The 112,181-nt window shown below is 68.1% G+C and carries 101 protein-coding genes (1 of these 101 only partly in view); 25 read left to right on the forward strand and 76 right to left on the reverse strand.

Going from position 1 to position 112,181, the window contains the following annotated elements; all coding sequences use genetic code 11:
• The 4 genes in view from AC07OH_RS11080 to AC07OH_RS11095 are tightly spaced (at most 36 nt apart) and all read right to left on the reverse strand, a layout consistent with a single transcriptional unit that may run on beyond the window.
• Nucleotides 1–604, reverse strand: partial view of a CaiB/BaiF CoA transferase family protein gene (locus AC07OH_RS11080; RefSeq protein WP_495300646.1) — the start only. 614 nt of this gene lie to the left of the window's left edge; the window shows 604 of its 1,218 coding nt (coding positions 1–604); it begins with the start codon at nt 602–604; its stop codon lies beyond the left edge, outside the window.
• Nucleotides 604–1,572: a Bug family tripartite tricarboxylate transporter substrate binding protein gene (locus AC07OH_RS11085; protein WP_495300647.1), complete on the reverse strand. Its 969-nt coding sequence runs from the start codon at nt 1,570–1,572 to the stop codon at nt 604–606. The genes AC07OH_RS11080 and AC07OH_RS11085 overlap by 1 nt, the downstream gene beginning before the upstream one ends.
• A 36-nt stretch (nt 1,573–1,608) precedes the next feature.
• A complete protein-coding gene (locus AC07OH_RS11090; protein WP_495300648.1) occupies nt 1,609–2,748 on the reverse strand; it encodes an acyl-CoA dehydrogenase family protein in 1,140 nt (379 codons plus the stop codon).
• Entirely contained in the window at nt 2,745–3,902 is a 1,158-nt protein-coding gene (locus tag AC07OH_RS11095) for an acyl-CoA dehydrogenase family protein (protein ID WP_495300649.1), read from the reverse strand. Before AC07OH_RS11095 ends, AC07OH_RS11090 begins: the two co-directional genes overlap by 4 nt.
• 76 nt (nt 3,903–3,978) lie before the next feature.
• Between AC07OH_RS11095 and AC07OH_RS11100 the strand changes: the two genes are divergently transcribed.
• Nucleotides 3,979–4,809, forward strand: coding sequence for an IclR family transcriptional regulator (locus AC07OH_RS11100; protein WP_492676519.1), 831 nt, complete (start codon nt 3,979–3,981; stop codon nt 4,807–4,809).
• Nucleotides 4,810–4,834: 25 nt separating this feature from the next.
• Here the strand turns inward: AC07OH_RS11100 and AC07OH_RS11105 are convergent, their stop codons facing one another.
• Both AC07OH_RS11105 and AC07OH_RS11110 read right to left on the reverse strand, forming a co-directional pair.
• Nucleotides 4,835–7,207 (reverse strand): DNA polymerase II, encoded by a 2,373-nt coding sequence (locus AC07OH_RS11105; protein WP_495300650.1) that lies wholly within the window; start codon nt 7,205–7,207, stop codon nt 4,835–4,837.
• Nucleotides 7,208–7,466: 259 nt separating this feature from the next.
• Complete coding sequence (locus AC07OH_RS11110; protein WP_495300651.1) at nt 7,467–7,784, reverse strand: DUF7693 family protein; 318 nt, start codon at nt 7,782–7,784, stop codon at nt 7,467–7,469.
• Nucleotides 7,785–7,919: 135 nt separating this feature from the next.
• Here AC07OH_RS11110 and kdsA point away from each other — a divergent pair, with 135 nt between their 5' ends.
• Nucleotides 7,920–8,771: a 3-deoxy-8-phosphooctulonate synthase gene (gene kdsA / locus AC07OH_RS11115; RefSeq protein WP_489058586.1), complete on the forward strand. Its 852-nt coding sequence runs from the start codon at nt 7,920–7,922 to the stop codon at nt 8,769–8,771.
• A 15-nt stretch (nt 8,772–8,786) separates the two neighbouring features.
• On the opposite strand, the gene AC07OH_RS11120 is transcribed toward kdsA, so the two are convergent.
• Nucleotides 8,787–9,680 (reverse strand): DMT family transporter, encoded by an 894-nt coding sequence (locus tag AC07OH_RS11120; protein WP_489058587.1) that lies wholly within the window; start codon nt 9,678–9,680, stop codon nt 8,787–8,789.
• 164 nt (nt 9,681–9,844) lie between these two features.
• Here AC07OH_RS11120 and AC07OH_RS11125 point away from each other — a divergent pair, with 164 nt between their 5' ends.
• A complete protein-coding gene (locus AC07OH_RS11125; RefSeq protein ID WP_495300652.1) occupies nt 9,845–10,189 on the forward strand; it encodes a nuclear transport factor 2 family protein in 345 nt (114 codons plus the stop codon).
• 288 nt (nt 10,190–10,477) lie between these two features.
• Here AC07OH_RS11125 and AC07OH_RS11130 read toward each other — a convergent pair whose 3' ends face one another.
• The 8 genes from AC07OH_RS11130 to AC07OH_RS11165 form a co-directional block, all read right to left on the reverse strand.
• Nucleotides 10,478–11,746, reverse strand: coding sequence for a hypothetical protein (locus AC07OH_RS11130; RefSeq protein WP_495300653.1), 1,269 nt, complete (start codon nt 11,744–11,746; stop codon nt 10,478–10,480).
• 268 nt (nt 11,747–12,014) lie between these two features.
• On the reverse strand, nt 12,015–13,886 hold the full coding sequence (locus AC07OH_RS11135) for an ATP-binding response regulator (RefSeq protein WP_495300654.1): 1,872 nt from the start codon (nt 13,884–13,886) through the stop codon (nt 12,015–12,017).
• 58 nt (nt 13,887–13,944) lie between these two features.
• Nucleotides 13,945–14,622, reverse strand: a complete 678-nt coding sequence (locus tag AC07OH_RS11140) for a response regulator transcription factor (RefSeq protein WP_495300655.1) — start codon at nt 14,620–14,622, stop codon at nt 13,945–13,947.
• Between the two features lie 65 nt (nt 14,623–14,687).
• Complete coding sequence (locus AC07OH_RS11145; protein ID WP_495300656.1) at nt 14,688–15,674, reverse strand: tripartite tricarboxylate transporter substrate binding protein; 987 nt, start codon at nt 15,672–15,674, stop codon at nt 14,688–14,690.
• The gene (locus tag AC07OH_RS11150) at nt 15,671–16,129 is read right to left on the reverse strand and encodes a GAF domain-containing protein (RefSeq protein WP_495300657.1); all 459 of its coding nucleotides are present in this window, start codon (nt 16,127–16,129) and stop codon (nt 15,671–15,673) included. Before AC07OH_RS11150 ends, AC07OH_RS11145 begins: the two co-directional genes overlap by 4 nt.
• Nucleotides 16,126–17,100: a Bug family tripartite tricarboxylate transporter substrate binding protein gene (locus tag AC07OH_RS11155; protein WP_495300658.1), complete on the reverse strand. Its 975-nt coding sequence runs from the start codon at nt 17,098–17,100 to the stop codon at nt 16,126–16,128. The genes AC07OH_RS11150 and AC07OH_RS11155 overlap by 4 nt, the downstream gene beginning before the upstream one ends.
• Nucleotides 17,101–17,141: 41 nt before the next feature.
• Nucleotides 17,142–18,332, reverse strand: coding sequence for a M24 family metallopeptidase (locus AC07OH_RS11160; RefSeq protein WP_495300659.1), 1,191 nt, complete (start codon nt 18,330–18,332; stop codon nt 17,142–17,144).
• Between the two features lie 64 nt (nt 18,333–18,396).
• On the reverse strand, nt 18,397–19,638 hold the full coding sequence (locus tag AC07OH_RS11165) for a metal-dependent hydrolase family protein (protein ID WP_495300660.1): 1,242 nt from the start codon (nt 19,636–19,638) through the stop codon (nt 18,397–18,399).
• Between the two features lie 140 nt (nt 19,639–19,778).
• Between AC07OH_RS11165 and AC07OH_RS11170 the strand changes: the two genes are divergently transcribed.
• Nucleotides 19,779–20,726 carry a LysR family transcriptional regulator gene (locus AC07OH_RS11170; protein WP_495300661.1) on the forward strand — a complete coding sequence of 316 codons (948 nt, stop codon included), beginning with the start codon at nt 19,779–19,781 and terminating at the stop codon, nt 20,724–20,726.
• On the opposite strand, the gene AC07OH_RS11175 is transcribed toward AC07OH_RS11170, so the two are convergent.
• Both AC07OH_RS11175 and AC07OH_RS11180 read right to left on the reverse strand, forming a co-directional pair.
• Nucleotides 20,704–21,060 carry a hypothetical protein gene (locus AC07OH_RS11175; RefSeq protein WP_495300662.1) on the reverse strand — a complete coding sequence of 119 codons (357 nt, stop codon included), beginning with the start codon at nt 21,058–21,060 and terminating at the stop codon, nt 20,704–20,706. The genes AC07OH_RS11170 and AC07OH_RS11175 overlap by 23 nt on opposite strands.
• 86 nt (nt 21,061–21,146) lie before the next feature.
• Nucleotides 21,147–24,755 (reverse strand): indolepyruvate ferredoxin oxidoreductase family protein, encoded by a 3,609-nt coding sequence (locus AC07OH_RS11180; RefSeq protein ID WP_495300663.1) that lies wholly within the window; start codon nt 24,753–24,755, stop codon nt 21,147–21,149.
• 92 nt (nt 24,756–24,847) lie between these two features.
• Between AC07OH_RS11180 and AC07OH_RS11185 the strand changes: the two genes are divergently transcribed.
• On the forward strand, nt 24,848–25,372 hold the full coding sequence (locus tag AC07OH_RS11185) for an Lrp/AsnC family transcriptional regulator (RefSeq protein WP_492676501.1): 525 nt from the start codon (nt 24,848–24,850) through the stop codon (nt 25,370–25,372).
• Nucleotides 25,373–25,378: 6 nt separating this feature from the next.
• Here the strand turns inward: AC07OH_RS11185 and AC07OH_RS11190 are convergent, their stop codons facing one another.
• Both AC07OH_RS11190 and AC07OH_RS11195 read right to left on the reverse strand, forming a co-directional pair.
• Nucleotides 25,379–25,786 (reverse strand): GNAT family N-acetyltransferase, encoded by a 408-nt coding sequence (locus tag AC07OH_RS11190; protein ID WP_495300664.1) that lies wholly within the window; start codon nt 25,784–25,786, stop codon nt 25,379–25,381.
• Nucleotides 25,787–25,815: 29 nt separating this feature from the next.
• Nucleotides 25,816–27,225, reverse strand: a complete 1,410-nt coding sequence (locus tag AC07OH_RS11195) for a DUF2130 domain-containing protein (protein WP_495300665.1) — start codon at nt 27,223–27,225, stop codon at nt 25,816–25,818.
• 411 nt (nt 27,226–27,636) lie between these two features.
• On the opposite strand from AC07OH_RS11195, the gene AC07OH_RS11200 reads away from it, so the two are divergent.
• Entirely contained in the window at nt 27,637–28,836 is a 1,200-nt protein-coding gene (locus AC07OH_RS11200) for an arabinose transporter (protein WP_495300666.1), read from the forward strand.
• 47 nt (nt 28,837–28,883) lie between these two features.
• On the opposite strand, the gene AC07OH_RS11205 is transcribed toward AC07OH_RS11200, so the two are convergent.
• From AC07OH_RS11205 to AC07OH_RS11225, 5 genes are all read right to left on the reverse strand, one after another.
• Nucleotides 28,884–29,420, reverse strand: coding sequence for a shikimate kinase (locus AC07OH_RS11205; protein ID WP_495300667.1), 537 nt, complete (start codon nt 29,418–29,420; stop codon nt 28,884–28,886).
• A 19-nt stretch (nt 29,421–29,439) separates the two neighbouring features.
• On the reverse strand, nt 29,440–29,895 hold the full coding sequence (locus tag AC07OH_RS11210) for a GNAT family N-acetyltransferase (RefSeq protein ID WP_495300668.1): 456 nt from the start codon (nt 29,893–29,895) through the stop codon (nt 29,440–29,442).
• Between the two features lie 60 nt (nt 29,896–29,955).
• Nucleotides 29,956–30,201: a cytoplasmic protein gene (locus AC07OH_RS11215; protein WP_495300669.1), complete on the reverse strand. Its 246-nt coding sequence runs from the start codon at nt 30,199–30,201 to the stop codon at nt 29,956–29,958.
• 15 nt (nt 30,202–30,216) lie between these two features.
• Nucleotides 30,217–30,537 (reverse strand): 1-deoxy-D-xylulose-5-phosphate synthase, encoded by a 321-nt coding sequence (locus tag AC07OH_RS11220; RefSeq protein WP_495300670.1) that lies wholly within the window; start codon nt 30,535–30,537, stop codon nt 30,217–30,219.
• A 65-nt stretch (nt 30,538–30,602) separates the two neighbouring features.
• Nucleotides 30,603–30,905, reverse strand: a complete 303-nt coding sequence (locus AC07OH_RS11225) for a DUF3658 domain-containing protein (protein ID WP_495300671.1) — start codon at nt 30,903–30,905, stop codon at nt 30,603–30,605.
• A 108-nt stretch (nt 30,906–31,013) separates the two neighbouring features.
• On the opposite strand from AC07OH_RS11225, the gene AC07OH_RS11230 reads away from it, so the two are divergent.
• Entirely contained in the window at nt 31,014–31,697 is a 684-nt protein-coding gene (locus AC07OH_RS11230; RefSeq protein WP_495300672.1) for a class I SAM-dependent methyltransferase, read from the forward strand.
• Between the two features lie 12 nt (nt 31,698–31,709).
• Here AC07OH_RS11230 and AC07OH_RS11235 read toward each other — a convergent pair whose 3' ends face one another.
• From AC07OH_RS11235 to AC07OH_RS11300, 14 genes are all read right to left on the reverse strand, one after another.
• A complete protein-coding gene (locus tag AC07OH_RS11235) occupies nt 31,710–32,168 on the reverse strand; it encodes a DUF4124 domain-containing protein (RefSeq protein ID WP_495300673.1) in 459 nt (152 codons plus the stop codon).
• Between the two features lie 83 nt (nt 32,169–32,251).
• Entirely contained in the window at nt 32,252–32,536 is a 285-nt protein-coding gene (locus AC07OH_RS11240; protein ID WP_495300674.1) for a hypothetical protein, read from the reverse strand.
• A gap of 11 nt (nt 32,537–32,547) precedes the next feature.
• A complete protein-coding gene (locus tag AC07OH_RS11245) occupies nt 32,548–33,099 on the reverse strand; it encodes a YbjN domain-containing protein (protein ID WP_495300675.1) in 552 nt (183 codons plus the stop codon).
• Between the two features lie 35 nt (nt 33,100–33,134).
• Nucleotides 33,135–34,082, reverse strand: coding sequence for a peptidylprolyl isomerase (locus AC07OH_RS11250; RefSeq protein WP_495300676.1), 948 nt, complete (start codon nt 34,080–34,082; stop codon nt 33,135–33,137).
• Nucleotides 34,079–34,795: a hypothetical protein gene (locus AC07OH_RS11255; protein WP_495267770.1), complete on the reverse strand. Its 717-nt coding sequence runs from the start codon at nt 34,793–34,795 to the stop codon at nt 34,079–34,081. Before AC07OH_RS11255 ends, AC07OH_RS11250 begins: the two co-directional genes overlap by 4 nt.
• A 13-nt stretch (nt 34,796–34,808) precedes the next feature.
• Nucleotides 34,809–36,668 carry a putative porin gene (locus AC07OH_RS11260; protein ID WP_495300677.1) on the reverse strand — a complete coding sequence of 620 codons (1,860 nt, stop codon included), beginning with the start codon at nt 36,666–36,668 and terminating at the stop codon, nt 34,809–34,811.
• Nucleotides 36,665–37,408 (reverse strand): energy transducer TonB, encoded by a 744-nt coding sequence (locus AC07OH_RS11265; RefSeq protein WP_253252342.1) that lies wholly within the window; start codon nt 37,406–37,408, stop codon nt 36,665–36,667. Before AC07OH_RS11265 ends, AC07OH_RS11260 begins: the two co-directional genes overlap by 4 nt.
• 10 nt (nt 37,409–37,418) lie before the next feature.
• On the reverse strand, nt 37,419–37,832 hold the full coding sequence (locus tag AC07OH_RS11270) for an ExbD/TolR family protein (protein ID WP_062474100.1): 414 nt from the start codon (nt 37,830–37,832) through the stop codon (nt 37,419–37,421).
• Between the two features lie 12 nt (nt 37,833–37,844).
• Nucleotides 37,845–39,653 carry a DUF2341 domain-containing protein gene (locus tag AC07OH_RS11275; RefSeq protein WP_495300678.1) on the reverse strand — a complete coding sequence of 603 codons (1,809 nt, stop codon included), beginning with the start codon at nt 39,651–39,653 and terminating at the stop codon, nt 37,845–37,847.
• Nucleotides 39,654–39,734: 81 nt separating this feature from the next.
• On the reverse strand, nt 39,735–41,393 hold the full coding sequence (locus tag AC07OH_RS11280) for a ShlB/FhaC/HecB family hemolysin secretion/activation protein (RefSeq protein ID WP_495300679.1): 1,659 nt from the start codon (nt 41,391–41,393) through the stop codon (nt 39,735–39,737).
• A gap of 257 nt (nt 41,394–41,650) precedes the next feature.
• On the reverse strand, nt 41,651–55,297 hold the full coding sequence (locus AC07OH_RS11285; protein WP_495300680.1) for a filamentous hemagglutinin family protein: 13,647 nt from the start codon (nt 55,295–55,297) through the stop codon (nt 41,651–41,653).
• A 153-nt stretch (nt 55,298–55,450) separates the two neighbouring features.
• On the reverse strand, nt 55,451–56,452 hold the full coding sequence (locus AC07OH_RS11290; RefSeq protein ID WP_495300681.1) for a FecR family protein: 1,002 nt from the start codon (nt 56,450–56,452) through the stop codon (nt 55,451–55,453).
• Nucleotides 56,439–56,999, reverse strand: a complete 561-nt coding sequence (locus tag AC07OH_RS11295; RefSeq protein WP_070061200.1) for an RNA polymerase sigma factor — start codon at nt 56,997–56,999, stop codon at nt 56,439–56,441. Before AC07OH_RS11295 ends, AC07OH_RS11290 begins: the two co-directional genes overlap by 14 nt.
• A 5-nt stretch (nt 57,000–57,004) precedes the next feature.
• The gene (locus AC07OH_RS11300; protein WP_495300682.1) at nt 57,005–57,727 is read right to left on the reverse strand and encodes a secretin and TonB N-terminal domain-containing protein; all 723 of its coding nucleotides are present in this window, start codon (nt 57,725–57,727) and stop codon (nt 57,005–57,007) included.
• Nucleotides 57,728–57,961: 234 nt separating this feature from the next.
• On the opposite strand from AC07OH_RS11300, the gene AC07OH_RS11305 reads away from it, so the two are divergent.
• Nucleotides 57,962–58,333, forward strand: a complete 372-nt coding sequence (locus AC07OH_RS11305) for a hypothetical protein (protein WP_495300683.1) — start codon at nt 57,962–57,964, stop codon at nt 58,331–58,333.
• Nucleotides 58,334–58,576: 243 nt separating this feature from the next.
• On the opposite strand, the gene AC07OH_RS11310 is transcribed toward AC07OH_RS11305, so the two are convergent.
• Entirely contained in the window at nt 58,577–58,834 is a 258-nt protein-coding gene (locus AC07OH_RS11310; protein WP_095947032.1) for a hypothetical protein, read from the reverse strand.
• A 266-nt stretch (nt 58,835–59,100) separates the two neighbouring features.
• Here AC07OH_RS11310 and AC07OH_RS11315 point away from each other — a divergent pair, with 266 nt between their 5' ends.
• A complete protein-coding gene (locus AC07OH_RS11315; protein ID WP_062482657.1) occupies nt 59,101–59,421 on the forward strand; it encodes a hypothetical protein in 321 nt (106 codons plus the stop codon).
• A gap of 6 nt (nt 59,422–59,427) precedes the next feature.
• On the opposite strand, the gene AC07OH_RS11320 is transcribed toward AC07OH_RS11315, so the two are convergent.
• On the reverse strand, nt 59,428–59,925 hold the full coding sequence (locus AC07OH_RS11320; protein ID WP_495300684.1) for an arsenate-mycothiol transferase ArsC: 498 nt from the start codon (nt 59,923–59,925) through the stop codon (nt 59,428–59,430).
• A gap of 149 nt (nt 59,926–60,074) precedes the next feature.
• Between AC07OH_RS11320 and AC07OH_RS11325 the strand changes: the two genes are divergently transcribed.
• On the forward strand, nt 60,075–60,209 hold the full coding sequence (locus AC07OH_RS11325) for a hypothetical protein (protein ID WP_260684871.1): 135 nt from the start codon (nt 60,075–60,077) through the stop codon (nt 60,207–60,209).
• Between the two features lie 60 nt (nt 60,210–60,269).
• On the opposite strand, the gene AC07OH_RS11330 is transcribed toward AC07OH_RS11325, so the two are convergent.
• On the reverse strand, nt 60,270–60,683 hold the full coding sequence (locus AC07OH_RS11330) for a hypothetical protein (protein WP_495300685.1): 414 nt from the start codon (nt 60,681–60,683) through the stop codon (nt 60,270–60,272).
• 426 nt (nt 60,684–61,109) lie between these two features.
• Between AC07OH_RS11330 and AC07OH_RS11335 the strand changes: the two genes are divergently transcribed.
• Nucleotides 61,110–61,508: a hypothetical protein gene (locus tag AC07OH_RS11335; RefSeq protein WP_062472018.1), complete on the forward strand. Its 399-nt coding sequence runs from the start codon at nt 61,110–61,112 to the stop codon at nt 61,506–61,508.
• A gap of 140 nt (nt 61,509–61,648) precedes the next feature.
• Nucleotides 61,649–62,329, forward strand: a complete 681-nt coding sequence (locus AC07OH_RS11340; RefSeq protein ID WP_495300686.1) for a GNAT family N-acetyltransferase — start codon at nt 61,649–61,651, stop codon at nt 62,327–62,329.
• 12 nt (nt 62,330–62,341) lie between these two features.
• Here AC07OH_RS11340 and ltaE read toward each other — a convergent pair whose 3' ends face one another.
• From ltaE to AC07OH_RS11360, 4 genes are all read right to left on the reverse strand, one after another.
• A complete protein-coding gene (gene ltaE / locus AC07OH_RS11345; protein WP_495300687.1) occupies nt 62,342–63,382 on the reverse strand; it encodes a low-specificity L-threonine aldolase in 1,041 nt (346 codons plus the stop codon).
• A complete protein-coding gene (locus tag AC07OH_RS11350) occupies nt 63,379–64,578 on the reverse strand; it encodes an amidohydrolase (RefSeq protein WP_495300688.1) in 1,200 nt (399 codons plus the stop codon). Before AC07OH_RS11350 ends, ltaE begins: the two co-directional genes overlap by 4 nt.
• Nucleotides 64,575–65,567, reverse strand: coding sequence for a tripartite tricarboxylate transporter substrate binding protein (locus AC07OH_RS11355; RefSeq protein ID WP_492676470.1), 993 nt, complete (start codon nt 65,565–65,567; stop codon nt 64,575–64,577). Before AC07OH_RS11355 ends, AC07OH_RS11350 begins: the two co-directional genes overlap by 4 nt.
• A 105-nt stretch (nt 65,568–65,672) precedes the next feature.
• The gene (locus tag AC07OH_RS11360) at nt 65,673–66,614 is read right to left on the reverse strand and encodes a LysR family transcriptional regulator (protein WP_495300689.1); all 942 of its coding nucleotides are present in this window, start codon (nt 66,612–66,614) and stop codon (nt 65,673–65,675) included.
• A 214-nt stretch (nt 66,615–66,828) separates the two neighbouring features.
• Here AC07OH_RS11360 and AC07OH_RS11365 point away from each other — a divergent pair, with 214 nt between their 5' ends.
• On the forward strand, nt 66,829–67,989 hold the full coding sequence (locus AC07OH_RS11365) for a porin (RefSeq protein WP_495300690.1): 1,161 nt from the start codon (nt 66,829–66,831) through the stop codon (nt 67,987–67,989).
• An 8-nt stretch (nt 67,990–67,997) separates the two neighbouring features.
• On the opposite strand, the gene AC07OH_RS11370 is transcribed toward AC07OH_RS11365, so the two are convergent.
• Nucleotides 67,998–68,402 carry an OsmC family protein gene (locus AC07OH_RS11370; RefSeq protein WP_489058626.1) on the reverse strand — a complete coding sequence of 135 codons (405 nt, stop codon included), beginning with the start codon at nt 68,400–68,402 and terminating at the stop codon, nt 67,998–68,000.
• 180 nt (nt 68,403–68,582) lie between these two features.
• Here AC07OH_RS11370 and AC07OH_RS11375 point away from each other — a divergent pair, with 180 nt between their 5' ends.
• Nucleotides 68,583–68,780, forward strand: a complete 198-nt coding sequence (locus AC07OH_RS11375) for a hypothetical protein (protein ID WP_495300691.1) — start codon at nt 68,583–68,585, stop codon at nt 68,778–68,780.
• On the opposite strand, the gene AC07OH_RS11380 is transcribed toward AC07OH_RS11375, so the two are convergent.
• Entirely contained in the window at nt 68,777–69,130 is a 354-nt protein-coding gene (locus AC07OH_RS11380) for a hypothetical protein (protein ID WP_495300692.1), read from the reverse strand. The two genes, AC07OH_RS11375 and AC07OH_RS11380, sit on opposite strands and share 4 nt — an antisense overlap.
• A gap of 245 nt (nt 69,131–69,375) precedes the next feature.
• Here AC07OH_RS11380 and AC07OH_RS11385 point away from each other — a divergent pair, with 245 nt between their 5' ends.
• Both AC07OH_RS11385 and fusA read left to right on the forward strand, forming a co-directional pair.
• Complete coding sequence (locus AC07OH_RS11385) at nt 69,376–69,840, forward strand: hypothetical protein (protein WP_495300693.1); 465 nt, start codon at nt 69,376–69,378, stop codon at nt 69,838–69,840.
• 205 nt (nt 69,841–70,045) lie between these two features.
• A complete protein-coding gene (gene fusA / locus AC07OH_RS11390) occupies nt 70,046–72,106 on the forward strand; it encodes an elongation factor G (RefSeq protein WP_495300694.1) in 2,061 nt (686 codons plus the stop codon).
• 54 nt (nt 72,107–72,160) lie between these two features.
• On the opposite strand, the gene AC07OH_RS11395 is transcribed toward fusA, so the two are convergent.
• The 11 genes from AC07OH_RS11395 to AC07OH_RS11445 form a co-directional block, all read right to left on the reverse strand.
• Nucleotides 72,161–73,039 carry an amidohydrolase family protein gene (locus tag AC07OH_RS11395; RefSeq protein ID WP_495300695.1) on the reverse strand — a complete coding sequence of 293 codons (879 nt, stop codon included), beginning with the start codon at nt 73,037–73,039 and terminating at the stop codon, nt 72,161–72,163.
• Nucleotides 73,040–73,076: 37 nt separating this feature from the next.
• Complete coding sequence (locus tag AC07OH_RS11400) at nt 73,077–74,129, reverse strand: NAD(P)-dependent oxidoreductase (RefSeq protein ID WP_495300696.1); 1,053 nt, start codon at nt 74,127–74,129, stop codon at nt 73,077–73,079.
• Entirely contained in the window at nt 74,126–75,088 is a 963-nt protein-coding gene (locus tag AC07OH_RS11405; protein ID WP_495300697.1) for a Bug family tripartite tricarboxylate transporter substrate binding protein, read from the reverse strand. Before AC07OH_RS11405 ends, AC07OH_RS11400 begins: the two co-directional genes overlap by 4 nt.
• A 164-nt stretch (nt 75,089–75,252) precedes the next feature.
• Entirely contained in the window at nt 75,253–75,972 is a 720-nt protein-coding gene (locus AC07OH_RS11410) for an enoyl-CoA hydratase/isomerase family protein (protein WP_495300698.1), read from the reverse strand.
• Between the two features lie 63 nt (nt 75,973–76,035).
• The gene (locus AC07OH_RS11415; RefSeq protein ID WP_495300699.1) at nt 76,036–77,565 is read right to left on the reverse strand and encodes a class I adenylate-forming enzyme family protein; all 1,530 of its coding nucleotides are present in this window, start codon (nt 77,563–77,565) and stop codon (nt 76,036–76,038) included.
• A 110-nt stretch (nt 77,566–77,675) separates the two neighbouring features.
• A complete protein-coding gene (locus AC07OH_RS11420; protein WP_495300700.1) occupies nt 77,676–78,812 on the reverse strand; it encodes an acyl-CoA dehydrogenase family protein in 1,137 nt (378 codons plus the stop codon).
• Between the two features lie 141 nt (nt 78,813–78,953).
• A complete protein-coding gene (locus AC07OH_RS11425; RefSeq protein ID WP_495300701.1) occupies nt 78,954–80,165 on the reverse strand; it encodes a pyridoxal phosphate-dependent aminotransferase in 1,212 nt (403 codons plus the stop codon).
• Nucleotides 80,166–80,218: 53 nt separating this feature from the next.
• A complete protein-coding gene (locus AC07OH_RS11430) occupies nt 80,219–80,947 on the reverse strand; it encodes an amino acid ABC transporter ATP-binding protein (RefSeq protein WP_495300702.1) in 729 nt (242 codons plus the stop codon).
• Nucleotides 80,944–81,681 (reverse strand): amino acid ABC transporter permease, encoded by a 738-nt coding sequence (locus AC07OH_RS11435; protein WP_495300703.1) that lies wholly within the window; start codon nt 81,679–81,681, stop codon nt 80,944–80,946. Before AC07OH_RS11435 ends, AC07OH_RS11430 begins: the two co-directional genes overlap by 4 nt.
• The gene (locus AC07OH_RS11440; protein WP_495300704.1) at nt 81,678–82,379 is read right to left on the reverse strand and encodes an amino acid ABC transporter permease; all 702 of its coding nucleotides are present in this window, start codon (nt 82,377–82,379) and stop codon (nt 81,678–81,680) included. The genes AC07OH_RS11435 and AC07OH_RS11440 overlap by 4 nt, the downstream gene beginning before the upstream one ends.
• A 33-nt stretch (nt 82,380–82,412) precedes the next feature.
• Entirely contained in the window at nt 82,413–83,228 is an 816-nt protein-coding gene (locus AC07OH_RS11445) for an ABC transporter substrate-binding protein (protein ID WP_495300705.1), read from the reverse strand.
• A 174-nt stretch (nt 83,229–83,402) separates the two neighbouring features.
• On the opposite strand from AC07OH_RS11445, the gene AC07OH_RS11450 reads away from it, so the two are divergent.
• Together AC07OH_RS11450 and AC07OH_RS11455 are read left to right on the forward strand one after the other, a co-directional pair.
• Nucleotides 83,403–84,341 (forward strand): LysR family transcriptional regulator, encoded by a 939-nt coding sequence (locus AC07OH_RS11450; RefSeq protein WP_495300706.1) that lies wholly within the window; start codon nt 83,403–83,405, stop codon nt 84,339–84,341.
• Nucleotides 84,338–84,481: a hypothetical protein gene (locus AC07OH_RS11455; protein WP_495300707.1), complete on the forward strand. Its 144-nt coding sequence runs from the start codon at nt 84,338–84,340 to the stop codon at nt 84,479–84,481. The genes AC07OH_RS11450 and AC07OH_RS11455 overlap by 4 nt, the downstream gene beginning before the upstream one ends.
• Nucleotides 84,482–84,497: 16 nt before the next feature.
• Here AC07OH_RS11455 and mrdA read toward each other — a convergent pair whose 3' ends face one another.
• From mrdA to AC07OH_RS11485, 6 genes are all read right to left on the reverse strand, one after another.
• On the reverse strand, nt 84,498–86,474 hold the full coding sequence (gene mrdA, locus AC07OH_RS11460; protein ID WP_495300708.1) for a penicillin-binding protein 2: 1,977 nt from the start codon (nt 86,472–86,474) through the stop codon (nt 84,498–84,500).
• Between the two features lie 96 nt (nt 86,475–86,570).
• Entirely contained in the window at nt 86,571–87,683 is a 1,113-nt protein-coding gene (locus AC07OH_RS11465) for a DUF3800 domain-containing protein (protein WP_495300709.1), read from the reverse strand.
• Between the two features lie 34 nt (nt 87,684–87,717).
• On the reverse strand, nt 87,718–88,956 hold the full coding sequence (locus AC07OH_RS11470) for a branched-chain amino acid ABC transporter substrate-binding protein (protein ID WP_495300710.1): 1,239 nt from the start codon (nt 88,954–88,956) through the stop codon (nt 87,718–87,720).
• 35 nt (nt 88,957–88,991) lie between these two features.
• Complete coding sequence (locus AC07OH_RS11475) at nt 88,992–89,753, reverse strand: SDR family NAD(P)-dependent oxidoreductase (RefSeq protein ID WP_369646518.1); 762 nt, start codon at nt 89,751–89,753, stop codon at nt 88,992–88,994.
• Nucleotides 89,750–91,312, reverse strand: coding sequence for a class I adenylate-forming enzyme family protein (locus AC07OH_RS11480; RefSeq protein ID WP_495300711.1), 1,563 nt, complete (start codon nt 91,310–91,312; stop codon nt 89,750–89,752). The genes AC07OH_RS11475 and AC07OH_RS11480 overlap by 4 nt, the downstream gene beginning before the upstream one ends.
• Before the next feature lie 102 nt (nt 91,313–91,414).
• On the reverse strand, nt 91,415–93,178 hold the full coding sequence (locus AC07OH_RS11485) for an acyl-CoA dehydrogenase family protein (protein ID WP_495300712.1): 1,764 nt from the start codon (nt 93,176–93,178) through the stop codon (nt 91,415–91,417).
• A 236-nt stretch (nt 93,179–93,414) separates the two neighbouring features.
• Here AC07OH_RS11485 and AC07OH_RS11490 point away from each other — a divergent pair, with 236 nt between their 5' ends.
• Nucleotides 93,415–94,065, forward strand: coding sequence for a TetR/AcrR family transcriptional regulator (locus tag AC07OH_RS11490; protein ID WP_495300713.1), 651 nt, complete (start codon nt 93,415–93,417; stop codon nt 94,063–94,065).
• A complete protein-coding gene (locus AC07OH_RS11495) occupies nt 94,062–94,223 on the forward strand; it encodes a hypothetical protein (protein WP_495300714.1) in 162 nt (53 codons plus the stop codon). Before AC07OH_RS11490 ends, AC07OH_RS11495 begins: the two co-directional genes overlap by 4 nt.
• Here the strand turns inward: AC07OH_RS11495 and AC07OH_RS11500 are convergent.
• Together AC07OH_RS11500 and AC07OH_RS11505 are read right to left on the reverse strand one after the other, a co-directional pair.
• The gene (locus AC07OH_RS11500; RefSeq protein ID WP_495300715.1) at nt 94,209–95,258 is read right to left on the reverse strand and encodes a UDP-glucose dehydrogenase family protein; all 1,050 of its coding nucleotides are present in this window, start codon (nt 95,256–95,258) and stop codon (nt 94,209–94,211) included. The genes AC07OH_RS11495 and AC07OH_RS11500 overlap by 15 nt on opposite strands.
• A 243-nt stretch (nt 95,259–95,501) precedes the next feature.
• Complete coding sequence (locus tag AC07OH_RS11505) at nt 95,502–96,449, reverse strand: helix-turn-helix domain-containing protein (RefSeq protein ID WP_495300716.1); 948 nt, start codon at nt 96,447–96,449, stop codon at nt 95,502–95,504.
• Nucleotides 96,450–96,601: 152 nt separating this feature from the next.
• Here AC07OH_RS11505 and AC07OH_RS11510 point away from each other — a divergent pair, with 152 nt between their 5' ends.
• From AC07OH_RS11510 to AC07OH_RS11530, 5 genes are all read left to right on the forward strand, one after another.
• Nucleotides 96,602–97,333 (forward strand): fumarylacetoacetate hydrolase family protein, encoded by a 732-nt coding sequence (locus AC07OH_RS11510; protein ID WP_495300717.1) that lies wholly within the window; start codon nt 96,602–96,604, stop codon nt 97,331–97,333.
• Nucleotides 97,334–97,358: 25 nt separating this feature from the next.
• The gene (locus tag AC07OH_RS11515) at nt 97,359–98,237 is read left to right on the forward strand and encodes a polysaccharide deacetylase family protein (RefSeq protein ID WP_495300718.1); all 879 of its coding nucleotides are present in this window, start codon (nt 97,359–97,361) and stop codon (nt 98,235–98,237) included.
• Between the two features lie 83 nt (nt 98,238–98,320).
• A complete protein-coding gene (locus tag AC07OH_RS11520; protein WP_495300719.1) occupies nt 98,321–99,574 on the forward strand; it encodes an MFS transporter in 1,254 nt (417 codons plus the stop codon).
• Between the two features lie 2 nt (nt 99,575–99,576).
• The gene (locus AC07OH_RS11525; protein ID WP_495300976.1) at nt 99,577–100,335 is read left to right on the forward strand and encodes a sulfite exporter TauE/SafE family protein; all 759 of its coding nucleotides are present in this window, start codon (nt 99,577–99,579) and stop codon (nt 100,333–100,335) included.
• Nucleotides 100,336–100,394: 59 nt separating this feature from the next.
• Nucleotides 100,395–101,861: an amidohydrolase family protein gene (locus AC07OH_RS11530; RefSeq protein WP_495300720.1), complete on the forward strand. Its 1,467-nt coding sequence runs from the start codon at nt 100,395–100,397 to the stop codon at nt 101,859–101,861.
• A gap of 128 nt (nt 101,862–101,989) precedes the next feature.
• On the opposite strand, the gene AC07OH_RS11535 is transcribed toward AC07OH_RS11530, so the two are convergent.
• From AC07OH_RS11535 to AC07OH_RS11580, 10 genes are read right to left on the reverse strand one after another with little or no spacing between them, the layout of a single operon-like run.
• A complete protein-coding gene (locus AC07OH_RS11535; protein WP_495300721.1) occupies nt 101,990–103,219 on the reverse strand; it encodes an SDR family NAD(P)-dependent oxidoreductase in 1,230 nt (409 codons plus the stop codon).
• Nucleotides 103,219–103,764, reverse strand: coding sequence for a nuclear transport factor 2 family protein (locus tag AC07OH_RS11540; protein ID WP_495300722.1), 546 nt, complete (start codon nt 103,762–103,764; stop codon nt 103,219–103,221). Before AC07OH_RS11540 ends, AC07OH_RS11535 begins: the two co-directional genes overlap by 1 nt.
• The gene (locus AC07OH_RS11545) at nt 103,761–104,141 is read right to left on the reverse strand and encodes a VOC family protein (RefSeq protein ID WP_495300723.1); all 381 of its coding nucleotides are present in this window, start codon (nt 104,139–104,141) and stop codon (nt 103,761–103,763) included. Before AC07OH_RS11545 ends, AC07OH_RS11540 begins: the two co-directional genes overlap by 4 nt.
• A complete protein-coding gene (locus AC07OH_RS11550; protein WP_495300724.1) occupies nt 104,138–104,896 on the reverse strand; it encodes an SDR family NAD(P)-dependent oxidoreductase in 759 nt (252 codons plus the stop codon). Before AC07OH_RS11550 ends, AC07OH_RS11545 begins: the two co-directional genes overlap by 4 nt.
• Nucleotides 104,893–107,025 carry an acetate--CoA ligase family protein gene (locus tag AC07OH_RS11555; protein WP_495300725.1) on the reverse strand — a complete coding sequence of 711 codons (2,133 nt, stop codon included), beginning with the start codon at nt 107,023–107,025 and terminating at the stop codon, nt 104,893–104,895. The genes AC07OH_RS11550 and AC07OH_RS11555 overlap by 4 nt, the downstream gene beginning before the upstream one ends.
• Before the next feature lies 1 nt (nt 107,026).
• Nucleotides 107,027–107,788: an enoyl-CoA hydratase/isomerase family protein gene (locus AC07OH_RS11560; protein WP_495300726.1), complete on the reverse strand. Its 762-nt coding sequence runs from the start codon at nt 107,786–107,788 to the stop codon at nt 107,027–107,029.
• Nucleotides 107,785–108,894, reverse strand: a complete 1,110-nt coding sequence (locus AC07OH_RS11565; RefSeq protein WP_495300727.1) for an acyl-CoA dehydrogenase family protein — start codon at nt 108,892–108,894, stop codon at nt 107,785–107,787. The genes AC07OH_RS11560 and AC07OH_RS11565 overlap by 4 nt, the downstream gene beginning before the upstream one ends.
• A gap of 3 nt (nt 108,895–108,897) precedes the next feature.
• A complete protein-coding gene (locus tag AC07OH_RS11570; RefSeq protein WP_495300728.1) occupies nt 108,898–110,067 on the reverse strand; it encodes an acyl-CoA dehydrogenase family protein in 1,170 nt (389 codons plus the stop codon).
• Between the two features lie 28 nt (nt 110,068–110,095).
• Entirely contained in the window at nt 110,096–111,037 is a 942-nt protein-coding gene (locus AC07OH_RS11575; protein WP_062473422.1) for a flavin reductase, read from the reverse strand.
• Nucleotides 111,038–111,058: 21 nt separating this feature from the next.
• Nucleotides 111,059–112,150 carry an LLM class flavin-dependent oxidoreductase gene (locus tag AC07OH_RS11580; protein ID WP_492684237.1) on the reverse strand — a complete coding sequence of 364 codons (1,092 nt, stop codon included), beginning with the start codon at nt 112,148–112,150 and terminating at the stop codon, nt 111,059–111,061.
• Nucleotides 112,151–112,181: the final 31 nt, after the last annotated feature.

A 112,181-nucleotide genomic window follows, 5' to 3' on the forward strand; every position in this document is an offset into this window, starting at 1 on the left:
CGCCGCGCTGCCGATCGCGCGGCAATGCATTGCGCTCGGCCAGCGCGGTGCTGATGGCGAAGGCGCCGAAGAGGCCCGCCACCACGTCGCCCAGCGGGTAGTTCATGTGCTGCGGCGGACCGTCGGGCTCGCCGGTCAGGTGCGTGAAGCCGCTCATCGCTTCGAAGATGCGCGCAAAGCCCGGCCGGCGCGCATACGGCCCGGTCTGGCCGAAGCCCGTGAGGCGCAGCACGATGAGCCGCGGGTTGGCCGCGTGCAGCGTGGCGATGTCCAGGCCCCAGCCGTCCAGCGTTCCGGTGCGGAAGTTTTCCACCAGCACGTCGAAGCCGGCGATGAGCCGCAGGAACAGCGCGCGGCCCTCGGGCTTGCGCACGTCCAGCGAGATGCCCTTCTTGCCGCGGTTCGCGGTCTTCCAGAACAGCGGATGGCCTTCGTGCACGGGCGTGAGCCCGCGCAGCGGATCGCCCCCGCCCGGCAGCTCGAGCTTGACGACGTCGGCGCCCATGTCGCCGCACAGCGTGGCCGAGAACGGCGCGGCGAGCACGGTCGCCATGTCCAGGATGCGCACCCCGTGCAGGGGCGCGTGGTCGGCAGGCTGGCCCATCAGTTGCCCTTCAGGTCGACGCGCTTGAGCACCGGGTCCCACAGCTTTCGGTCGGCGGCAATGCGCTGGCCGTAGGCGGGCAGCGACGGGTCGAGCGCGGCCGCGCCCAGCTTGGCCAGCTTGTCCTTCACCGCGGGCAAGGCCTTGGCCAGTGCCGCGCGCAGCGGGCGCATGACGGCATCGGGCGTGCCCTTGGGCGCGACGATGCCCACCCACAGGCCGCTGTCGAAGCCCTGCAGGCCCAGCTCGGCGAAGGTGGGCACGTCGGGCGCCGAGGGCGAGCGCGTGCGGCCGGTCTGCGCCAGGATGCGGATCTGCCCGCTGCTCATGTAGGGCAACGTGCCACCGAGGTTGTTGCACATCACCGGGATGTGGCCGGCGATCAGGTCGTTCACCGCCGGTGCGTTCCCCTTGTAGGGCACGTGCTGCATCCTGATGCCGGCCTGGTGGTTGATCATTTCGCACACCAGGTGCGACGGCGTGCTCGGGCCGGCCGAGCCGAAGGCAAGCTGCCCCGGCTTGGCCTTGTCGGCGGCGATGAGCTCGGGCAGCTTCTGGTACGGCGTCTTCGCGTTGACCGCGATCACGTTGGGCAGGTCGGCCACCAGGCCCACGGGCACGAAGTCGTCCACCGGGTTCCAGGTGAGGCCCTTGTGCACGTAGGGCAGGAAGATGTTGGTCAGGCCCGCCATGAGCAGCGTGTAGCCGTCGGGCGCGGACTTGGCCACGAGCTCGGAGCCGATGAGGCTGCCGGCGCCGGGCTTGTTCTCCACGATGACCGGCTGGCCCAGCGCATGGCCCAGCTCCAGCGCCACCTCGCGCGCCACCAGGTCGGTGCTGCCGCCGGCGGGGAAAGGCACGACCAGCTTCACGGGGCGGTCGGGGAAGGCGGCCATCGCCAGCGAGCCGGCCAGGCTGAGTACGAAGCCTGCGGTCAGGTGCAAAAGTTTCTTGGTCAAGGACGTCATCGTCAGTCTCCAGTTTCTCTGTGTGTGTTCAACGTGTCAGTGCGTGAGGAAGCGGCGCCCGAGCGTGGCGCGGTGCAGCTCGGAGGCGCCGTCGTAGATGCGGAACGGCCGCAGTTCGCGCACGATGAGGGCGATGGGCGCGTCTTCCGACATGCCCAGCGCACCGCACATCTGCGCCGCGCGGTCGGCCACGCGGTTCAGGGCCTCGGACACGAAGACCTTCGTCATCGCCGACTCGGTCTTTACCGACAGGCCCTCGTCCATGCGGCGCGCGCAGTCCAGGCTCATGAGCCGACTGGCATGCAGGTCGATGTGGCAGTCGGCCACCATCGCCTGGATCTGCTGCAGGTCGGCCAGCCGATCGCCGAAAGAGGTGCGCTCGCACACGTAGGCCTGCGCGATCTCGAGCGCGCGCCGCGCGCGGCCCATGAGCCGCAGGCAGTGCGACAGCCGCGCAGGCTCCAGCCGCTGCTGCGCCGCCACGAAGCCCGATCCCACCTCGCCCAGCACCGCGTCGGCGCCCACGCGGCAGGCGATGAAGCGCAGCTCGCCATGGCCGCCGACGGCGAAGGGGTCGATGGCGCGGATGGCGCGCGCCAGCGAAAGGCCCGGGTGGTCCATGTCCACGATGAACTGCGTGGGTCCCTCGTCCGTCTGCGCCAGCACGATGCAGAAGGCCGCGCCCACCGCGCCGGTGATGAACCACTTGTGGCCGTCGATGACCCAGCCGTCTCTCGCGCGCCGCGCGGTGGTGCGCAGCATCGACGGGTCGGAACCCGCGCCGGGCGCCGGCTCGGTCATCGCGAAGCACGAGCGGATGCGGCCCTCAGCCAAGGGCCGCAGGTAGCGCTGCTGTTGCGCGGGCGTGCCCTGGCGCAGCAGGCTGATCATGTTGGGCTGGTCGGGCGCCGCGCAGTTCAACGCGGCCGGGCCCAGGTAGCTTCGGCCGGCCTCCTCGAAAACCGCCGCGCGTTCGACCCACGACAGGCCCAGCCCGCCCTCCTCCACCGGCATCTGCGGCAGGTACAGGCCCCGCTCGCGCGCGACCGGGCGCAGCTGCGACAGCGCGGCGTCCATCGCCCGCGGGTCGTGCACATGGGCATTCGATTCGAGCGGGATGCAATGCCGCTCGACGAAATCGCGCACCCGTGCCACGAGGTCCGTGCGCACGTTCATCGCGCACCCGCCTCGCGCAGCGCCAGCTTGGCGATGTTGAGCTGGTGGATCTGGCTCGTGCCCTCGTACAGGCGGAACAGGCGCACGTCGCGGTAGTAGCGCTCGATGGGGCTGAAGTCGGCCACGTAGCCCGAGCCGCCGAACATCTGCACCGCGCGATCGGCCACGCGGCCGCACATCTCCGATGCGAAGTACTTGCACATCGAAGCCGACATCGCCACGTCTTCGCCGCGATCGCGTGCGCGTGCCGCCTCGAGGATCATCGAACGCGCTGCGTAGATCTCGGTGCGGCTGTCGGCGATCATGGCCTGCACCAGCTGGAAGTCGGCCACCGCCTGGCCGAACTGATGGCGGCTGCTGGTGTGCGCCATGGCCAGGTCCAGCATGCGGATGGCCGGGCCCGTGCACAGCGCCGCCAGGTGCAGACGCTGCTTGTTGAGCACCTTCATCACCGTCTGGAAGCCCATGCCCTCGCGCCCGCCGATGAGCTGGTCGGCGTGCACGCGGCATTCGTCGAAGTGCACGTCCGACACGAACGAGCCGGCCTGGCCCATCATGCGGTAGGGCGCGCCTGTGGTCAGGCCCGGCCCGCGCTCGACCAGGAACGCCGACACGCCCTTGCTGCCCTTCGAGCCGTCTTCGGTGCGGGCGATGACCGTGAACACATCGGCCACCGGAGCGTTGGTGATGAAGCGCTTGCTGCCGTTGAGCACGTAGTGGTCGCCCTCGCGGCGCGCCGTGGTCTGCACGTTGCTCGCCTCCGAGCCTGCCTCGGGCTCCGTGAGCGCCAGGCAGCCGGTGAGTTCGCCCGTCGCCATGCGCGGCAGCCAGCGCTGCTTCTGTGCCTCGGTGCCGTCGGCCACCAGCGCTTCGGAGCCGATGCCCGTGTTGGTGCCCACGCGGGCGCGCAGCGCCACCGACGACTGCGACAGCTCCATCGCGCACAGCACCAGCTCTTCGGTCGTGAGGCCCAGGCCGCCGTAGGCCTCGGGAATGCTCCAGCCGAAGTAGCCCTTGCGCCGCAGTTCGTCGACCACGTCGGGCGGGATATCGTTGTCGCGGCTGACCTGGTCTTCCAGCGGATGCCAGCGTTCGCGAACGAAGGCGCGGATGTCGGCCCGCAGGGCCTCGAAGTGGGGGGTGTCTCGGATCATGGTGGCCGCGACTGTAGGAAGCAGGTCCACAATCACCGGCACTGAATTTCAATTATTGAAACTGCGATTCACACCCATGCCCCGCCCCACCCAGAATCGACGCCAGCCCATGAAGGACTCCGACGACCTGCGCCGGGTGCGGGACGAAGACCCGTACTTTGCCGGCACCCTGGCCAAAGGCCTGCTCATCCTGCAGACCTTTGTGAGCGATCCGCGCGCGCATGCCAACAGCGAGTTCGCCACCAAGCTGGGCCTGCCGCGCCCCACCGTCTCGCGCCTGTGCCGCACCCTGCTGGCCATGGGTTTCCTGGACCACGACGAACGCCTGGACCGCTACTTCATCGGCCCGGCCGCCGTGGCGCTGTGCTACCCCTACGTCATCAACACGCCCCTGCTCGCCATGCTGCGCCCGGCCATGCAGCAGCTGGCCGACCGCATCGAGGGCGCGGTGTCGGTCGGCGTGACCAACGACCTCGACGTGGTCTACCTGGAAACGTGTGCCCACGAAGGCGGCACCTTGAAGCGCCCCGGCGTGGGCGCCGTGCGCGGCATCGTCGAAACCGCGATGGGCCGTGCGTGGCTGGCGCAGTTGCCTGCGGGCGAGCGCCAGGAGTTCCTGGCCCGCGTGAAGCGCGAGCGGCCCGAAGAGCACGCACGTTGTCTCGAAGGCGTGCGCGAGAGCGTCGCGAACTACGCCAAGCGCGGCTTCGCGATCAACCTCGGCGATTCAGGCTTCGGCGTGCTTGCCGCAGGCGCGGCGGCGCGTGTTCGCTACGGGCCGCGCCGGCTGCTGTTCAACTGCGCGGTGCCGGGGTTTCACTGGAAGAAGGCGCAGCTGCTGGACACCATCGGGCCGGGGCTGGTGCAGCTGGTGGGGGCGGCGGATCGGCAGTCGGGGTTGCGGTGAAGCGATGTCGCGCAGGCGCTCTCGGCTAGAAGAGTCCGCGTTGCGAGGTCGTCAAGGCCATGAAACTGTCCCCCATGGGCTGAAGAATGGCATCGGCAATCGGCTGCAGCTGCCGGGTCAGGTAGTGCTCGTAGTCGATGCGCGAGTGGCGGGTTTCCAGCGGCTCCGGTCCGTTCCGCGTCATGACGTATTGAATCCAGCCGCCCTTCTGATACTGCTGGGTCCGGCCGACCCGGACGTTGTGCTCGTCGGCGATGCGGGCGGCCCGCACCTGCGGCGGCACGTTGACCAGGTAGGCATCGAGCCGGTGGCGCAGGCGCTTTCGGTAGATGAGCAGGTCGTCCTTGGCACCTGCCAGCGTCGCCTTTGCATAGTCGGTCACGAACGCCTTGTAGGGCTCGCCCTGGAAGATGCGCGACAGCAGGCCCTCCTGGAACTGGCGTGCCAGCGGGGTCCAGTCGCTGCGCGCCATCTCCAGGCCGCGGTACACCATCTCCTCCTTGCCCGCGGCATCCACGCTGAGACCGGCGTAGCGCTTCTTGCTGCCCACCTCCGAGCCGCGGATGGTGGGCATGAAGAACTTCTTGTAGTGGGTGTCGACCTCGATCTCGAGAAAACTCTCCAGGCCCTGTTCCTCGCGCAACGTGCGTGCCCACCAGGCGTTGATGTCGGCCGCCAGGCGGGCCGCGACGGCGTGCGCCTCGTCGTTGGTGTGGGTGCGCTTGAGCCAGATGAAGATCGAGTCGGTGTCGCCATAGATGGCTTCGTAGCCCCGCTCTTCCACGAACTCGCGCGTGAGCTTCATCATCTCGTGCCCGCGCAGCGTCACGGCGGACACCAGCTTGGGGTTGAAGAACCGGCACTCGGAGGCCCCCAGCACGCCGGCGAAGGAGTTCATGAGCAGCTTCAGCGCCTGCGACAGCGGCTCGTTCTTCGCGCGCTTGGCCTCGTCCCGCGCGCGCCACAGCGTGGTCACGATCTCCGGCAGGCAGTGCCTGTCGCGCGAGAAGACGGTCTCCTGCGGGCCGTGGATGAGCCCGGTCGGATCGGCGGCATTCGAGCCTTCGACGAGGCCCACCGGATCGACCAGGAAGGTGCGGATGATCGAGGGGTAGAGGCTCTTGTAGTCCAGCACCACGACGGAGTCGTAGAAGCCCGGCTTCGAGTCCATCACGTAGCCGCCGGGGTAGGCCTTGCTCGCGATCTCGCCCACGCTCGGCGCCACGTAGCCCAGGCGGTGCATCCGCGGCAGGTAGTGGTGGCTGAACGCGGCAATGGAGCCGCCGAAGTGGTCGGCCTGCAGGCCGGTGACCTGGGCGCGCTCCATCATGAACTGCAGCAGCTTCGCCTTGTCGAAGATGCGCAGCACCAGCTCGCAGTCGCGGATGTTGTAGAGCGCGAGCGCGGGCTTGTCGTGCTGGTAGCGCCGCTCGATCTCGGCCATCTTGTCGTACTCGTCGCCGATGGCCTTGCCTTCACCGAGCAGCGTTTGCGAGACGTTCTCGAGGCTGAAGGACGGAAAGCTCCACACCGCAGCCCGGAGCGCCTCGATGCCGTCGAGGATGACCCGGCCTGGCGTGGGCGCGAACAGGTAGCCCTGCTTGCCCGGATGGGTGCGCCATTCGATGGGGCGGCGCTCCCGCCCCAGGAGGAACGGCACGCCGCAGTCGTTGGCGGTCTTCTGCAGCACGCGCAGGTCGAACTGGATGACGTTCCATCCGATGACGACATCGGGGTCGTTGCGCTCGAACCAGTCGTTCAGTTGCTCGATCATGGCCTTGCGGGTCGGGCAGTAGACGAGCGAAAAGCCCATCGCCTCATCCGGCTCGGGCGGCGGCTCGCCGAGCATGAAGACGACGCGCTCCGGCGTGCCGTCCAGCGCAATCGAATAGAGCCCTTCATGCTGGCTCGTCTCGATGTCCAGCGACACGACCTTCAGCACCGGCCGGAACTCGGGCGCGGGCTTGAGCTTGCAGTCGACGATCGTGGCGCGCTCTGCCCGCCCGCCTTCCACCTGCACGCCGGCGGTGATGAAGCGCTCCATCAGGTAGCGGTCGTGCGGGCGCACGTCGGCTTCGAGCAACGGAATGCCCTGCGCCTGGAGGGCGCGTGCCAAGCGGCCGAGCTGGCGGAAGTGCGTGGCATAGACACCAAGAACCGCCTCCTGCTGGAAGCTCTGGAGCGCGAGTTCGCGCAGCTGCACGCCCGGCATGGCCGCGAGGTGCGCTTCCACCGCCGCCCGGTGTCGGGCGGCGACGAACGCGACGCTGCTGCGGGAGGTCAGGACCACTTTCCTGGGCCCCGCCTCGGTCGCCAGCCAGTACTCGATCTCCGTGCCGGCGGGCGCATCACGCCAGTGGCGCGTGAGGATGAAGCCCTGGAGGTCTGTGGAGGTCACGGGCGCGGGGAGATCGGGTGGAGCGGGAGGGCAGACTTGGGCACAGGCGATTTTCGCCTGCACAGCCGGACAGACCTTCGCTACAGCCGGTTGCGCGTCTGCGTGCCGAATGACGCGCTTCGATCAGACACCCGGGCGTGCGACCCCGCGTGCATCGCTTGCCCGGAAGAGACATTCCAGGCTTCATGTTCAGCGCTTTGAAGCGGTCGCTCATGCGGGCACAAAAGGCGCGCTCATGCTCGTCAGGCCCTGGCGCGAACTACGCCCCCGATTGGCGCGCGTGCTCGAAGATGGCTTCGAGCGCCTTGGCCTCGTCAAGGGTCAAGAGGGAAATGGGGTCCCCAATACCGTCGCTGTCTGTCCAATCATCGTATTGACCTTCTCTGCCGTCCGCTGCCACCGCCCTGTCGCAGTAGTCGAGGTGTCCTTCGCAATAGAACACGCTGACATGCCACCCACCCATTTCATATTGCATTTCACCCTTGTAGGGGCGACGCCCTGAGGCAGCGACCGGCACCTCGCCTCGGATGGTGCGCCGAAAATGCTCCGCGACAACTGTTGCTGACAAGATTCTCATGTGTCGTTCAAGGGGATTGGGAGCGGTCGCCTGTCAGCGACCGCAGTTGGCCGACTGTAGCCATCGGAAGCCCGTGGCGTGATCTTCCGGCCCCCAGAGCGCGAGAATACGGCCACCACTCCAGGAGAATTCTTCGTGACGACCGTCGCCATCACCCCCGCAATCAACGTCAGCAACAGCGACGGCTTTGTCCTGTTTGGCGGCGTGAACGTCCTCGAGTCGAAGGACATGGCCCTGCGCGCCGCGGAAGAATACGTCCGCGTCACGCGAAAGCTGGGCATCCCCTATGTCTTCAAGGCGAGCTTCGACAAGGCGAATCGCTCGTCCATCCACTCCTATCGGGGCCCCGGTCTGGAAGAGGGCCTGAAAATCTTCGAGGCCGTCAAGGCGGAGTTCGGCGTGCCCCTCCTCACCGACGTGCACGAGCCCTGGCAGGCGAATCCCGTCGCCGAAGTGGTCGACGTTCTGCAGCTGCCTGCCTTTCTCGCCCGCCAGACGGATCTGGTGGTCGCGCTCGCCAAGACAGGCAAGGTCATCAACGTCAAGAAGCCCCAGTTCCTGAGCCCGTCGCAGGTGCTCAACATCGTCGAGAAGATCAGGGAAGCGGGAACCTCCCCCGTCATCCTGTGCGACCGGGGCACCTGCTTCGGCTACGACAACCTGGTGGTCGACATGCTCGGGTTCGGCACCATGAAGAAGATCACCGGGAACCTGCCCGTCATCTTCGACGTGACCCATGCGCTCCAGCAACGCGAGGCGAACGCCGTCGCCTCGGGCGGGCGACGCGAGCAGGTGGCGGAGCTGGCGCGTGCAGGCCTGGCGGTGGGCCTGGCGGGCCTCTTTCTTGAAGCGCATCCTGACCCGGCACAGGCCAAGTGCGACGGTCCCAGCGCGCTGCCGCTGGACCAGCTGGAGCCTTTCCTCACGCAGCTGAAGGCCTTGGACGACCTGGTGAAGTCGTTCGCGCCCTTGCACATCCGCGCCTGAACGAGACGCCGCAGCTCAGGCGGCCTTCTGCTTTTTCTGCAGGGACCTGGGCGCCTCGCTTCGCGCCAGCCACAGTCCGCTCGCAATGATCAACGCCCCGCCGCCCAGCGTCCATGCATCGGGCGCGGCCTGCCAGAACACCCAGTCCAGCACCAGCCCCCAGGCGAGCGCGCTGTATTCGAAGGGGGCGATGGCCGCGGCCTGGCCGTGGCGGAAGGCCTCGGCGATGGCCAGCTGACCCAAAAAGCCGCTGATCGCCAAGCCCGCGAGCAACCCCATGTGCTCGGCCTGGAGGGGCACCCATTGCGGCGCCGCCAACAGGCTGCCGCCGACAGCCATGCCCGCCGTGGTCCAGAAGACCAGCGCGGCGCTCGATTCGGTGCGGCTGATGAGCCGCCCCAGCATGTTCGACAGCGCGTAGCAGGCCGCGGCCACCAGGATCGCCAGCGCCCCCGTCGAGAGGAACGCGCCCTGCTCGGGCCGCAGCGCGATCACGACACCGACAAAGCCCAGCCCGATGGCGACCCAGTGGCGCGGAAGAATCGACTCGCCCAGCAACGGCACGGCGATGAGCACCATCAGCAGCGGCGCGATGAACGTGAGCGTGTAGGCCTCGGCCAGGCCCAGGGTCTTCAGGCCATGGACGAAGAGCACGAGCATCGTCATGTTCAACGCGGTGCGCAGCAGGTGCAAAGGCCAACGCAGCCGGCGATTGAAAACGCCGGCGGTCTCGCGCCGCCAGGCGATGTACACGCACACCAACGGCAGGGCCGTGAGACCGCGCAGCGCCATCACCTGCACCGCCGGGTAGTGCCCGGCCAGGTTCTTGAGCAGCGCGTCCATGCAGGCGAAGAAGGCGCAAGCGAGCAGCATCGCGGCGATGCCGCGCAGGGTTCCGGTCGGGTTCATGGTCGGGTGGTCTCGCGGCAACGGCCGGGAGAAAGGGAAGCGTCTTGTTCTTGACCGCCAAGCATAGACGCTGCGAACGCGTGGCGTTGGCCGGCTGTCGACGCAGCACTTCCGGCCGCACGGGACCCACAGCAGGCCTTGGCCATGGCCGCTACAGTGCCCTCATGACCGACACCCACACCCTTCCCCTCGACCTTCAAGCCGCCATGCGTGCACGAGACGAAGCCTTCTATGCCGTCGATTCGGCGCAGTGGGGCCGGTACACCGCGAGCGACTTCACGACGGTCCAGCAGAACGGCCAGTTCATGTCTCGCGCCGAACGGATCGGCAACCTTCAAACGCAGAAGCAGCGGCCCTACGTGCCACGCGAACGCGAACAGCACGAACAGCAAGGCGATCTTGTCGTCACCCGCTTTTTCAGCGGCGGGCTGTGGGTGGTGGAAGTCTGGAAGCGCATCGACGGTGCATGGGCCACCGTCATGACCCAGGCCACCACGGCGACTCCCTGAAAGCTTCCAGCCGCAGAACGCGATGACCGCTGCCGGCGACATGCTGCCGCCCGTCAAGGGCCGCAACTGCGAAGCGGGCCTGAAGGGCGAGCTGTTCCACGGCAAGGTCCACACCGCGCTGGCGCTGTTCCGGCTCCACCGGCAAGGTGCGCAGCGAAGGGTTCGACGCGGAGATCAGCGGCGAAGTGGCGCGCGGGTGGCAGGTGTTCGCCGGCTGCACGTTCAACCACTTCAAGTACCTGAACCACACCGCCAATGCCGGCGTCGATTTCGCCAGCACCTGTCCGTCTAGGGGAAAAGAACAGCGCCCCCGCGGTTGAGGTCTGCCAGCAGCACGCCCTGAACATAGACGGCATAGTCCGCGAAGAACATCGCTGCGCCTCCGCTCGCTCCGGTAGGAATGCTCAAGCCGGCGTAGAAGAACCCCTGGCTCGCCTGGTCATTGAGCCGGGCCAGTCCCGCAGGCGTATTGATATCGACCGGGCCTCCAGCAATTTCGTCCGAAAAACGATAGGCGACCGCCGAGGGGCGGCTGCTGTCCAGTTCGTAGGCATTGAAGACGCCTTGGACGGGCTGTCCGCCGGGGTTGGCGAAGTATTCGAAATAGCCCTTGTAGCGGAATCCGTCTTGACCGCGGCTGGTGAGTTGCGGCTTGGGATCGGAGACGATGGGATCGAACGCATAGCGGTAGGTCGCCCCCGCGGCTGCAGAGCTCTTGACGACGATCGCATTCACGCTCGGGCTGAGACCCCGCTCCGTGTTCAGGAAGCGATAGCCTTCCTGTCCCCATGCGTTCAACTGGGCGATGAAGTCTGCCGGCATCATCTGATTGAAGCTGAACTTCCGATAGGTGTAGGTGACGGGCTGACTTTCGTTCTTGACCAGGATGAAGCTGGCCTTGCGGATGGCGTTGAGTGAATCGTCCAGGGTATGCGTCTCCCCCACCAGGTGGTGCAGCACATAGCCCTTGGCGCCCTCGTCTTCCAACCGCTGCAGCAGCGCGGTACTGGCCGGGTCCCAGCCATCGCGACCGGAGAAGGTGAGCGTGAATTCCTTGTAGCTGTACTTGTCGTTGGCGGCTTGCGGATTGACGTACAGAGAGTTGCTTCCCACGGGGCGCAGCCGGACGCTGCCTTTGGCGCCCTGGTCGTTCAGTTGCTGCACGACGGCCGGCACCGAGGCGATGTAGGAATCCTTGTCGCCATCCCAGGCAGAGGGGAGCGTCTCATACTGCGCGGGTGCCGGTGTTCCGGGTTCCTGGGTTCCAGGTTCCTGGGTTCCAGGACCTTGCGTTCCGGGTCCCTGCGTTCCGGGTCCCTGCGTTCCGGGGCCTTGTGTTCCGGGCCCTTGTGTTCCGGCGCCGTCCGTTCCAGGCCCGACCGGCACCACTGGAAAGCCACCGCCACCTCCGCCGCTACCACCACATGCCGCAAGCATCAAGGCGACTGCCGTTGCTGCAGCCACTGCAGATTTTCTGAATTTCATTCCCTTGCCTTTCAATTTGTCGAAGCCGATGCTGCCGATATGGCAACGTTGTCCGTAGCGATCGGCAGCCACTGCGTGGTCCGTCAGATCGCCGTCAGATCGCCGTCAGCGTTTTTAGGGCACTCGGGAGAAATTTCCCCATGCCGAAAGTCACACCGCCCGGAAAGGCATGGGAAATCGATATTTGGCTATGAGGCAGTTAGGACTCATGCGAACCATGAGACCTGAAAAGAGACGGCTCTTTCTCTTTCCAATATCGAGAGGATGTACAGGGAGATTCGGGCTTCGATTCCCCTGTCTATTCTTCTCACTCAACTTTGAAGTTGGCGAGAAATTCCCTCTATGCAAAAGGCGATGGATCTCTGAAGTACCGAGTCGCTGGCGCAAGACTCCGTGCATGCCCCGTGACGGATGTCAGTTCTGCCATCGCCTGCAGCAGCGCGGCAGCGCTCACCGGCTTGAACAGCATCGGCACCCCCGATGCCTGTGCACGCCGCAGTTGTTGCGGGGCCGTCTCGCCCGTGATCAGGAGCAGGGGAATGTCGAGCTGAAAGCGCTCGAGCAGGCGCAGGCCGACCTCGAGTCCATCGCCCCCGTCGGCCAGCCGGTAGTCGCACAAGAGCATCGAGAACGGACTGCTTTTCGCGTCCGGGTGCGCCAATGCTTCGACCGCGTGCGATTCGTCGGTCACGGCCACGACATCGACCGAATGCGCTCGCAGCAGCGCCGCCATGGCCAGGCGAATCTCCGCTTCGTCGTCGATCAGCAGCACGGGGCCGTGCAGGTTCGGCGCCGCACGGCTGCGATGCCTGGGCATCTCCAGTTCATCGCGCAGCAGGTCGGCTGGCGCCGCCAGCGTTGCCTTGGCTTGCGGCAGGACCACGCGGAAATGCGTGCCACGTCCCGGTCGCGAGCGCACCACGATCGGGTGAGACATCAGGTGCGACAGGCGCTTGACGATCGACAGCCCGATCCCGAGTCCACGCGCGCGGTCGCGGCCCGGGTTGTCGACCTGATAGAACTCCTCGAAGATGCGGTTCATCTGTTCGGGTGCAATGCCGACGCCGGTGTCGCGAACCTCCAGCCACACCTTGTCTCCGCGCCGCCGCGCGACCACGCTCACGCCCCCCTCAGGGGTGTACTTCAAGGCGTTGTCAACCAGATTGGACAGCAGGCGAAACAGCAGCTGTATGTCGCTGCGCACCCACATGCCGCTGGCACGTATGCGCAATTGCAGGCCCTTCTGTTCGGCGTGCGGGGCGAAGGTCTGGTTCAGCACCAGAAGCAACGCGTCGAGTTCCAGTGCCTGCGGTTCGGACACGACAACGCCTGCATCGAGATGCGAGACATCGAGCATGGTGTCCAGCGATGAGCCCAGCGCGTCGACCGCGCGCATCAGGCGTTCGGCATTCTTTCTTTCAGGATGGTCATGCAGTGCGCTTTCCATGGCTGCGCCGAAAAGTGCAATGGCATGCATCGGCTGACGCAAGTCGTGGCTGGCCGCGGCAAGAAAGCGGGTCTTTTCCGCACTGGCTCGCTCCACGGCGGCGATGCGTTCGCGCAACTGCGCAGCCAGCGCCTCGTTCTCGAACCGCAGGATCAAGGAGGCTGTAAGCCGCTGGTTCTGCTTCACCCCTTCGCGCAATGTCAGCATCAGATGCGCGAAACCGAAAAGCGCCAGGAACCCGTGCAGCGCGCCACCGTGCCAGATCAAGGCAAGGATCAGCCCGCCCATCATCGGAATGCCGCAGCCGAACATGGCCTTCTTGAGCGGCCAGCGGGCCTGAACAGCCCGGGTCCAGCTGACCATGATCACGACGATCACCACGGTCGTCATCGCCGGGCTCTGGATGAGCACAAGGAACAACGCGCATGGAATCGCCGTGGTCACGCTGAGCAGCGTGACGATGCATGTGTACCGGCGCGCCCAATGGCGGCTTTCGGCCAAGGGGACATCCGGCGTCCACCGCGGCGCGAGCAACGCATACAGGTGCATCGACACGACGACAGCGACCATGCCGATCACCAGCAGGTGGTGGATCGGATCGACGTTGAAGTACCCGAAGATGCCGATGGCAATGGCGAAGCCCATGTGCGCGCAGGTGACCATCGTGTGCCCGGCATACACCGAGGCCACGTGCTCGCGGAGCACCCGATGGTCCAGGTCGGCGAACGCCGGGGCCTGATGCATCGATCGGGCAGCGTCATTCATGGGTGGGGCCCTTCTTTCGTTTCTTCTTCGATGATCGCCTTGCACCTCCTCCGGTGAATCAACGCAGGCTGCTGATCAGTTCCGCCCGCGATTGCACGCCGAACAGCAAGAGGATCGTCGAGACATAGTTCTTCACCGTGCCTTCGCGCAACTCGGCCAACAGGGCGATCTCCTTGTTGGACTTGCCTTCGAGAATCATCTGCAGCACACGCGCCTGGCTTCCCGTCAGGGCGCCCAGGCCACCGCTGACGGAACGGTGGGGCACCCTGGCCACCCACCTGGAAGTGCCTGGAAGGCCGTCGACCACGTCCCTCCCGAGCAGGCCACAGGCACGGATGAAGCTCACCACCTCCTTGAGGTTGGCCGACTTCGGCAAGAACGCGCGGGCGCCCTGTGCCAGCGCACTTTGAGCAATGGCGCTTTGCGCCAGCGAGGTGGCGCCGACACCCGACAACGCGACAACGCGGGCCTGCGGATAACGCTGGAGAAAAACGGACACGCCGCTCAGACCGCGGGTATCGGGAAGCGCCAGATCGAGCAGCACCCACCCGATGCTCGCCTGAAAGCGCTCATACACGGCCAGTGCCTGCGCCATGCTGCTGGCTTCGAAGACCTCGACCGCTGGCCCGGTGGGCGAGGCTTGCGCCTGGAGCAAGGCGCGCACACCCAGGCGCACCAGGTCGTGGTCGTCCACGATCAGGATGGCTGACGCTCGGGTCGGCGCAAGAGTGCTCATGGCGCGCATGTTAGGGTCATGCGCCGCCGGCTGATAGTGACGAAAGTCAACTCACCCGCAGACCTTCATTCCTTTTTCAGACCCATCTGCAGCGCCGTCTGCCCAAAGCGCGCAAGGTCTGCCCGGGCCCGCGCCGCTGCATCGCCAGGCGAACTGCCAACCGGCATCCACCCCGCATCGATCAGGCGCTGGCGCGCCTCGGGCCGCGCCATGCCCTGGACGATCACCGCATTGAGCCTGTCGATGACGGCCTGCGGCGTGCCCTTGGGGGCGGCCAGACCGAACCATCCCGAGGTCACGAAGCCGGGCAGCCCCGCCTCCTGCGCCGTGGGCACGCCGGGCAGCGATTCGCTGCGTTCGCGCGTGGTGACGAACAGCGCGCGCACCTTGCCGGCCTGCACGTTCGCCACCTGCGCGGCGGCGTTGTCGATCATGGCGTCGGTGTGGCCGCCGAGCAGGTCGGCGATGGCGCCGGTGCCGCCCTTGTAGGGAACGACGTTGGCCGAGATGCCGGCCGCCTTCATGAACATCATCTGCGTGAGGTGGGCCTGCGTGCCCACGCCTGCATTCGCGAACGAAACCTTCCCCGGATTCGCCTTGGCATGCGCGATGAATTCCTTGAGGGTGCGCGCGGGAAAGTCCGGCCTCGTCACGACCACGAAGGGAATGTCGACCAGGATCGCGATGGGCGCCAGGTCTTCCACCGGCTTGTACTTCAGGTCATACAGGTAGGGATTGACGGCCATCGTTCCGCTGGCCACGAGCACCAACGTGTGACCGTCGGCGGGGGCGCGCACCACCTGCTGCAACGCCATCGACCCACCGGCGCCCGGCTTCGCGTCGACGATGACCGGCTGGCCGAGCGCCTTGGCCATGAGGTCGGCGATCTGGCGTGTCATGGCGTCGGTGGCACCGCCGGCCGCATAGGGAAACACGATGGTGATCGGCTTGCTCGGGTAGCCTGGGCCGACTGCACGCGCCGCGGTGGCGAGCGATGCGGCGCAAAGCGATGCAGCGGTATTCAGCACGAAGGTTCGGCGAGGGATCGTCATGCGGGCATCTCAACGCATCGGAGCGGAAGAAGCAAGGGTGCGGCCTGTTCGGCGAAGCGCATGAGCGCGGGCACCATGTCGGGCTGGTACCAGTGTTCCTGATGCAGGAGGTTCAGGGAACCGACAGTGCGGCCGTCGTGCCGGATCGGCACATTGATGGCAGACCGGCAGCCGAGCGCGTCGATCAGCGCATGGTCCGGGAACGCGCGGCGGCAGGCTTCCTGATCAACGCAGATGCGCGCCCGGCCGCCCTGCACCACCTCGCGAAAGAAGTCGTTGTCATGGTGCAGTGGCTTGGTGCCGCCGCACGGATACGCCACCGGGTCGCTCGTGTACAGGCGCCGGGACGCCGCAAGGCCGGGGTCGATCGCCAGCACGGTGAACAGCCGGTGCCCCGGAAACCGCCGCAGCGCGTGGTCCAGGGCCTCGAAGGAAGCCGGCTCGATGGCACTCACTGCGCAATGCCCAGACGATCGATGATGGGCCCCCAGGCGGCCGACTCGCGCTGCGTGAACTTCAGGACATCGGCCGGCGTCGACTTGACGCCGACCAGCATCTGGCCGGCCAGGCGCTCCTTCATCTCGGGCGTGTCCAGGGCCTTGTTGATCTCGGCGTTGAGCCGCGCGACCGCGTCGCCGGGTGCGCCCGCGCGCGCCACCAAGGAGTACCAGCCGGGCACCTCCATGTCGATGCCCAGCTCCTTGAACGTGGGCACGTCGGGCAGCTGTGGCAACCGCCGTTCGCCGGTGACCGCCAGCGGCACCAGCTTGCCGCTCTTGACCAGCGGCACGACGCCGACGGGGACGGTCGTCATCACCGGCGTGTCGCCCGCCATCACGCTGGTCAGCGCGTTGGGGCCGCCGGCACCGCTGATGGGCACGTGCTGCATCTGGATGCCGGTGCGCGACTTCAGCAGCTCGCTCGCCAGATGGGTGGAGTTGCCGATGCCGGCGGATGCAAAGCTGAGCCGCTGCGGCTCGGCCTTTGCCATCTTGATGAGGTCGGGCAATGTCTTCACGCCCAGGCTCGGTGCGACGACGGTCACGAACGGGGTGTTGGCGATGACGGCGACACCGGTGAAGTCGCGCGCCGGCTGGTGCCCCAGCGACTTGTACAGGTGCGGGTTCCACGACATGTTCGAGACGCCGGCCAAAAACAGCGTGTAGCCGTCTGCAGGCTGCGAGAGCACGTAAGCCGCGGCCAGCGTGCCGTTCGCGCCGGGCCGGTTCTCCACCACGACGCTCTGCCCGATGCTCTTGGCGAGCACGTCGGCCAGCGTGCGCGCCAAGGTGTCCGGTCCCGAGCCGGCCGGCTGCGGAACCACCACCTTGATCGGTTTGGAGGGAAAGCCCTGCGCGAAGGCGGGTGCGGCGAGCAGCGAGGCTGCAACGGCCAACGCGGAAAGCATGGTGCGGCGGGTGGTCATGATGAAGTCAAGGTCGGTGGTTGCGAAAGGTGTGAGGCGTCTCAACCGACGGTGGCGTAGTCGAGCGACTTGGGCGTGGCGGTGAGCACGCGCGGCGTCGCGCCCACCACGACCGTGTCGTCGATGCGAAAGCCGCCCACGCCGTAGACGTACAGGCCGGGCTCGGCCGAATAGACCTCGTTGTCGCGCAGCGGACGCTGGCTGAAGGCCATGTCCTCCGGGTACTCGTGGTGCACGATGCCGATGGCGTGGCCCGTGCGATGGCGGATGCAGTCGGCAAAGCCGGCGCGCTCGATCACGGCCTGCGCCGCGGCGTCGATCGCGCACACGGGCCGGCCTGTCACGGCCGCGCCGATGGCCGCATCGGTCGCGTCGCGCGCGGCCGTCCACAGCGCCTTCTTCTGCTCGTCGGGGCGCCCGCAGAACCAGGTGCGCTCGTTCTCGATCGTCAGGCCGTTGAGCCGGGGAATCACGATGTTGACCAGCACGTCGCCTTCGCGGATGCGCGCGCCGCAGGAGGCACCGTCGCCGTGCGGCGAGGCCGACGCCGGGCCGCTGAGCGTCCAGCAGCGCACGACCTCGAACTGCTCGCCGGGAAAACGCTCGGCGGCCTCCTGCACGAACAGGCTGGCCATGGCGCAGTCCATCTCCTGCACCAGGCGGCCGGGCTTGATCGCTTCGCGGTAGCGATCCTGCAGCCAGTCCGTCAGCCCGGCCATGGCCTGCATGACGGCCAGTTCCTCGGCGTGCTTCTGCCAGCGCAGGCTGCGCACTTCCGCGGTGGCGACGCGCACGTCCAGGTCGGGCAGCAGGCGCTGCACGGCCGCCATCACGCCGCTGCCGGCATCCAGCGCGATGCGCGAGCGGCGCAGGCCGGCGCGGCTCAGGCGCTCGGCAAGAATCTCGGGGAGCTGCGACACGAGCGGCAGGCGGTTGCTCACCATCGGATGCTCGGCATAGAACGTCACGTCCGTGATCCACACCTTGTGCGCTTCCATCGAGAAGCGCATGTGGTTCGTCGACAGCTCGTTCATGACCAGGAAGCCCTCGCCCTGGCGCGGCACGACCGCGAAGATCGGCCGCTCCCAGGGCTGCACGTCGGTGTGGAAATTGGTCGCGAACTGAAAGAAATCCGCGGTGGTGAACACCAGCGCATCGACGGCGAGTTCGTCCATCAACCGGACCATCTGGTCGTGGCGGTACCGCCAGACGGCTTGCGTCAGCTTGGGCATGTGTCGTTTCCTTGAAGGGGCCGGAGGCATCCGGCGGGTTGTCTGAACAGTTCGGGGGTGCGGGCTACAGCGCGTCGAACTCGACCACGCCGGCTTTCATCACCAGGGGAATGCGCTCGCCCTGCCCCCCCAGGCAATCGAGGTTGCGCATCGGGTCGCCGTCGACCAGCAACAGGTCGGCCAGCGCGCCCGGGATCAGCCGGCCGAGCCGGTCGCTCATGCCCAGCACCTCGGCACCGACGAGCGTGGCGCTGGCGATGATCTCGGCCGGCGACAGCACCTGCGCGCGCAGGCGGAACTCGTCGCTTTGCAGCCGATGCGACTCGCCCAGTAGGTCGGTGCCGAAGCCCATCTTCACGCCCGCCGACTTGTAGATCTCGAGCGAACGCAGCCCGGCGCCGCGCACGTCCTCCACCTTGGCCACGCTGGCCGGTGGCAGCCCCAGGGCCGCGCCTTCGTTGGCGAGGGCGTCGTAGGTCACCAGCGTGGGCACCACATAGGCGCCGTGCGCGGCCATCAGCGCCGCAGTCGGTGCGTCGACCAGGTTGCCGTGCTCGATCGTGCGCACGCCGCAGCGCACCACGCGCTGGATCGCGGCCGGGGTGTAGGCGTGGGCCAGCACGTAGGTGTTGCGGGCCGCGGCCTCCCCGACGATGGCGCGGATCTCGTCCTCGCTGTAGCCCAGGGCATCGACCGGGTCGGTGGGCGACGCCACGCCGCCGCCGGCCATGATCTTGATCTGGTCTGCGCCCATCTGCAGTTCTTCGCGCACGGCCTTGCGCACGGCGTCCACGCCATCGGCCACGCGGGCCAGCATGCCCACGCGGGCGCAGTTGGGGCACACGGCGTTGGCCACCAGATAGTCGGAACGCGCGCGGCCGTCGCCATGGCCTCCGGTCTGGCTCAGCGCGCGGCCAGAGACGAACAGGCGCGGCCCCTGCGCCAACCCCGACTGCACCGCCTGCTTGAATGCATCGCCCGCGCCGGCGGCATCGCGAACGGTGGTGAAGCCGCGGCGCAGCATGCCGCGCAGGATCGGCAGACTGCGCAGCGTCGCCAGCACGTTGGGCATCAGCGCCTGGCGCTGCAGGTTCAGGTCGACGGCCACCACGTGCACATGCAGGTCGATCAGGCCGGGCATCACGGTCTTGCCGGCGGCGTCGATGACCCGCGCATCGCGCACCACGATCGGCCGGTCGGACACCTCACGGATGGTGTCGCCCTCGATCAGGATGTCATGGCGATCCTGCAGCTCGGGCTTCAGCGGATCGAGCAGACGAGCGTTCTTGACGAGGATCTGATTCATGGGTCTGTTTGCCGGGTTCCGAGGGCATGGGCGGTGAGGAATGACGGGATCGTAGGATCGCGTCACAATTCCGAAAAATTTATATGCTGAATCCACTCCATTGATCGTGTGAATGGTTTCAGCAGCCTCCTCTTCTGCCCATGAACTACCGCAACGCCGATCTGAACCTGCTGAAGGTCTTCGAAGCCCTCATGAACGAAGGCAACGTGACGCGCGCCGCATCGAAGCTGTCGCTCACGCAGCCCACGGTCAGCAACGCGTTGCGCCGGCTGCGCGAAACCTATGGCGACCCGCTGTTCGTGCGCAACGGCGCGGGCATCCGCCCGACGCGGCGCGCCACGGAGTTGTGGGCGCCGCTGGCGCGGTCGCTGCGCACCATCCGGGGCACGCTCGAAGGCGAGAGCTTCGATGCCTCGCAAAGCGACGCGCGCCTGACGGTCTCGATGACCGACTACGTGGCCTGCATCGTCGCCCCCCGCCTGCTCGAGCGGCTCGGCGAACTTGCGCCGGGCATGCGCTTGCACACCCACCCCGGCACGGTGGTGGACTTCGGGCAGTTGCTGGACGACAACCGGGCCGACTTCGCCATCGGCGCCTACAACGACGACGTGCAGCGCCCCGGCTTCATGCGCTCACGCCGGCTGTGGTCGGTGGACTTCGCCTGCTTCATGCGCAACGACCACCCGCTGGCGAAGCTGGACAAGATCCCGCTGAAGAAATTCCTGGCCGCCCGCCACCTCGACGTGAGCCTGGCGGGCCGTGTCGGCGGCGTCTACGACCGCGTGCTGCAAAGCCGCGGCCTGCAGCGCAACCTGGTCAGCACGGTGAGCCACTACTCCGCAGCCTACGAGGCCGTGCGCCGCTCGGACCTGATCGCCGTGCTGCCCTGGTCCGAAGGCCTGGAGACGATGCGCATGACGGGCCTGAAGCGCGTGGCGCCACCGGTGGCGGCGCCGGCGCGCACCGTCGAACTGGTCTGGCACGAGCGGCACGAGACCTCGGCGCTGCACCAGTGGTTCATTGCCCTGGTGGTCGAGATGCTGGCGCGGGAGCCGGCTGCGCGGGCTAAGCCCGGAGCCAGATCCTGAGCGTCACGTACATCGCGTAGCCCAGGCCCAGGACGCACCACGCGATGAAAAACATGTTGGCCCAGTACTCGCCTGCATGCGCCGCCAGCGTGTAGACCTGCCCCACGCAGCCCTTTCCGACGCAGGGCACCTCGCCCCGGACCAGGGCGCGCAGCATGGCGAAAAAGAGGTAACAGGCCACGCCAGCGGTCAGCAGGAATCCGACGGGCCCGACGAGCCCCTGGGTGAGTTCGCCCTTCTCATCGCGATAGCCCTTGCGCAGCAGCTTCTGTCCGTACCTGTACCAGGCATATCCGAGCAGGAGCATCAGGGCGTAGTAGAGGAAGGCGCGCATGGGTCCTGTGATCGTCGGGGTGTGGCGGGTGTGAGTGCTTCGGCGAGGATCGTATCCGAGCAACTCACGCTCACCACCCACGCCCGCTACCGCGCGCCGGCCACAATGGCGATGCCCCGAATCTGCCCGGCGCCGGGCGCGTCCACCGGCTTCGCGTAGCGCGATGGCGCAAAGCGGTGCAGCAGCTCGGCCTCGCGCACGCGCGCCGAATCCAGGTTCGCCAGCTTGACATGGCCAAAGCCGCGCACCGACAGCGGCAGCGCCGCGATGCGTGCGGCGGTCGGCTGGTTGTCGGGGGTCAGCGCGGTGGCCATCTCCTGCAGCAGGCGGTCGAAGTGCTCGATCAACGCGCGCTCGGTGCGGCGTTCCGCCGTGTGGCCGAACAGGTCGAAGGGCGTGCCGCGCAGGCGCTTGCCGTGGGCCAGCCACTTCATCGCCGGCAGCATCCATCCACCGAGCCTCACCTTGGCGGGCGCCTGCCCGTGCGCGGGGCGCGAGAGCAGCGGCGGCGCCATGTGGAACTCGAGTTTCAGGTCACCTTCGAACTGGTCCTTCAGCTTCTGCAGGAACGCGCCGTCGGTGTACAGGCGCGCGACCTCGTACTCGTCCTTGTAGCTCATGAGCTTCAAGAGGCTGCGGGCCGCGTTGCGCGTGAAAGGCAGGCTCGCGTCGCCGCCGGGCAAGCTGGACTCGACCGCCTGCAGTGCGCGAATGCGCTGGTCGAAGCGCTGCGCCCATGCGGCGTTCTGGTAGCCAGTGAGATGGCGGCGCGCATCGGCGAGCAGCGCGTCCAACGGGCGGTCGTCGACCTGGTGCGCCGCCGCCTCGACCGGTGCCGCGCGCAGCTGGTCGAGCGCCGCCGGGTCGCCGGCCGCGAGCCGCCCCAGCGAGAACGCCGACTGGTTGGCCGCCACGGCCACGCCGTTGAGCTCGATCGCGTGCATGAGCGCCTCGAGGCTCAGCGGCACCAGGCCGCGCTGCCACGCGTAGCCGGTCGCCACGATGTTCGCGGCCAGCGTGTCGCCCAGGAACTCTTCGGCCAGGCTCTGCGCATCGAAGGTCTCGACCTGTTCCTCGCCCGCGACGAAGCGCATCTTCTCCAGCAACAGGTCGACATGCAGGTCGGCATCGGGGTTGCGCAGCGACTCGGCCACGGGAATTTCATGGATGTTCGCGAGCACGCGCGTGCGCCCGTGCCGCACGGTCTGCAGCGCGTCGGCCGAAGCGCCCACCACCACGTCGCACGCGAGGATGGCGTCGGCCTGCTGCGTGTCGATGCGCACCTGGTTCAGCCGTTCGGGCGTGTCGGCCAGCCGCACGAAGCTCAGCACCGAGCCGCCCTTCTGCGCGAAGCCCATGAAGTCGAGCACGCTGGCCGACTTGGCTTCGAGGTGCGCGGCCATCGCAATGACCGCGCCCACCGTCACCACGCCCGTGCCGCCCACGCCGGTCACGAGCAGGTCGTACGGGCCGGTCCATGCATGCGGCGCGGGATGCGCGAGCGCGCCCACGCGGTGCAGGAAGGCATCGCGCCCGGCCGCGAGCGCCCCGCTCTTGCGGCGCAGCTTGCCGCCCGTGACGCCCACGAAGCTGGGGCAGAAGCCCTTGGCGCAGGAGTAGTCCTTGTTGCAGCTGGTCTGGTCGATCTTGCGTTTGCGGCCCATCGGCGTCTCATGCGGGAGCACCGCCACGCAGTTGCTCTGCACGGTGCAGTCGCCGCAGCCTTCGCACACCGCCTCGTTGATGAACAGGCGCTTGGGCGGATCGGCCAGTTCGCCCTTCTTGCGGCGACGGCGCTTCTCGGCCGCGCAGGTCTGCTCGTAGATGAGCACGGTCACGCCGGGCATCTCGCGCAGGCGGCGCTGCACCTCGTCGAGCGCGGCGCGGTCGTGGAACTCGGTGCCCGCCGGAAACTTGTTCTTGATGGCGTCGTAGTGATGGATGGCATCGCTCACCACCACCACCTTGGTGACGCCTTCCGACTCCACCTGCCGCGCAATGGCGTCCACGCTGATGACGCCGTCGACCGGCTGGCCGCCGGTCATCGCGACCGCGTCGTTGAACAGGATCTTGTAGGTGAGCGTGGCCTTGGCCGCGACGGCCTGGCGGATCGCGAGGTAGCCCGAGTGGTAGTAGGTGCCGTCGCCCAGGTTCTGGAACACGTGCGGCGTCTTCGTGAACATCGCGTGCGAGATCCAGTCGACGCCCTCCCCGCCCATCTGGATCAGGCCGGCCGTGCTGCGGTCCATCCAGTTGGCCATGAAGTGGCAGCCGATGCCCGCGCGCGCCGTCGAGCCTTCGGGCACCTTGGTGCTGGTGTTGTGCGGGCAGCCGGCGCAGAAGTACGGCAGGCGCTTGACCGCATCGCTCGCGTTGGCCAGCAGCTCGGGCGGCGTGAAGTCGCGCACATGCTGCAGGTGATCGCCCAGGTCGTGGTTCTCGGGAAAGTGCGCGGCCAGCCAGTGCGCGACCAGTTCGATGAGGCGCGAAGGCCGCAGCTCGCCGAGCGCCGACACCAGCGGCTGGCCCGCGTGGTCGTGCTTTCCCACGAGCACGGGGCGCGCCTCGGGCGGCGCGTTGTAGAAGATGTCGCGCAACTGCGTCTCGACCACCGCGCCCTTCTCTTCCACGATGAGGATCTCGCCGAGCCCGCGCGCGAATTCCTTGAGGCGCGTCTGCTCGACCGGAAAGCTCAGGCCGATCTTGTACAGCCGCACCCCGGCGCGCGCGAGCTGATCGGGCGAGAGTTCGAGCCGGCGCAGCACCTCCATCAGGTCGTGGTGCGCTTTGCCGCAGGTGACGATGCCCACCTTGGCGTGCGGGCTTACGATGACGTGGCGGTCGATGCTGTTGCGTTGTGTGAAGGCGGCCACGGCGGCGAGCTTGTCCTCCAGCCGCGACTCGATGCGCAGCGACGGCAGGTCGGGCCAGCGGTAGTGCAGCCCGTCGGGCGGCGCGGCGTGGCCGGTGGCGGCGCGCACGGCATCGGCGTCTTCCCAGGCGGCCACGCGCGCGTTCACCGCGTCGAGGTCCACGGTGCCCGCGCTCTCGACGATCTCGGACAGCGCCGCCATGCCGACCCACGCGCCCGAGTAGCGCGACAGCTCGTAGCCGTACAGGCCGAACTCCAGGTACTCGGCCACGCTCGCAGGTTGCATCACCGGCATGCGCCAGGCCATGAAAGCGTGGTCGCTCTGGTGCGGCATCGACGACGACACGCAGCCGTGGTCGTCACCCGCCACCACCAGCACGCCGCCGTGCGGCGACGAGCCATACGCATTGCCGTGCTTGAGCGCATCGCCCGCGCGGTCCACGCCCGGGCCCTTGCCGTACCACATGGCGTACACGCCATCGACCGTGCGTTCGGGGTCGGACTCCACGCGCTGCGTGCCCAGCACCTGCGTGGCGGCCAGCTCCTCGTTCACGGCGGGCACGAAGCGGATGCCGGTCTTCTTGAAGCGCTCGCCGGCCTTCCATATGGCCTGGTCGACCAAGCCCAGCGGCGAGCCGCGGTAGCCGCTCACGAAGCCCTGCGTGTGCAGGCCGCGCGCTGCGTCGCGCTGTTTCTGCATCACCAGGATGCGGATCAGCGCCTGCGTGCCGGTGAGGAAGACCGAGCCGGCATCAGCCCAGAGGTTGTCGGAAAGTTGGTAGTCGGGCCGTCGGAGTGCGGTCGCTTCAAGTGGGGCGTTCATGCCCGGAATTGTTCTGCGCCCCCCCAAGTAAGTGTTTCTTCAATACACTGGCGCAGACCCTTGTTTGAAGAAAAATTCACTCAAAAACTGCGATGAACGCTGGTTCTATTTCTCTTGACGAGCATTGTCTCAAGATTCTTTCTGCACTGCAGCATGACGGCCGGCAGACCGTGCAGCAGATTTCCGAGGCCGTGGGCCTGTCGCCCACGCCTTGCTGGAAGCGCATCAAGGACATGGAGGCGGCCGGCGTCATCCGCGGCTACACCGCGCTCGTCGACCCCGAGCACGTGGGCCTGCACGTGTCGGCCGTGGCCGAAGTGAACCTCGACCGCCACAGCGAGGCGATGGTGCAACGCTTCGAAGAAGCCGTGGCCGCGAGCCCGCAGATCATCCGCTGCGTGTCGGCCACCGGGCCCGCGGACTACATCCTCAACGTGACCGTGCCCGACATGAAGCACTACGAGCGCTTCCTGCACGAGGTGCTGTTCAGCCTGCCCGGCGTGACGCACGTGCGCTCGAGCATCGTGCTGCGCGAGATCAAGTCGGAAACGGCGCTGCCGCTCGGGCACCTGCTGGATGCGAAGGCCGGGCTGGCGGGGTCACGGCGGTCGCCGTAGCGGGCTCTAGCGTTTGCGCCGAATGACGTACGCGTTCTGCGCCAACTCGAAGCCGAGCGTCGGGTAGTAGGACATCGCGTCGGGTGCCGAGAGAAGGATCAGCGACACCTCCTCGCCGATGATCGCCTGCGTGCGCTGCACGAGTTCCCGGCCGATGCCATGGCCCTGGTACTTCTTGTCCACCGCCAGGTCCGACAGGTAGCAGCAGTACGCATGGTCGGTCAGCGACCGCGACAGCCCCACCAGTTCGTTGTCGACCCAGGCCGACAGCAGGAGGCTGGGCGCGGCGAACATCCGTGCAATGCGGGCGAGGTCGTTCGTGGGGCGCTTGATGCCGGACCGGTCGAAGACGCGGGCGACGTCGGCCGGGTCCAGGGGAACGTCCTGACGGTAGTCGATGGTGATTTGGTTCATGTGTTTCCTGGGTAGCGCCTGTGCCTGGCTCATTCCGTCTCGGAAGACCCGAGCTTCTTGAGTTCAGCGAACTTGGCCGCCATCGTCGGGTTGCCGCGCGTCAGCTTCTTGATCGTCACGTCCTGCGCCTTGTCGTTCGCAAGGCGCAGGTTCCGGTCGGTGCCGAGCAGCGCTTCCTTGGTCTTTTGGAGGTGGTCGATCGACTTGTCGATCTCCGCGATCGCCTTCTGGAAGTGGCCGTGGGCCAGGTCGTAGTTCCTGCCGAAAGCGGCCTTGAAGGTCTCCAGCTCGGTCTCGAACTTCGTGATGTCGATGTTCTGCGCCTTGACCAGCGCCAGTTCCGACTTGTACTTGAGCGAATTCATCGCCGCATTGCGCAGCAGCGTGATGATGGGCAGGAAGAACTGCGGCCGCACGACATACATCTTCGGGTAGCGATGGAACACATCGACAATCCCGGTGTTGTAGAGCTCGTTGTCGGGCTCGAGCAGCGACACCAGCACCGCGTACTCGCAGCCCTTCTCGGTGCGGTCCTTGTCGAGTTCCTTCAGGAAGTCTTCGTTCCTGTTCTTCGTGGCGGTGCGGTCGTTCTCGTTCTTCATTTCGAACATGATCGAGACGATCTCGGTGCCGGCCTCGTCCGCGTCGCGGAAGATGTAGTCGCCCTTGCTGCCCGTGCGCGCGTCGTTGTCCTTCTCGAAGTAGGCGCGGGGAAACGCCATCGACCGGATGCGGTTGAACTCGGTTTCGCAGTGCAACTCCAGGGTCTCGCCGACCATCTTGGTCGAGAGGCGCGCCTTCATGTCGCGCAGCCGCTCGATCTCGCCTTCGCGGTCCTTGATCTGCGTCTCGTACTTGTCCTTGAGCGACTTCTCGGCGAGTTGCTTCTCGAGCTCCGCCCGCTCGAGGCCGCTCTTCCATTGGTCCCGCTCCTTCTCGACCACGCTGACAGCCTCGCTGATCGCGAGCTTCTTCGCCACCTCGATGGCATCGAGCCGGGCCTTCAGCTCCTGGATTTCCACGTCCTTCGCGGCGGCGCTCTTCTGCAGCTCGCCCACGTGCCGCGCCTCAGCGAGCGCCGTGGCGGCCAGCTTGTCCTGCTTGGCCTTTTCAAGCTCGTTCGCAAGCGCGTCGCGCTCCCGCTCCACGGCGCCCAGGGCTTCGCTCACGGCGAGCTTGCGCGCGACATCGCCGGCCTCGAGCTTCGCCTTGAGTTCCTGGATCTCGCCGTCCTTGGCGGCGGCGGCCTTCTGCAGTTCGCCGGCGGCCCGGGTCTGGGCGAGTTCGACGGCAGCGCGCTTGTCGCGCTCGGCCAGTTCCAGCCGCTCGTGCAACTGCTTCTCGAAATCGCCGTCGCGCACCTGCTTCAGGATGTCCGCGTAACCGGATTCGTCGATCTTGAATGCCTTGCTGCAATGGGGGCAGATGATTTCGTGCATGGCTATGTGCGCTCCATCGTCAGGGTGGGCGTCGACAGAAAAAGGGGTGCAGCGAAGCGCCGCGCCGTTCGGGCGGGATCGCGGGGAGTGATGCTGTTCATAGGGTCAGGGACATGGGGCCATCCGACTGTAGCCGGACAGGAAGCGCCGGCGAGCGGCAGGCGCTTGAAGACCGAGGCCGACGTCTGCGAACGAGCGATCCCGTCTCGATCACGTTGCTAGAATCGCCGCTGCAAAAATCGACTCTGACCTGTTCAGAGCTCCATCCCGCCGTAAGCGTTTACGTCAACCAACGCATCACCAGTGGCACCCGCATGCCGACTGGCGGTGCGCGTGGGTCGCTTCGGTGCTCATCGTCCCGCCCATTCGACCGGCTGGTGCCGCCTTTGAAAACTCAAGGAGCGGCGCTCGATGACGAACGTCCAAACAAACTCTTCTTCCCTGCGCACGTTGGTCTGGATGACCCTCGCGCTTTTTCTCGCCTACCTGTCTGTCGCCATGTCGATGCCGGCTGTGACGCTCCATGTGTCGCAGACGCTGGGCATGGGCAATGTCGCGTCTGGCCTGGGCGTCGGCATTGCCTTCTTGTCCACCATCCTGAGCCGCGGCTGGGCGGGCCGTCTGGCTGACGAACGCGGCGGCAAGTTCGCCATGTTCCGGGGCCTTGTCCTCTATGCGGCGGCATCGCTCCTGTGCTGGGCCTCCTCGCTGCCCATGCTGGGCCATGGCGTCGGCGCGTACCTGGTTCTTCTGGTGGGACGTCTCGTGCTGGGCCTCGGCGAAAGCTTCGCGCTCGTCGGCATGCTGGGCTGGGCGATGGCGGCCATGGGCCCCGCGCGTTCCGGGCAGGTCATGGCGCTCGTCGGCACCGGCATGTACGGCGCTTTCGCGGTGGGCGGTCCGCTGGGCCTCTGGCTGCTTGAAAGGCTCGGCTTCGCCGGCCTGATGGCGGGCAGCATCGCCTTGCCGCTGGTCAGCGGCGCAATGCTGTGGTCCATCGCGCCCGCCATGTCGGCACAGGGGCGCCGCGCGCCCTTCTCCGATGTGCTGGGGCTCATCTGGAAGCAAGGCGCGGTCGTGGGCCTGCAAGGCGTCGGCTTTGCGGCCTTGGGCGCGTTCTTTCCCCTGTACTTCCTGGCCCATGGCTGGCAGGGTGCCGGCTACGGACTGACATGCTTCGGCCTGGGCTTCGTCCTGGTGCGACTGCTGGCAGGTCGCTTGCCCGACCGCATCGGCGGAATCAAAGTGGCGCTCGTCTCCCTGGCGATCGAGGCCGTGGGTCAAGCGCTGCTGTGGCTGGCGCCCCATCCCGTCGTGGCGATGGTGGGCGCACTGCTGACCGGCATGGGATGCTCGATGGTCTTCCCCGCCATGGGACTGGAGGCCGTCAAGCGCGTGCCCGCCCACCTGCGCGGAACGGCCATCGGCGGCTTCGCGGCGTTCCAGGATCTGGCGTACGGCGTCACAGGTCCGATGGCGGGGCTGATTGCCGACCACTACGGTCACTCGAGTGTGTTCCTGGTGGGGCTGATCGCGACGGTTGTGGGGATCGGGATGACGTGGCGGCTTGCTAAGGGGTCGCAGGCCGGGCGCGCTTCGACGCTGGCCTGAGGCGGCAAGAGAGAGCCGCTTGGCTCTCTCTTCGGCAGCGGCGTCCGTCACCTGCGCACGAATCGTTCAATCTGCGACGCGACGTCGTCTGGCGCAGCGTCGCTACGGAAACGCGCGCACGGCATCGCCTTGAACTTTGGGAATCGCTCCCGTATCCGCCGCTCCTCGCTCGCGCTGTCACCGCGCAAATACGGCCGCGAAAGCTGGCGTCGCACGATCGCCTCCACGCATGCCTCGAGTTCGAAGGCTGGCAGCAGCAGCGAGGTCAGCGCATCGGTTTCGATGGCGCAACGCAACGTGGGATACCCCTCCTCCACGTCTTCCGGATACGTGAGGAATCCGGACGAAAGCGCAAGAACGGTGGGACTGGCCAATGCAGATCGAACCTCCCGATAGACGTCTAAGTTCTGCCTTGCATAGCCCAAGTAGCCAGACGCCTCGATGACGGCGTCGATGTTCCCTTCGCGGGACATGAAGTGCTGGTCGAGATCGACGAACGCCCAACCCAGTCGACGGGCCAAATGTGGACCCACAGTGGTTTTCCCCGCCCCGCCGGGCCCGATGAGATGAAGGATCGTTGTCATGCGCCCCCGAGGTCGCTCTTCAAGCGAAGGACCGTCGATATTTGACGAGCCCACGCTTGATCGAGGAATCGAAGCCGCAGCGCTCGAAGAACCGATGAGCATCCGTGCGATCCACCGAACTCAGCAACATGATCTTCGAGCAATCGCTCGCCGCACAGAACGCCTCGACCTCCCGCATCAGCGCGGCCCCGACCCCTCGGTTGCGAGCGGCCGCGTCGACGACGATGTTCTCCACGACCGCGAATGGCTGTCGCCCGTACATCGCGTCTTCGCACAGCGAGACCAGCACCGTGGCGCACACCTGGCCGTCGACCTCCGCGACAAGAAGCGCCGTCCTCGGGTCTTCGGACAACGCCTGCAGGCGTTCGGGCAGCACGCAGCGCGCCGTGTCTGCGACCAGTTGGCCGTAGAGCGTATCGATGCGGGCGGCGTCCTCAAGTGTCGCGCGTCGAACCTGGAGGGACGGGGTGGGCATGCCAGTTGTCTTCATGAATGAAGTCTGCTTCAGGAGAAGTCCGCTTCTGACCGAAATTGACTACGCGTCGAACCAATGGGCATGCATCTGCCGCAAGAACTCATCGGACAAGGGAACCCCCGACGCAGCGCCGATGACCGAGTCGACGGCGCATCTCGGGCACAGCGCGGTCGAACCTTGATCCGTCCATTCAACGATCTCCACTGGCGAGAACTTTGCCAAGCAATAGAAGCAGCCGCAGACCTCGCTCGTCTCGATCTGCTCTCTGTGGTTGCTGCTGAAAACGTGCGCAGAAATGATGTCCATGGTCGGTTCCAAGCCCTATCGTTCGCCATTGGGCGACTTCGCCACACCGCGAACCTTCGTCCAATACTCGTCCTGAACGTCAGCGTCTACGACGGGCCGAACATGCGTCGCGTAAAGGGCATCTTTCCCATCACGTCGAGGCCCTGAAATCCAATAGTGCTCGCCGGTTTCAATGTCGAAATAGTTCGACTTGAAACCGTCCCCCTTCAGGCTGCGGAAGGACTTCCCTGCGTAGTACAGCGTGGCCCCGGACTTGGAACACGTGACTCGCCCAATGCGGGCCGGCCCCGTCAGGCCGCTTGTCTTCGCTTCGATGTACATGATGCGGCTTGCCATCAGCTTCTGCTCCCGTTGTGATGAAAGGGACGTTGTTCCAGACCACTCTCGATGGCATTCTGCCGTCAGGCCGATCTCCACCGCACCTCGCTGAACCGCATGCGCCGAAGGTCGCCCTGCGACTCCAATCGCCCAGACTCGACAAGCAAGGCAACCCGTCTCGCGAAGAACGCACCGGGAACGTCCTCCGTGTGATCGGGCATCGACAGCATCGCCATGCCAACCACACGCGCCACCTTGCGCCATTGACCGGTCACTTGAGAAAGAAGCGCCGCGTCGATGAGCGCCAGGTCCGACTCAGGCAGCCTGGCTACCTGCTCACGCTCGGCGGGTGAGAGTTCGGTGTCGAAGGTGTCGTCGTCAGTCATTTTTATGAAACCCCGTGAAGCGGGCCCCGAGTGGACATCCGCTTCCGGTCGGATTCTGCCGAATACCTTGCGCCTGCGAAGCGCGCGACGCCCACATAGACTGTGGAAATGTCCCAGCCCACCCCCGCCTTCAGCACGTCGTCCACCACCAACAACTACGCCGAGAAGACCGCCCGCCTGGTGCCAGGCCTGCATGACCTGCAGACGATGGCGGCCCTGCTCGTCGCCGAACGCGCGCCGGATGCGGCCCACGTGCTGGTCATCGGCGCTGGTGGTGGCATGGAGTTGAAGGTGCTCGCGCAGGCGCATCCCCGATGGCATTTCGTCGGCGTCGATCCGTCGCAGCCCATGCTCGACCTCGCCGCGGAAACGCTCGGTGCGCTCGCCGAGCGGGTCACACTGCACCACGGCTACACCGACACCGCCCCCGAAGGCCCATTCGATGCAGCGACCTGCCTGCTGACGATGCACTTCCTGACGCTCGATGAACGCAGGTCGACGTTGATGGAGATTCGTCATCGCCTGAAGCCCGGTGCGCCGTTCGTCATGGCGCACCTCAGTTTTCCCCAGGCGGATGGGGAGCGAGAGCTGTGGCTCTCGCGCTACGTCGCCTTCGCAGCTGCTTCCGGCGTCGATCCGGACAACGCGCGCAAGGCCGCATCCGCAATCGATTCGACGCTGACGCTGCTCAGCCCGGCGCAGGAAGAGGCATTGCTGGAGGAGACGGGTTTCACCAACGTCCGCCTGTTCTATGCAGGCATGGCATTCAGAGGCTGGGTCGCCAACGCCTGAGCGACATCTCCCTCACCGCGCGTTGCAGAACGCCTTGATGTCGTTCTGCGCCACCTCGCGATCGTAGGCGTCGGTGGGCTTGTTGCGGCGCGCTCGGGCACCACTGAGGATGTCCCGCGCCAGCGCACATCGCGAGGTATTCGTTCCGTGGTCGATGCCGTCTGAAACCGCCTTGGGTCCCTTGCGTTCGGGTGGGCCATAGGGCCGGGGCGACTGGGTCGACGTGGGGAGGCCGGACCGGTCACGTGGACGCCAGTCGCTGGTGGGTGGCGTGAAGTTGTTCGACGTGTCGTGTGACGGGGAAATCTTCAGTTCTTCGGTCCTGGCGCCACCCGCATCGGCCTTGCGCTCGGTGTAGTGCGTCTGGCCTTTGGCGTCGACCCACTTGTAGATCTCCGCATGGCCCGTGGCGGAAAAGAGCACGGAAGTGAAGGCGCCCAGTGCAACCCGACGCAGTCCTGAAGTTTTCATTCCGTGGCTACCAGCAAGTGGCGAGATCGAACGAAGAGGTCGGGCGATTCTGCCCTACCCTTCGCGGCCCCACCGCCACGCCGTCAACGCTCCAGATCGCGATCGAGCGAAGCGCCTCCGTCCCCCACCTGCCGCCACGCCGGTGCCAACGCCTTGCGCGCCGCATTCAGCTCGGCCATCGAGATGTGCAGCTCCGCCATGGTCTGCACCAGCAGCTCGAGCAGCGCGGCGCGCTGGCGCAGCCGCACGGTCTCGGCGCGGCGCGCGCGTTGGGCCTGGCGCGCCGCGGCCTGGATGGCGCGGCCCGTGGGCGAGTCGTGCGAGGGATGGTGGTGGTCGTCCACGGACAGGCCGGATGCAACGCGCATGGGCAGTGGCATCACGCGGCGGCGGGCACACCCTGGACGGCGGCGGTGGCAGCAGCAGCGGCGTCGGCATTCGCCGCGTCGCCGCGCGTCTCGGCCGCGGGGCCGTAGTTGCGCAGGTGCAGGAAGAACTCGCCCATCATCTGCATCCACAGGCGCACGGCAAACGCCAGGTAGGCGGGGCTGACGCCGCCGGCCACGACCACGTCCATCTCGAGCACGACGAAGTCGCCGTGCTGCGCCACGCGCGCAAAGCGCTTGCTGCGGTGCCAGGCGGCGAGCACGGCCTCGGGCAGCGTGCCGCCCTGCACGCGCAGCGGGCAGCTCAGGGTGAAGTCGGTGTACTGGGTGGTGGTGACGGCGTTGCCCCACAGCACCTGGAAGCCGATGCCGTGGCTGGCGCTGTGCAGGCGCACCACGCCATCCTGTTCGATGGCGGTAACGGCGCCGCCGGCGGCCTTGATGGCGTCCGACACCTGGTCGGGCGTGACGGCGTCGAGCATCTCGAAAGGCACCGGCGTGGCGGCCTGGTCGTCGGCTTGCGGGGTCGTGGCGGTGGTGTTCATGGTGTGCTTCTTCTTTCTGAAAAGGGGGAATGGGTTCAGTTGGTTTTCTTGAGCGCGGCGTCGAGCGCGGCGCTGTCGATGCTCAGTTGCGCCGGCGGCGCCAGCTGGGCCATGTAGGCCTGCACCAGCTGCTGCTGCCGCTGCTGGCGCAGCGCGGCCTGCAGTTGCGGCTTCATCTCCTCGAGGGTGGCGGTGCGCGCGGGCTGGATGTCGAGCAGCTTGACGATGTGAAAGCCGGCCTCGGCCTGCACCGGTTCGCTGACCTGGCCCTGCTTGAGCTTGGCCACGGTGTCGCGCAGCTCGGGCAGGATGCGCGCGAGCGGCAGCGTGTCGACCTCGCCGCCGCGTTCGGCACTGCGGCGGTCCTGCGAGCTGGCGCGCGCCACGGCGGCGAAATCGCCGCTGCGGGCCTGCTTGGCGAGGCGGTTGGCTTCGTCGCGCACCTTGGCGATGGCGGCCGGGTCGCGTTCGGGCGTGGCCAGGTAGATCTGCGCCACGCGGTAGGCGGCCGGCAGGTTGAAGCCGGTCTTGCCCTGGTCGTAGGCAGCCTTCACCTCGGCCTCCGACGGGAAGCCCGCGGGCACCTGGCTCACGGATTCGAGGTAGCTGGTGGCGACGATGCGCGCGGTGATCTCGCGCGTGGCGGCGTCGATCTTGGCCTTCACGTCGGGCCGGTCGGCCCAGCCCTTGGCGCGGGCATCGCGCAGCAGCGCTTCGCTCACGAGGCGCTGGCGCAGCCAGCCGTCGAGGCCCGCGCGGTCGGCCTTGACGGCAGCGCGTTCGGCCTCGGGCAGGGTCTGCAGCAGCTTCTCGATCTCGTCGGGGCCGATGGTCACTTCGCCGATGCGTGCGACCACGGCGGGGCCGGGCGCGACGGGTTGCTGGGCGGCGGCCACGCCGACCGACGAGACGAGCAGCACGCCGGCTGCCGCGCGCAGGCGTCGGCCGAGGCCGGCTGCGGGAGTGGATTGGGTCTGGGTCATTGGGGCTTTCCTTCCGTGGCGGAGGCAGCAGCCGCTGGCGCCGGCGCGCTCACGGCGCGCACGTCGAAACGGCTCTCGTAGAGCTTGTCGCCGTACTGCTGCGCGATCTGTTCGTACTTGACGCGGCTTTGCGCCGCGAAGGGCTGGCGCGAGGCGAGCACGCTGCCCACGTCCATGGTTTCGTAGGCGCGCAGCACTTCCTGCCCGACGGCATACAGCTGCGTGTTCTTGGCCTCGCACTGCGTGAGCGCGGTGCGCTGCAGCGCGGCCTCGCCGGCCAGGCGCTGGCGTTCGGCCTCGGAGGCGCGCGCCATCTTCAGCAGCTCGTCGTAGGCGCCGCGGAACTGCGCGATCTGCGCGCCCGCCTTCTCGCTGGCGGCCTGGGCCTGCTCGCGCAGCTGCGCGTTGCCGGCGCTGGCCTGGCCGCGCGCGTGGCGCTCGGACGCAAGCTGGGCCTGGCTGGCGGCCAGTTCCTTCTTCAGCGCCTCGAGCTCGGACGCGGGAGCTGCAACGCCAGGCGCCTTGCCCGCAGGCTGGCCGGCCTTGAGCGCGGCCAGCTCGTTCTGCGCCTGCTGCAGCTGGGTGGTGGTGGTGCGCAGCTGCGCGCGCAGCCGCTCCTCCATGCTCTGGCCCTGCGGCTGCTGGGCCTGCGCGACGCCGGCCGTGGCGGCCAGCGCGGCCAGGGCCAGCGCCGGGAAGATCGTTCGGGACACGGCGGACTCCTTCTTAGAAACGCGCATTGAATTCGAGCTGCAGGGTGTCGATCGACAGCGGCGGGCCGTAGACCTCCTTGGTCGAGATCCAGCGGCCGGTGAACCACATGTTCTTGTCGATCGCGTACGAGCCGCCCAGGAAGTAGCCGCGCGCATTGGTGCCGCCGCCGTGGAAGCTCGAATCGTTGTAGCCGTCGGGCATGGCGTCGGGCTCGATGCGCTTGTAGCCCGCGAGCACGTTCCAGTCGCCGCGCGCGGCCGGTGCCGGCTTGCCGTAGGTGGCCTGCAGCATGTAGGCGTTGCCGCCGCTCTTGAAGTCGGACTTGCTGGTGCCGCCGGTGGGGCCGAAGTTGTTGACGATGGCGCCGCGAATGCCCGCGCGGTTCCAGATGTCGTTGGCGTCGTAGGCCGTGTTGCGCACGAAGTTGGCGTCCAGGCGCAGGTTGTTGCCGGCCACCTGGGTATCCCAGCGCAGGTTCAGGTCGATCAGGCGGAACTTCGAGGCCAGGCCCACGTACTGCGGCTGCGGCGTGCCGGCCGGGTTGAGCGGGTCCAGCGAGATGTCGCGCAGCAGCATGAGCGTGTTGCCCTTCTGCATGAAGGCCGGGCGCGACCAGTCGGTGCTGCAGCCGTCGGCGCCCGCATACAGCGCGCAAGGCTCGGAGACCTTGCCGCTGACGTTGCGGAAGTTGTAGTACGCCAGCGCGCCGCGCACGCGGTTGTCTTCGTTGATCTTCCAGTCGGCGCCCACCTGCGCACCGAGCAACCACTTGTTCTCGCTCTTCATCTTGCGCTGGCTGCGCGTGGGCGAGCCGTCCGCGGAGTATTCGAGCGGAATCAGGCCCAGCGTGCCGAACAGCGAGAGGTCGCGGTTCGAAGCGAGCTTCTTGTCGAACTGCGCGGCAATGCCGTCGAAGTTCAGGTCGCTGGAGTACAGCAGGTCGGTCGACATGAAGGGGTTGCCGAAGCGACCGCCGGTCACGGTGAGCCAGTCGGTCGGCTTGTGCGAGATCCACATCTGGTCGAGCCACACGCTCTTCTTGCCCAGGCCGCCGCCCAGCGTGGTGGTGGTGGAGACGGGGCTGTCATCGCTGCCCGAGGCCAGGCGCACGCCGGCCTTGGTGTTCTCCGACAGGTCGGCCAGCAGGCCCACGCGTGCGCGGGCGCGGAACAGGTTGCGGCGGTCCTGGCGCGTGTTCAGGATCGAGGGCAGCGACAGGTTGGTGTTCGGGTTGACGTCGTAGCCGGCGCCCTGGTTGAGCGAAGGCCAGTTGATCTCGATGTCGCTGTTGTTGCCGGCGTAGCTGCGCGATTCGTTGCGCACGCGCACGTCGCCTTCGAAGCGGATGCGCTTGCTCCACTCGGGCGTCTCGTTGGGCGCGGCCCAGCCTTCGTCCTTGGCCTGGGCCATGACCTGCGCCTTGACCTCGTCGCGGATCTGGTCGCGCACGGTCTGCGAGATGTAGGGCACGCGCACGTCGCCCGCTTCGAGGCGCATGCCGCCCGCGACGGTGGCCGATGCGGCGGTGGCCGACACGGCCGCCTGGCGCTGCGCCTGCTGCGCGGCGATGGCTTCGGTCTGGGCCTGGGCCAGCAGCGCTTCGCCCACGTCCTTGGCGAGCGTGCCGCTCTGGATGAGGCCGCGGATCAGCTTGACCATGGCGGATTCGCCCACGGGCGCGGCGGCGGACTGGGCCATGGCGGTGCCGGCCGACAGCACGAAGGCGGAGGCCACGGCCGCCGCGAGCGCGCACTGGCGCAGGGCCGGCATCGCGCCCCGGCGCGGGAGGGTGTTGTGCAGGGTGTTCATCGCTTCGTTCACTGGAGGAAAGGAGTCGGGCCGGGCATCGGCCGTACAGGTGTGGAAAGTCATGGCCGGCGGCCTTTCATCGACACGCGCATCGGAAAGCGCATCGAGGCCGGCGGACGTTCGTCGACGCGATCGAGCCCGCGCACCAGCGCCAGCACGGCCTCGTCGATGTCCTCGGTGCCGGTGCCGCGCACCAGCTGGGCGCGCGTGGTCTTGCCGTCGGCGCCGAGCCACAGGTCGATCTGGATGTCGTCGAACACCAGCTGGCGCGTGCGCGGGTCGCGCGACAGCGCCTGCTGCAGCATGCTCGACACGTAGCGCGCATACGAGCCGCTGCCCAGGCCGCCACCGGCGCCGGTGCCGCTCATGCCGCCACCGCTGCCGGCCTGGATGCCGAAGGCGTCGTTGCCGGCCTGGCCGGCGCTGTCCATGGTCACCGGGTCGCCCAGGTCCTTCGAGGGGCTGGGCGGCGCGTCGTCCTTCGGCGCTTCCAGCGGCTCGACCGGCTTGGGCTCGGGCTCGACCACTTCGGGCTTGATCTTTTCCGGCTCGGGCTCGGGCAGCTTCTCGGGTTCGGGCGGCGGTGGCGGGGGCGGCGGCAGCATCAGCGTGGGCGCGTCAGCCACCACGCGCTTCTGGCTCGCGGTGTCGGACAGGAGCCGCCACACGAGCAGCGCCAGCGCCACGACGATCGCCAGGCCGATGACCACCCCGCCCCAGCGGCGCCACAGCGCGGCCGTTCCACCCGTGCCGCTGGAGCGCGGCGCAGGCAAGGCAGAAGAAATCGGGTCGCGAGGGTTCACGCTCCGGTCCTCACTTCTGCTTGCCGGTCACGAGGCCGATCTGGTTCAGCTCGATGCGGCGCAGCAGGTCGAGCACGTCGACCACTTTCGCGTACTGCACGCTGGCATCGCCGCGCACGATCACGGGAAAGTCGGGCGACAGCGCCTTCTCGGTGCGCAGGCGCTCTTCGAGCTCGGGCAGCGTGACCGGGTAGGCGTCCAGGAACACGTTGCCCGCGTTGTCGATCGTGATGGCCTTGGTCTTGGGTTTTTCCAGCGCCACCGAGGCGCTGGCCTTGGGCAGGTCGACCTTGATGCCCGGGATGCTGGCGTTGCTGGTGAGGATGAAGATCACCAGCACCACCAGCAGCACGTCGACGAAGGGCGTGATGTTGATGCCGCCCGTGCGCTTGCGCACGGCGAACTTCGCGGCTGTGTTTGCCATGGTGCGCGGTCCTCAGGCGCGGCGCGCCTGCACGGCCACCGGCAGCGAGCGGCCCTCGCCCTGCTCTTCGGCCAGGCGCGTGACGAACTCGTCGACGAACACGGCCATGTCGGCGCCGATGGCGTCCGAGCGCGAGGCCAGCCAGTTGTAGCCAAAGAGCGCGGGGATCGCGACGCCCAGGCCGGCGGCGGTACACAGCAGCGCGGCGGCCATGCCGGGCGCCACCGAGTTGATGTCCACGGCGCCGGCCATGGCCGCCACCACGAACACCAGCATGATGCCGATCACGGTGCCAAAGAGGCCCACGTACGGCGCGCCTTCGATGGTGGTCGACAGCCAGTTCATGCGCTTGGACATGCGCTCGGTCTCGCGCACCATCACGCCGTCCATCGCGGCGCGGATGGCGCCGATGGTGGAGGCCGACACGGCGTTCAGGTCGTAGCCGCGGTCATGGCGGCGGCGCATCTCCTCGATGGCCACTTCGTACAGGCGCCACAGCGAGGAATCGGCACGCACCTCCTGCGGCACCGTGTTGTTGGTGGCCAGGCGGTCCAGCGGCGCGCCGGCGGCTTCGCGGAAGTGCTCGATGAAGGTGGCGTTGGCGCGCGAGGTGGCGCCGAAGTTGCGGCCCTTGCCGATCATGATGGCCCACGACAGCGCCATCATCAGGCCCAGCAGGCCGACCACGATCCACGCGTCCAGCGGCATCGCGGCCAGGATGAAGCCGAAGTGGCTCTTGCCGGCCTGCTGCTCGTCGGGGCCGAACGCGGCCAGGCGCGACTCGGCGCCTTGCGACACGGCATCGGCCAGCAGCAGCGCGTCAGGGCGTGCGACCTTCGACAGGCGCACTTCGTCGATCGCGCCGGTGAACGGCGCAAAGCCGGCCACGGGTGCAGCGCCCGGTGCAGCGGGTGCGGCAGCCGGTGCATCGGCGCCGAGCGCGGCGGCGGTGTTCAGCGCGGGCAGCTTCGCCGCCAGCGACACGGCCGGACGGCCGCCCACATACAGCGCGACGCTGTCGCCCTCGGCCTTCACCGCCAGGTGCGACCACTGGCCGGCCTGCACCGGCTGGCCGGGCGTGCTGCGCTGGCCGTTCACCTGCACGAAGGGCACGCCCTGGTCGATGCCGACCACGAGCTCGCCGGCGCCGTCGCGGCGCGCATAGATCGCCTGGCGCGCGCCGAGCGAATCGGGCTTGATCCAGGCGGAGAAGGTCAGCGTGCCGCCGGCCGTCACGGCCAGCGAGGGCGTGGTGGGCAGCATCAGCGCGCCGTTGCCGAGCTGCGCGCCCTTGCCGATGACCGTGCCTTCGACGGGCACCGCCGCGGTCTGGCCGTTGTTGCCGTAGGCGGTGGTGTCGCGCGGCGGCACCGCGCCTTCGGCGAAGTGGTAGACCAGCGTGTAGTCGGGGTCGAAGCTGCGCTGGCCGTTGCCCGAGGCCGGGGCCTTGGGGTTGCCGTAGTACATCCAGAGCTTTTGCGGCGTGCCGGCCGAGACGTTGGGCACGTCGACCCAGATCAGCGCGATGCCCAGGAGCGGATCGAACTGCTCGATCTGGTGGTTGAGCACGGTCTTGTCGTCGCCCGCGACAAAGCGCAGGTCGGCGCCGGTCTCGCTCACGCCCTCGAACTTGAAGTTGCCCGTGTGCAGGCGCACCAGCACCGGCACGCGGCCGGCATCGCTGCCGATGGCGCCGGCCTGCGGGCCGCCGTCGATGGTGACGGGTTTGCGGTAGGCCCATTCGGCCTGCCACCAGGCATGGGCCAGGCCCGGCAGGAGCGTGCTCAGCAGCGTGAGCGCGATGAAAAGAAGTCGTCGCATGACAGGGTTCTCCGGAAAGCTCGTGGAATGAGAAAAAAAATCGAAAAGAGGAATGGCTGTTGCCGTCGGTCGTTCGTTCGGTCAGTAGCTCGCGGTGATGCTGAAATTCACCTGCGTGTCGTGCTTCTTGGTGCGCGGCCCGTCGACCAGCGGATAGCCGATGTCGACGCGGCCCGAGAAATACGTGCCCACCTTGAAGGTCGTGCCCACGCCCACCGAATACAGCGAGAAGCGCTCGGCCTGTTCGGGCAGCGGGCTCTTCAGGCGCAGCCGCGCGGCGTCGGCGAAGGCGTACACGCGCCAGTTCTCGACGGCGCTGCCCAGGAAGGCCAGCGGCTTGCTGCGCAGCTCGACCGAGCCGACCACGCCGTAGTCGCCAGTGGCCTCGGCCGAGAGGTAGCCGCGCACCGAGTTCATGCCGCCCGCGGCGATCTGCTCGCTCGAGACGAGCGGCGAATCGGTCATCTGCGCGTTGACGCGGAAGGCCACCTGCGTGCCGCCCTCGAAGCTGTGCGCGCCGTTGAGGTCGGTCTTCAGCACCATGAAGCTGGGCGAGGCCTTGTAGCGCTTGTAGTCGAAGGCCGCCCAGTCGCTGCCGTACTTGAACGAGCTGCTGGTGCCCGCCACCAGCGACACGCCCACGCCGTACTGGCTCTTGTCGGTCTGGCGGAAGCCCGAGTACGACAGCGTGATCGGCGCGTACTTGAGCGGCACCGTGTCGCCGCTGCCCTTGAGCGTCAGCGCTTCCTTGTTGTTCTTGAAGTCGACGCCCACGCTGAAGGCATGCCACCAGTTGCCGGTGTTGGGCACGGTGTAGGTGGCCTTCAGGCCGATCGAGTGGCCCTTGCCCAGCACGGTGGTGCCGCCCACGGTGGCCACGTTGCTGTCGGACACGAAGGCGTTGGCTTCCAGGCTCCAGTTCGTGCCCTTGAGCGGCGCGTTGTACGAGGCCGAGAACACCTGCGTCTGGTTCAGGTCCTGCGGCGCGCCGAAGAAGCTGATGGAGGCGCTGTGGCCCATCTGCCAGAGGTTGTCGTGGCCCAGCGAGGCGCTGGCGCGCAGCTTGCGCGTGTCGGCGCTGTAGTCGTTGTTCAGGGCCACGCTGGCACGCCACGGGCTCTGGTCCTCGACCTTCAGGTCGACGTCCATCGTGCCCGGCATGGTGCCGGGGCGCACCAGCGGCATCACCTGGCGCTTGGGGCTGCGGTTGAGCGCGGTGAGCTCGGCCTGGGCCTTGTTGAAGTCGGGCACGCTGCCCTCCTTCAGCGCCGGCACCTGGTCGCGCACGTCGAGCGGCGAGTTGTACTCGGCGCCCACCACGCGCACGCGGCCCACGCGGGTCTCGTTGACCTGCAGGAACACCACGCCCTGCGTGACCTGCTGTTCGGGCAGGTCGACGTACACCGACTGGTAGCCCGCCGCCTGGTAGGCCGCGAGCAGCGCGTCGCGCGCGCCCTCCACGTCCTTGAGCGTGCGCTCGGGGCCGAGGAAGGGCGTGACCGCCTTCTCGATGGCGCGGGCGTCCAGCACGGTGTTGCCGCGCACGATGTATTCGGCGATGTCGACCTTGCGGGCCGGTTCGGTGGCTGCGGGCGCGCCCGCGGCCGGTGTGGGCGCCGAGGTCGGCGCCGGCGTGGAGACAGCGGCAGGTGCTTGCGCGAACGCTGCCGCCGGGGCACCGATCGCCATCACCGCCAGCCACACCGCTCTCCAGCAGGTCGGTGGGGCGTTCTTCTTCATGTCATGCATTTACAGCTCGGTTCTCAAGGATGAAGCTCGCGTGGCAGCGGCTCATGGTGGAGAGCCTTCATGTCGCTGCTGCGTACCGATACCTAGACGCACGGCGTGCGCGGCGACTGTCGTTTGTCACGAAAACTTCATCAAGAAATCGGCACGAGGTCCGGCGCGGCGGGTTTCACGCACATAAGAAGAAGGGCCTCCGCATGGGAGGCCCTTCTGTTTTTTCGCCGGCGCGGGTAGCGCAAAGGTTCAGCCGCTCAGCGTTTCAGCCCCCGCTGCTCGCCCGGCGTGAGCGACTGCATCTGCGCGGTCGTGAGCGCGCCCGCGCCGAGCACCTGCACCACGCCCTTGGGGTCGTAGGCCGCGCCGCTGCGCTCGCGGCCGGCACCGGCGCCACCGCCCTCGCCGCCCGCGGGTTCGTTGCCGAAGCCGAGCACGCGCACGGTGAACACCGAGGGCAGCGCCTGGCGCTGGGCCGCGCGGTCGCGCTGCACGGCGTCCTGCGCCGCGGTGGCGGCCTGCGAGGCGGCGGCGCTGGCGTTGGTGAGCGCACCCACGTTCACCGCCGCCACCACCGGGACGCCGGTGGACTTGCCCTGCACCTGGATGTTCTCGGCATTGGCTACGCGCAGCGCCGCCAGGTTCACGTTGCCCGACACGCGGATGCCCGCCTCGCCGGCGTCGATGGTGCCCAGCGGCGCGATCAGGTCGATGTCGCCCGGCGGCACCTCGGGGATCGGGTTCAGCGTGGCGATGCCGGCGCCGGTGTTGGGCGTGGTCGGCGACAGGCTGACGTTGCCGGCGTCGTCGTACAGGCGCCGCTGCGGCGTGTAGACCACGGTCGACTTGGAGCCGCGCCCGGCGTTGATGTCGCCCTGCGCCGACCAGGCCAGGATGCCGCCGCCGAAGGTGGTGAAGATGCGGCTCTGGCCCAGCAGGATGCTGTCCAGCGAGTAGATCTGCACCTCGCCCGCGCCCTGCGTCAGCACGCCCGAGCCCTCGCCCGGCACGAAGCCGCCGTCCACCCCCACCAGCGTGCGCCCGCCCGGCACGAGGATGTTCACGTTGCCGCCGAAGTTGGTGTGGATGCCGGCATCGAGCGCGTCGTACACGCCGATGTCGCTGGGCCGGCCGGCGGCCGTCCAGGCGTCGCGCCGCAGGTAGCTCTTGCCGGCCTGCGGGCGCTTGGTGAACGGGTCCGAGCTGCTCACGTAGTAGTTGGCGCTGCTGAACATGGTCAGGTCGCCCTGGTAGCGGCGCGCGCCGCCGTCGGCGCCCTGCGCCGGGAACAGCGTGGCGATGGCCTCGCGCCCGCGCAGGTAGCTGCCCCGGCGCGGACCGCCCTCTTCGTTGTACTCGCGCCCGCCGGCGCGCAGCTCGGCGAAGTACACGTTGCGCAGGTACACCTGCTGCTGCTCGGGCGGCAGCGCGGCGAAGAAGGCCTGCGCGTCCATGGTGGCGGCGTCGAAGTGGCGGCCCTGGCTGTTGCGCCCGCCGAAGCGCTCGCGCAGCCAGTTCACCAGGTGCAGGCCTTCGGCCAGGCCGAACTCGCGCACCAGGTCGCGGCGCGTGCTGCCGCCGCCTTCGCTGCGCTGGCCGTCGATCTCGGCCTGCTTGCGCTTCAGGTAGGCATCGGCGCCGGCCTCGTCGCCGCCGTAGCCGAACTGCTGCGACAGCCAGCCGGCCAGCGTGAGCTCGCCGCCGTAGCTGTACAGCGCGGTGCCGGGCTGGTCGGCGAAGGGCTGGCCGCTGGCGGCGCGGCGCTTGGGGTCGAGATAACGCGCGGCGAAGCCGGCCCAGTCCGGCCCGTCGCGGCCCACGCCCACCGCCACCGAGATGCCGGCGCCGCTGCTGCGGTCGCCCGGCTTCACGTTGACGATGGCGCCCAGGCTCTTGAGCTCGCCCTTGTCGGCCATGTACAGCTCGCGCCCGGCGCTCAGTACCAGCTCGCCGGGGCCGGCGATGTGGAAGCTGCTGTTGCGGATGTCGCGCCCGGCCTCCACCACCGACACGTCGTCGGCGTGGCGGTGCACGATCAGGTTGCCGCGCGCCGAAGCGGCGTTCAGCGGCTGCGGCTGCGGCGGCAGTTCCGGCCGGCCGGGAAAGTCGCGCCCGCGCCAGCCCGCGCCCTCCGACGGCACCAGATCGACCTCGCCCAGCGCGGTGCCGGCGCCGACGATGTCGCGCCCGGCGCGGATCGCCACCGGGCCCGCCCCTTCGTACCAGAGCCCGTTCGGCGTCGCCACGCCGGTGTTGGAGCCGCGGTAGACGATCGAGCCGGTGCGCAGGCCCACGATGTCGCCCTCCAGCGCATAGAAGCGCGACGGCGGCTGGCCCGCCGGCGCCACGTCGGCCACGCTGGGCGAGGTGAGCGTGAACAGCGGAAAGCGCAGCGACGAATTCTGGCCGTCCAGTGCAATGGAGGGCAGCAGCGCGTCGGCGGCCGTGTTGTGGATCAGCTCGCGGCCGTACCAGAGTTCGCCGCCCAGCGCGGCGAAGCCCGGCTGGAACGGGTCCACCAGCCGCGACGGATCGGCGCCCGAGGGCGTGACGGTGTAGCCCGCCGCGTGAATGGAGTCGCGCGCCAGCAGCTCCAGCTGCGCGGTGCGCTTCACCGCGTACTGCGGGCCGACCGGCGACGGCGCCAGCGTGAGGCTCCAGGGCGACAGCACCGGCCCGTTGCTCGACTCGTCGCGCACGCCCGAGCTCGCGCTGCCGTAGTACAGGCTGCCGCTGGCCGCCAGCGCGCGCAGCACCGCCGGGTAGACGAAGCGGCCATCGGTCGCCTGGTGGTTGGTGCGATCGCCCAGGTCGGTCCAGCCCAGCGTCGGCGTGAGGTTGCCGCCGGCGCTGAAGAGGTCGATCGCGGTCGACGGCGTCCACAGCGAGAACCAGGTCCAGCCCTCGCCCGGGTGCTGCGTGCCGTTGGCGCTGAAGGGCGTGCCGTGCGTGAGCGTGGGCACGCGCCCCGGATCGGCCACGCCGCCCAGCACCAGGTCGCCGCGCGCGTCGAGCCGCACGCCGGCATCGCCGGGGATCAGCACCGGGCCGCCCGAGGCGATCGACGAGCCCGCGACGTAGGGGCTGAGCGCGCGCGAGTCCTTCGGGCCGGGCGTGCCGAAGTCCAGCTCGATGCCGCCCACCGCGCCGCTTTCCAGCCGCAGCGCGCCGCGCAGGTTGGCGAAGACCCCGTTCAGGTCCAGCCGCATGCGGTCGTAGCGCTGGAGGCTGCCGGCCTGCCAGGTGGTGCTGGCGGGCACCGCGCGCACCTCGGGCGCCGGGTTCAGCGTGCCGCCGATGCGCACGTCCAGGTCGCCGCCGCCGGTCAGCAGCAGCTCGCCCGCGCGCGTCACGCGGCCGGTGCTGCCCACGGCGAGATGCAGGCCCTGGCTGCGCGCCACGTAGGTGGCGCTGTGGTCGCCCATCTGCTCCATCATCCCGGCGTTGCCGCCGGTCTCGAACACCAGGTTGCCGCCGCCCAGCGTGCCGATGCCGGTGAAGCCGACCAGGTAGGGCCAGAGGCCGCCGAGGTCGTAGGTCGTGCCTTCGTGGCCCGCGACGTAGCTGCCGAAGTTGATCCACCACGCGGTGGGCACGCCCTCGGCGCCCGGCACCACGCTGCCGGTGCCCTGGCGCCACAGCCAGTTGCCGAGCATGGCGCTGGGCATCTGCTTGCGGAACACGCCCAGTTCGTCGGTCGTGCGGCGCATGTTGCCGCGCACGCCGATGGTGTCGCCGCGCGCATCGCCCTGCACGCGCATGCGCAGGTTGCCGCCGTGGTCGGGGTACCAGGCGCGGTACAGGCTCTGGCTGTCGACGAACTGCTCAAAGATGTCGTAGCCGCCGTTGAGCACCGTGCCTTGCGGGCCCTTGGCGCGCGGCAGGTGGAAGTCGGCGTCGTCGGCGCGCGCCGCGGCGCGGGTGCCGGCGGTATAGATGCCGTAGGGCGAGCGCTGCGTGAAGTCGTTGCCGGCCAGCAGGTCCAGGTCGCCGGTGCCGGTGCGCACCACGCTGAACAGCGGCTGGCGCACGGGGTAGGACTTGAAGTCCCAGACCTCGGGGGTTTCGGAGACCAGGTCGCAATAGCCGATGTCGCACATGCCCCAGGACACCTCCTCCGGCGTGAGGATGCTGCCCAAGCTGCCCCAGCCTTCGTCGGCCGCCTGCTGGTTCCAGGACCACACCTTGCCGCCGGAGACCAGCTGCTTCGTGAAGGCGTTGCCGTAGTGCGTGTCGGCCAGCAGCAGGTCGCGCTGCGGCCCGCGCGGCTGCAGCGCGCGGCTGTCGGCGGCCTGCGTGTCGGCGCCGGCCACCAGGCGCATCGACCACGACTGCGAGCCCTCGGCCAGCATCGGCGCGATGGCGAAGTTGCGGCCCTGGTTGCCGTCGCCATCGGCCAGGCGCAGCCGCACCGACGCCGCGCCGCCAGGCAACACGACCACCGTCTCGGCCGGGATGACGGCGCCGCGCTGCAGCGGCACCTCGCGCGCCAGCACCGGGCCGTTGTAGCGGTAGAACGGCGGCTGGTTGACGTCCAGCACGGCGCCGTCGGGGAACGGCAGCGGCACGCCGACCGGCCACAGCATCGGGCCGACCTTGGCCGCGCCCGCCAGCCGCACGCCGGGGTCCAGCTGCATGTTCGCGCCCAGCACGAGCGGCTGCGCCAGCACGGTGCCGGCCGCATGAAGGACCTGGCCCGACGCATCGCGCACCGCGCCGCCGAGCACCGTGCCCGCGGGCAGCGTGTAGCCCTCGGTGAGCACCGCGCGCACCGGCAGCACGGTGCCGGCGGCCAGGCTCATGGCCTTGAGCGGCGCCTGGAAGTTGAGCGCGCGCCCGGGCTGCAGGAAGGTGTTCTCGGCCAGCGTGACGGCACCACCGCGCGGCACCACCACGTCGCCACCGAAGGGCACGCGCCCTTTCAGCAGCACCCAGCCGTCGTCGTCGCGCGTGGCCGGCAGCGCCGAGGTGTCGAAGCCGTCGTTGATGCTGCCGTGGATCTTCAGGTTGCCGCCCGCGCGCATCACCAGCGCGCCGGCCTCGCCCGAGCCGTAGACGCCGGTGCGCTGCGTGCGCGCGTTGAGGCTGTCGTAGCGAAAGGCCGAAAGGTCGAGGTCGCCGTCGATCTGCAGGTCGCCATCGGGCGTGCGGCTCACGATCTGCACGCCGGGGCGCAGGTGGAAGGCATCGCCGTACGCGCGCAGGCCGGCCAGCCGGCCGTCGACCAGCGCGCCGTTGGCCAGCACGTTGCGCATGAAGGCCGTGCTGTCCTCGTGCTTGGCCTGCAGGTAGGCCTGGTCGATGCGCTGGTAGGGCCGCCCGCTGATGTCCGGGTCGGTGCCCGTGGGCGCGTCGTCGTAGCGGAAGAAGCCGTTGACGGTGATCGTGCGCGCGCCCTCGATGCGCTGCGTGCCGCCGGCGTCGATGTCGATGTCATTGCCGCGCGCGCCGCCCAGGCGCGGCGCGTTGAGCTCCACCGTGCCGAAGGCGCGCGGCGTGCCGTCGGTGCCGGCGCGCAGGTCCATGCGCGCGCCGCTCTCCAGCACGAGGCGGCCCTGGCCGCTGTCGATCTCGATGGTGGCGCGGTTGGGCGCCTCGATGGCCTGGCCGTAGCTGTCCACGCGCAGCCGCGTGCCGTGCGCATCGAGCAGCGCGTTGCCGGCAATGGTGACGCCGTCGCGCGCCGCCAGCCGGATGCTGCCGACCTGCACGCCGCCGGCGTCCACGGTGCCGGCCACGGTGAGGTGGCCGCCGTCGACCGAGAGGTTGATCTCGCGCGCCTTCAGCTCGTCGCCCACCACCAGGTCGCCCTGCTTGAGCTGGAAGCTGCGCTCGCCGACCACGCCGCCGTCGGTCAGGCGGCGGTTCAGGCCGGCGAAGTCGGCCAGGCGCTGCGCGCGCACGTCGATGCGCCCCGCCGCGTAGGGCACCGCCGTGCCGCCCGCGTCGTACTCGCCGCTGCTGCTGCCGGCGATGCGGCCCAGCAGCTCGACACTGCCGGCGCCCGCGCCGAGCGCGGTGACGGCCAGCCGGCCGGCGCGGTTGTTCTGCGCCGACAGGTCGATCTGCGCGCCCGCGGCCTGGCGCACGTTGCCCGTGCGGCTTTCGATCTCCACGTCGCCGCCCCAGCTGTACTTGTCGACGTCGAAGAAGCGCAGGCGCCGGCCGGCCAGGTCCAGCCGCGCGCCGTCGTGCAGCTGCACATCGCCGTCGGCGCGCAGCACCAGCTTGCCGCTGGGCAGCACCACCGCGGTGTCGAGCGCCACGCTGCGCCCGTCGATGGCGATCTCGGCGCCCAGCGCGCGCGACGCGTCGGCGTCGGTCATCGTGGCCGGCCGCATGCCTTGCGGCGCGGCCACGCGCACGTCGCCGCCGGCGGTGTAGCGCATCACCGAGCCGGCCTCGCCGGTCAACAGCGGCGTGTCGATGCGCAGCGCACCGCCCGTGCGCACGTAGCCCTTGGCCGCCTCGTCCCACGCGCCCTGCGACTGGTAGACCGAGAGCGAGCCCTTCTGGCGCGCCGTGACCTGCTCGCTCGCGTTGAGTTGCACCTCGCCGAAGCCCAGCACCAGCCGGTCCATGTCGTGCACGGTGTCCACGCGCATGTCGCGCGCGGCGCCCAGTTCGATGCGCCGGGCGTCGATCTGCAGCCGGCCGCTGCCGGTGCCCGCCCCGCCTGTGGCCACCAGGCCGGGCGGCGTGCGCGTGCCGTTCCACACCAGCACGTCGGTGTGGATGCGCGCCACGCTGTCGGCGTCGCCCCAGCCGTAGATCGCGGGCGTGGTCAGCATCAGGCGCGCGATCGTCGACTGGCCGGTGACGGGGTCGATGGTCGACAGCTGCGTGGAGCCGAAGAAGTTGACTGCGTCGCGCACGGTGAACACCAGGTTCTCCAGCGCCGGTGCGCCGGTGCTGGTGTCGCCGCGCAGCAGGCGGTCGAGCACCGACTGGTTCAGCGTCAGGCCCGGCGGCAACGCGCCGCGCGCGGCGGCGTCGCCCAGCGCGCGTTCGCCGCCGACGTTGATGCCGCCCAGCGCCAGCACCAGGTTGCGCGTGCCGTAGCGCGTGCTTTCGCCCAGCGTGAAGGCCTGGTCGGTGGCGGCGGTGATGGTGCCTTCGGAATACAGCCGCGCGCCGGCGCTGCAGCTGCCGCTGGGGGTGCACACGCCGATGTCGATGCGGCCGGGGCCCGTTTGGCCGCCGCTGGACGCGGACGGTGGCTGGATGTCGATCCAGCCGTTGGACACCGCCAGCACGCTGCGCAAGCCCGGCTCGTAGATGTAGCCGCGGCGCGAGTCCCAGGCCGCCGGCCCGCGGCCCAGCGTGTCGATGCCGGCACCGGACTCGACGGTGATGCCCGAATCGCGGCGGTCGGTGACCAGGAACACCTCGCCCGCGCGCAGCACCGCGCCCTCGCGCAGCACGATGCCCTCGGCGGCGCTGCTGAAGCCCAGGCGGTTGGCGTCCTTCAGCCGGTCGGCCGCGGTGGGGTCCTGCACGAAGGTGCCCGCCGGCGCGCCGCCGATGGCCAGCTGCGCGGCGCCGATGGCGTTGAGGTCGCGCGCATGCAGCGAGGTGCCCTTGAAGTCCGGCGTGGGCGCGGCGCTGTCGCCCAGCACCTCGAAGGAGCGCGCCGTTCCGCCGAGCACCAGCGCCGTGCCGCCCATGCCGTCGCCCACCGTGGCGTAGCGCGCGGTGCCGGCGAAGCGCAGCGCGGGTTCGCCGGGCATCTCGCCCGCCGAGCCCTTCAGGCCGAACTGGAAGCGCAGCGCCTTGGCGTCGCGCTCCAGCAGCGGGCGCGGCACGCCGTCGCGCAGCGCCTGCGCCACGGCGAAGTCGGCGTAGCCGGTCTCGTTGTACTGCGCGTAGGTGCGCAGCACGTCGCCCGGCGTGAACACCGCCTGCAGCGGCAGCGCATCATGGATGCCGGTGCCGGCCACGCCCAGCTGCGCGGGCGCGGTGTAGGAGCCGTTGCGCATCGCCGTGGCGCTGCCCGGCGCGCCGACCTGCGCGGCCAGCCCGTTGAGCTCGACGCGGAAGGCGCCGGGCAGCAGCGCGTAGGTAGAGGGCATCAGCGTGTAGCGGCCCGGCGGCAGGCCGGGCACGCCGGCGCCGATGGTGATCTGCCGGCCCAGCGCCGGATCGCTCGCGCCCTTCTCGGCGCCGAGCGGCGCCTGCAGCGGCTGCACGCCCGGCACGATGGCATAGACCGGGTTGGTGGCCAGGCCGGGCAGCACGAAGCCCTTGCGCTGCGCCCCCACCTGCACCAGCGGGTGCATGCGCGCGTCGGTGGAGCCGCCGCGCCCGGCCAGGAAGGCGGTGCCGGTGAGCGTGCCGCCGCCCGACATGTCGAGCACCGCGCCCTCGCGCACGTCCACCGCGTGGCCGGACAGCGTGATGGCCGGGCCGACGCCGGGCACGCGGTAGGCCACGTCCTTGCCGTTGAAGAGATAGGTCAGCCCGTCCTGCGTGCCGCCGTAGGGCATCAGCAGCCCATCGGCGCTGACCGAGGTCAGGCTGCCCGCATGCAGTTGCACGGTGCTGGTGGAGGTGTCGCCGAAGACGCTGCCCAGCGCGATGCCGCCCAGCGGCGCGCGCAGCACGCCGCGCTGCTCGATGTGGGCGGCGTGGAAGGTGAGCGAACCGAAGGCCGACTGCGGCATGGCCGGCGTGTCGCCCACGCGCTCGATCACCAGCCGGCGGTTCATGTCCATCTCGGCCTGGCGGGTGCCCCACTTGTCGATGACGTTGCGCTGGCCGACCTGCACCAGCCCGCTGTCGCCGGTGGCCGGATAGATCTGCGCCGCCGCCAGCGTGAGGTCGCCCGGCACGTAGAACCTGGCGTTGTTCGAGAACCGCAGGTCGCCGCTGCTGCGCAGCAGCGTGCGGTCGAAGGCGTTGCGCTCCACGACCAGATCCTCGGGCACGTTGCGCACGATGGTGCCGCGCACGCCCTGCTGCACCATGCCCGCCAGGTCGATGAGCTGCGCGTCCAGCCGCAGCGAACTGCCGGCCGACACCAGCGGCACGCCCAGCGTGCCGGCCCCTCCGCCGGCGTTGCGCGAGCCGAGCACCGGGTTGGGCAGGATGTAGTCGTCGGGCTGGGTGCGCCCGCTGGCGGCCATGCGGATGTAGGGCGCCGCCAGGGCCACGCGCGCGTCGGGCGCGGACGCTTCGGCCAGGGCCAGCGCGGTGGTGGTCAGGCGCAGGCTCTGGCCCAGCGAGAGATCGACGCTGCCGTCGAAGGACAGCATGCCGTGGCTGAGCAGCGACAGGTTGTCGAAGCCGCCGTCGTGGATGCGGTCGACGCCGATGCGCGCCGTGCCGTAGGCCAGCGCGCCGTGCGCCTGGCCCGGGCGCAGGCCGGCGGCGTCAGCCACCGCGCTGCGGCCCTGCACCTGCGCCAGCAGCATCTCGCGCGGCACGCGCACCGCGTCGTCGACGTTCTCGCCCTTCAGGTTGTAGCGTGCCACCGTGCCGTAGATGGGCGTGTCCAGGTTCAGCGCCAGCATGCCGCCGGCCGCGCCCGCGCCACCCGCCGCGGCGCGCATGTCGCCGTCCAGGAACAGGCCGCGGAAGGAACTCAGCGCGATGGTGCCGCCGTGGCTGGCGACCTCGGTCGCGCCACGGCCCGGCAGGTCGAGCGTCGCCGAGGCGCCCGAGGCCTCCAGCCGCGCGCCGGGGCGCAGCACCACGAAGGCATCGGCCGCGTCCACCTGCGTGGCATCGAGCACATGGCGCCCGCCGATCTCGATGGTGCCGCCGTTGGCCACCTGGCCGTAGCGATGGCCGCGCGCGTCGGTGGCCACCACGGGGCGCGCGGCGGCGTCGATCAGCGCGTGCTCGCCGATCCAGTACGAGCGCGCGTTGGGCATGCCGTCGGCCAGGTTGCGCGCGTTGCCCATGCCGTGCTCGCCCGGCAGCAGCGCGACGCGCCCGCCCCAGGCCGAGAGCGTGCCATCGACCGTGATCTGGTCGTTGCCGCGCAGCGTGAGCGTGCGGCCGGGGTCGAGCGCGATGTGGGCGCCCTCGCCCACCACCAGCGGCGCGCGCTGGTAGCGCGTGCCGGCCTCCAGCGTCAGGTCGGCGCCGGCGCGCTGGGTGAGCTTCTGCTTCACCGGGTCGTCCTGGTACACCGGCGGCATCCACAGCGGCAGCGCGACGGACGGGTCGGCGCCGGTGGGCGCGAGCGCGCCGGCGACAGGGTCGAAGCGCTGCACCGGCATGCGCACGTCCACGCGCGCGCCGTCGGCCACGGCCACGCCGTCCTGGCCGCGCACCGTGTACTGCGCGAAGCCGCTGTGAAACAAGTCGGTGTCCAGGCGCAGCAGCGGCTGCACCGCGACCGCGCGCGGCAGCGCGGTGCCGGCGACGATCGGCGTGCCCGCGGGCATCACGGTGTCGGCGGCGGCCACCGTGCCGGCCTTGTACGACGTGGTCTTGGGCGGGATCGGCAGGCCCGAGGGGAAAACGTCCTTGGGCAGCACGTAGCCCTGGGACAGCAGGGTGATGGCCGCCAGCACGCTGCCGGCCGGCACCGTCTGGCCCGGCTCGTAGCCCTTGCCGTCGAGCAGGAACGCCTGCGTGCCCGACGGCACCACCCAGTCGGCGCCGGTGATGACGGTGCGCGCGTTGCTGACGCCGGGTTGCACGCTCTCCTTGAGCGCCTCGCCCGGCAGCGCACGCGACACCGTGACGGCGAAGTCCATCGGGATTTCGCTGCCGGCCGCGATCACGTAGTCGCCGGCCAGCCGCAGGTGCACGGTGCTGCTGCGCCCCGCCGCGAGCTGCCCGTCGCCGCCCGCGGGCAGCTCGCCGATGCCGATGGCCGCGCCGTTGGCCAGCGTCAGCTTGCCGCCGCCCTTCACGCCGTGGCCGCGCACCTCGCCGTCCATGCGCAGCGTGCCGGGGCCCGCGCCTTCGTTGCCGGGCTGGGCCGCCATCAGCGTCACGTCGCCGCCACGGCCGCCGCGCAGTTCGTTGCCGGCCAGCAGGGCCGCGCCGCCCGACACATCGACGAGGCTGCGCGCACCGAGCACCACATCGCCGGTGCTGCGCAGCGTGACCTGCCCGCCGTCCACGTAGGGCAGGCCCTCGATGCGGTCGGGCGACTGCGCGATGTGGCTCCAGAGGCCGCGCGCATCCAGCCGCACGCCCTCGCCCACCGCCACGCGCGGCGCGTAGCCGACCGGCAGCACGTCGGCAATGGAGATGTCGACCCAGCTGCCGCCGTTGGCGCTGGCGAAGCGGCTGACCAGGTCGCCCAGCGCGATGCTGCCGCCGCGCGCAACCAGGTCGGCGTCCACCGCCACCGTGGGCGCGTGCAGCGCGATGCTGCCGCCGGGCGCGACCGCGAGCGCGGACGTCACCGCCACCGTGTCGTTCGCATAGGCGACGACGCCGCCCAGGCGCTGGCGCTGCAGCCACTGGCTGTCGATGCGCACATGGCCCGCAAGGTCCTTCGGCAGCGCCTCGCCGGCGGCCAGCGCATCGGCGAGCGCGGCGGGCGCCTCGGCGAAGGTGACGCGGTCGACCCGCGCGGACGGGTTGTCGCGCAGCAGGCCGGTGGCGGCGTCGTAGACCGGCGCCACGCCGCCGATGACCAGGCGCCCGGCCAGCGGGGCCGCGGTCTGCAGCTGGCGGTAGCTGTCCAGGCCGGCATCGCGCTTGCGCTGCTGGCGCTCGCCCTGGAACACGGTGGCGTCGATGTCGCCTTCGAGCACCGCGGCGCGCGTGCCGACCTGCACCTGGCCCGCATCGCGGCCCACGGTGTAGCCGTTTTCCAGCCGCTCGCGCGGCGCGATCAGCGGGTTGTAGAAGTAGCCGGTGGTGGTCTTTCCCCAGCGCGCGTGCTCGTCCTCGAAGCCGCGGTACAGGCCGGTGTAGACGATGTCGGCCGGCGCGGTCGACAGGTTGTACAGGCGCCCGTCGGGACCCTTGAGCCAGCTTTGCTGCAGCCGGCCGGTCTGCACGTCGAGCGTGCCGCCGGCCACGTTGATGCGCGAGCCGCGCTGCGTGACCAGCTCGCCGCCGGCAAAGGCCACCGTGCCGCCCGACGCGGCCCATTCGCCGACCGTGTGGCCGTCGGTGTTGAGGTAGCCGCCGACCTCCAGCAGGCCGCCGCCGGTGTACCAGCGTTCGCCGACATAGCCGTTGACGCCGGCCGCCACGCGCACGAGGTCGCGGCGATCGATCCACATGTCCAGGTTGTTCAGGCGCTTGCCGTCGCGGTTGAGCGGCGCGTCGCGCTGCTCGTTGCCCTGCACGTTGATCTTCACGTTGTTCGACGCCATGGCCACGCCGACGCCGACCGCGCCGGCCACGTCGATGGCGGCGCCGCTGGCCACGCGCGTGCGGCGCTCGGCGCGCGCCTGCACCTGGCCGCCGGTGGCCAGGGTGAGCGAGCCGCCGTCGAAGTCGATGTCGCCGGCCGAGTCGATCTTCACCAGCGACTGGTCGCGGCGGTTGTAGCCTCCGTCGCTCAGGCGCATCGAGTCCTTCAGCAGGGTGTCGCGCTGCACGTCGAGCGCGGTCGCGCCGTCGTTCTCCAGCACGATCGCGCTGGTGCTCTGCGGCGCCAGCGTGACGCGCGCCTCGCCGGCCTCGCCCACCGCCCGCAGGTGCAGCGTGCCGCGCGTGTTGACCGAGCTGCTGGACAGCAGCACGCCCTGCTGCTCCACGGTCTTGCCGACCAGGGTCACGTCGCCGGTCGGCGCGGCGATCAGGCCGGTGTTGCGCACGCGGCCGGCGGCGCTGCCGGCCAGGCGCAGCGGATCGACCTCGTTGCCGCGCGTGCTCGAGTCGCTGTTGCCGTCGGTGCCCATGCCCTTGCGGATCACGAAGGCGTCGCCGGCGGCCAGCACGGTCTGGCCGTTGGCGGTCGTGATGCTGCCGTGGTTGTGCGCCTCGCGCCCGGCCAGCAGCACGTAGCCGCCGCCCTCGGTGACGCTGGTGGGCCGGCGCGTGGCGATGCGCGCGCCGGGCTCCACCACCACGTCGGCGGTGGCCGCGCCGTGCGTGGCGCCGGTGGCGTGGAGCACCAGGTCGTTGGCCAGCACCGGCACCTGGGTGCTGCCGCGCGTTTCGCTGTACAGGCCGCGCTTGAACTGCGCATCGCTCATGCCCACGGCCGCGGCCACGAGGTTGCGCGTGTCGACTTGGCTGCTCCCGCTGAACACGATGCCGTTGCGGTTCACGACCATCACCGTGCCGTCGGCCTGGATCTGCCCCTGGATCTGCGAGGGCCGCGCCTTCGGATCGTTCACGCGGTTGAGCACCGACCAGCTGGCCTGCTGGTCGAACTTCACCGTGGTGTTCCTGCCGACGTTGAAGGTCTCCCAGTTGAGGATGGCCTTGTCGCCCGTCTGCGCGACCGTGACCACGGTGCGGCCATCGACGTTCTTCTGCGAATCACCCGTCAGCGGGCGCGCGTTGTGCCAGCCGGCGGTGAGCGCGTTCGTGTCGACCTTCAGGCCGCCTTCGGCCAGGCCGTCGGGCACCGACGGATCGTGCTGCGCGGCGGCGCGTGCCGCAGCCTGCGCCGACTGCTGCGCCGCGATGGCGCGCGCCGCCAGGTTCAGGTTGCCGAGGGACTGCTGCAGCTGTTCGTTCGCACGCTGCTGCTGCGCCTGCGGCCCCGCGAGCATCGCGGCCGGCAGGCCGTTGGGCAGGCGGCCGGTGGCGAGCGCGGTGCTCTGCGCCATGTTCTTCTGTGCCATCCATGCGCCGCTGAACGCCTGCTGCGCCTGCGCGCCGTCGAACGCGGCGCCGCCGGCCAGCAGCAGCGCGATGGCGCGCACCAGCGGCGTGAGCCGGACCTGCGCGAATGCAGCGGACGAATAAGAAGAAGAGGACGCGTTCGGCGGATTGCGCCGGGACACCGTGCGGCGGCTGCTGCGTTGCATGCGGACTTCCATGGGTTCGTGTTTCGTTGCTCGATCGGGGCCACGAAGCGCAAGGGCCCGTGGACTACCGAGCTATGACAGCGAAGGTCCGGCGCGACTGCACCATGTCACGAAATCTTCACGAACACGCGGATCGGCACGCTGCGACGCACTTCAGGCGCTGGCGGCGCCCAGCAGCACGATGCCGCCGGGCAGTTGCGTGAGCTCGGCGCCGTACACGTCCCGCACGAGAAAGGCCACGTCGTCCAGCCGGTCGATGGAGAAGCTGGCCTGCACGCGGCTGCGGCCCAGCGCCTCGTTCGTGAGGATGAGCCGGCCGTGGCGGTAGCGGTTGACCTCGGCCACCACCTGCGACAGCGGCACCTGGTCGAACACGAGCTGGCGGCGGCGCCAAGCGACGACGGGGCCGGTGTCCACGCCCGTCACGACGCCGAGCCCCGCAGGGCCGTAGCGCAGCTGCCGGCCTGCGTCGATCCGCGCCTGCTGCGTGCCCTGCGCCACGTCGACCTGGCCCGCGAGGCAGGTCACGCAGACCTCGCCGTCGAGGTGTCGGATGTTGAAGCGCGCACGCGTGGCCGACACCGTGCCGCCGCCCGCCGCGACCGTGACGCGCGCCGAGGCCGGGCCGCCGGCCAGCACTTCGGCCTCGCCGGACACCAGTTCGATGGCTTCGCCCGCGCTCTCCGTCGCGCCGCGGCGCAGGTTGATGCGCGTCTGCGTGTTCATCTGCAGCACCACGCCGTCGCCCATGGCGACCTCGCGCTGCTCGCCGGTGGCGGTGCGGTAGTCGTCGCCCCATTCGGCGACCGAGGGCCACAGCGCCAGCGGCGGCGACACCGCGAGGTAGGCGACCGACGCCGCGACCGCACCGCCCAGGAAGGCGCGGCGTCCGGGCACCGGCAAACGACGGCGGGCCGCCTCGCGCGCCTCCTGCTGGCGCACGCGCTGCGCGGCCGGCGCCATGGCCTGCCACACCTGGCGCGCCTGCACGAAGGCCTGCGCGTGCGCGCGGCTGCGCGCGCACCAGAGCCGGAAGGCCTGGGCGTCGTCTTCGGTGGCCTGTTGCGAGCCGAGCCGCACCACCCAGGCTTGCGCTTCGCGTTGCAGGGTCTGCTTCATGGCCTCGGTCGCCTGGGGTTCTTCAGCGGTCATCATGGGGAGACTGTTTTCCGGCGCCAGGACCGAAGCGCTGGATGAAATCCCGGCCGAGCCGCTCGCAGCAATGTTCCAGGCCGGCGCGCAATTCCTTCTCGACCGTGCGCGCCGACACGCCGTAGCGCGCCGCGATGTCCTTGTGCGGCATCTCGTCGACGCGCGCAGCCAGCACGATGGCGCGGCGGCGGCGCGGCAGCTCGGCCAGCGCGCGCTCGAGCGCCTCGAGTTCGTTGCGCGCCTCGGCGCCGCGCGCGGGGTCGGCGGCCTCGTCGGCCATGTCGTACAGCGCCTCGACCTCGCCCACGCTCAGCAGCCGCGCGTTGCTCTTGCGCTGGTCTTCCGCCACGTTGAGCGCAATGCGGAACAGGTAGGCCGAGGGGTAGCGCACGGCGCTGCGCACGGTCGAGTTCTCCACGCGCAGGTAGGCCTCCTGCAGCGCGTCGTTGGCGAGGTCTTCCGAACCGAGGCGGTGGTGCAGGTGCTTGCGGAACTGGGCATAGCGCGCGAGGAACAGCGCACGCAGCGAGGCCTTGATCGATTCGGACATACGCCTCAGCCTGCGCGCGCGCGCAGGTACGGCCGGCAGTCGCGCGCCGGGTCGGGGCGCGGCGTCAGCAGGAGCGTGACGGGTTGCGGCAGCGTGGCCGGCGGCGCTGTGTCCAGGCCGAGCGTACGCAGGCTGGCGAGCACTGTGGCATCGCGCGCGGGCACGCCGCTGCCCTCGAGCAGGCGGGCCTCGGTGACGGCGCCCGCCGGGTCGATCCACAACTGGACCGCGAGCCGGTAGCGGCCGAAGGCGTCGGGCTGCGCGATGCACAACACGCGCGTGACCGCCCCCTGCAGCACGGCCGCGTAGGCCTGCAAGGCCGGGACGTTGCCGGCCGTGGGGGCACCCGCCGGCGCGCGTTCGTCCGGGACGGCAGTCGCCGACGGCGCCGGCACGAGCGTGAATGCGCTGGCGCCGGTGTAGCGCGCCACCAGCCCGGTGCCCACGAGCATCCGCTGCAAGGCGTCGCGCGGTGCGAAGTCGCCCTGCACCGGCGACGCCTCGCGGTCGTCGGTGAGGCGGCTGGTGACGAGCACCGAGTGACCGGTGAGGTGGCCGAAGACGGCGAGGGAGCGTGCCAGCGGCTGCGCCGGCAGGTCGAAATGCAGCGCCGGCGCGTCGCTCGCCGGGTCGTCGGCTGCCGCGGCGTGGGCGGCGCACATCACCAGCGCCATGACCAGGCACCAGGACAGTGTCAGGCCACCGCCCGATGCGGAAGTACGTGTCATGTGACGGAGGATCAACAGCAGCAACGAAGGGTCTGGAAAGCGGCCGTCCGCCGTGCGGCCCGGGTGAGCGTGCGGGCGAGACTAGCGGCCGTGCATGACCGACATGTGACGTTTCGTTCACACTTCCGAACTCGCGAGATTCCGTCTTCTTCCTGACTTGCGCGCGGTCCAGACTGCCCGGTTGGCCGTGATCGCGGCACGGCGTTTCTTCTTCTTTTTTCCTGGGGTGCAACGATGCGCGTCGGTGTGTGGCTGTTCGGCGTGATGCTCTCGGTGATCGGCACTGGCGCGGCGGCGCAGACGACGCCTTCCGGCGGCGGCGAGGCCGACGGCAGCTGCGTCGAAGTGGTGGTGAACGGCGAGCGCACGCCCGCCTACGACTGCCTGACCCGCAAGCTCGCGCCCACGATGCCGGCACGCGCGCCGGACGACGCGGCGCCCGGGCTGGCCTCGGAAGCGATCACGCAGCGGCCGGGCAATCAGCTGGGCTTGTTCAATCGCGCGGCGACCGGGCACCGCATGGGCAACACCTTCGGCACCTCGGTGTATCCGCAGCGTCCGCCGCCGGCGGTGTACACCTCGCCGCTGCTGCCGCCCCGGCCCTGAGCGAGGCCATGCGGGAAAAGAGGCCGGGCGTTCAGAGTTGCTGGGTCACCAGCACCACGAACCCGGCCAGCGAAATGGCGACGCCCATGGCTTTCCTGAAGGTCTTCAACATGTCGTGTGCTCCATCGGTGAGATCCGTGAGCCTCGATGGTGCGCCGCCTGCGGGCGCAGCGGGTTTGGCAATCCCGATGGCCGGGATAGAAAAACTTCAACCGCAGGTGCGGCGGGTGCGGATGAACCCGGTCAGCTCGCCCGTGCGCCGGTCCGGGCTTCGGCGAGCGACAGGCGCTCGCGGGCGAACTGGCTGGCCCGCAGGCGCACGCGCGCGAGCGCGGCGTCCAGCGAGGGTTGTTGCATGAAGACGAGCACGCCGCGCTTGAGCCCGCGCAGGCGGAGTTCGGCCACGCCGGCATAGCGGCCGCCGGTGGTCTGGCGGATGTCGATCTCGCTAGACCAACCGTCGGAAAGCTCGACGAAAAGATGTTGCTGTGTGGCGCTCATGTCAGTGAGGAGCTTAGGGCTACTGCCGGCGCCGCCCTAGGACATAGTTCCTAGGTATTAGCATTTAATTTCGTTTAATAACAATTTCACGCGCTTCGCGCAAAGGGACACCATGTGTGAACATCCGCATGACTTTCGGCACTCGCGCCGAAACAGCGTGCCATCTAGGATGGAGCGGCCGTGATCCGTCTCCCTCTTTCTGCGCATCCTCCCGACCGGCCTGCCCCGCAGGTCGACACCGTCCGCCCCGATTTCCGCGCCGCCGCATGAAGGACGAGATCCACTCCGCCGAACACCTCTACACCATCGAAGTCGAGGGGCGCAACGTCACGGTGCGCGACGTGATGGTGGCGGCATTCACCTACCGCATCAAACTCGAGGAACTGCTCGGCTCGCCCCGGCAGGTCGCGCACTGCTACCGGCTCTGGCGCCGGCTCGAGCGGCTCGACGAACCGCCCATGACCCGCCTGGACATCAAGTACGCCACCGCCTGGCGCGACGCGCATGCGCAGGCCTGGCAGGTGGCGCAAGTGTTTCTCACCGACCCGCACACCAAGACCTTCGTGCTGCGGCTCGCCGCTCCCTAGCGCGCGTCAGCGCATGTGCGCCATGTCGCGGATGTCGGAGCGCAGCGCGCTGCGGTCGGCGCCCACGAGCGGCAGGTTGACCAGCAGTTCGAGCCGGCGGCGCAGCGAGTACAGCACCTGCAGCGCGCCATGCGCCGCGTCGTCCGGGCCGGTGTTGGCGCCGGCCACGTCGGGGTAAGGCCACAGGGCCGCATCGGGCTGGCCGGGCCAGCGCGGCTGCAGCGGTTCGAGCGAGGGGTCGAGCGTGATGACGACATCGGCGTTGTGCGATCCCGCGCGCGCCAGCAGGTCCCAGCTGCGCGGCGGCGAGATCGGCAAGGCCATGCCGGCGCTGCCCAATGCCTCGACGGCCGCGGGGTGCACGTCCGCCGCCAGCCGCCCCGGCTGCCCGCACGAGCGCACCGAAAAGCGCTTCGCATCGAGGTGGGCAAGACAGGCCTCGGCCAGCACGCTGCGCAGCGAATTGCGCCGCGAGACAAAGACAACCTCGATCCGTTTCTGCATGGTCGAACGACTATAGCCACGCCGTGTGGCAGGTGGGTGCCGAAGCACAGGGACCCTTTTGCAGACGCCTGTTTACCCCGGACCTGCATACATGACAAATAAGTGTAAACACTCGTAAACCTTGCGGGATGGGTCGGCGTTAGAACCGCATGACAACCGACCCCTCCCTCGTTGTGCTTGCTTTCCTGGTCGGTCTTGCCGCGGGCGTGACGCTCATGAGCATGCTGGCAGTCCTGCGTTCCGACCAGGACCGCCTGCCGCGCTCCGAGCACACCCGGCTGTAAGGCAGACCGCGGGCATCGCCTGCCGGCACGTGGCCGGCCGGCGCAAGCGGGCGCGCTTGTTCAGAACCCCGACTGCTCGATCAGCACCGAGGTCGCCGCATGGATCCAGCGGCGGGCCAGGCTCTCGCGGGTGCCTTCGAAATGCGCGCGCACCTCGCGCACCCCGTCGACCGGCGCGTCGTCCTCTCCCTCCACCGTCACGCGGAACCAGGCTTCGGCCGGGCGCAGGTCTTTCTTCTGCGCGGTCGGGTTGAGCGCGATCGGGCCGCCGTGGTCCTGCGCCAGCAACAGGTGCGGCAGCCGGCGCACCGGGCTGTTGTCGATGGCGCGCAGCGACTGCCCGCCGCCACGGCCGCGCCGCCGTTCGCCTCCATCGCCGCCAGCCGCGCCACATATTCGACCACCCGGGAACCGGGCCCCGTCCGGCCATGTCCTGCCGGCTGCCGCGCGCTGCGAGGAGCGGGTCTGCGGCACGGGGTTGTAACCATGTGCGTGACCGCTGAAGAGGCACGGCAGGCCGCTCGGTCGACTCCGGAAATGGACCGCAGCGCGCCTTCGGGAAGCTTCGCGCGGCCTCGTCGCTTCGATGTAATTCGAAAGAATCAACAACATCCGCTTGCAGATGCGAGACCGGTCGAGCACCCGGTTCGACGGGCCATCGCGCCCCCTGCGTACGCCTGCGCACCTTCGAATGCTTAACCCGGCAATATTTAACGATTCAAGATAATTGTTACGTTTTTGGAGCATCTGCAGACCCCCGATTCCTGCCTTCGCGGGGGTCTGTTGCACAGGGCGCGGTGATACTGTTCCGGCCCCGAATCTTGCGTTCCTGGTGTGCGCACTGCGCGCCGGGGGACACGAGACGAGGCACATCATCCAACTCGCTCATGTAAGACAAAAATGAACAAACTGCTCGCACTCATCTTCGTGGCTGCCGCCATCACCGCTTGCTCGAAGCAAGAGTCCACGCCCGCAGCGCCGGCCGCTCCCGCAGCACCCGCTGCCACCGCACCGGCCACGCCGGCACCCGCCCCGGCCGCCAGCGCGCCGGCCGCTGCAGCGCCTGCCGCCACCACCACGGCATCGGCCGACGTGCCCAAGGAATGCCAGGAATACCTGGACAAGGTGAGCGCCTGCGTGGGCAAGCAAAGCGGTGCCGCCGCCGACGCGCTCAAGGGCAGCCTCGAGCAGACCAAGGCCACCTGGGCCAGCTACGGCGCCAACGCCGCACAACTCGGCGCTGCATGCAAGGCTGCTTCCGACGCCTTCGCCGCACAAGCCACGGCCATGAAGTGCTGATGCACTGAGTCGCTCACGCCGGCGAGGTTGCCCTCGCCGCGCGACGCGACACACCTCCTCGTCACCGACGAGGAGGCGCCGCCCCCACACAGCGGACGGCGCCGAAACGGTTCCTGTCAGACCGAGACAATCCAGCCCTCATGACAGACCTCCTCACCAACCTCACCTGGCACGCCCTCTCTGGCCCGCATGCGTCGTTTGCCGCCGGCACATCGACCGCACGCCGCTACGCCGCAGGCTTCTCCCCCATCGTCGGTTTTGCCGATGCACTGCACCCTGACCTCGACGCGCTCCTGCCCTTCTGCACGCCGGACGAGCACTTCTATGCCATCGGCTGGTCGGGCACCGCGCCGTCCACCTGGCAGGTCGACATGGAGTCGGTCATCGTGAAGATGATCTGGGACGCGCCTGCACCCGTGGCCGACACGCTTCCTGATGTGGTCCGGCTGGGCGCAGCGGATGTCGAGCAGGTACTGGCCCTCGCCGCCCTGACGCGTCCGGGCCCCTTCTCCACGCGGACCATCGAACTCGGCGAGTATTTCGGCTGCTTCGACGACAACGGCCGTCTCGTGGCGATGGCCGGCGAGCGCATGGCTGCGGGCACGCTGCGCGAGATCAGCGGTGTCTGCACGCATCCCGATGCGCAGGGCAAGGGCTACGCGAAGCGCCTCGTCACGCGCCTGGTGGCGCAGCAGATACAGCGCGGCGAAGTGCCGGTGCTGCATGTGATGCAGGGCAACGCGGGCGCGCGGCGCATCTATGAGCGCATGGGTTTCCGCGTGCACAGCGAACCGGTGGTTCGCGTGATCTCGCGGCGCTGAGCGGCGGTACGGCTACCGCCTCAGGAATTCGCGCAGCGCATCAAGGGCGCGCAGCACGCCGGCTTCATCCACGTCCCGGTGCGTGACCAGGCGCAGCCGGCCGTACAGCATCGAGACGCGGATGTCTTTCTCTTGCAGGTGCTGTTGAAGCGCACGCGCCGTGTCCTGCCCCCGATCGGCCAGATCAAGAAACGCGATGTTGGTCTGCGGCGCCTCCGCACGCACCCCGGGGCTGTCGCAAATGCCTTCGTACAACAGCCTTGCCAGCCGGTGGTCTTCGGCGAGCCGATCGACATGGTGGTCCAGCGCATGCAGCGCCGCAGCAGCCAACACGCCGGCCTGCCGCATCGCACCACCCGCCGCTTTTCTCACGCGCCGCGCACGCGCAATGAAGGCCGCACTGCCGCACAGCGCACTGCCGACCGGCGCGCCCAGCCCTTTGCTGAAGCACACCGACACGGAATCGAAGTGCCCCGCGATGCGCCGCGCGCCGGCCTCGGGCGACGTCGCCTCTGAGGCCGTGGCCGCATTGAACAAGCGCGCGCCATCCAGGTGCGTCGACAGGCCGCGCTGCCGCGCCAGATCGGTCGCCGCACTCAGGTACGCATCGGGCAGGCATCGCCCACCCAACGTGTTCTCGAGCGCGAGGAGCCGCGTGACGGCAAAGTGCTCGTTGTCCGGTTTGATCGCGTCGGCGATCGCCCCCAGCGGCAAGGTGCCGTCTTCTGCATGGTCCAGCGGCTGCGGCTGCACGCCGCCGAACATCGCCGCGCCGCCGGCCTCCCAGCGGTAGCAGTGCGCCATCTGGCCGACGATGTACTCGTCGCCGCGCCCGCAATGCGCCAGCACCGCGCACAGGTTGGCCTGCGTGCCGGACGACACGAACATCGCCGCCTCGAAGCCCAGCATGCCGGCGATGCGTGCCTGCAGTGCGTTGACGGTCGGGTCTTCGCCATAGGTGTCGTCACCCACGGGTGCGCGCTGCATCGCCTCGTACATGGCGGGCGTGGGCCGCGTGACCGTGTCGCTGCGCAGATCGACGCACGCGTTCATGCCGCGCCCAGCGTGCCGCCGAGTTCCTTGTTGACGACCGAGAGCCAGTAGGCGATGCCCAGCGGCAAGGCCTTGTCGTTGAAGTCGTAGTACGGCGTGTGCACGTCGCCCTGGCCGTCGCCCTTGCCCAGGCCGTTGCCGATCAGCATGTAGGCGCCGGGCCGCTTGCGCGCGAAGAACGCGAAGTCGTCGCCACCGGTCAGCGGCGCCTGCTCGGGATTCACGGCCTGCAGGCCCACCACGTCGTGTGCGGCGCGGATCGCGTTGCGCGTGGCGTCGGGGTCGTTCACGAGCGGCACGGAGTTCCACCAGCATTTCACATGCACCGACGCACCCTCGGTGGCAGCGGCCAGTTCCGCATGCTCGCGCAGGCGCTTTTCGAGCAGCGCCTGCACCTCGTCCGAGAATGCGCGCATGGTGCCGGAGATGCGCAACTCCGCCGGAATCACGTTCATGGCCTCGGGGTCGCCCGCGCCGATGTGACCCACGCTGAGGGTGGCCGGGTCGGTCGGCGCCACGTTGCGGCTGACGATCGACTGCAGGCCGAGGATGAAGTGCGCCAGCACCACGCTCAGGTCGGTCGACAGGTGCGGGTAGGCGCCGCCATGGCCGCCGGTGCCGTTGAAGCGCACCTGCCATCGCCCCGACGCCGCCATCATCGCGTGGCTGCGGATGCCGAACTGCCCCAGCGGCAGCGCGGGCATGGTGTGCATGCCGAAGATGCGGTCGCAGGGAAAGCGCTCGAACAGCTGCGCCTCGAGCATCGCCAGCGCGCCGCCGCGCCCCTCTTCCGCGGGCTGGAAGATCAGGTGCACCGTGCCCTCGAAGTCCGGGTTCTCGGCCAGGGCCTGGGCCGCGCCGAGCAGCATCGCCGTGTGGCCGTCGTGGCCGCAGGCGTGCATGCGGCCACGGACCGTCGAAGCATGGCCCAGCGTGTTCTGCTCGCACAGGGCCAGGGCGTCCATGTCGGCGCGCAAGCCGATGGCGCCCGCCCCCGCGCGCCGGCCGCGCACGACACCGACCACGCCAGTGTTGCCGACCTTCTCGTGGGTCTCGATGCCCCAGTCGCGCAGCTTGCCGGCGATCAGCGCCGAGGTGCGGACCTCTTCGAACCCCAGCTCGGGGTTGGCGTGGATGTCGCGGCGGATGGCCGCGATCTCGTCGATGTGCCGGTTGGCGAGGTCGAGGAGGCTCATCGCGCCACCTCGCTCTTCTCGGGCGGCATGCGCGAGACGATGCCCTGCATCTTGCCTTGCGTCTCGGCCACGACCTCGGCGAAGCCCGGGCGCGCGCCCGCGGCGGCCGGCATGAAGCCGATGCGCCGCAGGTTCGCCGCCACCTTGTCGTCGGCCAGCACGGCATCGACGGCGGCCGACAGGCGCTGCGTGACGTCCGGCGGCGTGTGGCGCGGCACGAAGAAGCCCAGCCAGGTGTTCAGGTCGATGCCCTTGAGGTACTTGCTCTCGTTGAGCGTGGGCACGTGCTTGAGCAGCTCGTCGCGCTGCAGGCCCGTGGTGCCGAAGCCGCGCACACGACCGCTCTCGATGGCTTCGGGAAAGGTGGCCGGGGCCACCAATGTCAGGTCGACCTGGCCGCCCAGCAGGTCGGTCACCTGCGTGGAGCCGCCCTTGTACGGCACGTGCAGCATCGAGGTGCCGCTGCGCTCCTGGATGTCGCGCATGACCACGTGCTGCAAGGTGCCGATGCCCGAGGTCGCGTAGCTCAATGCGCCGGGGTTCTTGCGCGCGAACTCGATCAGCTCGTCGGTGGTGCGCGCGGCGATGCCGGGGCGCCCCACCAGCACGAACGAAGAGTCGCCGACGCGCGCCACCGGCACCAGGTCGTCGGTCTTGTAGCTGACGGCGCGGTTGACCAGCGGTGCCAGCACCACTTCATTCACCGAGCCGAGCAGCAGCGTGTAGCCGTCGGCGCGGGCACGCACCACCTTGGCGGCACCGATGGCGCCCGCACCGCCGCCGAGGTTTTCGATCAGCACCGGCTGCCCCAGCTGCTTGCCGAGCGCCACATGCAGCGCCCGCGCCATGGCATCGACGGAACCGCCCGCCGGGTACGCCACCACGACCGTCACCGGCTTGTTCGGGTAAGCCTCGGGCGGTGCGGCATGGCCGTGAAAGGCCGCGGCGCACAGCAGCGCGGCAGCGAGGAGTCGGGTTCTTCTTGGCATGGTCGGATGGATGTCGCTGGAATGAACGGGAAAAGCCATTCTTCAATGGCGCCCCGTCGAGAACCAATGCCTTGCATGCCCCAGCCATGCATCCTGCTTATAGCTTCAGGGGTGCTTTCTGGCGTAGCGGAACAGGTGGTCCTTCAGCGTGTTCGCCGCCTCGCCGCGTTCATCGCGCACGCTCAAGATGCCCAGCGGCGGCAACGCGGGCAGGTCCGTCACATCGATCAGCGCGATCTGCCCCATGTCGATGAACTGGCGCATCGCGCTGTAGGGCGTGAAGCTGAGCAACGTCTCGCTCTGCAACTGGGCCAGCACCATCGCGCTGGAGCGGACCTCGAGCTTGCGGTAGCGCGCCGCCGTGCCGTGCGCGGCCATGAGGGCGTCGAAGGTCTTTCGCGCGTGGGTCGCGGGATGCAGCATGAGCCACATCTCGTCCAGCAGGTCCGGCAGGCGCAGCCCGCGCTTGCGCACCAGCGGATGGTTCGGGCCGGCGACGACCACGAGCCGGTCGGGCAGAAGGTCAGCGAACTCCCAGCCCTCGGGCCACACCGGCGGTTCACGGCACAGCATGAGGTCGACCTCGCGGTTGGAGATCAACGCGCTCGACTCCGCGGCATTGGCCTCCTGCAGCTGCACGAGGATGTCGGGCTTCGATTGCCCGAAGGCCGGCAGCGCGCGCACCAGCAGGCCGTTGATGGCGCCATGGATCGCGCCCACGCGCACGATGCTGTGGCCGCTCGATTGGCGGAAGGCCACGAACTGCGTGCCCGCCTCGAGCGTGGCCAGCGAGCGCTGCACGAACGGCAGCAGCTCGCGCGCCATGTCCGTCATGCGCATGCCGCGCGCATGGCGATGGAACAGCGGGCACTGAAGAAACTCCTCCAGGTCGGCCACCAGGTGCGTCACCGCAGGCTGCGTGAGGCCGATCGCGTCGGCCGCGCGCTGCGCACTGCCGAACTCGGCGATGGCCGAAAACGCCTGCAGATGGCGAAAGCGCGCCCCCGTCATGAGACGCGCATAAAGAACAGCAGACGACGGAGTCATGGCACGGGAACAGGCCCCAACGGCCCGGGCGGGAAAGCCCGGATGCTAAGCGCCCCTTGCACGCGCGGCCATGGGTTGTGTCCCTGAGACCGGGGCACCCAGCCATAAGCAAAGCAGACCCCTGGGCCTCAATTTTCATTTGTTGTGCCCCCGCCCCAAAAGAAGAATCGCGGCCGGCAACGCAGCCCTCAGCACAACAACGGAGACAGAACGCATGAAGAAGAGATCGATCGCCCCGGCCACCCTGGCCCTGGCCCTTGCCGCATCGGGTGCAACGCACGCCCAGTCCACCCTCACGATCTTCGGCGTGCTCGATGCCTCGATCACATCGACCACCAACCGGGCGCAGAACCTGTCGCCACTCGGCGGCAGCGTCTCGCTGTCGCGCACCGAGCTGGCCAACAGCCGCAGCGCCAGCAGCCGGCTGGGCTTCATGGGCCAGGAAGACCTGGGCGGCGGCATGGCGGCGGCGTTCTGGCTGGAAGCCCCCGTGACCAACGACGACGGCGCCACCGGCATCGCCACCTTCTCGCGCCGCTCGACCTTGAGCCTGTTGGGTACCTTCGGCGAGCTGCGGGTGGGCCGCGACTACATGCCGGTGTTCGTCAACGACGTGCTGGTCGACCCCTTCAGCTTCAACGGCGCCGGTGCCGCCCTCACCTTCATCGCCAACACCGGTTCGCGGCTCGACCGTGTCTCGCGCGCGAACAACTCGATCGCCTACTTCCTGCCGCCGAACCTGGGCGGTTTCTACGGCCAGGCGATGTACGCGCTGCACGAAGGCACCAAGCAGACGCTGTGGACCACGCCGCCACCGCCCAACAGCACGCGCACCGGCCGCCACATCGGCGCGCGCTTCGGCTATGCGAAGGGACCGCTGGACATCGGCGTTGCCTTCGGACGCAGCACGACCGGCGACGACTACAACGCAGGCACCACCGACCAAGTGCAACTCGCAAGCCTGGGGCTCACCTACGACTTCAACTTCGCCAAGTTCTACGCCGGGGTCAACCGCAGCAAGGCCGGCCGCGACTACGCGAGGCCGCCTGCCTCGCCGCTGCCCGACGCCACGCTGAACAGCGCGCTGGTCGGCGTCACCGTGCCGGTGGGTGTGGGCGTGATCCGCGCGACCTATTCACGGGCCGTCTACGACGAGCACCTGAACGACAACCGCCCCGACCCGCAGGCCAGCAAGATCGCGCTGGGCTACCTGCACAACCTGTCCAAGCGCACCGCGCTGTACGCCACCGTGGCCCGGCTGCGCAACAGGAACGGCGCCGCCATCACCATCGGCGGCCCGGCTTACCTGCGCAGCGCGTCGCTCGTGCCAACGACGTCGACAGGCTACGACGTCGGCATCCGGCATGCGTTCTGATCCAGCGGTCAGGCCGCCGCCGCCCCGCGCTCGCTCGTGATCTCCGCACCTTCACGCATGGTCTTCGTGACCGGCGTGTTGGCCACCACCTCGAGCAGGCGGCTCCACTGCGCATCGGTGAGCGGTGCGCTGGCGTGCAGCACGCGGTGGATGTGCGCCTTGCCGTCGGCGTCCTTCGTGAAGCTCAGCTCGGCCTTGAACTCGCCCAGCTCCCAGCCCTTGCGCTGGGCGTACATCCGCAGCGTGATCGCGGTGCAGGCGGAGAGCGCGGCCAGGTAGTAGTCATAGGGCGCCGGCCCTGCGCCCTGCCCGCCCAATGACGCCGGCTCGTCGGCCACAAGCTGGAACTTGCCGACCTGGATGCGGTGGTTGAAATTGACGTCGGTGGAGACGATCGTTGCGGTGTGGCCCATGGGGTGTGCTCCTGTTGACAAGCAAGCATTCTGGCGTGGCCGGACCGCCCTAAAACATCAGCGCCAACGCGGTTGATCCAGGCGCTCATAATGCTCGCCGGGCGGCCATGCCAGGGGTCGCCAGCCACCCGGCACAAGCGGGTGCGCCGCCTTCCTGCCTGGCATCGACGGAACGACACCATGAGCGCTTTGCACATGTTTCTACCGGTCTGCGAGCCCGCGCGCAGCGAGGCGCTGGCACTGTTCATCAAGACACACCACGTGCCCCGTCATCTCGTGAGAGGCATCTCGCGCAAGATGCCTGACGACTGCGGACCGCCTGCGCCGATTCATACCCCGCAGGAATTGCCGCAGGCGTCTGCCCAGGCACCGGCCTAAGGCTCGCAGACAGCGAAGAAGACAGCCTTCGTCTCGCCCGCCGTGCACAGGGCGCGCATGTGCGCGCCCTTCTTCCAGAGAAACTTGCAGGCGCCCACGCCGGTGCCCGCACACGCCACCATCTCGGGCCTGTTGACGCAGCGCGCGTCGTAGGCGCTGCACCTGTCGGCGTCGGGGGCGTGGTACGGCCTCCACCCCGCCTGGATCATTCGCGTGCGCACCACGCCGTAGTCTTCGCCCTTTGTCAGGCGGGGTAGGTCACCGGTCGCAGATGCGGGCGGCACCAGGAGAAACATGGCCATCCAGAAGACCAGAAAGCGGGTGGTCACGCGCTTCGGAATATTCGACATGTCGGCTCCCCCGTCCAAGAAACAAACCCTGCGGGGCATTGCCCGGCTTTCATGATTTTCGATGACGGCGATGGTGCAACCGGATTTCTCCGCCTACATCGAAAAGGCCCATTCAAAACCCCACCCATCGGTCACACTGGCGACACCACGAAAAGGATGTGCGTGCTGCTGCGACATACTTCACGTATGCGAATTAATCACATCGAAGCCGGCCATCCATCGATGCGCTCGCTTCGCGGCCGGCCATGACGGAATTGAGGGTCAGCTGGGAGCACACGTTCCCCGACGACGGGACGAAGCTGGTCGTCCATTCGAACTGGGTTTCCAACACCCCCGCCACGCAGGCCTATCTCGAGGCCCTGATCGCGCGGGTCGGGGAGATGGACCCGGCCCCCCACTGCGTTTTCGAAAAACGCCAGGCCGTCCCTTCGCGCTCGTTGCCGCCGGACCTCGGCACCTTCACCTCGGCCGAGTTCTGGCAAGTGGCCGAGCTGCTGCACCTGCAGGCCACCCCGTCCCTCGCCGCCGCGCGGCTGGTGCTGGTCGAGGGCATGCGCCCGGCCAAGGCGGCGAGGCAGCTCAACACGAGCCCGCAGGCGCTGACGAACGCGCTGCGAAAGATCCGCACGGAGCGCGCGACCTCGTCGCGGCTGGGCAGGCTGCCCTCCGACCGGCCGCCATCCGAAGGCCTCGCGCCGCGGGAGCCCTGAGCGGCCGTCGTGAGGCCGCACGTCGTGCCTGAGCCAGGCGCCCGACAGCGGGCCCCGCGCCAGCGACCGGATCGGCCGACCGGCGCGCCCTCCCCAGCTTGCATCGGCACGGTCAATCCCGTACGCTGACCCGGCGTCCACGCGCAACACCCGAGCCCCTGCGGGCCGCCGGGCCGGTCTTGCGGACGCGCAAAGGAGACCCGCCATGCCAAGCCGATCGAACGGCCTCGCGGCCGAAGTGGAAGCAGTGCGAACGCTGGCGCTCGTGGGCGCCGCGGCTTCTGGCAAGACCTCGCTGGCCGAGGCCTTGCTGTTCAAGGCCGGCGCCATCGGCGCATGCGGCAGCATCGAACGCGGCAGCACCGTCAGCGACCACGACCCGCTCGAGCGCCGCATGCTGCATTCGCTCAATGCCTCGGTGATGCACCTCACGCATGCCGCCACGCGCATCCACTTCATCGACACGCCCGGCGGCCCCGATTTCCTCGGCCAGAGCCTGCCGGCGCTCGAGGCGGTCGAAACGGTCGCGGTGGTCATCAATGCCGCCACCGGCATCGAGCCGATGGCGGTGCGCATGATGGCGTACGCGGCCTCGCGCCACCTGGCCCGCATGATCGTCGTCACCAAGATCGACTCGCAGGGCGTCTCGCTGTCGGGCCTGCTGGCCGACATCCAGGCCACCTTCGGCCGCGAATGCCTGCCGTTGAACGTGCCGGACGGGGTCAACCGGCAGGTGATCGACTGCTTCTTCAACCGCTTCGGGCGCTCCGACTTCGGGCCCGTCGAAGCGTCGCACCGCGCGCTGGTAGAGCAGGTGGTCGAGGTCGACGCGGCCTTCGTCGATCGCTACCTCGAGGAAGGCGACGTGGACCCGTCCGAGCTGCACGCGCCGCTCGAGCAGGCGCTGCGCGAAGGCCACCTGATCCCGGTGTGCTTCGTGTCGTCGCGCAGCGGCGCCGGCGTGGCCGAGTTGCTGGACGTGATCGTCAAGCTCCTGCCCGACCCGACCGAGGGCAACCAGCCGGAGTTCATCGTGGGCGAAGGCGCGCAGGCCCAGCCCATGAAGGCCCTGCCCGATGCGTCGCTGCATGTGCTGGCGCACGTGTTCAAGGTCACCATCGACCCCTTTGTCGGCAAGATGGGCGTCTTCCGCGTGCACCAGGGCACGGTCACGCGCGACAGCCAGCTCTACATCGGCGACGGCCGCAAGCCGTTCAAGGTGGGGCACCTGTTCATGCTCCAGGGCAAGGACCATGTCGAGGTGTCGCGCGCGGTGCCCGGCGACATCGTGGCGGTGGCCAAGGTCGACGAGATCCATTTCGATGCCGTGCTGCACGACGCGGCCGAAGACAGCCACGTGCACCTCGCGCCGCTGCCGTTCCCGGTGCCGGTGTACGGCCTGGCGGTGGAGCCCAAGCGCCATGGCGACGAGCAGCGCGCCTGGGAAATCCTCGGCAAGCTCGCGGCCGAAGACCCGTGCCTGCGCATCGAGCATGTGGCCGCGACCAACGAGACGGTGCTCTACGGCCTCGGCGAGCTGCACCTGCGCCTCGTGCTGGAGCGCCTGCGCGAGGTGTACCGCTTCGAGGTCCTGACGCGCCCGCCGCGCATCGCCTACCGCGAGACCGTGACCGCGCCGGCCGAGGGCCACCACCGCCACAAGAAGCAGACCGGCGGCGCCGGCCAGTTCGCCGAAGTCTTCCTGCGCATCGAGCCGCTGGCGCGCGGCGCGGGTTTCCAGTTCGCGGACGAAGTCAGGGGCGGCGCCATTCCGAACCAGTTCATCCCCGCGGTCGAGAAAGGCGTGCGCGAGGTGCTGGCCTACGGCGCGATCGCCGGCTACCCCGTGGTCGACGTGCGCGTGGTGGTGTACGACGGCAAGCACCACAGCGTGGACAGCAAGGACATCGCCTTCGCGACCGCCGGCCGCAAGGCCTTCATGGCGGCGATCCGCGAGGCGCAACCGGCCGTGCTCGAGCCGATCGTCCAGATCGAGATCGCCGTGCCCGAGCATGCCGTGGGCGACGTCACGAGCGACCTGTCGTCGCGGCGCGGCCTGGTCACCGGCACGTCGGGCCTGGGGGCCGGCACGGTGGCCATCGGCGGACAGGTGCCCGAGGTCGAACTGGCCAACTACCAGTCGCGGCTCAACGCGATGACCAGCGGCCAGGGGCGCTACACCCTCACGTTGTCGCACTACGAGGCCGTGCCGCCGACCGTGCAGCGCACGCTGATGGGGCAGTACCGGGTGCGCGACGACGACTAGGCGATGGATCGTCAGGCCGTCAATCTTTCGTACAAGACCGTGGGATCGGCGAGATCACGAGTGCGCAGGTCGCGGAAAGTCAAAGAGCTCCTCAGGATTGCATGCAAGGATCCTCTGCATGACGCTGGCATCGCGGTCAAACCAGGTGGCAAGGGCATTGAGCAAGACGCCGGCGTCTTGCTCCACCGAGAAGCCCACATGGGGCCAGTCGGTTCCCCAGACCATGCGAGTCGGCGCTTCGGAGTACAAGCGCTGGGCGCGACGGGCGATGCGAGGATCTCGAAGGTCGGCCGACAGGCGATAGCCGATCAGCTTGACCCACACCCGGCCCGTTGAGAGCAGCGACGACAAGACGCGCTCAGCCTCACCGGACCGCGGCCCCAAGGACAACCCGCCGAGATGGTCGACGACCAGCGTGCAAGGCAACTGCTCCAGAGTCGACTTGAGAGAGGGCCACTGATCCTCCCTGGGAAGAATCTCGGCATGCCAACCACGGTCCGCCAGCTTCGGTGCCAGGACCTTCAGGTCATTGAGATCGACGGTGCCGCCAAGCTGGCCCGACATGATGAATCGCATCCCCCTGACGCCCATGGCGTGCCAGGCATCGAGTTGCGCATCGGTCGTTTCCGCATCACCCACCACCACGCCACGCAGCACATCCGGCTCCGCGCGCAGCGCTTGCTCGACGGCGCGGTTGTCCTTGCCATACACGCTGGCTTGAACGACCACCGATCGCTCGAACTTGATCGATCGACGCAGGCGGCGCAGTTCCGCCGGCGGTGCCGGTGCGGGTTCGTAGCTCGCGTCCGGCACCGTGTTCAAGAAATCTTCAGGCGTGACATGGCAATGAGAATCGCACGCCCGCGCGGGGACCTGAAAGTCGGGGGCCGCATAGTGCTCCGGCGGCGGCAGACAGGCTGCTGTCAATTGCATTGTCTTTCTCCAGACACGGTGAACACTTTCCAGGAAATCAAAGGCATTCGCTCGTCGCCGAACGCTTGTCGATGACAACGTCGGTGAGCGCCTCGCAATGCAGGTAGCTGTGCACGTTGCTCACGACGGTTTCAACCCGGCGCGTTTCCAGTGCATCCGTCCATCCCGCGGCATGCGGCGTCATCACCAGGTTGTCCAAGGTTTCGAACGCCAGGCTGCCGGGTGCGCCCACCATCGAAGACGGCGGCGGATACGTGTACCAGGTGTCGACGATGGCACCACGAATCTCGCGCCGTTGCAGCGCTCCAAAAAGTGACGCCTCGTTGACGACCGGCCCGCGTGCAACGTTGATCAGGATGGCGTTCGACTTCATGCGAGACAGCTCATCCTTGTCGATCAGGTTCAACGTTTCTGCGCCACCCGGTACACACAGAAGAACATAGTCGCTCTGCGCAAGGAGGGTCGGCAGAGCCTCCATGCTGCGCCACCAGTTCAGCTCGCGGGAGACGCCGGGCGATCGACTCACGGCGATCGTCTGCATTCGAAACGCAGTGGCCAATTGAGCGACACGCTGGCCGATTCTTCCGAAGCCCACCAGGCCGATGGTCTTGCCTTGCAACTCGCCGTGCTTGCGACCGACAACGGAGCCGCCGCCCCAGGTCCATCGGTGCTGCCGCAATTCGGCATCCATCTCCCGGAATGGAATCTCGGCGTTCAAGATGGCGCCCATCACGTACTCGGCAATGGGATCGCTGCCGTTGCTGACGTTGCAGACCACCGAGTTGGCCGGCACCCACTCGGGGCGCAACCAGTCGACACCCGAGAACGGGAGAATGGTCAGGCCGAGCCGGCGGCTGGCGGCGAAGGTCGCTTCAACGCCGAGGCCTTGTGCGTGTCGCGCCCATTCGGCAGAACCGATCAGGATTTCGGCCACGGCTGCCTTGCGCGTCAAGCCTTCCGTGCCCTCCTCGGCGCACCATGACTCGGCAACCCAACCGGGGCCGAGACAGGCCAGCAGAGGTTCCTTGAAGACCTGGCTGTAGCGCCCAGCCAGTAGCAGCGTGCGAGGTGTTGGTGTCACGGCCTTCATACCTTCGGGATACCCAGTCGATCGACCAACTGCTTGTAGAGCGCGATGTCGGCAGCGATCAACGCCTTGGTCTGCGCTGCGGTGCGATAAACATAGCCGAGGTCTCGCTCGCGGAGCCAATCCTGCGTCGATCGCAGCTTGGCGGCCTTCGCCAGCACCGTGGCGTAGTAGTCGACCACATGATCCGGAGTGCCTGCAGCTACCGCAGCGACGATCCAGGATTCACCGGTGTAGCCCCTGACACCGAGTTGCGCGGTCGTCGGCACACCCGGGAGCGAGGCGAGAGGCTGGCTTGCACCAAGCACAAGACCTCGCAATTTGCCCGATCGGATGAGAGCATGTGCTGCCGACACATCCAGCATTCCAACGTCGACGGCGTTAGCCAACAAGGCGGAGGCCACTTCACTGCCACCCTTGTACGGAATGGTCGTGGTCTTGATGCCCACCGTCTCGTTGAGCCATTCGGCTTGCAGCTGCAAGGCCGTGGAGCCGGTGCCCAGGTTCAGGGTCTTGGGATGAGCCTGTGCTTTCTGGACCAGGTCTTCGAAGCTCTTGATTCCCGAAGATGCCCCCGTCACAAGCACAACGGGCCCCGTTGCCAGGAAACCCACGGGTACAAAGTCCGTCAGGGGATCGTAGGGCAAGCTCTTGGCGGTGGCGGCGTTCACTGCAAGCGTCGACGAACTCCCGATCAGCAGCGAATATCCGTCGCGCGCAGAGGCGAGCACGTTCTGTGCACCGATCAGGCCACTCGCACCAGGCCTGTTGTCAGGAACCACCGGCTGGCCCGAGAGTTCTGCCAGAGCCTTGGCATACAGGCGGCCGACGAGATCGGCGGCGCCCGATGGAGGAAATGGAATGACCATGCGGATGGGCCGCACGGGAAAGGCGTCGCTCTGCGCCGACGCCGCCCATGCACCTGCCGTCCACACCGCCAGACCGGCGGTCACGAGCTGCATGGCGGATCGCCGACTCAGGTGGGTCGAGCGATCAGGAGCCCCTGGATGTCTCTCGGTAAGTGTTCGATTCATATCGTGTCCCGTGAATGTTCAATGCGCCCTGCACTGACAGATCAAACGAAGGTCCAGGCTCCGCAACGCTGCGGGCCTGATGTAGACGGCGTTCAACGGCCCTGAAATACCGGAACGCGGCGTTGTGCGGCGGCCCTCACGCCCTCCAGAAAGTCGGGATGCCGAAACTGCTCGCGTTGAACCGCGCACTCATGGCGATTCACTTGCATGACGTGGTCCGCGAATCCCGCTCGCAACGTGCGCCTCGTGCTTTGGACGGCACCAGGTGCTGAGCGCGCGATCTCTTCCGCCATGGCCAGTGCCGTGGCAAACGGGTCTTGATCCTCGGAAAGAGCGTCGATCAACCCCAGCGCCAATGCCTGTTGCGCACTGACCCGCTCGCCCGTGTAGAGCATCCAGGCGGCCTTTTGCGCACCCACGATGCGCGGCAAGGTGTGGCTGATTCCGAAACCGGGATGAATGCCCAGTCGGTTGAAGTTGGCGCTGAACCGGGACTGGGGCGATCCCACGCGGAAGTCAGCGACCAGGGCAAGCCCCAATCCGGCGCCGATGGCAGCGCCCTGTACCGCCGCAACGATGGGCTTCCGGTTCGAGAAAAGCCGCATGGCCTGCGCGTAGAACGGCGACGGGTCGAGCGCCGTGCTGTTTTCGGCTTGATCGAAATTCGCTCCAGCGCAAAACACGCTGCTGCCACTGCGCAGAACGATCGAGCGGCAATCCTCGACCGCATCGAGATGCTCAAGACTTTCGGCCAATTCCTTGACAAGCTCGACGTCAATGAAATTGTGCGGGGGATTGTTGATTTCGAGCACGGCAACATGCCCTGTGAGTTCACGGCTGACACGACAAGCATTCATGAAAAGTACCCTCGAGTGCTATTGCGCGGAAACTTCATGACGCCACAGTGCGTGCTCATCGTGCAGCCGTCGGCGCTGAACCTTGTTCACGCCGGTGTCGCGAGGGAGGCTCGCGATCTGGATGATTTCCACGGGCCGCATGATGCTCGGCAGACGCTGAATTGCCGCGAGCGTCTTCTCCAGGTCAATTCGAGGATCTGCAATCCACAAGACGACGCGTTGACCGCTCACCGCGTCCGCTCTCGACCAGATCGCGAACTCGGACAACTCCGCTTCTTTTTCCAAAGAACGTTCCACGAAATCGATCGGAACGTATTCGCCGTTGACTCGGATGGATTCGCTCATCCGCTCGATGAAGACAAGGTTTCCGAGGTGGTCGACGCGGCCTCGGTCGCCCGTGTGAAACCAGCTGTCGGCATCCGTCGAGGGGTCTAGAACTCCGTCGCGAAGGTAGCCAGAGAACAGCGTGTCCGCCTCCCGCGCTCTGACATGGATTTCACCCTCTTCGGATATCTTGAATTCGGCGTCGAAACGCACGCGCCCAGCGTAGTGGGTAGGGCCTTCTTCCGCCAAGGAGCGGTCGCCTGCGCGAACATGCCATGTATGGCAAAGCCCACCGGCTTCGGTGGACCCATACGCCGTGATTCCAATGGGGATTCCGAACATGCCCAGGAATTCGCTGATGGCGCCAAACACCACGCGCACCTTGTGGCCCGCACTTGCGTCGACATCCGCTTCCTTCATCAGCATCTGAAGGGGCGTGACATGCAGAACGAGTGCGGTCGCGCCGATCTGCTTCACGGTGCTCCAGAAATTCTGTGCGACAAAACGCTGCGTCCCCAGGACGCCCGCGCCTGCGGTCCAGGCCGCCACGACACCGTAGCCGAGGGGGTTGATATGGAACATCGGCATCGGCGCAAAGACAACGTCATTGCGAACGTACCCGAGAGAGTCGGCGATGAAGCGGCCCAGCCTGATGAAATAAGAGTGGCTCAGTGCGCAAAACTTGGGGCGACCCGAGGTGCCCGAGGTATGCATATAGCACGCGATCTCCGAGCCGTCGCAGGCCAGCCCCGTCAAGAGCGCATCGCCCTCGACTGGCACGTCTGATTTGCCTGGTCTCGGGACCTCGGCACTCTTTACAACCAAATGGCCGGACCACGCGTTCCGTGCATCGATAGAAGCCCAGTTCGGATGAGTGGGTGCGCGGTACGTGTCATCGAAGAATGCAACGGCATCTGGATTCAGATCGAGCAGCATTTCCCTGATCAGGTCTTGAGGGTAGTGCGGATTGATGAGTGCCGTGCGGACGCCGTGCAACTGGCAAGCCATCCAGAAGATCAAATAGTGCTCGCTGGTGACCCCAACAAAAGCGACTGTTTGTCCCTTGAGAATGGCGCCAGACATTGATGCGCAAAGCGCCTGCGCCGTCTTGAAAGCATCCGCCATCGGGGCCGACACCTTGTCTGTGCCGAACACCGCTTCAGGCGATCGGCGAACGGCGTCCTGAATGAGGAGCGCCAAATTGCGGATATTTTGATTGAGCATTGCTTGGGTTCTCTGCGGAATATTTGAAGCGTTTCGCCGCCACTCTCTTCTTCAGAAGAAGATGGGCAGCGACCTTTTTGTCAGTCGACCGATTTGCAGGCTGTTTTCAATCAACCCAACTCCATCCGGCCGATGTATTTGCCAATCGTGTTCTTCAATATTTCCACCGACCCTCCTCCAATCTCCGCAACCTTGGCATCCCGCCAATAGCGATTGAAAGGCGAATTCACAGCCGTTCCGTATGCGCCGCAAACCTGAATGGCCTGGGACGTCACCCGGTTGGCGACGGAGCAGCAAAACAGCTTTGCTTCGCTGGCGTAGCGCTCGGGCTCGCGCTGCGCCTCCAATGCGTCAGCCGCCGAGTACAACAACAGGCGGGCTGCATCGATGTCCGTGAGCATTTCCGCGAAATACCATTGGATTCCTTGAAAATCGAACACCGATTGCCCGAAGGCCTTTCGGTTTTTGACGTAGGCAAGGGATTCGTCAAATGCTGCACGCGCCATTCCGATGACCATGGCCGCGTTGAGCGTGCGTGAATAGTTCAAATTGCGCAGCACGACTTTCAGGCCGCCACCCGACTCGCCCAGAAGGTATTCGTACGGCAAGCGAACATTCTCGAGTTTGAGCTCCACATGGGGCCCATTTCGGCCGCCAAAGGTCTCGCTTCTCTCGCCAACGAAGGTGCTCACGCCAGGTATTTCTCGCGGAACTGCAAAAACCCCCAGTCCTTTCTCGGTTTGGGCCAGGATGATGAATAGATCGGCACCACTCCCCGATGTAATGAATGATTTTTGACCGGACAGGATCCAGTGATCGTTTTCGAGCACCGCCTTGGTGTCCAGGGAGCGGATGTCGCTGCCATGGTTTTGCTCAGTCAGCGCATAGGCCGCCGTCAGGCCTTGTGAAAATTTCGGCAAGAACTCGTTCTTCAATTTTTCGTTGCCGGATCGCAGAATTGCGTTCTGCGCCTGAAAGTTCGAGTTCAGAGAAATCCCGACCGAGGCGCTGGCGGCACCGATTTCCTCGAAAAACGAAACCACTCGCCGAAATGAGCATCCGCCACCCCCATATTCTTGGGGAACGATCAGCGCATTCAGGCCCTGTTTGGCCGCTTGCGCCACAACATCGGAAGGGTATGCATCATTCCGATCGAGTTGAGCCGCAGCGGGTTTCGCGTAGGTTTCGGCAAAGGCGCGAAATTCATTCACGGCTTGTGCAGGTTCAAATTCCGTCCACAGCGGCATTTTTCGTCTCCTATCTTGTCAATCAATGGGTAAATTTTTTGATTCCGCATCAGCCAGAAATCAGGGGGCTGTCATTCGCTCGACCCGTACGGCGGAGATGGAGAGCAGCTCGCGCACGGTTGCGTCGCGTGGCCGGCGAATTCAGCAGGGAGAGAGTTCGGCGCAGAAGCGCTGGATGCGCTTGCAGGCTTCGACCAGGCTCTGCGTGCTCGCGGCGTACGAAACGCGGAAGTGACCGGGCATGCCGAATGCGCTTCCATGCACAACGCTGACGCCTTCTGCGGCAAGAAGCTCCAGCACGAATGTCGCGTCGTCCTGAATCAACTGGCCACTGGGCGCTCGTTTCCCGAAGGTTCCGGCGCACGATGGAAATACGTAGAAGGCGCCCTCGGGCCGTGCGCATGCGAGGCCAACGCAGGCATCGAGCTGGTCAACGACCAGGTCTCGGCGTTGCTTGAAGACTTCTCGCCTCGCCGCCAGAAAATCTTGTGGGCCTTGCAGCGCCGCCACAGCCGCCCATTGCGCGACGGAACTGGCGGCGGATGTCACCTGCCCCTGGACCACGTCCATCGCCTTGATCAAGGAGGCCGGCCCGGCCCCATAGCCGATGCGCCACCCCGTCATCGCATAGGCTTTCGAAACGCCATTGACGATCAACGTCCGCTCCCGCAGCCGCGGCTCGACGGCTGCAATGGTTGCGAACTCGAACGCGTCGTACACCAGGTGCTCGTAGATGTCGTCGCTCATGACCCACACGTGCTCATGACGCAGCAGGACCTCTGCGAGCGCACGCAGTTCATCGCGCGTGTAGGCTGCGCCGGAGGGGTTCCCTGGCGAGTTGAGAACGACCCATTTCGTTTGGGGAGTGATGTGCCGCTCGAGCGCTTCCGGTGTCAGCTTCAGGCCGTTGGCGGCGGTCGTCTGCGCGATGACGGACGTCGCTCCGCACAGGGCCACGAGCTCCGGATACGAGACCCAGTAGGGCGCGGGAATCAGCACCTCGTCGTGCGCGTTGAGCGTGGCCATGAACGCATTCGCGATGACCTGCTTGCCGCCATTGCTGATGATGATTTCATCGCGCGTGTAGACAACGCCGTTCTCCCGCTGGAACTTCTCGACGACGGCATCACGCAACTCGGGGATGCCGTGGGTCGGCGTGTACCTGGTCTTGCCGCCCGTGAGTGCGCGGATGGCAGCGACCTGCACATGCTCGGGTGTCTCGAAGTCGGGCTCGCCCGTGCTGAGCGCAATCACGTCACGGCCCTGCGCGGCAAGCTCGCGAGCCCGCTGCGTGGCGGCAATGGTGCTCGACGGTTTGATGCGAGCCAGAGACTTGGAAAGAAAATTGGACATGACGACTCCTGTGCAGGTACGCACAATCGGCTTGATCGGAATGCGGCCGGGACTCAGGGGCGCCGAACTTCGGCGATGAATTTCCGGGCGCGGGGGTGTTGTGGATGGGCGAAGAACTGATCGGGAGCGGCACGCTCGACGATCGCCCCCGCGTCCATGAACAGGATTCGGTCGGCCACTTCTTTCGCGAAACCCATCTCGTGGGTCACGCACATCATGGTCATGCCATCCAAGGCCAGCTGCTTCATGACGGCCAGGACCTCACCCACCATCTCTGGGTCCAGCGCGCTCGTGGGTTCATCGAAAAGCATCACCGGCGGACGCATCGCGAGCGCTCTGGCAATCGCCACACGCTGCTGCTGGCCGCCCGAGAGCTGTGGCGGGTAGGCATCCGCCTTGTGCGCCAAGCCAACCTTCACCAGCAACTCCATTGCGCGCTCGCGCGCCTCGCCCTGGCTCACCTTCGCCACCGTCATGGGCGCCAGCTCGAGATTGCGCATGACACTCAAGTGGGGGAAAAGGTTGAAGCTCTGGAAGACGAAGCCAATGCGACTGCGCAAGCTGTTCACGTCGGTCTTCGGGTTGTGCACGTCTTCGCCGTTGACCGTGACGCGGCCTTTCGAAATCGGCTCCAGCCGATTGACCGTTCGGATCAACGTGGACTTGCCGGACCCCGAGGGTCCGCACACCACCACCACCTCGCCCTGCTTGACGGTTTCGTTGATCTGGTTGAGGGCTTGATAGCCGCCGTAGAACTTGTCCACGTTGTCGAAGGTGATCATGTCGTGGCCTCTTTGGACACCAGGCGCTGGAGGGGGGTCGGCACGTCGGGCGTGCAGCGTGCTTGGTTCAACTTCTTCTCCAACCGGGAGACAGCCAATCCCAGCGCCCAGCAGAGGACGAAATAGGTGATGGCCAGAATCAGATACACCTGAAATGGACGGGTGAGCAGTTGGGCGTTGATCTGGTAGGCCGAATAGGTCAGTTCGCCGACGCTGATGATGTAGCCCAGCGACGTGTTCTTGATCAGGTTGATCAACTGGTTCAGGATGCTCGGGATCATGTTGACGAGCGCCTGCGGCAGGATCACCTTGCGCATCGTTGCAACGTAGGTCATCCCCAACGATCGGGCCGCCTCGACCTGGCCCTTGGGGACGGCCACGATGCCCGCCTTCACGACCTCCCCCATGAAGGCGAGCTCGTAGACGACAAGGGCGACGATCAAGGTGGTGATCGCGGAGATGCTGTGCCCCACGACCATCGGCACGATGAAGTAGGCCCAGAAGATCAGCATCAGGACAGGCAGGCCGCGCACGGCGTAGACGACAGCGGTCGCCGGGTACTGAACGGCCTTGATGGGGGACGTCCGGGCCACCCCCATCACGATGGCGAGGGGAAACGAAAGCAGCAGCCCGGACACGGCGAGAAACAGCGTGAGCGCCAAGCCGCCAACGGGACCGTTCGGAAATTGGCCGACCAGGAGCAGAAGGCCATAGTCACGAAGGATGTCGATCATCGGACACCTCGCAGCGGATCCAGGCGAACGCTCCAGGCGTGGCCGATGCCCATCAGCGCGAAGGAGCAGACCCAGTAGAAGATCGACGCCATGGCGTAGACCTCGAAGGTGCGAAAACTCTCGCTCTCGATCTGGTGGGCTGCATAGGTCAGTTCGGCGAGGCCGATCGCCATGGCCAGGCTCGTCGCCTTGAACAGCCCGAGCGACTGGTTGGTCAAGGGCGGCACTGCGACGCGAAGTGCCTGCGGAAGAACGACGAAGCGCATCGCCTTGGCGTAGGACAGGCCCAGCGCTCGCGCCGCCTCCATCTGCGTGGGCGACAGGGACCGCACACCGCTGCGCAGATCCTCCGACATGAAAGCCGCCGCGTTCAGCGTCAGCGCGATCCAGACGAAGATGAATTCGCTCCCATGGGCGTTGATCCACGCCTGCCAGGCCTCGGGCAGCACCTGAGGCACGCCGAAGTACCAGATGAAGATCTGGACCAGGCCGGGCACGTTCCGGTGATAGCCAACGAACCCTTTGGAGACGGCGTGGAGTCCGGCCAAGCCGGACTGCCGCATGGAAACGACGACGAGTGCCAGAAGGAGGCCCGACACCCATGCAGCGGCGAAGAGCACGAGTGTGTTGCACGCGCCGGCGATCAACCAGTCCAGATAGCGGCCGTTCAACACGGCCCCGAAATTCAGATCAAGCATGGATACGCTCGTGGCTCTGATTTGCGAGCTTGATCAGAATGCACTGAGCGGCGTCAGCTTCTTCTCGCGAACGATCTTCAGCTTCGTGTCGGGCCCGAACCACTTGCGCCACAACGCGTCGAGTTCTCCAGACGACTCCATGTCGCGCAACGCCTTGTTCACCGCATCGAGCAGTTCGCTCTCGCCCTTCTTCACACCCAGGCCCGTGGGCTCGTAGACGAGGGACTCGTCGAGAAAGCGGAACTTGCCCGAGCTTTCGTGGAGCAGTCGCGCGCCGGGTGCTTGGGAAATGGCATAGGCCTGAACCTTTCCCTGTGCGAGCGCCAGAAAGGCCATGGTGCCGTCCTGGTAGGTCACCACTTCGGAACCCGCAAGCTTGTTGCGAGCGTTGAGCTCCGAGGTCGAGCCCTTGTTGGCGGCGATCTTCTTCCCCGCGAGATCGGCGAACGTCTGGATGGGCGAATTGCTCGCCACGATGATCTTCAAGGGCAGCTGGTAGTAGATGTCCGAAAAGGCGATCTGCTCGGCACGTTCCTTCGTGTAGCCCAGGGAGGCAGCCACCACATCCACACGCCCCAGCGCCAACTCGGGGATGCGGGCTTCGACGGAAATCGGGCGGTGCTCCAGTTCAACGTGGAGGTGCTTTGCGAGGCTCTTGCACGTATCCACGTCGAAGCCGACGTACTCGCGGGTGGCGGGGTTCTGAAACGCAAGGGGTTCCGCCCCCGTCAGCGTGGCGCACACCAGCTTGGAGCGCGCCTTGATGTCGCTCAGACGATCGGCCTGTGCCGTGGTGGCGCAGACGCAAAGAGCGACGGCGATGACGCGAGTGAAAGTCAATCGGAACATGAGCGCAACTCCTGAAGCGGCTTGATGCCAGAGGCCAAGAAATGAGATGGAAGCCCGCATTCTGGAGACTTTGGAAAATTAAAAAAAACGATTTATTTTTATAGAATTGCATCTGTTTTAGACATATACCTAGGGGGAACCCGCAATGCATGAAGTCCCACCGGCAGAACGAACATGATGTCGTTCAAGCAACTTGAAGCGATCTATTGGGTGGTCAAGCTTGGCGGCTTCTCGCAGGCCGCCGAGAAGCTTCACACCACGCAGTCGGCGATCTCGCGGCGAGTCCAGGAACTGGAGAGCCTCCTGGACACTTCACTGTTCGACCGCTCTTCACGCGCGGCCCGATTGACGGAGAAGGGGCAGCAGACCTTTGCGATCGCAAAGCGCCTTCTTGCCCAGCGCGACGAAGCGATGGAGCAGCTTGCACAGGCACAGGTGGTCGAGCGCAGACTGCGGATCGGCCTGACCGAACTCACCGCAATGACCTGGTTCCCGCGGCTGGTGGGCATGATGCAGGCTCATCACCCCCGCGTTGTCCTGGAGCCCGACGTCGACGGCAGCGTGACCATTCGCAAGAGACTCCTGGCCGACGAGATTGATCTGGCGATCGTTCCCGACGCGGAAGACGACAGCCGGATCACCAAGAAAGCCATCGGCAAGGTGGTCAGTGCCTGGATGTGCAAGCCCGGCCTGCTGCCTGCGGACAGGACGTTGCGCCTCCACGAACTGGCCTCGCATCGGATCCTGACCCAGGGCAGCCGCTCGGGGGCGGGCCTCGCCTCGGAGAACTGGTTCAAGTCCTTCGGCCTCACCCCGAAGCAATCGCTGCCCAGCAACAGCATCATTGCCATCATCGGCATGACCGTGGCCGGAATCGGGATCAGTCCCCTTCCTCGCGATTGCCTCGCCCCCATGGTCGACCTGGGTTTGCTGCAACCCCTCAAGGTCACGCCCGCAATCCCCGACATCACCTACGTCGCAATGAGCAGGAGCGAGCAGCGAAGCACGTTGATCGACTCCACGGTGCTGCTTGCACAGGAATGCTGCGACTTCACGCAGGTTTTCCAACCCGGCGCCATCCCCGCCGACGCCCCGGCGCCTCCCAGCTATTGATCGGACTTCGGGAAGCCGCGACGAACCCCGACGTCACCTTGCGCGTGTGGGAAGACGGCGAGCACACGATCCACAACCACGCGGCGCAGCGGACCGCCTTCGTGGCGGACTGGTTCGCCCAGCGGCTCGCGCCGGGCTGACACTTCGCCCCGGCCCTCAAAGCACCCCAGCCTCATCCCCCTGCGCACCGTCGTCCAGCACCGGCACCTCGCTGGCCATCAGCGGCTTGCCGATGGGCGCGCCGGCCTTCCCCACCTGCACCGCAGCCATGTCGGCGTCGTTGGGGTACTGCCCCGCAATCCAGTAGTCGAACACCCGCCGCACGATCGGCGCCGCGTGCGCCGCGCCGAAGCCCGCGTTCTCGACGATCGCGGCCACCGCGATGGTCGGGTCTTCGGCCGGGGCGAATGCCATGTACAGCGCGTGGTCGCGCTGGCGCGCCTCCAGGGCCTTGCCGCTCGCGCGCGCCTTCGGGCTCAGGCCCACGGCCTGCGAGGTGCCGGTCTTGCCGGCCGAGGTGTACGCGGCGCCCGCGAACACGCGCGTGCCGGTGCCGCCCTTGGTGACCGCCACCATCGCGTCGCGCACCACCTCGACGTGCTTGCGCGCATAGCCCAGGTCCTGGGCCGGCGGCTGGACCTGCCGCACCACCTCGCCGGTCGACGTGTCGCGGATGGCCCGCACCAGGTGCGGCTGGTAGCGCACGCCGCCGTTGGCCAGCGTGGCATTGGCCGAGGCCAGCTGCAGCATCGTGAAGCTGTTGTAGCCCTGCCCGATGCCCAGCGAAATCGTCTCGCCCGGGTGCCAGGTCTTCATGTCGGCGCGCCGGTAGGCCGCGCGCTTCCACGCCCGGCTGGGCAGCACGCCGCGCGACTCGCCCTGCAGGTCGATGCCGGTGAACTGCCCGAAGCCCAGCGGCGCCATGAAGTCGTGGATCAGGTCCACGCCCATCTCGGCGGCCAGCGAATAGAAATACGTGTTGCTTGAAAACTGGATGGCGCGGTGCATGTCGACGCCGCCCAGCCCGCCCCGGTGGCTGCGGAAGGAGCGCCCGCCGAAGTTGTAGAAGCCCGGGTCGTTCTCCACCTTGTCGGCGCTGCGCTTGCCGGTCTGCAGCGCCGCCATCGCCATGAAGGGCTTGTAGGTGGAGCCCGGCGGGTAGGTGCCGCGCAACGCGCGGTTCAGCAGCGGGTTGTCGGGCGACTCGGTCAGCGCCTTCCAGTTCTCGGTGTCGATGCCCTCGACGAACAGGTTGGGATCGAAGGTGGGCTTGCTCACGAAGGCCAGCACTTCGCCGGTCTTCGGGTCGATGGCCACGAGCGCGCCCCGGCGCTCGCCGAACATGTCTTCCACGAGCTTTTGCAGCTTGATGTCGAGCGACAGCATCACCGTCTGCCCCGGCCTGGCGGGGTGGCGCGACAGGCGGCGCACCGCGTGCCCGCCGGCCGAAGTTTCCATCTGCTCCACGCCGGTCTGGCCATGCAGCGCCTTTTCGTAGCTCTGCTCGATGCCGACCTTGCCGATGTAGTCGGTGCCCCGGTAGTTGGCGCGCTCGTCTTCCTCCCAGTCGTCCATCGCGGTTTTTTCGCGCTGGTTGATGCGGCCGATGTAGCCGATCACGTGCGCGCCCACCTCGCCGTGCGGGTAGGTGCGAAACAGCCGCGCCCTGATTTCCACGCCGGGGAAGCGGTAGCGCTGCGCCGCGAAACGCGCCACCTCTTCATCGCTCAGGCGTGTGCGGATGGGCAGGGAGTCGAAGCTGCGCGAATCCTCGCGCAGGCGCTGGAAGCGGCGGCGGTCCTTGGGCGTCACTTCGAGCAGTTCGCCCAGCTCGTCGATGACGGTGGCGATGTCGCCCACCTTCGACGGCGTGATCTCCAGCGTGTAGGCCGCGTAGTTGGACGCCAGCACCACGCCGTTGCGGTCCAGGATCTGCCCGCGGTTGGGCACCACGGGGACGATCGCGGTGCGATTGCTTTCGGCGCGGTCCGCCAGCGTTTCATGGCGCACCACCTGCAGGTAGACCAGCCGCGCGCCGATCAGTCCGAATCCGAACAGCACCGCGCAACCGACCACCACCACGCGGCGGCGAAAAAGAGCGAGCTCGGCGGCGGCATTGCGGATTTCATTCATCGGGCGAAACGGGGGGAAAGAAGCGGAGAAGCCAGATAGGAGGCCCTGCTCGCCCGAAGGTTCCGCGTCGGCGGTCGACGAAACGCGATCGTCCGCTCAAGCCCACGCCTCTTCGGCACCGATGCGAACCTGGCGGGTCGGCACCACCTGCTTGAGGCCGTACCCCGTGCGCTCGTCCCCTTCGGAGATCAGCCGCACCATGGCCTCGCGCAACGCGGGGCACACGCCTGTGCCTGTGTGCAGATCACGAAAGAACCGCATCGTGGCGCCCGCCACCACCTCGGCCATCTGCACGCCCGCCGCTTCGTGCGACTGCCTGAAATCGAGCGCGGCCACTTCTTCGAAGCGGTGGTCGGACGGGGGCGTGCACAACAGTTCCATCGCGCGGTCCACTCCTTCGGCAGCGGCATTCCCCTGCCCCAGGATGCGCTGCACCTCGAAATTCTGGTCGTGCACCAGCCGGACATCGGCCAGGCAGTGCCGGTAGTAGAGATGGATCCGGGCGTAGATGCGCATGAACGACGTCAGGTTCGGCAGCGTCCAGGCCTGCGTCGACGACGTGTTGAGCTCGGGCGGCGGAAGAAATTCCAGCCAGGGCTGGTGCTGGGCCCCACCCAGCGCGCGGTACTCGGTGTTCGCCGCTTCGACGATGCGGCCGAACCCTTTGGCGACCTGCGCCGCGGCCTCTTCCTCCTCCTCGGCGGTGTGCGTGGCCAGCTCGCGCAAGCTGGCAAACGATGCGTGAAGTGTTCCGGCCTCCGGCGTCAGGCAGGACGCGACGAAGCTGTCCAGCACCTGCGCATCGGCATGGGCGTGCAGGAAATCCGCGACGGCGTTCCTGAGGAAGTCGAGCCGCATCGACTCGGGGTAGCCGAGGCAGGGCGGCAGCAACTGGAACGATGTGATGCAGGTGCAGATGAAGTAGCGCTTGTCGACCAGTTCGACAAAAAGCGGGGCCCGCCGGTCGAGCAAGGCGTGGATCACGGCCGCGGAGAACTCCGGCCTGGATGCCAGCGATCGGGCATCGCGTTCGCCCGAGGGAATGCGGTGGCGATCGCGCAACGCCTGGAGGCGTTCGCCCCACTCCTCTTCGTCCTGCAGCCCGACGCCCGCCAATGCGAAGTAGGGTTGCCGCTTGAAGTCGTAGCCCGTGCCGCTGTCGACCATGTCGCCGCTGTGGCCGCTTTCGTCGATGTAGATGGTGGTCATGGTGCCGGGGCGAACGCCTCGCGCCGTCGTGCGGTCACAGGGGCCTCTTCATGCGGCAGGTCGTGGGCTGCTCGGCCGCCTTGGCGTCCACGCTCGCGATCTGCTTCCAGCCGAACCCGGTGCCTTCCTGGTCGTAGCGGACGGCCGAGCCGTCGACCTTCTCCCAGCTCTGGACGAACATCGCCTGCTGGGCCTGGTGGTCGGACTTGCGCAGCACCACGGGACCGTTGATGCCCTCGAAGCGCAGGCCCTCGAGCTGGGCGGCCACCTTCGCCGGTTCGGCGGACTTCGCGCTGCGGATGGCGCCGGACAGCGCGACGACGGCGTTGTAGCCCATGCCGTTGATGAAGTCCTCGCCGAACTGCTTCTTGAAGCTGCCCAGCACGGCCGAGCTCTTCGCACCGGGGTCGTTGGGGTTGAAGGTCGAGACCAGCTTGACGCGGCCCTCGCCCGCCGCGCCGATGGTGCCGGGCACGCCGTAGTTGCTGCCGTTGAAGGTGTAGAAGTCGACCTTCAGCCCGAAGTCGTTGGCCGCGCGCACGATGAGCGCCAGGTCGGAGCCCGAGCTGGCCGTGATCACCGCGTCGGCGTCGGACTGGCGGATCTTGGCCATGTAGGGCGCGAAGTCCTTCACCTGCGCGGTCGGGTGCAGGTCGTCGCCCACGATCTCGATGTCCGCGCGCTTGCGCGCAAGCGACTCGCGCGACGCGCGCGCCGTGTCCTGCCCGTAGGCGTAGTTGGGATTGAGCAGGTGAATCTTGCGGATGTCCTTGCGGCCGGCCAGGTAGGTCGTGAGCGCATCGACCTTCATGTCCGAGTGGGCGTCGGTGCGGAAGTGCCAGTAGCTGCACTTCTCGTTTGTGAGCACCGGCGCCTGCGACGCGTAGTTCAGGAAGACGATCTCCTTGCCCGGATTGCGGGCGTTGTGCTTGTCGATGGCCTCACCCAGCGCGATGCCCACGCTGGACGAGCTCGCGCCCTGGACCACATAGCGGATGTCCTTGGCCACGACCGTGCCAAGCAGCGCCACGGCCTCCTGCGGCGAGAGCTTGTTGTCGAAGGGAACGATCTCAAACTGGTAGGGGCCGGCCCACTTCTCCTCGTTCGCGACCCGCGCCGCGTACTGGAAGCTCTTCAACACGTTCTGTCCCAGGCCGGCCATCGGGCCCGACAGCATGTCGAGCGTGGCGATCTTCACGGTCTGCACGGGTTGCGCGCTGGCGGCCAGGGCGATGCACAGCATCGGCGCGACGATGGTTTTCTTCAGGCTCATGGTAAGTCTCCTTGTGGATGTCGATCTGCCGGTGTTCAGACGATGACGGCGCCGCCATCGGCGACGAGCGTCTGGCCGGTCACGAACGCGGCCGCGGGCGATGCCAGGAAGGCGATGGCGCCCGCAATCTCTTGCGGCTGCCCGACGCGCCGCAAGGGCAATTTCTTCTGCGTGAACGACTGGATCTCGGGGTCCGCGAGCAGCATGCCGGCCATCTTGGTGTCGATCAGGCCCGGCGCGATGCAGTTGACGCGAATGCCCTGCGGTCCCCACTCGACCGCCAGGTCGCGGGCCAGTTGCATGTCGCCGGCCTTGGACAACCCGTAGGCGCCGATCGTCGAAGAGCCCTGCAGGCCCGCGATGGACGAGACGATCACGATGGCGCCGCTGCCCCTGGCCTGCATGTCGGGCCGAACGAGATTGGCCAGCCAGAGATTGCTCAGCACGTTGTTGCGCACGATCTTCATGAACATCTCGTCCGCGATCTCGGCCAGCGGCCCGTAGTGCGGGTTCGTGGCCGCATTGCAGACCAGGATGTCGATGGGGCCGAAGCGCTCGCGCACCTGCGCCACCATCGCGCGCAGCTCCTCGGGCTGCGAGATGCTGGCCTGGCAGGCAAAGGCCTGCCCGCCTTGCGCGCGGATGCCCTCGGCCACTTCCTCACAGGCTTCGAGCCGCCGGCTGGAGACACAGACTTTGGCCCCGAGCAGCGCCAGGTGCTCGGCGGTGGCGCGGCCGATGCCGCGGCTGGCACCGGTCACGACGGCGACTTTTCCGTTCAGGTCGAACAGGTTCATGCGTGGATATCCTTGGAAGTGGAAAGAAGAGAGGAAGCCGGTGCGTCGATGTCCTGTCGGAGCAGGTGCTTTTGCAACTTGCCCGACGGCGTGCGCGGCAGCGTGTCGACGCAGACGTAGTCGCGCGGGATCTTGTAGCGGGCCAGCTTGTCGGCCAGGAAGACCTTGAGCGCCTCCGCGTCCGGCTGCCGGCCGGGCCGGGGCACAATGACCGCCACCACGGTTTCACCCCAGTCCGGGTGCGGGCGGCCGATGACGGCCACGTCGGCGAGATCGGGATGCGGCGACAGCGCGTCTTCCACTTCCTTGGAGTACACGTTCTCGCCGCCGGTGGTGATCAGGTCCTTGAGCCGGTCCACCACGTAGTAATAGCCGTCCTCGTCGACCCGGGCCAGGTCGCCGCTTCGGTACCAGCCGTCGGGTGTATAGGCGACGCGCGTGGCCTCGGGGTCGTTCAGGTAGCCGCGCATGGCGGCTTCGCTGCGAAGCTGGATCTCGCCGACCTGGCCCGCGGGCGTCGCGCCACCGTCCTCAGCGACCACGCGCACCTGCACGCCCGGCAGGCTGGAGCGGCCGATCGACCCGGCCTTGCGCAGCGCATCCTCCGGGAACAGCGCCGTGCCCAGCGGGCCCATCTCGGTCATGCCGTAGACCTGCATGAACTGCGTCGTGCGATAGCGCTGCATGAGCCGCTTCGCCATGTCCTCGCCCAGCGGACCGCCGCCGTAAATCCATAGCCGCATCGAGCCCAGGTCGTGGCGGTCGAAGTCTGCGAGCTCGAGCGGCGCGAGCAAGGCGATGGGCGCGCCGAAGGTCAGCGTGACGCGGTGCCGCGCTATCGCTTCCAGGAATCCGCGCGGCGCGTACTCGCGCAGGAACACCAGCGTGCCGCCCATCAGCAACGTCCCGAAGGTCCAGTTGTTGAGCGGCGCCGCATGCCAGATCGGCATCGCGATGAGCATCCGGTCGTTGTGCGTCATCGACAGGGCCGCCGCGCAGACCAGCGCCGTGGTGAAGACCGCGCGATGGCTGTGCAGGCACCCCTTGGGCTGACCGGTGGTGCCCGAGGTGTAGAGCACCTGCGCCAGTGCCTCGTCATCGACCGGCGCAGGCAGCTCGCCCGCTTCGGTGCGCTGCACCAGCGTGTCGAAGTGATCGAAGCCGACGTCCGCCGCGCCGGCCATGTCGCCGGTGCCCAGCAGGCAGGCCTCGGTCTCGATGCGTTGCGCCACGCCCAGGGCGACGTCGATGATGCAGAGCCTGGCGTCGCTGTGGCGCAGGATGAACTCGACCTCGGGCTTCTGCAGCTTGTGATTGACCGGCACGATGACCGCGCCCAGGCGCAGCGCGCCCAGCACGCCGATGAGAAAGTACGGCGTGTTGAAGCACATGAGCGCCACGCGGTCGCCCTGCCCCACGCCCCGGTCGCGCAGCACCTGCGCAGCGCGGCGGCTGAGCGCCTGGATCTGCGCGTAGCTGAAGGCTTCGTCGCCGTAGTGCAGCAGCGTCTTCGTCGGCCAGCGCGACGCGCTCTCGTCGAACATCGAGATCAGGTTCATGAAGTTTTTTTCCAGTTGGATGCGGGGCCGGGCGGCGCGGTGCCGCCGGGTTCCGCATCCGGTGTTTTTGTGGGCGCAGCCGGGAGCGGCTGCGCGGCGGGATCAGAAGAAGTCGGCGTCCAGCGCCATCACGGCGTCGTCGTCCTGCGCAGCCACCTGCAGGTGCTGCTCGACCTCGGGAAACAGGTGCGCGAAATAGAAGCGGGCCGTGGCCACCTTGGCGACATCGAAGCCATCGGACTGCCGCGCGTCGATCCTGCGCTGCGCGATCGAGGCCATGCCGATCCACTGCCACGCGAGCGCCAGCACGCCGACGATGCGCAGGCAGCTGTGGCCGGACGCGCCGACCTGGTCGGGGTGCGACGGCGCCCGCGCGATCAGCTGCCGGGCCAGCGCATCGAGGCGCACGCACAGCGTGCGCGTCTGCGCAACCCACGGCTGCAGCACCGGGTGAACCTCGTTCTCCTCGAGCACCTGATGCACCACGTCCAGGAACCTGCGCAGCCTCGCGCCCCCGTCGCCGAGGATCTTGCGTCCGAGCAGGTCCTGGCCCTGGATGCCGTTGGCCCCTTCGTAGATCTGCCCCACGCGCACGTCGCGGAGGTACTGGTGAACGCCGCTGTCGTCCAGGTAGCCCCAGCCGCCCATGACCTGCTGTGCCAGGGTCGTGCTGGCGTAGCCGTTGTCCGTCGCGAAGGCCTTGAGCACCGGCGTGAGCAACGAGACGAGCTCGTCGGCCTCGCGGCGCACCGAGGGCTCGGGGTGGTGCTTCGAGCGATCGACCTGCAGCGCGAGCCAGTAAGCCAGCGCGCGCGAACCTTCCGTCCAGGCCTTCTGCGCCAGCAGCATACGGCGCACATCGGCATGCACGATCAACGGATCGGCGGCAGGCTGCGCCTCGGTCCTGCGCGCGCCGCCGAAGCCGCGTCCCTGCAGCCGCGTGCGGGCGTGATCGCGCGCCAGCTGGTAGGCCGCCTCGGCCTGGTTCACGCCCTGCATGCCCGTGGCCAGGCGGGCGATGTTCATCATCACGAACATGGCCGCCAAGCCGTTGCCGGCGGTGTTCAGCAATTCGCCGCGCGCACCGTCGAGCCGCAACCAGCAGGTCGGCGTGCCGCGGATGCCCATCTTGTCCTCGAGTCCTTCGCAGCGCACACCGTTGCGCTCGGCCGCGCCGGACAGGTGCCGCGGCACGATGAACAGCGAAAGCCCCCGCGCGCCCTCGGGCGCGCCCGCGATCCGGGCCAGCACGAGGTGGACGATGTTGTCCGCCAGGTCGTGCTCGGCGGCCGTGACCATGCGCTTGAGGCCGGTGAGGCGGTAGCTGCCGTCCGGCTGCGGAACGGCCTCCGTGCGCAGCAAGCCCACGTCGGTGCCGGCCTCGCGCTCGGTGATGCACATGCTGCTGGTCCAAGCGCCGCTGGCCAGGTGCGGGAGGTACGCCGCCTGCTGCGCGGGCGTGCCGTTGGCCCGGATGCACTCGTAGCCGCCGCGCGAGATGCTGTGGTACATCAGCCAGGAATGGTTCGCCGAGCCGATCAGCTCCGTCACCAGATGGGTCAGCACCGTCGGCCACGCGCGGCCGCCGTGTTCGAGCGCGGCGCCCAAGCCGGCCCAGCCCTTGCCCCGGAACACGTCGTACGCGGCTTTGAAGCCGCCGGGGGTGGCGACTTCGCCATCGCGCCAGGTGCAGCCTTCGCGGTCCGCGTTCTGATTGAGCGGTGCGAGCACCTCTTCGGCGAAGGCCGCCATGTCCTCCATCAGCGCGTCGATGTCTTCGCGGGCGATGGCGCCGGGCAGGCGAAGCGCCTTCAGTTCATCATCGATGCCGAGCAGATCGTTCAGGACGAAGCGCAGTTCGCGCAAGGGTGCTTTGTAGGACGCAGGAGGTGACATGCAAGAATGACGAGTGCGCGCGCGTTGGCCTTGGGTTGAAGTGAGGTTCGGGGCTCGCGGCCGCCGGCTGCCTTGGGTTGAAAGAAGTCTAGGAAATCAACCGAGCAGGCATGTTCAGTTTTCGGGACGCGCCCCGAGGCGTTGATTTCCCTCTGCAACGAGGCCCTCCTCCTTGCGTGCGCCGTCCCGGTGTTCGCTTTTCAGCCATGACGACCGCCCTCAAACCCCGACGCAAGCCCTCCCAGTCACGCGCATGGATGACCTCCATCGCGATCCAGGACGCCTTCGTGCTCCTGCTGCTGGAAAAGGGTTATGAGAAGACGTCGATGCGCGACATCGCCAACGTGGCCGGCGTCAGCGTCGGCAGCGTCTACCAATACTTCCCCGGCAAGGAAGCGGTCGCGGCCATGACCGTGCGCACCTGGGTGCGCAAGCTCTCGACCGCGCTGTCCAGCGCGGTGGACGACGTCGTCCAGGCGGAAGGCAAACGCACGCTGAGCGAGATCACGCGTCTGCTGGCGCAGACCCAGGTGCACACGATGCTCGAGGGCGGCGGGCGCTGGCGGGTGCTGAGCTCCATCGAGCGCCGCGTCTCGCCGCAGCTCGTCTACAACCGCCTGTACCAGCACAACGTCAACCTCTTCGGCAAGGCACTGACGAGCGCGGTGGACTGGCCCGAAGGGCTGCACGATGCCCGCGTGGCCTTCGGCGCCTACACCGTCGTCGATGCGCTGGTGAAGCAGACGCTGCTGGTGAGCGCCGCCCTGCCGAGCGCGGACGTCATGGTGGAGGAGGTGCTGCTGGCGTTGGACGGGTACCTGCACGCCGTGCGCCAAAGCAACGCGCGCCAGGAATGAGCGCAGGCCTGAACATGCGCGTTGAGGGGCCCGCGCTGTTCAATCCGGTCAGTGCGGCCATGCTCATGCAGGCCATTTCCGAGCTAGTGAACACAGACATCACCTCGCCGCTCGATGCGACGACAACGCCAAGGGCCGTGCTGTCAGCGCCGCACTGACCGGCCGCGCCCGATGCCGTAGTACGCGATGCCAGCAGCTTCGACTTCGGCGGCGTCGTAGAGGTTGCGGCCGTCGAAGATCGCGGGCGCCTTCAATGTGCTGGCGATGCGCGCCAGATCGGGGCGACGAAACACGGGCCATTCGGTCACGAGCGCCAGCACGTCGGCGCCCTGCAATGCGTCTGCGGGCGTGTCGCACCAGCGCACGTCGCCGCGCTCGCCGACGATGGCGCGCGCGTTCGGCATCGCCGCCGGGTCGTGCACCTGCACGTGCGCGCCCGCCGCCCACAAGCGCTCCAGCAGCACTAGGCTCGGCGCATCGCGCATGTCGTCGGTGTCGGGCTTGAAGGCCAGGCCCCAGAGGGCGATGGTCTTGTTCGCGATGCGGCCTTCGAAGTGGTGCGTCATCAGGTCGAAGAGGCGCCCCTTCTGCTCGTGGTTCGCGGCCTCGACGGCCGCGAGGAGGCGCAGGGGCTGCCCCTCGCGATCGGCCGCATGCCGCAGCGCCCGCACGTCCTTCGCCAGGCACGAGCCGCCATAGCCCGCGCCGGCCTGCAGGAAGTCGGGGCCGATGCGCCGGTCCGAGCCGATGCCGCGACGCACCATCTCGATGTCGGCGCCCGCATGCTCGGCCATGCGCGCCATCTCGTTCATGAAGCTGATGCGGGTCGCGAGCATCGCGTTGGCGGCGTACTTGGTGAGCTCTGCCGAGCGCCGGTCCATCACCAGCAACTGCTTTGCCGGATCGCGCACGAAGGGTCCGTAGAGCCGCGTCAGCAGGTCGACGGCCGCGGGGTCGGTCGCACCGATCACCACGCGGTCGGGCTGGCGGCAATCGCGCACGGCCGAGCCTTCGCGCAGGAATTCGGGGTTCACGGCCACCGCGACGCGATGGGCCGCGCCGCGCTGCGAAAGCGCCGCGTGCAGCACGGCCTCGACCTGCTCCGCGGTACCGACCGGCGCGGTGGACTTGCAGACGACCACCCGCTCCGGGTCGGCAGTGCCTGTTGGCTGCGCCCCCGACCTGTCATTCACGACTCGACCACGTCCGCGCCACCTTGGGCATCCGGTCTCGGGAGCGCAGCGGTCATACGAGCCGATGTCCGCCGAAAGTCCTGTGATGATCGCAGCGGCCGCTTCGGCCGGCGAGCACGAATGACTCAGACCAGTCTGGAGCGACCGTACGCGAAGGACTGCCATGCAACGAATGCCCACGTCGGACTCGCAGCCACCGACGTCAAGCTCGAGAGCCTGATTGCTACTGGGGGCATCGCGCCGTCAGTCCCACGTCCGATTCCCTCCTCGCTGAAATTGCCGCCGGTACGCAGAAGGCGTCGCCCCCACGATCTGTCCGAAACGGCGCGCGAACTGCGTCGGCTCTCCGAAACCGGTGCTTTCGCCGATCTCCGCCGCAGAGGCGCCGGTAAAGACCAGCAGCGTCTTGGCGCGCTCGATCCGGCGTTCGGTCACCAGCTCCAGGAAGGTCTTGCCCGTTTCGCTCTTCAGCAGGTGGGCCAAGTGCGTGGGCGACACATGGCTCGCATGCGCCGCATCGCCCAGCGTCAGCTCCTGCGCGAGGTTGCGGCTGATGTAGCGGATGCAGCGCAGCACCGCCGGCCGGTACGACTGCAGGGCCATCCCCTGCGCCTCGCAGTTGCGAAACTCCTCGCCGTAACGTCGCCACACCATGCCGATCAGGTGAAGCAGATGGCTGCGAATCAGCAGATGGCTGGCGGTGTCTTCGCCCGGCGGCCGCTGCGCTTCCTGCGCCATGTGTTCGCACAGCGCTTGGAGCTGGTGGGTCTCGGTTTCGTCGAAGCGGAAATCCAGGCAATGCTGGAACCGGAAAGGCGCGAGCTCGGGCGCGCGTGACAACGGCACCTCCGACAGCTCGAACACGTCGAGGTCCAGCGACGGCAGCAGGTAATCCTTGCTGATGTTGATCACATGGAACACGCCGTCGGCCGCGTTCGGGATGTAATGAACCAGGAAGGGCAACACGAAGCTCACCGTGCCGGCGCCGATGGCGCGCTGGTTGCCGCCGATGTAGTGCGTGGTATCGCCCCGCGTGTTGACGTAGATCTGGAAGTACTCGTGCCGGTGAGGCACCGGATTCGGCAGGCAGTTGCTCTGGTCATGAATGCCGAAATAGGCGCGCTGTGCCCGCGCCGCCATCGTGTAGTTGCTGATGGCGGCACGCGCGGCACCGGCGCGGGGCGGCGGCACGAATTCGTCGGGGGAAGGCGTGGGTGGCATGAAGAGCTGATCTCAGGATCGCAAGGATTGCATATCTTTGCGCAAGCCTGCGCGTTGAGGTGAGGAGGCCTCGTTCCTAGACTCTAGCCACTCCTTTCCAAACCTTCCAGAGAGACAAACCCATGCCCCCCCACCCGACGGCCGAACTCGCGCAAGCGACCGATGTCCCCGCAAATACCGACGCCCTGCAGGTCCTGCCCGTTTCCATCGACATCGTGGACAGCGACCAGCGCTTTCCGGTGCGCCGCGTCTACTGCGTGGGCCGCAACTACCTGGCCCACATCCGGGAGATGAAGGAAGGCGACGAGCGCGATCCGCCGTTCTTCTTCCAGAAGCCGTCCGACTCGGTGGTGACCGACGGGCGCGTGCCCTACCCCACGCTGACGGACGACTTTCAGTTCGAGTTCGAACTCGTCGTGGCCATCGGCACTCATGCGTCGAACGTGACGCCCGAGGACGCGCTGGATCACGTCTTTGGCTACGCTGCGGGCCTGGACATGACCCGGCGTGACCGCCAGCGCGAATGCAACAAGCGCGGCCTGCCGTGGGAACAGGGCAAGTCTTTCGATCACTCGGCGCCCTGCGGCCCGATCCATCCGGTGGCGAAGGTCGGGCACATCCGATCGGGAACACTCAACCTCTCGGTGAACGGCGCGGTGCGGCAAGACTCGGTGCTCGAAAAGATGATCTGGAACGTCCACGAGATCGTCAGCGAGCTGTCCAAGCAATACCGCCTGCTGCCCGGCGACCTGATCTTCACCGGGACGCCCGAAGGGGTCGGCCCGGTGCAGCGCGGCGACAAGCTCACCGGCCGCATCGACGGGCTCGCGCCCCTGCAGGTCGAGATCGTCTGAGCCCGCAACAGCACACGGAGACACCATGAAACCACTCGAACGCATCTCGTACTCGTCCATCGCGGATCGCCCCGCACTGAAGTTGCCCGGCGGCAAACGACTGGCTGTCTGGGTGATCGTCAACGTCGAGGAATGGAACATCGACGAGACCATGCCCCGCACCGTGCTGACACCACCGGCCGGCGGTTCGCCGATGCCCGACATCCCGAACTGGGCCTGGCACGAGTACGGCAACCGCGTCGGCTTCTGGCGCATGCTCGAAGTGATCGACGCACTCGGCATCAACGCCACGCTCGCCATCAACGGTTCGGCCATCGGCGCCTACGAGCCCATCGCCAAGGCGGCGAAGGAACGTCAGTGGGAGTTCATCGGTCACGGCTTCGGGCAGCGCAACATGCAAAAGGTCCCCGACGAGGTCGAGGACATCGCCAAGACCACCGAGGCCATTCGCGCCTACACCGGCAAGCGCCCGCGCGGCTGGCTCGGCCCGGGGCTCACCGAGACCTGGCACACGCCCGACATCCTGGCCGAGCAGGGCTACGAGTACGTGTGCGACTGGGTGCTCGACGACCAACCCGTGCGGCTGAAGACGCGCGACGGCGGCGCGATCGTGAACGTGCCCTACACGCAGGAATGCAACGACGTGGCAATGATGCTGATCCAGCATCACAAGGCCAGCGAGTACCGCGACCGCGCCATCGACCAGTTTGAACAGCTCTACGCCGACGCGAAAGATTCGGCCCGCGTTATGGCGCTGGTGGTGCACCCCTACATCATGGGCGCGCCGCACCGCCTGCGCTATTTCCGAGAAGCGCTGGCGCACATCCAGCAGCATGAAGACGTGGCCTTCCTGACCGGCGAGCAGATCCTCGACTGGTACGGCGCGGCAAGCCCCGCTGCGTGAACCCTCGCCGGCACAGCGCCGGCGATCCCGTGCAACGAACGAACAACAAACAGATTTCTCGCTCGGCGAGAAGGAGACAACACGTGCATTCCTCAACCTCCGTCATTTCACCGGCGGTCGGTGGCGCGCGCCGCGAGGCGCCCATCACCGCACTGGAGATCGGCATGTTCCTGGTGCTGCTCGCCTCGTACGCGCTCAACGCGATGGACCGGCAGATCTTTCCGCTCATCGCCGCGGACGTGCGCAAGGAGTTCGGCTTCAGTCTGGCCGACACCGGCTTGCTGTCCACCATCTTCACGCTGGGCATGGCCGTGGCCGGCATTCCGACCGGCTATCTGCTGGCGCGGCTGTCGCGCAAGACGGTGTTGCAGATCGGCATTGCGATCTTCTCGCTGGGTACGCTGCTGGCGGCCTACTCGTACGGCTTCGCCGACATGATCGTCTACCGGGCCGTCACCGGCATCGGCGAAGCGATGCAACTGACGGTGGTGATCGCCATTGCCGCGAGCTACTTCGCGCGCTACCGGGCCACCGCCGTGGGCGCCATCAACTTCTCTTTCGGCATCGGTGCGATCCTGGGGCCGCTGCTCGGCGGCCACCTGATCGGCGTCGAGCGCGATTGGCGCCTGCCGCTCATCGTGTTCGGCGTCGCGGGCTTCGCCGCCATGGTGGTGATCGCGCTCACCGTGAGCAAGCGCATGACCGAGAACGTGGCGGCCACCGGCGGGCGCACCGACCAGCGCGGCGCCACCACCCTGTGGAACCGCAACACAGCCCTGCTGACCGGCATGAGTGTCATCGGTGGGCTCTGCATCTACGGCTACCTGGGCATGTACCCGACCTTCCTGCGCGAGCACCTGCACTACACGCCATCGGACACTGGCCGCGTGATGAGCATCTTCGGTTTCGGTGTTTTCGCATCGATCTTCGGCGGCTGGCTCGGCGACCGCTTCCATCCCAAGCTCGTGCTCTCGGCGAGCTTCACGGGCACCGGCCTGCTGGGCTTCCTGATGTTCTCGGGCCCCACCGACATGGTGGTGCAGTCGGCGCTGTCCTTCGCGTGGGGCTTCGTGGTGAGCGGCGTGCTGTACGTGAACCTGGCGGGGTATCACATCAAGGCGGTGCATGCCTCGCTCACGAGCCGCGCCACGGGCGTGTTCGTCACCACGCTGTACGGCGCGGGTGCAGTCGCGGGCTTCATCATCGGCGGCATCGCCTCGCGCTTCGGCTGGAGCACGGCCGGGCTGGTGCAGATCACGCTGCTGGCGGCTGTCGGCGTGCTGCTCACGCTGCTGCTGCACACCGATCGCATGTCGCTGCCGGCACGCAAGCCGTGATGCTGCTCGACGGGGCGCTGCTCGGCGGCGCCGCGGCCCTGGCCGGCGCACTCAATGCCGTGGCGGGCGGCGGCAGCTTCCTGACGCTGCCGGCACTGGCGATGGTCGGCGTGCCGCTGGTGTCGGCCAACGCCACCGGGACCGCCGCGTTGCTGCCGGGCTACCTGGCCGGCGCCTGGGCATTGCGCAAGGAACTGTCTGGGCCGATGTCGCCTTCGCTCCTGCGGCTGGGCGTGCTGTCGGTACTCGGCGGCGCGGCCGGTGCGGCGCTGCTGCTGTCGACGTCGAACCATGCCTTTGCCCGCATCGTGCCGTGGCTTCTGCTGGCCGCGACGCTGCTCTTCGCGATCGGGCCCGGCCTGGTGCGCCGCAGGCTCGCCACCACCGACAACCACAAGCCGCGAGGCCGGTGGCTCGCCGACCTGGGCATCGCCGCGGTCGCCGTCTATGGCGGCTACTTCAACGGTGGCCTCGGCATCCTGCTGCTCGCCGTGCTTGGTGCGCTGGGGCACACGGACATGGGACGCATGAACGGCATCAAGAACTTCGTCTCCGCGATCCTGACGCTGATCGCCGTCGCCATCTACGCGGCCAGCGGCGCGATCGTCTGGACGCACGCGCTGTGGATGGCCCTCGGTGCGACGGTGGGTGGCTATGCCGGCGGCATGCTCGCACGGCGACTGAAGCCCGAGGTGGTGCGCGGCTTCGTCGTGTTGACGGGGCTGGCGATGACCGCGGCGTTTCTTCTCAAGGCGTACTGAGCGGGGCTTTCGCCTCCTCTTTCCATCACTTCAATCACTGGCAACTATTGGGTCTGGACATGCAAACAACCAAAAGAGACTTCACCCGTTTTGCAGGCGCCCTGATGGTCGCCGCCACCGGTGCACCGGCGCTGGTCGGCTCGGCATCGGTGTCGGCCCGCACAGCGCGTGCGCCCGCATCGCCCGGCCTTCGACGCGGCAATTACCTGATCCGCAACGGCGCGGTCATCACGGTCGACCGCGCGAAGGGCGTGCTGCCGCGCGCCGACGTATGGGTCCGCAACGGCGTGATCGAGAAGATCGGGCGCGGCCTGAGCGCACCGGCTGGCGCGGAGATCATCGATGCGACCGACATGATCGTCATGCCGGGCTTCGTCAATTCGCACTATCACATGTGGAGCGCCATCGGGCGCAGCTTCACCGCGCGCGACGGCGGCTTCTCGTACTACCCCGCCAAGAACGCGACCTCGACCCTGTACACGCCCGAGGACTTCTACAACAGCGTGATGCTGGGCTGCGCCGAGCTGGCGAACGGCGGCACCACCACCGTGCACAACTGGTCGCACAACACCCGCTCCCCCGCCCATGCCGATGCCGAACTGCGTGCGCACCAGCACTCGCTGCTGCGCGCCCGCTACGCCTACGGCCACGTCGACAAGATGCCCGCCGACGAGCTCAACCGCTACGACGACCTGGCACGCGTGCGGCGCGAGTGGTTCGGCGAGCGTTCGCCTTTCGACGGGCTGGTGCACCTGGGGCTGAACCTGCGCGGCCCGCAGCAGAGCACCGACGCCGTGTTCCACGAAGAGATGAAGGCCGCCAAGGCCAGCGGATTGCCCATTGCGATCCACGCACCGCAGGAGGCACCGAACAACGTCGATGCCGTCGACTATGAACGGCGCGGCTACCTGGGCCCGGATCTCATGCTCGCGCACTACGTGCCCGCCAGCACCGCTGACCTGGCGGCCATGGCGCGCACGAAAACGCCTCTGTCCTTTGCCACGCATTCCGAACTTCGGCTCAGCAGCACCGGCGATGCGCGTGCCGCGCTCTTCGCGATGCGCAACGCGGGCCTGACCATTTCGTTGTCGAGCGACGCGACCTCCATCGCGCCGCCCGACATGTTCGAGGCCATGCGCTTCACCTGGAACCTGGGTGTGCCATGGGCCGGCACGCCCAGCGCGCAGTCGAAGGCGGTCGGCGTGCCCGAGGCGATCGAGATGGCGACGCTCAACGGCGCCATCGCGATGGGGCTGGGCGACGTCACCGGCTCGATCACCGAAGGCAAGCGCGCCGACATCATCCTGGTGCGCACGCAAGACCTGAACATGGGCCCGGTCGGCAACGTCGAGACCGCCATCGTGCAAAGCGGCAGCGCCGCCAACGTCGACACCGTCATGGTCGACGGGCGCATCGTGAAGCGCAACGGCCGGCTGCTGGCCTACGACACGCGCGGCATCATGCGGCGCGCGCGGCAATCGGCGGACCGGATTCGCGCTGCGGCGAGCGAGGCCCTGAAGGCCTGAAGCTCTTGCGGCCATTCGCACGCGGCGTACACGCCGGCGGTCGAGCGGTTGGCGGGCCGACACCGGGAAAGCCGAGTCACCGAGTCACGAACGGCTGCAGTAGACGGCGACGCGCCCGCCGCAGGAACTCAATGCCCGGTGCCGAGCCTCAGTACCTGCCCGGTCAGAAACTGCGCGCGCGGGCCGGCCACGTAGTCGAGCAGCGGCAGGCAGGCCTGCGGCGCGAGGCCGTGCGACAGCTCCAGCGCGTTGATGCGTAACCCGTGCGCGCCCCATTCGGCGGCCAGCGTGGCCACCAGCATCCGGGCCGCGTCGGCGTCGCCGGCCAGTTGCCAATCGAGCTCCGGTTCGGATGCAGGCAGCAGCAGCGTGAGGCTGGCCAGCGCAGCGTGGCTCGACCGAAAGCAGCGCGCCGCATCGAGCACGGCATCGAGCCGCGTGCCGGGCTGTGCCTCCAGCGCGCGCGCGTCGATGACCGCCGGACAGCCCGCGCGGTCGAGGTGGCCTGCATGCGCGCGCACCCACACGCCCAGTGCCGCATGCCAGGCCGGCTCGCGCACGGACTCGAGATGCGGGCGCAAGGGCGCATCGAACGGAAGCAGCAGATGCGCGCAGGCTGGCAGCGGCTGGCTTCCTCCGCACACGGCCGAGCCGCCGTCGAGCACCAGCAGTTGTCCGGTGAGCGCGCGCGCGCCGGGACTGGCCAGGAAGCACAACGCGTGCGCCATGTCCTCGGGCTCGGCCATCCGGCCCATGGGAATCTTCGACACCGCCTGCGCCGGGTTCAGCCGGCCGCCATCGATCAGGCGCTGCACGAGTTCGGTGCGCACGAAGCCCGGTGCCAGCGTGGTCACCGTCCAGTCGGGCCGGGCTTGCGCCAACGCGCGGCTCTGCGCGATCAGGCCGGCCTTGCTGGGGCTGTAGAGGCCGCGCCACGGAATGGCGCGCAGGCCTGCACCAGACGCCACGTTGACGATGCGCGCCCCGGGCCGCAGGTGCGGCGCACAGGCCTGCACCATGCGCGCCGGCGCGGCCAGGTTGAGCGCGAGAAGGCGAGCCGCCGAGCGGTCGTCATGGCCCGACGTGGCCTCGGCGCCACCGGCCGACAGGCCCGCGTTGTTGATCAATGCATCGAGCGGCGGAATCTCGTGCCCCAGGCGCTCGATCCGCGCCGCATCCGTCAGGTCGGCCACGAGGCTCATCGGTGGTTCGGCATCGGCCGGCCAGACGGCTTCGAGGCGCTGCAGCGCCTGCGCATCGGCGTCGACCAGCACGCAGCGCCATCCTTCGCGCGCCAGGGCCAAGGCCGTGGCGCGGCCGATGCCCGCGGCAGCGCCGGTGAGCAGAACGGTGGGCATCAGGTGCCGCGCACGTCGCGCAACAGCGCGTACACGGCGTCGTGCGGCGCTGCCCTGCCGACCGGCTGGCGCACGCCGAACAGGGCAGCGTCGTCCTGCGTCAGCTCGGGCCGTGTGCGCTCTTCGATCCAGTCGTAGACCACGGTCCGCGCGGCCACGCGCCACTCGCCGCCGCGACGCTCGAAACGGTCCACGTAGCGACCGCAAAGAAAGGTCTCGCGATCGGGCTGCATGGCCGTGGCCTGCAGCGCGAAGAAGCTGCTTTCCACCGCAGCCACCTTGCCATGCAGTTCGATCAGCACGTTGGTAATCTGGTGGACGCGGCGTCCACCCTGCCGCAGCCTGGGCAGCGCCTGCGCAATGAAGCCGGCGGCGCTGCCGTTCCACGCGCCGTGGCAGTCCGTGGCGTCCTCCCAGTAAGCCGAACGCAAGGCGGCCTCGTCGCAGCGGTCGATGCCGCGGCAATAGCGCAGCAGGCAGTCGCGGATCGCCTCGCGGTCCAGCAGCGACTGCAAGGCCGCCGGCATCGGCTCGGGTGTACTCATGCAGCAGTGGGCGCGGCGCGCCAAAAGAGCTGCACCAGATTGCCCTCGGGATCGCGCAGCGACAGCACGGCCCCGTGGTCGCCCATGTCGCGCAGGCCCAGGACCTGCCCGCCGGCGGCCACGATGCGTTCCTGCGCCCCCTCGAAATCGTCCACCTCCAGCACCATCACCAGCCCGCTCGTGGCGGGCGCCGCCTCCTCCAGGCAGGCCAGGGCCACGTTGGTGTTGCCCACGCCGTACTGGATCCAGCGGTCGCCATCGCGAAACTTCATCGGCAGGCCGAGCGCACCTTCGTAGAAGGCATGCAGGCGGGCCGGCTCCTTCGCCACGACGAACACGTTCTGCACGCGCTTGGGCGATGCAACGGCGCCGCTCACAGCGAGGTCTCCGAAGCGCCGCCGTCCAGGCGCAGCACATCCGCATTGAAGAAACGCGAGCCGTCGCCGGCCAGGAAGCAGATGGCGTCGGCGATGTCCTCCACCGTGCCCAGGCGGCCCAGCGGTGTGCGCCCGATGCGCCGGGCGTCGAGTTCGGCGTTGCGATGCTTGGCCGTGCCCTCGGTGGGCACGGCGCCGGGCGCCACCGCGTTCACGCGGATGTTGCGCGCGCCCAGGTCGGCCGCCGATGCGCGGGTGATGCCCAGCACGCCGGCCTTGATGCCGCTGTAGACCACCGACCGCATCGGCGACTTGAAGGCGGCGATGGACGCCACGTTGATGATCGAGCCACCGCGCTCCGGGTCCATGGCCTCGGCCGCGGCCTGGATGCCCCAGATCACCGACTTGAAGCCGATCTCCACCATGCGGTCCATGACCTCGGGCGTGATCTCGGCGAGCGGCTGGTAGCGCACCCAGGCAGCGTTGTTGACCATGATGTCCAGCCGCCCTGCATCGCGCACGAACTGCGCCACGGCCTCGCGCATGCCTTCGCGCGTCGACACATCGCTGGGCAGCCCGATGGCCTGGCCGCCCAGCGCGCGGATCTCGGCCACGGCCTCCTCCACGAATTCTGGCTTGAGGTCGTTGATGCCGACCGTGGCGCCCAGGCGGGCCATGGCGCGGGCGGTGGCGCGACCGATGCCGTGGCCGGCACCGCTGATGAAGGCCGCTCGGCCTGAAAGAGACATGGTCATGGGTGGGCTTTCGTGAGGGGTGGCTCGGGCACCAGCAGGGCGTCCAGCGCATGCGCGCCGCGCCCCTGGTCCAGCACCACCAAGGGGTTGATGTCGATCTCGGACACGCTGTCGGCATGGCGCGCGGCAAAGCGCGACAGCGCGACGATGGCTTTCGCCGCTGCCGTCACATCGGCCTTGGGCCGGCCGCGCGCGCCGTCGAGCAGCGGAAAGGCCTTGAGCGACTGCAGCATGGCGGTGGCCTGCGCCTCGTCGACAGGCGCCGGCTGCAGTGCCACGTCCTTGAAGATCTCGGCAAAGATGCCGCCCAGGCCGACCATCACCATCGGGCCGAACATGGGGTCCTTCTTGGTACCCAGAATCAGCTCGACGCCGCCCTGCACCATCTGCGCGACGAGCACGCCGGCGATGCGGGCCCCGGGCGCCTTCTGCGCCACGCGCGCGAGCAGCTGGTCGTACTCCTCGAGCAGTTGCGCTTCGGACCGCACGCCGACGAACACGCCGCCGACCTCGGTCTTGTGGGCGATGTCTGGCGAGACGATCTTGAGCACCAGCGGAAAGCCCATTGCGCGCGCCGCGGCGAGCGCCTCGTCGCGGTTGGCGGCAATCGCCTCCCGCGGCACGGGCAGGCCGACTTCGGCCAGCACGGCCTTGGCACTCGCCTCGGTGGCGAAGGCCTGTGCGGCCAACGGCACGCGCTCGATGGCCGGCGCCGCGGCCCGTGCGGCGTCGCGCGCACCGAAGCGCAGCAGTGCCGCCACCGTCGCGCAGGCCGCATCGATGCCTTCGACCACGGGAAAGCCCATGCCGTTGAGCGTGGCCCGCACCTCCTGCGGCGCGCGGGCACACAGGAGGATCAGGCGCGAAGGATGGTCCTTGCGCACTTGTTCCAGCGCGGCAAGAAACACATCGCGCAGCCGGGGCACATGGAAGGCATTGGCCGACTGCAGGATCAGCGCATCGCAGCTGGCGTCGCGCGCCACCACATCGAGCATCTGGGCCAGGACCTCGGGCCGGCTCGACACCTGCGCCGTCATGTCCACCGGATTGGAGGGCGAAGCGAAGGGCACGACCGACAGGATGCGTTCCTGCGTCTGCGCGGCGAGCTTGGGCAGCGCCAGGCCTTGCGCGCTGGCCGCATCGGCCAGCAGCACGCCGAAACCGCCGGAGGCCGTGAGCACGGCCACGCGGTGGCCACCGGGCACATGCGCCGGGCCGACGACAGACAGCGCATGGCCGACTTCGAGCAACTGCTCGATGCTGGGCACGCGGATGGCGCCGCCGTTGCGCAGCACGGCATCGAACACAGCGTCGGAACAGGCCAGCGCGCCGGTGTGCGAGGCCGCGGCCTCGCTGCCGGCCTCCGAGACGCCGACCTTCAGGACCACCAGGGGTTTGCCCGCCTCGCGGGCCATGGCCATGGCCTGCGTCAGCTTCGCGCCGTCGCGGCAGGTTTCCATGCAGCACAGGATCACACGCGTGCCGGGGTCGACCGCCAGCGAGGCGATGGCATCGGCGATGTCCACGTCGCATTCGTTGCCCGTCGTCAGCATGCGGCTGACGCCCAGGCCGCGCTCGCCCGCCAGGCGCAGGGTGAAGCTGCCCAGGTTGCCGCTTTGCGAGACGATGCCCACCGAACCGGCCACGGGAAAGGACGACTCCAGCGCCACCGAAAAGGTGGCGATGCTCTTGTCGGGCACGCCGATCGCGCCCAGGCAATTGGGGCCGACCACGCGCAGGCCGGTGGCGCGGGCGACATCGCCGATCTGCGCCTGCAGGCGACCGCCCTCCTCGCTCATCTCGGAAAAGCCCGCCGACAGGATGACCGCGGCTTTCACACCGCGCCGGGCGCAATCCTTCACCGCATCGAGCACGCCCGCAGGCGGCACGGCGATCACGGCCAGCTCGGGCACTGCGGGCACGTCGTCCAGGGTTGCGTAGGCCGGCAGCGACTGCACGAAGCCCGCCTTGCGGTTGATCGGATAGATGCCGCCCGCGTAGCCGTACTTCTGCAGGAACTGCAGCGGCCGGCCACCGATCTTGGTGACGTCGTCCGACGCGCCGAAGATGGCGATCGAGCGCGGCTCGAACAGCGCGTCCATGCCGCGCCCCACTTCCACGACCGGCATCTCAGCGCCCCTTGTAGACGGGTTTGCGCTTCTCGAGGAAGGCCGTGCGGGCTTCCTGCGCGTCCTCGGTGCGGGCCAGCGCCATGGTGAAGTTCTGCTCGAAGCGGTAGCCGTCGCGCTGCGGCATCAGGTCCATCATGTTGGCGGCCTGCTTGGCATAGGCGATGGCCAGCGGCGCCTTGGAGGCGATCTCCTGCGCGATCTCCAGCGCCAGCGGCATCAGCTGCTCGGCGGGCACCACCTCGTCGATCACGCCGCGGCGGTACAGCTCGGCGGCAGGCACCTTCATGCCGGTGAAGAACATGCGGCGCGTGAACGACCGCCCGACCATGGTGCGCAGCATCGAGACACCGCCCGCGAGCCCGACATTGATCTCGGGCATGGCGAAGGTGGCGTCCTCGCTCGCCAGGAAGATGTCGCACGCAGCCATGAGGCCGAAGCCCGCGCCCAGCGCGGGGCCGTTGACGGCCGCGATCACGGGCTTGGCGCATTCGCGAATGGCATTGCCCGTCTCGCGCGTCCAGCGGTTGTGGTCGAGGAAGTCGCCGGCCTTGTCGGCATTGGGGCGGTCCTTCAGGTCCGCGCCGGAGCAGAAGAACTTGCCGGTGCCCGTGAGGATCGCCACGCGCACGTCAGGGCGCTCGGAGACTTCATCAAAGATCTCGATCAGGCGGCGGCGCGTGGCGCGGTCCAGCGCGTTGACCGGCGGCTTATCGAGCCGGACGACGGCGATGTAGTCGGAAACTTCCAGATTGATGCTCATCGCACACTCCCGGTTTGGTTGGAAAAAGAAACTTGCGGTGCACACGCCTGTGGCGCCAGCAGTTGGGCGACATGCAGGAGCCGGTCGCCATAGCGGAACTCGGAGGCGATGAGGCGCTGCGCCGTGCGCGTGGCCAGCACCTCCTCGCTCACGCCCATGCCGCCGTGCATCTGGATGGCCGCCTCCGCACAGGCGCGCGCCGATTCAGCCAGCGACACCTTGGCCAGGCGCAAGGTGCGGCGCAGATCGGGCGCGTCCTGCTCGTATTCGTTGAAGCAATGGATCACCAGACCCTTGGCGCCCAGGTACTTCACGTACATGTCGGCGACGCGATGGCGCAGCACCTGGAAGCTCGAGAGCGCCACGCCGAACTGGCGCCGCTCCTTCAGGTGGGTGACGGTCTGGCGGATGAGTGTGGCCAGCGCAGCCACGGTGTCGGCGGCCGTGAGCAGCAAGGCCGCATCGGTGGCCTTGGCGCGCGCGTCGCGTGCGGCGGCACCGCGCGCGATGCACGCGCTCTCGGGCACTGCCAGTTGTTCCAGCGTGAAGTCCGCGCCCACGCGGCCCTCCATCGTCCGGTAGCGGGCCTTCGGTGCGCCGATGCGTTCGGCATCGACCAGGAAGATGGCATCCTCGCCATCGACTTGCGCAGGCACGAGGTAATGCGTGACAGGCAGCGTCGCGTCGACGCCCTGCACAGTTCCGCTCAACTCGTAGCCGATGTCGAGGTGCCTGGCCGTCACTGCATGGACGTCGGGCGTGGCAGACAAGGCGGTCAGGGGCGCCATCTGCACGCTGCCCTCGGCCACGGCCTCCAGCCAGCGCCTGGCCGTTTCGGCGCCCGCGGCCTGCAACAGCAGCGGCACCACGGCGCAGGTCTCGACCACCGGCAGCTGCAGGCCGTGTGTGGCGAGCCCCTCCACGATGGACGCCAGATCGCTCAGGCTGCCGCCGACACCGCCGGTCTTCTCGGGCACGAGGGTGGCCGTCCAGCCCAGTTCGCGCACGGGGTCGTCCTGGATCGCGACGGCGATGTGGTCTTCGGCATAGCGGCTCGCCGCGTCCAGCAGCATGCCGGGAAAGAGCGACGGGAAAGATGTGGACATGGCTCAGGCTCCCAGGAGTTCGTTGGCGACCACGTTGCGCTGCACTTCGGAGGTGCCGCCGGCGATGGTGCGGGCGCGCGTGAACATGTAGTTCTGGATCCAGGTGGCGTCGGGCACGTCGTCCCCGGCACCCCCGTCGTCCACGAGAAAACGATGCGCGGCATCGGGACCGACCGCATCGAGGGCGATGGTCGTCAGGCGCTGCGCGACGTCGGCGCAGGTCATCTTGATGACCGAGGGCTGCACGCCCAGCGGGCGCTGGTGGATCAGGTCGTCGGTGGCCTGCGCCATCATCACGCGCGCGCCCTTCACGTCGGCCTCGCACAGCAGCAGCTTGTGGTGCAGGCCGCTGAAGTCGCGCAGCCCCGCAGTGGCACGGCTCGCCTCTTCCACCAGTTGCGTGACCTGGCGGCGCATGAGTTCCAGCCGCGCCACGTTGGCCGGCGGGAGGCGTTCACGCTCGAGCAGGAACTTGGCGCAGGTCCAGCCCTTGCCGACTTCGCCGACAAGGTTGTCGGCGCGCACGCGCACCTCATCGAAGAACACCTCGTTCAGGTGGTGCCAACCATCGATGGTCTTGATGGGACGCACGGTGACGCCCGGGGTGTCCATGGGCACCAGCAGCAGCGAGATGCCTTCCTGCTTCTTCGCTTCCTTCGACGTGCGCACGAGCATGTAGATCATGCTGGCCTCGTGGGCATGCGAGGTCCAGATCTTCTGGCCATTGACGACCCACTCGTCGCCCTCCCGCCGTGCACTGGTGGACAGCGAGGCCAGGTCGGAACCCGAGCCGGGCTCCGAATAGCCCTGGCACCACCAGTCCGAACCGTCGAGGATGCGCGGCAGGAACCGCGCCTTCTGCTCGGGCGTGCCGAAGCGGATGATCACCGGCCCGATGTGGCCCAGCCCATGGTGGTACAGGGGCGGACAGTCGTTCTCGGCCATCACTTCCTCGAAGATGAGGCGCTGGCGGATGTCCCAGCCCGTGCCGCCGGCTTCGCGCGGCCAGCTCGGCGCACCCCAGCCCTGGGCGTTGAGGATCTTCTGCCAGGCCTGGTATTCGCGCTTCGTGATCTTCTGGCCGGCCGCGACGACGGCGCGGATCTCTGGCGGGCAGGCGCTGCGCACGAACGATTCGAGTTCGCGCCGGAAGCCGGCGTAGTCGATGGACATCTTGTCTCCTGTGGAATTTCGGAAAGGCTCAACCCTTGCGCAGCTGCGTGATCAGCTCGTCCAGGGCGGCGGTGGCACCGGCGGCGTCGCGCCGGCGCAGGTTGTGCGCCACCTTGCGACGCAGCGGAAACAGGTCGGGACGCGGGCGCACCGAGAGCACATGCGTCATGCGCTCGCGCAGCACGCTGGTCATGGTCTGCGCCATCAGCGTGAGCGCTTCGTTGTGGCCGGCCGTGGCGATCGAAGAGAAGAACGCACTGGCGGAGGCGATGCGCTCTTTGAGCGGCGCGTCGTCGGGGTGGGCCTCGATCGCACCGGCGGCTTCATGCACGGCGTCCAGCTCAGCCTCGGTGGCGCGTTCGCTGGCCAGGCGCAGCAACGTGCCATAGAGCGTGCGATAGGCCTCGTCGATGTCGGCGTCTCCCAACCGCCCTTCCACGACCAGCTTGCGCAGCGACTCGGCCAGCTTCATGTAGGCGCCCTTGTAGAACACCAGCGCCTGGTCGGCTGCCCCGGCGCTCAGGTGCCGGACCTCGCCGATGAAGATGGTGTGGTCGCCGGCTTCGTGAGCCGCGTGCACGCGGCATTCGAAACTCGCCAGGCAATCGTCGATCAGTGGCATGCCCAGCGCGCCGGCACGCCACGGCACGCCCTCGAACTTGTCCTCGATCTTGCTCGATGCGAACCGGCCCGACAGCGCATCCTGCTGCTCGGAGAGGATGTTGATGACAAAGCCGTCCGCCGCCTGGAACGTTCCCAGCAATCGGCTCGCATTGCGCAGGCTGAACAGCACCAGCGGCGGGTCCAGCGAGACCGAACTGAAGGAGTTACAGGTCAGGCCGGCTGGCTGGCCGTCCGGCGTGCAGGTGGTGATGACCGCCACGCCGGTCGGAAAGCAACCGAGCAGCTGACGGAACTGGGCAGGCTCGATGGCGCCGCGGGTGCTTTCTTCTTCAGCGACTTCGGACATGGCGTCTCCTGGCGCTCGGCCTCAGGCCGCAGCGAGTTCGCTCTGGACCGCGGGCCGGTGCGGCGGATCGTTGGCGATCTCCTGCTGCACCGTCGGAATGATGACCTTGCCCCAGACCTCGAGCTGGCGCAGCATCGTGGCGTGGTCGAAGTCGCCCATCTGCGTCTGGAAGCAGTAGTGCACCGGCTTGAGCGTGCGGATTTCGTTGACCACGCGCTCGATCACGGTGTCGATGTCGCCCACGGGCAGCAGCGCGCGCATCTCGTCCAGCGTGGGCTCGCCCTCGACGATGCCTTCCTCGACCTGGTAGTCGTCGGCGATCTGCGCGGTGCGGCGCTTCAGGCTCACGGCGATGCGGCGCTGGTAGCGGGCGCACTCGAGATAGCTTTCCACCTCGTCCTTGTTGTTGCTGGCATAGGCCGCGCGCAGCAAGCCGACCTGCACGCCGGCCGGGTCCTTGCCCTCTGCCGTGGCCACCTTGTCGATGAGCGCCCGGGTGCCCGCCAGCTTCTCCAGGCCGCCGTCGCCGCCGGAGACGAACACATGGTGGTCGGACTTCACGGCGCGCGACAGGAAGGCGGGGTCGACGCTGGTGATCCACATCGGCGGCATGGGGCGCTGCACCGCGCGCTGGCTGATGGCGCTCATCGGCTGCTGGTAGTACGCACCGTCGTAGCTGAACTTCGGCTCCCGCAGGCCCGCCTCGAGCATGTCGAGCATCTCGAAGGTGCGGCCCTTGGCGGATTCGAGCGACACGCCGAAACGCTCGAACTCGAACTGCTGGTAGCCCGAGCCGATGCCCAGGTTCAAACGGCCGTTCGACAACTGGTCGACCATCGCCACATCGGCGATCAGGCGGGCCGGCGTGTACAGCGGAGCGACGACAATGCCGGTTCCCAGCCGGATGTTGCGGGTGACCGCGGCGCAGTGCGCGATCATGGTCAACGGCGACGAGCACATGCCGTAGTTGCTGAAGTGGTGCTCGGCGTACCACGCGGCCCCGAAACCCAGTTCGTCCGCCAGGCGCGTCTGCTCGATGGCGTCGCGCAGGATCTGGTGGGAGGTCTTATGCTTGTTCCGCTGCTGCATCAAAATGAAGATTCCGAAATCCATCGCTGTTGCTCCTGGTTGGCTGGTGTTGATC

This window comes from Variovorax sp. GW821-FHT10C12 (genome assembly GCF_059415405.1).

Excerpts from the sequence above, each read along its gene's own strand:
- AC07OH_RS11550 (WP_495300724.1), bottom strand. The coding sequence starts at position 104,896 with ATGACCATGTCTCTTTCAGGCCGAGCGGCCTTCATCAGCGGTGCCGGC.
- AC07OH_RS11385 (WP_495300693.1), top strand. The coding sequence starts at position 69,376 with ATGACGGAATTGAGGGTCAGCTGGGAGCACACGTTCCCCGACGACGGG.
- AC07OH_RS11135 (WP_495300654.1), bottom strand. The coding sequence starts at position 13,886 with ATGAATGACGCTGCCCGATCGATGCATCAGGCCCCGGCGTTCGCCGAC.
- AC07OH_RS11510 (WP_495300717.1), top strand. The coding sequence starts at position 96,602 with ATGCCCCCCCACCCGACGGCCGAACTCGCGCAAGCGACCGATGTCCCC.
- AC07OH_RS11185 (WP_492676501.1), top strand. The coding sequence starts at position 24,848 with ATGAACGCTGGTTCTATTTCTCTTGACGAGCATTGTCTCAAGATTCTT.
- AC07OH_RS11245 (WP_495300675.1), bottom strand. The coding sequence starts at position 33,099 with ATGAACACCACCGCCACGACCCCGCAAGCCGACGACCAGGCCGCCACG.
- AC07OH_RS11270 (WP_062474100.1), bottom strand. The coding sequence starts at position 37,832 with ATGGCAAACACAGCCGCGAAGTTCGCCGTGCGCAAGCGCACGGGCGGC.
- AC07OH_RS11365 (WP_495300690.1), top strand. The coding sequence starts at position 66,829 with ATGAAGAAGAGATCGATCGCCCCGGCCACCCTGGCCCTGGCCCTTGCC.
- AC07OH_RS11250 (WP_495300676.1), bottom strand. The coding sequence starts at position 34,082 with ATGACCCAGACCCAATCCACTCCCGCAGCCGGCCTCGGCCGACGCCTG.
- AC07OH_RS11335 (WP_062472018.1), top strand. The coding sequence starts at position 61,110 with ATGAACAAACTGCTCGCACTCATCTTCGTGGCTGCCGCCATCACCGCT.
- fusA (WP_495300694.1), top strand. The coding sequence starts at position 70,046 with ATGCCAAGCCGATCGAACGGCCTCGCGGCCGAAGTGGAAGCAGTGCGA.
- AC07OH_RS11100 (WP_492676519.1), top strand. The coding sequence starts at position 3,979 with ATGCCCCGCCCCACCCAGAATCGACGCCAGCCCATGAAGGACTCCGAC.
- AC07OH_RS11450 (WP_495300706.1), top strand. The coding sequence starts at position 83,403 with ATGATGTCGTTCAAGCAACTTGAAGCGATCTATTGGGTGGTCAAGCTT.
- AC07OH_RS11240 (WP_495300674.1), bottom strand. The coding sequence starts at position 32,536 with ATGCGCGTTGCATCCGGCCTGTCCGTGGACGACCACCACCATCCCTCG.
- AC07OH_RS11210 (WP_495300668.1), bottom strand. The coding sequence starts at position 29,895 with ATGCCCACCCCGTCCCTCCAGGTTCGACGCGCGACACTTGAGGACGCC.
- AC07OH_RS11415 (WP_495300699.1), bottom strand. The coding sequence starts at position 77,565 with ATGCTCAATCAAAATATCCGCAATTTGGCGCTCCTCATTCAGGACGCC.
- AC07OH_RS11170 (WP_495300661.1), top strand. The coding sequence starts at position 19,779 with ATGAACTACCGCAACGCCGATCTGAACCTGCTGAAGGTCTTCGAAGCC.
- AC07OH_RS11260 (WP_495300677.1), bottom strand. The coding sequence starts at position 36,668 with ATGACTTTCCACACCTGTACGGCCGATGCCCGGCCCGACTCCTTTCCT.
- AC07OH_RS11565 (WP_495300727.1), bottom strand. The coding sequence starts at position 108,894 with ATGTCCACATCTTTCCCGTCGCTCTTTCCCGGCATGCTGCTGGACGCG.
- AC07OH_RS11290 (WP_495300681.1), bottom strand. The coding sequence starts at position 56,452 with ATGATGACCGCTGAAGAACCCCAGGCGACCGAGGCCATGAAGCAGACC.
- AC07OH_RS11440 (WP_495300704.1), bottom strand. The coding sequence starts at position 82,379 with ATGCTTGATCTGAATTTCGGGGCCGTGTTGAACGGCCGCTATCTGGAC.
- AC07OH_RS11155 (WP_495300658.1), bottom strand. The coding sequence starts at position 17,100 with ATGACCACCCGCCGCACCATGCTTTCCGCGTTGGCCGTTGCAGCCTCG.
- AC07OH_RS11280 (WP_495300679.1), bottom strand. The coding sequence starts at position 41,393 with ATGAAGAAGAACGCCCCACCGACCTGCTGGAGAGCGGTGTGGCTGGCG.
- AC07OH_RS11120 (WP_489058587.1), bottom strand. The coding sequence starts at position 9,680 with ATGAACCCGACCGGAACCCTGCGCGGCATCGCCGCGATGCTGCTCGCT.
- AC07OH_RS11110 (WP_495300651.1), bottom strand. The coding sequence starts at position 7,784 with ATGAGAATCTTGTCAGCAACAGTTGTCGCGGAGCATTTTCGGCGCACC.
- AC07OH_RS11180 (WP_495300663.1), bottom strand. The coding sequence starts at position 24,755 with ATGAACGCCCCACTTGAAGCGACCGCACTCCGACGGCCCGACTACCAA.
- AC07OH_RS11445 (WP_495300705.1), bottom strand. The coding sequence starts at position 83,228 with ATGTTCCGATTGACTTTCACTCGCGTCATCGCCGTCGCTCTTTGCGTC.
- AC07OH_RS11555 (WP_495300725.1), bottom strand. The coding sequence starts at position 107,025 with ATGCCGGTCGTGGAAGTGGGGCGCGGCATGGACGCGCTGTTCGAGCCG.
- AC07OH_RS11295 (WP_070061200.1), bottom strand. The coding sequence starts at position 56,999 with ATGTCCGAATCGATCAAGGCCTCGCTGCGTGCGCTGTTCCTCGCGCGC.
- AC07OH_RS11300 (WP_495300682.1), bottom strand. The coding sequence starts at position 57,727 with ATGACACGTACTTCCGCATCGGGCGGTGGCCTGACACTGTCCTGGTGC.
- AC07OH_RS11580 (WP_492684237.1), bottom strand. The coding sequence starts at position 112,150 with ATGGATTTCGGAATCTTCATTTTGATGCAGCAGCGGAACAAGCATAAG.
- AC07OH_RS11370 (WP_489058626.1), bottom strand. The coding sequence starts at position 68,402 with ATGGGCCACACCGCAACGATCGTCTCCACCGACGTCAATTTCAACCAC.
- AC07OH_RS11220 (WP_495300670.1), bottom strand. The coding sequence starts at position 30,537 with ATGGCAAGCCGCATCATGTACATCGAAGCGAAGACAAGCGGCCTGACG.
- AC07OH_RS11325 (WP_260684871.1), top strand. The coding sequence starts at position 60,075 with ATGACAACCGACCCCTCCCTCGTTGTGCTTGCTTTCCTGGTCGGTCTT.
- AC07OH_RS11235 (WP_495300673.1), bottom strand. The coding sequence starts at position 32,168 with ATGAAAACTTCAGGACTGCGTCGGGTTGCACTGGGCGCCTTCACTTCC.
- AC07OH_RS11495 (WP_495300714.1), top strand. The coding sequence starts at position 94,062 with ATGAGCGCAGGCCTGAACATGCGCGTTGAGGGGCCCGCGCTGTTCAAT.
- ltaE (WP_495300687.1), bottom strand. The coding sequence starts at position 63,382 with ATGAACGCGTGCGTCGATCTGCGCAGCGACACGGTCACGCGGCCCACG.
- AC07OH_RS11435 (WP_495300703.1), bottom strand. The coding sequence starts at position 81,681 with ATGATCGACATCCTTCGTGACTATGGCCTTCTGCTCCTGGTCGGCCAA.
- AC07OH_RS11380 (WP_495300692.1), bottom strand. The coding sequence starts at position 69,130 with ATGTCGAATATTCCGAAGCGCGTGACCACCCGCTTTCTGGTCTTCTGG.
- AC07OH_RS11310 (WP_095947032.1), bottom strand. The coding sequence starts at position 58,834 with ATGAGCGCCACACAGCAACATCTTTTCGTCGAGCTTTCCGACGGTTGG.
- AC07OH_RS11190 (WP_495300664.1), bottom strand. The coding sequence starts at position 25,786 with ATGAACCAAATCACCATCGACTACCGTCAGGACGTTCCCCTGGACCCG.
- AC07OH_RS11145 (WP_495300656.1), bottom strand. The coding sequence starts at position 15,674 with ATGACGATCCCTCGCCGAACCTTCGTGCTGAATACCGCTGCATCGCTT.
- AC07OH_RS11160 (WP_495300659.1), bottom strand. The coding sequence starts at position 18,332 with ATGCCCAAGCTGACGCAAGCCGTCTGGCGGTACCGCCACGACCAGATG.
- AC07OH_RS11205 (WP_495300667.1), bottom strand. The coding sequence starts at position 29,420 with ATGACAACGATCCTTCATCTCATCGGGCCCGGCGGGGCGGGGAAAACC.
- AC07OH_RS11200 (WP_495300666.1), top strand. The coding sequence starts at position 27,637 with ATGACGAACGTCCAAACAAACTCTTCTTCCCTGCGCACGTTGGTCTGG.
- AC07OH_RS11400 (WP_495300696.1), bottom strand. The coding sequence starts at position 74,129 with ATGAAGGCCGTGACACCAACACCTCGCACGCTGCTACTGGCTGGGCGC.
- AC07OH_RS11090 (WP_495300648.1), bottom strand. The coding sequence starts at position 2,748 with ATGAACGTGCGCACGGACCTCGTGGCACGGGTGCGCGATTTCGTCGAG.
- AC07OH_RS11215 (WP_495300669.1), bottom strand. The coding sequence starts at position 30,201 with ATGGACATCATTTCTGCGCACGTTTTCAGCAGCAACCACAGAGAGCAG.
- AC07OH_RS11470 (WP_495300710.1), bottom strand. The coding sequence starts at position 88,956 with ATGAGCCTGAAGAAAACCATCGTCGCGCCGATGCTGTGCATCGCCCTG.
- AC07OH_RS11315 (WP_062482657.1), top strand. The coding sequence starts at position 59,101 with ATGAAGGACGAGATCCACTCCGCCGAACACCTCTACACCATCGAAGTC.
- AC07OH_RS11275 (WP_495300678.1), bottom strand. The coding sequence starts at position 39,653 with ATGCGACGACTTCTTTTCATCGCGCTCACGCTGCTGAGCACGCTCCTG.
- AC07OH_RS11095 (WP_495300649.1), bottom strand. The coding sequence starts at position 3,902 with ATGATCCGAGACACCCCCCACTTCGAGGCCCTGCGGGCCGACATCCGC.
- mrdA (WP_495300708.1), bottom strand. The coding sequence starts at position 86,474 with ATGAATGAAATCCGCAATGCCGCCGCCGAGCTCGCTCTTTTTCGCCGC.
- AC07OH_RS11305 (WP_495300683.1), top strand. The coding sequence starts at position 57,962 with ATGCGCGTCGGTGTGTGGCTGTTCGGCGTGATGCTCTCGGTGATCGGC.
- AC07OH_RS11140 (WP_495300655.1), bottom strand. The coding sequence starts at position 14,622 with ATGAGCACTCTTGCGCCGACCCGAGCGTCAGCCATCCTGATCGTGGAC.
- AC07OH_RS11230 (WP_495300672.1), top strand. The coding sequence starts at position 31,014 with ATGTCCCAGCCCACCCCCGCCTTCAGCACGTCGTCCACCACCAACAAC.
- AC07OH_RS11395 (WP_495300695.1), bottom strand. The coding sequence starts at position 73,039 with ATGCAATTGACAGCAGCCTGTCTGCCGCCGCCGGAGCACTATGCGGCC.
- AC07OH_RS11420 (WP_495300700.1), bottom strand. The coding sequence starts at position 78,812 with ATGCCGCTGTGGACGGAATTTGAACCTGCACAAGCCGTGAATGAATTT.
- AC07OH_RS11285 (WP_495300680.1), bottom strand. The coding sequence starts at position 55,297 with ATGCAACGCAGCAGCCGCCGCACGGTGTCCCGGCGCAATCCGCCGAAC.
- AC07OH_RS11360 (WP_495300689.1), bottom strand. The coding sequence starts at position 66,614 with ATGACTCCGTCGTCTGCTGTTCTTTATGCGCGTCTCATGACGGGGGCG.
- AC07OH_RS11430 (WP_495300702.1), bottom strand. The coding sequence starts at position 80,947 with ATGATCACCTTCGACAACGTGGACAAGTTCTACGGCGGCTATCAAGCC.
- AC07OH_RS11540 (WP_495300722.1), bottom strand. The coding sequence starts at position 103,764 with ATGAGTACACCCGAGCCGATGCCGGCGGCCTTGCAGTCGCTGCTGGAC.
- AC07OH_RS11355 (WP_492676470.1), bottom strand. The coding sequence starts at position 65,567 with ATGCCAAGAAGAACCCGACTCCTCGCTGCCGCGCTGCTGTGCGCCGCG.
- AC07OH_RS11560 (WP_495300726.1), bottom strand. The coding sequence starts at position 107,788 with ATGAGCATCAATCTGGAAGTTTCCGACTACATCGCCGTCGTCCGGCTC.
- AC07OH_RS11225 (WP_495300671.1), bottom strand. The coding sequence starts at position 30,905 with ATGACTGACGACGACACCTTCGACACCGAACTCTCACCCGCCGAGCGT.
- AC07OH_RS11490 (WP_495300713.1), top strand. The coding sequence starts at position 93,415 with ATGACGACCGCCCTCAAACCCCGACGCAAGCCCTCCCAGTCACGCGCA.
- AC07OH_RS11195 (WP_495300665.1), bottom strand. The coding sequence starts at position 27,225 with ATGCACGAAATCATCTGCCCCCATTGCAGCAAGGCATTCAAGATCGAC.
- AC07OH_RS11175 (WP_495300662.1), bottom strand. The coding sequence starts at position 21,060 with ATGCGCGCCTTCCTCTACTACGCCCTGATGCTCCTGCTCGGATATGCC.
- AC07OH_RS11475 (WP_369646518.1), bottom strand. The coding sequence starts at position 89,753 with ATGAACCTGTTCGACCTGAACGGAAAAGTCGCCGTCGTGACCGGTGCC.
- AC07OH_RS11515 (WP_495300718.1), top strand. The coding sequence starts at position 97,359 with ATGAAACCACTCGAACGCATCTCGTACTCGTCCATCGCGGATCGCCCC.
- AC07OH_RS11375 (WP_495300691.1), top strand. The coding sequence starts at position 68,583 with ATGAGCGCTTTGCACATGTTTCTACCGGTCTGCGAGCCCGCGCGCAGC.
- AC07OH_RS11350 (WP_495300688.1), bottom strand. The coding sequence starts at position 64,578 with ATGAGCCTCCTCGACCTCGCCAACCGGCACATCGACGAGATCGCGGCC.
- AC07OH_RS11340 (WP_495300686.1), top strand. The coding sequence starts at position 61,649 with ATGACAGACCTCCTCACCAACCTCACCTGGCACGCCCTCTCTGGCCCG.
- AC07OH_RS11480 (WP_495300711.1), bottom strand. The coding sequence starts at position 91,312 with ATGAACCTGATCTCGATGTTCGACGAGAGCGCGTCGCGCTGGCCGACG.
- AC07OH_RS11320 (WP_495300684.1), bottom strand. The coding sequence starts at position 59,925 with ATGCAGAAACGGATCGAGGTTGTCTTTGTCTCGCGGCGCAATTCGCTG.
- AC07OH_RS11405 (WP_495300697.1), bottom strand. The coding sequence starts at position 75,088 with ATGCAGCTCGTGACCGCCGGTCTGGCGGTGTGGACGGCAGGTGCATGG.
- AC07OH_RS11125 (WP_495300652.1), top strand. The coding sequence starts at position 9,845 with ATGACCGACACCCACACCCTTCCCCTCGACCTTCAAGCCGCCATGCGT.
- AC07OH_RS11570 (WP_495300728.1), bottom strand. The coding sequence starts at position 110,067 with ATGTCCATCGACTACGCCGGCTTCCGGCGCGAACTCGAATCGTTCGTG.
- AC07OH_RS11530 (WP_495300720.1), top strand. The coding sequence starts at position 100,395 with ATGCAAACAACCAAAAGAGACTTCACCCGTTTTGCAGGCGCCCTGATG.
- AC07OH_RS11575 (WP_062473422.1), bottom strand. The coding sequence starts at position 111,037 with ATGTCCGAAGTCGCTGAAGAAGAAAGCACCCGCGGCGCCATCGAGCCT.
- AC07OH_RS11535 (WP_495300721.1), bottom strand. The coding sequence starts at position 103,219 with ATGCCCACCGTTCTGCTCACCGGCGCTGCCGCGGGCATCGGCCGCGCC.
- AC07OH_RS11085 (WP_495300647.1), bottom strand. The coding sequence starts at position 1,572 with ATGACGTCCTTGACCAAGAAACTTTTGCACCTGACCGCAGGCTTCGTA.
- AC07OH_RS11425 (WP_495300701.1), bottom strand. The coding sequence starts at position 80,165 with ATGTCCAATTTTCTTTCCAAGTCTCTGGCTCGCATCAAACCGTCGAGC.
- AC07OH_RS11465 (WP_495300709.1), bottom strand. The coding sequence starts at position 87,683 with ATGACCACCATCTACATCGACGAAAGCGGCCACAGCGGCGACATGGTC.
- AC07OH_RS11165 (WP_495300660.1), bottom strand. The coding sequence starts at position 19,638 with ATGAATCAGATCCTCGTCAAGAACGCTCGTCTGCTCGATCCGCTGAAG.